At 39.1% G+C, this 115,343-nt stretch carries 96 protein-coding genes, 2 tRNA genes and 1 riboswitch (1 of these 99 running past the window's edge); of the genes, 55 read left to right on the forward strand and 43 right to left on the reverse strand.

The features are described 5' to 3' along the window. Window positions 1–86: 86 nt before the first annotated feature. Together I6F50_RS13585 and I6F50_RS13590 are read right to left on the reverse strand one after the other, a co-directional pair. Window positions 87–171: transfer RNA gene (locus I6F50_RS13585), tRNA-Tyr, on the reverse strand. Between the two features lie 49 nt (window positions 172–220). Further along, window positions 221–305, reverse strand: a tRNA-Tyr gene (locus tag I6F50_RS13590). Window positions 306–417: 112 nt separating this feature from the next. Here I6F50_RS13590 and I6F50_RS13595 point away from each other — a divergent pair. From I6F50_RS13595 to I6F50_RS13605, 3 genes are all read left to right on the forward strand, one after another. After that, a complete protein-coding gene (locus I6F50_RS13595; RefSeq protein ID WP_165728208.1) occupies window positions 418–945 on the forward strand; it encodes a VC2046/SO_2500 family protein in 528 nt (175 codons plus the stop codon). Window positions 946–1,124: 179 nt separating this feature from the next. Beyond that, the gene (locus tag I6F50_RS13600; RefSeq protein ID WP_002961433.1) at window positions 1,125–1,427 is read left to right on the forward strand and encodes a DUF6172 family protein; all 303 of its coding nucleotides are present in this window, start codon (window positions 1,125–1,127) and stop codon (window positions 1,425–1,427) included. 193 nt (window positions 1,428–1,620) lie between these two features. Next, a complete protein-coding gene (locus I6F50_RS13605) occupies window positions 1,621–2,538 on the forward strand; it encodes a diguanylate cyclase (protein ID WP_024598317.1) in 918 nt (305 codons plus the stop codon). Between the two features lie 74 nt (window positions 2,539–2,612). On the opposite strand, the gene I6F50_RS13610 is transcribed toward I6F50_RS13605, so the two are convergent. From I6F50_RS13610 to I6F50_RS13620, 3 genes are all read right to left on the reverse strand, one after another. Further along, window positions 2,613–3,092, reverse strand: coding sequence for a YchJ family protein (locus tag I6F50_RS13610; protein WP_010555087.1), 480 nt, complete (start codon window positions 3,090–3,092; stop codon window positions 2,613–2,615). A gap of 38 nt (window positions 3,093–3,130) precedes the next feature. Continuing rightward, complete coding sequence (locus tag I6F50_RS13615) at window positions 3,131–3,565, reverse strand: SulA-like leucine-rich domain-containing protein (RefSeq protein WP_007583705.1); 435 nt, start codon at window positions 3,563–3,565, stop codon at window positions 3,131–3,133. Between the two features lie 297 nt (window positions 3,566–3,862). After that, on the reverse strand, window positions 3,863–4,327 hold the full coding sequence (locus I6F50_RS13620) for a tetratricopeptide repeat protein (protein WP_197118882.1): 465 nt from the start codon (window positions 4,325–4,327) through the stop codon (window positions 3,863–3,865). A 118-nt stretch (window positions 4,328–4,445) separates the two neighbouring features. Between I6F50_RS13620 and I6F50_RS13625 the strand changes: the two genes are divergently transcribed. After that, window positions 4,446–5,738, forward strand: a complete 1,293-nt coding sequence (locus I6F50_RS13625; RefSeq protein ID WP_197118881.1) for an NCS2 family permease — start codon at window positions 4,446–4,448, stop codon at window positions 5,736–5,738. Window positions 5,739–5,814: 76 nt separating this feature from the next. Here I6F50_RS13625 and I6F50_RS13630 read toward each other — a convergent pair whose 3' ends face one another. Beyond that, window positions 5,815–6,573: a hypothetical protein gene (locus I6F50_RS13630; RefSeq protein ID WP_007583833.1), complete on the reverse strand. Its 759-nt coding sequence runs from the start codon at window positions 6,571–6,573 to the stop codon at window positions 5,815–5,817. Window positions 6,574–6,897: 324 nt separating this feature from the next. Here I6F50_RS13630 and cysB point away from each other — a divergent pair, with 324 nt between their 5' ends. After that, complete coding sequence (cysB, locus tag I6F50_RS13635; protein WP_002961670.1) at window positions 6,898–7,875, forward strand: HTH-type transcriptional regulator CysB; 978 nt, start codon at window positions 6,898–6,900, stop codon at window positions 7,873–7,875. A 77-nt stretch (window positions 7,876–7,952) separates the two neighbouring features. Here cysB and I6F50_RS13640 read toward each other — a convergent pair whose 3' ends face one another. The 3 genes from I6F50_RS13640 to pabB all read right to left on the reverse strand — a co-directional run bounded on the left by I6F50_RS13640 (window position 7,953) and on the right by pabB (window position 11,373). After that, entirely contained in the window at window positions 7,953–9,329 is a 1,377-nt protein-coding gene (locus I6F50_RS13640) for an L-serine ammonia-lyase (RefSeq protein ID WP_010555091.1), read from the reverse strand. Window positions 9,330–9,432: 103 nt separating this feature from the next. Next, window positions 9,433–10,008, reverse strand: coding sequence for a CoA pyrophosphatase (locus tag I6F50_RS13645; protein ID WP_033026841.1), 576 nt, complete (start codon window positions 10,006–10,008; stop codon window positions 9,433–9,435). A gap of 6 nt (window positions 10,009–10,014) precedes the next feature. After that, a complete protein-coding gene (gene pabB / locus I6F50_RS13650; RefSeq protein ID WP_197176484.1) occupies window positions 10,015–11,373 on the reverse strand; it encodes an aminodeoxychorismate synthase component I in 1,359 nt (452 codons plus the stop codon). A gap of 155 nt (window positions 11,374–11,528) precedes the next feature. On the opposite strand from pabB, the gene I6F50_RS13655 reads away from it, so the two are divergent. From I6F50_RS13655 to I6F50_RS13675, 5 genes are all read left to right on the forward strand, one after another. Beyond that, window positions 11,529–13,055: a fumarate hydratase gene (locus I6F50_RS13655; RefSeq protein WP_007583843.1), complete on the forward strand. Its 1,527-nt coding sequence runs from the start codon at window positions 11,529–11,531 to the stop codon at window positions 13,053–13,055. Window positions 13,056–13,482: 427 nt separating this feature from the next. Next, window positions 13,483–14,523 carry a Glu/Leu/Phe/Val dehydrogenase gene (locus tag I6F50_RS13660; RefSeq protein ID WP_024598321.1) on the forward strand — a complete coding sequence of 347 codons (1,041 nt, stop codon included), beginning with the start codon at window positions 13,483–13,485 and terminating at the stop codon, window positions 14,521–14,523. Window positions 14,524–14,708: 185 nt separating this feature from the next. Next, on the forward strand, window positions 14,709–15,347 hold the full coding sequence (locus I6F50_RS13665; RefSeq protein WP_007583847.1) for a CatA-like O-acetyltransferase: 639 nt from the start codon (window positions 14,709–14,711) through the stop codon (window positions 15,345–15,347). 176 nt (window positions 15,348–15,523) lie between these two features. Then, on the forward strand, window positions 15,524–16,348 hold the full coding sequence (locus tag I6F50_RS13670) for a M90 family metallopeptidase (RefSeq protein WP_002961680.1): 825 nt from the start codon (window positions 15,524–15,526) through the stop codon (window positions 16,346–16,348). 105 nt (window positions 16,349–16,453) lie between these two features. Continuing rightward, window positions 16,454–19,633, forward strand: a complete 3,180-nt coding sequence (locus I6F50_RS13675) for an amidohydrolase family protein (RefSeq protein ID WP_197176486.1) — start codon at window positions 16,454–16,456, stop codon at window positions 19,631–19,633. A gap of 40 nt (window positions 19,634–19,673) precedes the next feature. On the opposite strand, the gene I6F50_RS13680 is transcribed toward I6F50_RS13675, so the two are convergent. Next, window positions 19,674–20,246, reverse strand: a complete 573-nt coding sequence (locus tag I6F50_RS13680) for a TetR/AcrR family transcriptional regulator (RefSeq protein WP_165740295.1) — start codon at window positions 20,244–20,246, stop codon at window positions 19,674–19,676. A 104-nt stretch (window positions 20,247–20,350) separates the two neighbouring features. On the opposite strand from I6F50_RS13680, the gene I6F50_RS13685 reads away from it, so the two are divergent. Beyond that, complete coding sequence (locus tag I6F50_RS13685; protein ID WP_165728215.1) at window positions 20,351–20,827, forward strand: HPP family protein; 477 nt, start codon at window positions 20,351–20,353, stop codon at window positions 20,825–20,827. Between the two features lie 31 nt (window positions 20,828–20,858). Here I6F50_RS13685 and I6F50_RS13690 read toward each other — a convergent pair whose 3' ends face one another. After that, a complete protein-coding gene (locus tag I6F50_RS13690; RefSeq protein WP_002961684.1) occupies window positions 20,859–21,200 on the reverse strand; it encodes a hypothetical protein in 342 nt (113 codons plus the stop codon). A gap of 150 nt (window positions 21,201–21,350) precedes the next feature. Here I6F50_RS13690 and I6F50_RS13695 point away from each other — a divergent pair, with 150 nt between their 5' ends. Further along, window positions 21,351–22,103, forward strand: a complete 753-nt coding sequence (locus I6F50_RS13695; RefSeq protein ID WP_010555099.1) for a Nif3-like dinuclear metal center hexameric protein — start codon at window positions 21,351–21,353, stop codon at window positions 22,101–22,103. A gap of 24 nt (window positions 22,104–22,127) precedes the next feature. On the opposite strand, the gene I6F50_RS13700 is transcribed toward I6F50_RS13695, so the two are convergent. From I6F50_RS13700 to I6F50_RS13710, 3 genes are all read right to left on the reverse strand, one after another. Further along, window positions 22,128–22,892 (reverse strand): YdcF family protein, encoded by a 765-nt coding sequence (locus I6F50_RS13700; RefSeq protein ID WP_165740294.1) that lies wholly within the window; start codon window positions 22,890–22,892, stop codon window positions 22,128–22,130. Window positions 22,893–22,946: 54 nt separating this feature from the next. Beyond that, a complete protein-coding gene (locus tag I6F50_RS13705; protein ID WP_002961689.1) occupies window positions 22,947–23,834 on the reverse strand; it encodes a LysR family transcriptional regulator in 888 nt (295 codons plus the stop codon). Window positions 23,835–24,246: 412 nt separating this feature from the next. Then, a complete protein-coding gene (locus I6F50_RS13710; RefSeq protein ID WP_197118876.1) occupies window positions 24,247–26,616 on the reverse strand; it encodes a GGDEF domain-containing protein in 2,370 nt (789 codons plus the stop codon). 290 nt (window positions 26,617–26,906) lie between these two features. Between I6F50_RS13710 and pyrC the strand changes: the two genes are divergently transcribed. From pyrC to I6F50_RS13755, 9 genes are all read left to right on the forward strand, one after another. Next, the gene (gene pyrC, locus I6F50_RS13715; protein WP_165740288.1) at window positions 26,907–27,959 is read left to right on the forward strand and encodes a dihydroorotase; all 1,053 of its coding nucleotides are present in this window, start codon (window positions 26,907–26,909) and stop codon (window positions 27,957–27,959) included. Between the two features lie 440 nt (window positions 27,960–28,399). Further along, window positions 28,400–28,603, forward strand: a complete 204-nt coding sequence (locus I6F50_RS13720) for a cold-shock protein (protein WP_002961702.1) — start codon at window positions 28,400–28,402, stop codon at window positions 28,601–28,603. Window positions 28,604–29,700: 1,097 nt separating this feature from the next. Next, entirely contained in the window at window positions 29,701–30,471 is a 771-nt protein-coding gene (locus I6F50_RS13725) for a DUF3450 domain-containing protein (protein ID WP_024590812.1), read from the forward strand. A 6-nt stretch (window positions 30,472–30,477) separates the two neighbouring features. After that, window positions 30,478–31,842, forward strand: a complete 1,365-nt coding sequence (locus I6F50_RS13730; RefSeq protein WP_007583865.1) for a MotA/TolQ/ExbB proton channel family protein — start codon at window positions 30,478–30,480, stop codon at window positions 31,840–31,842. Then, window positions 31,842–32,366: a MotA/TolQ/ExbB proton channel family protein gene (locus I6F50_RS13735; protein WP_002961709.1), complete on the forward strand. Its 525-nt coding sequence runs from the start codon at window positions 31,842–31,844 to the stop codon at window positions 32,364–32,366. The genes I6F50_RS13730 and I6F50_RS13735 overlap by 1 nt, the downstream gene beginning before the upstream one ends. A gap of 14 nt (window positions 32,367–32,380) precedes the next feature. After that, window positions 32,381–32,785: a biopolymer transporter ExbD gene (locus I6F50_RS13740; protein ID WP_007583867.1), complete on the forward strand. Its 405-nt coding sequence runs from the start codon at window positions 32,381–32,383 to the stop codon at window positions 32,783–32,785. Beyond that, the gene (locus I6F50_RS13745; protein ID WP_165728220.1) at window positions 32,785–33,402 is read left to right on the forward strand and encodes an energy transducer TonB; all 618 of its coding nucleotides are present in this window, start codon (window positions 32,785–32,787) and stop codon (window positions 33,400–33,402) included. The genes I6F50_RS13740 and I6F50_RS13745 overlap by 1 nt, the downstream gene beginning before the upstream one ends. A gap of 11 nt (window positions 33,403–33,413) precedes the next feature. Then, entirely contained in the window at window positions 33,414–34,673 is a 1,260-nt protein-coding gene (locus I6F50_RS13750) for a tetratricopeptide repeat protein (RefSeq protein WP_165728221.1), read from the forward strand. A gap of 61 nt (window positions 34,674–34,734) precedes the next feature. Further along, window positions 34,735–35,778, forward strand: coding sequence for a hypothetical protein (locus I6F50_RS13755; protein ID WP_165742005.1), 1,044 nt, complete (start codon window positions 34,735–34,737; stop codon window positions 35,776–35,778). 16 nt (window positions 35,779–35,794) lie between these two features. On the opposite strand, the gene I6F50_RS13760 is transcribed toward I6F50_RS13755, so the two are convergent. Together I6F50_RS13760 and I6F50_RS13765 are read right to left on the reverse strand one after the other, a co-directional pair. Further along, window positions 35,795–36,121 (reverse strand): TraR/DksA C4-type zinc finger protein, encoded by a 327-nt coding sequence (locus I6F50_RS13760; protein WP_024590816.1) that lies wholly within the window; start codon window positions 36,119–36,121, stop codon window positions 35,795–35,797. 61 nt (window positions 36,122–36,182) lie between these two features. After that, on the reverse strand, window positions 36,183–37,163 hold the full coding sequence (locus I6F50_RS13765) for a tRNA-dihydrouridine synthase (protein ID WP_007583877.1): 981 nt from the start codon (window positions 37,161–37,163) through the stop codon (window positions 36,183–36,185). A 225-nt stretch (window positions 37,164–37,388) separates the two neighbouring features. Here I6F50_RS13765 and I6F50_RS13770 point away from each other — a divergent pair, with 225 nt between their 5' ends. The 12 genes from I6F50_RS13770 to adk all read left to right on the forward strand — a co-directional run bounded on the left by I6F50_RS13770 (window position 37,389) and on the right by adk (window position 50,122). After that, entirely contained in the window at window positions 37,389–37,907 is a 519-nt protein-coding gene (locus tag I6F50_RS13770) for a hypothetical protein (protein WP_197176488.1), read from the forward strand. Between the two features lie 67 nt (window positions 37,908–37,974). After that, complete coding sequence (locus tag I6F50_RS13775) at window positions 37,975–38,832, forward strand: DUF692 domain-containing protein (RefSeq protein WP_165728225.1); 858 nt, start codon at window positions 37,975–37,977, stop codon at window positions 38,830–38,832. Between the two features lie 36 nt (window positions 38,833–38,868). Continuing rightward, window positions 38,869–39,621, forward strand: a complete 753-nt coding sequence (locus I6F50_RS13780) for a DUF2063 domain-containing protein (protein ID WP_165728226.1) — start codon at window positions 38,869–38,871, stop codon at window positions 39,619–39,621. Window positions 39,622–39,693: 72 nt separating this feature from the next. Continuing rightward, entirely contained in the window at window positions 39,694–39,816 is a 123-nt protein-coding gene (locus tag I6F50_RS20440; RefSeq protein WP_002962301.1) for a hypothetical protein, read from the forward strand. 169 nt (window positions 39,817–39,985) lie between these two features. Further along, a complete protein-coding gene (apt, locus tag I6F50_RS13785; RefSeq protein WP_007584093.1) occupies window positions 39,986–40,531 on the forward strand; it encodes an adenine phosphoribosyltransferase in 546 nt (181 codons plus the stop codon). 3 nt (window positions 40,532–40,534) lie between these two features. Continuing rightward, complete coding sequence (gene dnaX / locus I6F50_RS13790; RefSeq protein WP_197176490.1) at window positions 40,535–43,060, forward strand: DNA polymerase III subunit gamma/tau; 2,526 nt, start codon at window positions 40,535–40,537, stop codon at window positions 43,058–43,060. A gap of 60 nt (window positions 43,061–43,120) precedes the next feature. Beyond that, the gene (locus I6F50_RS13795) at window positions 43,121–43,447 is read left to right on the forward strand and encodes a YbaB/EbfC family nucleoid-associated protein (protein WP_002962306.1); all 327 of its coding nucleotides are present in this window, start codon (window positions 43,121–43,123) and stop codon (window positions 43,445–43,447) included. 7 nt (window positions 43,448–43,454) lie between these two features. Beyond that, window positions 43,455–44,063 (forward strand): recombination mediator RecR, encoded by a 609-nt coding sequence (gene recR, locus I6F50_RS13800; RefSeq protein WP_008165968.1) that lies wholly within the window; start codon window positions 43,455–43,457, stop codon window positions 44,061–44,063. A gap of 562 nt (window positions 44,064–44,625) precedes the next feature. Then, window positions 44,626–46,527 (forward strand): MFS transporter, encoded by a 1,902-nt coding sequence (locus I6F50_RS13805; protein ID WP_197176492.1) that lies wholly within the window; start codon window positions 44,626–44,628, stop codon window positions 46,525–46,527. Between the two features lie 4 nt (window positions 46,528–46,531). Continuing rightward, the gene (locus I6F50_RS13810) at window positions 46,532–47,257 is read left to right on the forward strand and encodes an RluA family pseudouridine synthase (protein ID WP_165741104.1); all 726 of its coding nucleotides are present in this window, start codon (window positions 46,532–46,534) and stop codon (window positions 47,255–47,257) included. Window positions 47,258–47,375: 118 nt separating this feature from the next. Continuing rightward, window positions 47,376–49,289 (forward strand): molecular chaperone HtpG, encoded by a 1,914-nt coding sequence (gene htpG / locus I6F50_RS13815; RefSeq protein ID WP_024592695.1) that lies wholly within the window; start codon window positions 47,376–47,378, stop codon window positions 49,287–49,289. 188 nt (window positions 49,290–49,477) lie between these two features. Beyond that, window positions 49,478–50,122 (forward strand): adenylate kinase, encoded by a 645-nt coding sequence (gene adk / locus I6F50_RS13820; RefSeq protein ID WP_007584076.1) that lies wholly within the window; start codon window positions 49,478–49,480, stop codon window positions 50,120–50,122. Window positions 50,123–50,210: 88 nt separating this feature from the next. Here the strand turns inward: adk and tpx are convergent, their stop codons facing one another. Further along, on the reverse strand, window positions 50,211–50,792 hold the full coding sequence (gene tpx, locus I6F50_RS13825; RefSeq protein ID WP_024598337.1) for a thiol peroxidase: 582 nt from the start codon (window positions 50,790–50,792) through the stop codon (window positions 50,211–50,213). A gap of 233 nt (window positions 50,793–51,025) precedes the next feature. Here tpx and I6F50_RS13830 point away from each other — a divergent pair, with 233 nt between their 5' ends. Both I6F50_RS13830 and I6F50_RS13835 read left to right on the forward strand, forming a co-directional pair. After that, window positions 51,026–52,030: a response regulator gene (locus I6F50_RS13830; RefSeq protein WP_007584074.1), complete on the forward strand. Its 1,005-nt coding sequence runs from the start codon at window positions 51,026–51,028 to the stop codon at window positions 52,028–52,030. Between the two features lie 3 nt (window positions 52,031–52,033). After that, window positions 52,034–53,005, forward strand: coding sequence for a diguanylate cyclase (locus I6F50_RS13835; protein ID WP_024592692.1), 972 nt, complete (start codon window positions 52,034–52,036; stop codon window positions 53,003–53,005). Between the two features lie 98 nt (window positions 53,006–53,103). On the opposite strand, the gene I6F50_RS13840 is transcribed toward I6F50_RS13835, so the two are convergent. The 4 genes from I6F50_RS13840 to I6F50_RS13855 form a co-directional block, all read right to left on the reverse strand. Next, window positions 53,104–54,618 (reverse strand): SpoVR family protein, encoded by a 1,515-nt coding sequence (locus I6F50_RS13840; RefSeq protein ID WP_197176494.1) that lies wholly within the window; start codon window positions 54,616–54,618, stop codon window positions 53,104–53,106. A 19-nt stretch (window positions 54,619–54,637) separates the two neighbouring features. After that, the gene (locus I6F50_RS13845) at window positions 54,638–55,921 is read right to left on the reverse strand and encodes a YeaH/YhbH family protein (RefSeq protein ID WP_165741448.1); all 1,284 of its coding nucleotides are present in this window, start codon (window positions 55,919–55,921) and stop codon (window positions 54,638–54,640) included. A 31-nt stretch (window positions 55,922–55,952) separates the two neighbouring features. Further along, window positions 55,953–57,875 carry a PrkA family serine protein kinase gene (locus I6F50_RS13850; RefSeq protein ID WP_197176497.1) on the reverse strand — a complete coding sequence of 641 codons (1,923 nt, stop codon included), beginning with the start codon at window positions 57,873–57,875 and terminating at the stop codon, window positions 55,953–55,955. A gap of 210 nt (window positions 57,876–58,085) precedes the next feature. Then, a complete protein-coding gene (locus I6F50_RS13855; RefSeq protein ID WP_002960323.1) occupies window positions 58,086–58,667 on the reverse strand; it encodes a superoxide dismutase in 582 nt (193 codons plus the stop codon). A 266-nt stretch (window positions 58,668–58,933) separates the two neighbouring features. On the opposite strand from I6F50_RS13855, the gene I6F50_RS13860 reads away from it, so the two are divergent. After that, window positions 58,934–59,272: a Grx4 family monothiol glutaredoxin gene (locus I6F50_RS13860; protein ID WP_004335359.1), complete on the forward strand. Its 339-nt coding sequence runs from the start codon at window positions 58,934–58,936 to the stop codon at window positions 59,270–59,272. 90 nt (window positions 59,273–59,362) lie between these two features. Here I6F50_RS13860 and I6F50_RS13865 read toward each other — a convergent pair whose 3' ends face one another. From I6F50_RS13865 to I6F50_RS13890, 6 genes are all read right to left on the reverse strand, one after another. Next, window positions 59,363–60,676, reverse strand: coding sequence for a PAS domain-containing sensor histidine kinase (locus I6F50_RS13865; protein WP_024607682.1), 1,314 nt, complete (start codon window positions 60,674–60,676; stop codon window positions 59,363–59,365). Beyond that, window positions 60,676–62,007: a sigma-54 dependent transcriptional regulator gene (locus tag I6F50_RS13870; RefSeq protein ID WP_197176499.1), complete on the reverse strand. Its 1,332-nt coding sequence runs from the start codon at window positions 62,005–62,007 to the stop codon at window positions 60,676–60,678. Before I6F50_RS13870 ends, I6F50_RS13865 begins: the two co-directional genes overlap by 1 nt. Window positions 62,008–62,128: 121 nt before the next feature. Further along, window positions 62,129–63,337, reverse strand: a complete 1,209-nt coding sequence (locus tag I6F50_RS13875) for an ABC transporter permease (RefSeq protein WP_165740305.1) — start codon at window positions 63,335–63,337, stop codon at window positions 62,129–62,131. Between the two features lie 11 nt (window positions 63,338–63,348). Beyond that, window positions 63,349–64,662, reverse strand: coding sequence for an ABC transporter permease (locus tag I6F50_RS13880; protein ID WP_165740303.1), 1,314 nt, complete (start codon window positions 64,660–64,662; stop codon window positions 63,349–63,351). Window positions 64,663–64,665: 3 nt separating this feature from the next. Then, window positions 64,666–65,376 carry an ABC transporter ATP-binding protein gene (locus I6F50_RS13885; protein ID WP_004335374.1) on the reverse strand — a complete coding sequence of 237 codons (711 nt, stop codon included), beginning with the start codon at window positions 65,374–65,376 and terminating at the stop codon, window positions 64,666–64,668. A gap of 42 nt (window positions 65,377–65,418) precedes the next feature. Next, window positions 65,419–66,672 (reverse strand): efflux RND transporter periplasmic adaptor subunit, encoded by a 1,254-nt coding sequence (locus I6F50_RS13890; RefSeq protein ID WP_165740301.1) that lies wholly within the window; start codon window positions 66,670–66,672, stop codon window positions 65,419–65,421. A 699-nt stretch (window positions 66,673–67,371) separates the two neighbouring features. On the opposite strand from I6F50_RS13890, the gene gltB reads away from it, so the two are divergent. The 3 genes from gltB to I6F50_RS13905 all read left to right on the forward strand — a co-directional run bounded on the left by gltB (window position 67,372) and on the right by I6F50_RS13905 (window position 75,198). Beyond that, complete coding sequence (gene gltB / locus I6F50_RS13895) at window positions 67,372–71,829, forward strand: glutamate synthase large subunit (protein WP_165740299.1); 4,458 nt, start codon at window positions 67,372–67,374, stop codon at window positions 71,827–71,829. Between the two features lie 9 nt (window positions 71,830–71,838). After that, complete coding sequence (locus I6F50_RS13900) at window positions 71,839–73,254, forward strand: FAD-dependent oxidoreductase (RefSeq protein ID WP_007584567.1); 1,416 nt, start codon at window positions 71,839–71,841, stop codon at window positions 73,252–73,254. Window positions 73,255–74,175: 921 nt separating this feature from the next. Then, entirely contained in the window at window positions 74,176–75,198 is a 1,023-nt protein-coding gene (locus tag I6F50_RS13905; protein ID WP_331458730.1) for a GGDEF domain-containing protein, read from the forward strand. A 371-nt stretch (window positions 75,199–75,569) separates the two neighbouring features. On the opposite strand, the gene recN is transcribed toward I6F50_RS13905, so the two are convergent. The 3 genes from recN to nadK form a co-directional block, all read right to left on the reverse strand. Beyond that, window positions 75,570–77,243 (reverse strand): DNA repair protein RecN, encoded by a 1,674-nt coding sequence (gene recN, locus I6F50_RS13910; RefSeq protein WP_007584560.1) that lies wholly within the window; start codon window positions 77,241–77,243, stop codon window positions 75,570–75,572. A 75-nt stretch (window positions 77,244–77,318) separates the two neighbouring features. Then, window positions 77,319–77,876 (reverse strand): hypothetical protein, encoded by a 558-nt coding sequence (locus tag I6F50_RS13915; RefSeq protein WP_007584558.1) that lies wholly within the window; start codon window positions 77,874–77,876, stop codon window positions 77,319–77,321. 343 nt (window positions 77,877–78,219) lie between these two features. Continuing rightward, a complete protein-coding gene (gene nadK / locus I6F50_RS13920; protein WP_197176502.1) occupies window positions 78,220–79,104 on the reverse strand; it encodes an NAD(+) kinase in 885 nt (294 codons plus the stop codon). Window positions 79,105–79,258: 154 nt separating this feature from the next. On the opposite strand from nadK, the gene I6F50_RS13925 reads away from it, so the two are divergent. After that, window positions 79,259–80,224 carry an HrcA family transcriptional regulator gene (locus I6F50_RS13925; RefSeq protein WP_166420679.1) on the forward strand — a complete coding sequence of 322 codons (966 nt, stop codon included), beginning with the start codon at window positions 79,259–79,261 and terminating at the stop codon, window positions 80,222–80,224. A 58-nt stretch (window positions 80,225–80,282) separates the two neighbouring features. Further along, window positions 80,283–80,894: a nucleotide exchange factor GrpE gene (gene grpE / locus I6F50_RS13930; RefSeq protein WP_197176504.1), complete on the forward strand. Its 612-nt coding sequence runs from the start codon at window positions 80,283–80,285 to the stop codon at window positions 80,892–80,894. Between the two features lie 34 nt (window positions 80,895–80,928). On the opposite strand, the gene I6F50_RS13935 is transcribed toward grpE, so the two are convergent. Further along, window positions 80,929–82,131, reverse strand: coding sequence for a Bcr/CflA family efflux MFS transporter (locus I6F50_RS13935; protein WP_010553412.1), 1,203 nt, complete (start codon window positions 82,129–82,131; stop codon window positions 80,929–80,931). Window positions 82,132–82,328: 197 nt separating this feature from the next. Between I6F50_RS13935 and I6F50_RS13940 the strand changes: the two genes are divergently transcribed. After that, window positions 82,329–83,126 (forward strand): M48 family metallopeptidase, encoded by a 798-nt coding sequence (locus I6F50_RS13940; protein ID WP_010553413.1) that lies wholly within the window; start codon window positions 82,329–82,331, stop codon window positions 83,124–83,126. A gap of 67 nt (window positions 83,127–83,193) precedes the next feature. Here the strand turns inward: I6F50_RS13940 and I6F50_RS13945 are convergent, their stop codons facing one another. The 3 genes from I6F50_RS13945 to I6F50_RS13955 form a co-directional block, all read right to left on the reverse strand. Continuing rightward, window positions 83,194–84,210, reverse strand: a complete 1,017-nt coding sequence (locus I6F50_RS13945; RefSeq protein ID WP_165741048.1) for an alpha/beta fold hydrolase — start codon at window positions 84,208–84,210, stop codon at window positions 83,194–83,196. A gap of 161 nt (window positions 84,211–84,371) precedes the next feature. Next, window positions 84,372–85,160: a nucleoside-binding protein gene (locus I6F50_RS13950; protein WP_197176505.1), complete on the reverse strand. Its 789-nt coding sequence runs from the start codon at window positions 85,158–85,160 to the stop codon at window positions 84,372–84,374. A 132-nt stretch (window positions 85,161–85,292) separates the two neighbouring features. After that, window positions 85,293–86,606 carry a Na+/H+ antiporter NhaC family protein gene (locus tag I6F50_RS13955; RefSeq protein ID WP_007584540.1) on the reverse strand — a complete coding sequence of 438 codons (1,314 nt, stop codon included), beginning with the start codon at window positions 86,604–86,606 and terminating at the stop codon, window positions 85,293–85,295. Between the two features lie 364 nt (window positions 86,607–86,970). Here I6F50_RS13955 and dapB point away from each other — a divergent pair, with 364 nt between their 5' ends. From dapB to I6F50_RS13990, 7 genes are all read left to right on the forward strand, one after another. Continuing rightward, complete coding sequence (gene dapB / locus I6F50_RS13960) at window positions 86,971–87,774, forward strand: 4-hydroxy-tetrahydrodipicolinate reductase (RefSeq protein WP_197176506.1); 804 nt, start codon at window positions 86,971–86,973, stop codon at window positions 87,772–87,774. 362 nt (window positions 87,775–88,136) lie between these two features. Further along, window positions 88,137–89,273 (forward strand): glutamine-hydrolyzing carbamoyl-phosphate synthase small subunit, encoded by a 1,137-nt coding sequence (carA, locus tag I6F50_RS13965; protein WP_197140097.1) that lies wholly within the window; start codon window positions 88,137–88,139, stop codon window positions 89,271–89,273. A 16-nt stretch (window positions 89,274–89,289) separates the two neighbouring features. Next, window positions 89,290–92,508: a carbamoyl-phosphate synthase large subunit gene (gene carB / locus I6F50_RS13970; protein WP_197176512.1), complete on the forward strand. Its 3,219-nt coding sequence runs from the start codon at window positions 89,290–89,292 to the stop codon at window positions 92,506–92,508. A 48-nt stretch (window positions 92,509–92,556) separates the two neighbouring features. Continuing rightward, window positions 92,557–93,033, forward strand: coding sequence for a transcription elongation factor GreA (gene greA / locus I6F50_RS13975; RefSeq protein WP_165741007.1), 477 nt, complete (start codon window positions 92,557–92,559; stop codon window positions 93,031–93,033). A gap of 352 nt (window positions 93,034–93,385) precedes the next feature. After that, window positions 93,386–94,444, forward strand: coding sequence for a S66 peptidase family protein (locus I6F50_RS13980; protein WP_166420692.1), 1,059 nt, complete (start codon window positions 93,386–93,388; stop codon window positions 94,442–94,444). 76 nt (window positions 94,445–94,520) lie between these two features. Then, window positions 94,521–94,706, forward strand: a riboswitch (FMN riboswitch). A 140-nt stretch (window positions 94,707–94,846) separates the two neighbouring features. Next, a complete protein-coding gene (ribB, locus tag I6F50_RS13985) occupies window positions 94,847–95,500 on the forward strand; it encodes a 3,4-dihydroxy-2-butanone-4-phosphate synthase (RefSeq protein ID WP_165728274.1) in 654 nt (217 codons plus the stop codon). A gap of 279 nt (window positions 95,501–95,779) precedes the next feature. Continuing rightward, window positions 95,780–96,166 carry a hypothetical protein gene (locus I6F50_RS13990; RefSeq protein WP_165728247.1) on the forward strand — a complete coding sequence of 129 codons (387 nt, stop codon included), beginning with the start codon at window positions 95,780–95,782 and terminating at the stop codon, window positions 96,164–96,166. 123 nt (window positions 96,167–96,289) lie between these two features. On the opposite strand, the gene I6F50_RS13995 is transcribed toward I6F50_RS13990, so the two are convergent. Next, window positions 96,290–96,943 carry a nitroreductase family protein gene (locus I6F50_RS13995; protein WP_197118862.1) on the reverse strand — a complete coding sequence of 218 codons (654 nt, stop codon included), beginning with the start codon at window positions 96,941–96,943 and terminating at the stop codon, window positions 96,290–96,292. Window positions 96,944–97,118: 175 nt separating this feature from the next. On the opposite strand from I6F50_RS13995, the gene I6F50_RS14000 reads away from it, so the two are divergent. Together I6F50_RS14000 and rhlP are read left to right on the forward strand one after the other, a co-directional pair. Next, complete coding sequence (locus I6F50_RS14000; RefSeq protein WP_197118861.1) at window positions 97,119–98,054, forward strand: LysR family transcriptional regulator; 936 nt, start codon at window positions 97,119–97,121, stop codon at window positions 98,052–98,054. An 84-nt stretch (window positions 98,055–98,138) separates the two neighbouring features. Beyond that, entirely contained in the window at window positions 98,139–98,963 is an 825-nt protein-coding gene (gene rhlP / locus I6F50_RS14005; protein ID WP_197118860.1) for a rhombotarget lipoprotein, read from the forward strand. Between the two features lie 73 nt (window positions 98,964–99,036). On the opposite strand, the gene I6F50_RS14010 is transcribed toward rhlP, so the two are convergent. From I6F50_RS14010 to I6F50_RS14020, 3 genes are all read right to left on the reverse strand, one after another. Next, window positions 99,037–99,927 (reverse strand): dienelactone hydrolase family protein, encoded by an 891-nt coding sequence (locus tag I6F50_RS14010; protein WP_197118859.1) that lies wholly within the window; start codon window positions 99,925–99,927, stop codon window positions 99,037–99,039. A 221-nt stretch (window positions 99,928–100,148) separates the two neighbouring features. Further along, window positions 100,149–103,298 (reverse strand): efflux RND transporter permease subunit, encoded by a 3,150-nt coding sequence (locus I6F50_RS14015; protein WP_197176514.1) that lies wholly within the window; start codon window positions 103,296–103,298, stop codon window positions 100,149–100,151. Between the two features lie 2 nt (window positions 103,299–103,300). Then, a complete protein-coding gene (locus I6F50_RS14020) occupies window positions 103,301–104,479 on the reverse strand; it encodes an efflux RND transporter periplasmic adaptor subunit (RefSeq protein ID WP_166420695.1) in 1,179 nt (392 codons plus the stop codon). A 169-nt stretch (window positions 104,480–104,648) separates the two neighbouring features. On the opposite strand from I6F50_RS14020, the gene I6F50_RS14025 reads away from it, so the two are divergent. After that, entirely contained in the window at window positions 104,649–104,912 is a 264-nt protein-coding gene (locus I6F50_RS14025; protein ID WP_165741452.1) for a YkgJ family cysteine cluster protein, read from the forward strand. Window positions 104,913–105,116: 204 nt separating this feature from the next. Continuing rightward, complete coding sequence (locus I6F50_RS14030) at window positions 105,117–105,587, forward strand: hypothetical protein (RefSeq protein WP_165739874.1); 471 nt, start codon at window positions 105,117–105,119, stop codon at window positions 105,585–105,587. Window positions 105,588–105,695: 108 nt separating this feature from the next. Here I6F50_RS14030 and I6F50_RS14035 read toward each other — a convergent pair whose 3' ends face one another. After that, window positions 105,696–107,561: a TonB-dependent siderophore receptor gene (locus I6F50_RS14035; protein WP_197176516.1), complete on the reverse strand. Its 1,866-nt coding sequence runs from the start codon at window positions 107,559–107,561 to the stop codon at window positions 105,696–105,698. Between the two features lie 187 nt (window positions 107,562–107,748). On the opposite strand from I6F50_RS14035, the gene I6F50_RS14040 reads away from it, so the two are divergent. Next, on the forward strand, window positions 107,749–108,237 hold the full coding sequence (locus I6F50_RS14040; RefSeq protein WP_165728256.1) for a peptide-methionine (S)-S-oxide reductase: 489 nt from the start codon (window positions 107,749–107,751) through the stop codon (window positions 108,235–108,237). A 151-nt stretch (window positions 108,238–108,388) separates the two neighbouring features. On the opposite strand, the gene I6F50_RS14045 is transcribed toward I6F50_RS14040, so the two are convergent. From I6F50_RS14045 to I6F50_RS14060, 4 genes are all read right to left on the reverse strand, one after another. Then, on the reverse strand, window positions 108,389–108,940 hold the full coding sequence (locus tag I6F50_RS14045) for a DUF4136 domain-containing protein (protein WP_166420701.1): 552 nt from the start codon (window positions 108,938–108,940) through the stop codon (window positions 108,389–108,391). 406 nt (window positions 108,941–109,346) lie between these two features. Further along, on the reverse strand, window positions 109,347–112,121 hold the full coding sequence (locus I6F50_RS14050) for an ATPase (RefSeq protein WP_197140113.1): 2,775 nt from the start codon (window positions 112,119–112,121) through the stop codon (window positions 109,347–109,349). Next, window positions 112,118–112,666 carry a hypothetical protein gene (locus I6F50_RS14055; protein ID WP_165728258.1) on the reverse strand — a complete coding sequence of 183 codons (549 nt, stop codon included), beginning with the start codon at window positions 112,664–112,666 and terminating at the stop codon, window positions 112,118–112,120. Before I6F50_RS14055 ends, I6F50_RS14050 begins: the two co-directional genes overlap by 4 nt. A gap of 3 nt (window positions 112,667–112,669) precedes the next feature. Next, window positions 112,670–113,941 (reverse strand): hypothetical protein, encoded by a 1,272-nt coding sequence (locus tag I6F50_RS14060; RefSeq protein WP_197176518.1) that lies wholly within the window; start codon window positions 113,939–113,941, stop codon window positions 112,670–112,672. 222 nt (window positions 113,942–114,163) lie between these two features. Between I6F50_RS14060 and nhaD the strand changes: the two genes are divergently transcribed. Further along, window positions 114,164–115,343, forward strand: partial view of a sodium:proton antiporter NhaD gene (nhaD, locus tag I6F50_RS14065; protein WP_197161002.1) — the 5' portion only. 68 nt of this gene lie beyond the right edge of the window; 1,180 of the gene's 1,248 nt are visible here — the first part of the coding sequence; its start codon is at window positions 114,164–114,166; its stop codon lies off the right edge, out of view.

Below are 115,343 nucleotides of genomic sequence, written 5' to 3' on the forward strand. Positions count from 1 at the left end.
GAATATAGGAATATAGGAATATAGGAATATAGGAATATAGGAATATAGGAATATAGGAATATAGGAATATAGGAATAGTAGAGAAGTGGTGGAGGGAGCTGGATTCGAACCAGCGAAGGCTGAGCCGTCAGATTTACAGTCTGATCCCTTTGGCCGCTCGGGAACCCCTCCACACTAATTTTATTGCATTTGGCCCCACTTAACTTAGCGGTAAGAAAAGTGGTGGAGGGAGCTGGATTCGAACCAGCGAAGGCTGAGCCGTCAGATTTACAGTCTGATCCCTTTGGCCGCTCGGGAACCCCTCCAATGCAACGGCGCTGATAATAGCAAATTGCGTATTTAAGTAAAGAAAAAAGCTAAAGAAAATTGAAATAAAGCCGATAAATATCTATCAGTTACCACAATCGGCTAAAGACTATGCAAATAGATGATTTGTTAATCACAGAGAGTCAGTTAAACAGTAGACTCAATAATAGTGTGCATGAAAATCGCCGTGGCGAATTTGCACTATTATTAGCGATGCTGTCACATGACGCACTCGACTTTAGTCAATTTCATTTACCAAAAACTGAAATAGATAATTTAGTTATAGAAGAAGAGGCGTTAAGAAAGCAATTTGGCGCAGGTCCAAAGCAACTTTTAGCCCCTGATGAATATAATATGTTGGTTGGACAATTTAATGCATCATTAATATCTCAAGAAGGAGAGCACTGTGGTATGACAAGTATTAAGTTAAGACAATGCTTAAGCCCTGAACCACTTGCGATTAGAAATGATGATAAGCATATTCCACTTAATATAATAGATAACTGTGAGCTTGCCGTCAGAAGAAGAATTAAAAGCGAACAAACCCAACTAGCTAATCCCCCTATAGATGCAGCTGCTTTTTACGACAGCCTTAATAATGATGCATTACATCAACCACTTCAGCTCATTGCGGTGTGATATATGATTGTAATAATCACCAGTTAATATATGCTTTATAACGGGTCTGCTTTATATATTTGCTAATAATTGATTTAATGAAAAAAAAGCATCCAAAAATTAAATGCAATTGCTATAATGGCGTCAAATGGTATGACATGAAATGCCATTATCATTAAACCAAGGTAATTAGGAACGTAATGAAGAAAACATTCACGCTAAATCACGAGAAAATCAAATACCCTCGTATGGTTGATGCTGCAAAGCACGAAGTGAAAAAATATTTGAAAAGAGAGCGTAATAAAACGCTACCTGAAGATGCTGACTATTGGGCATTTGACTGTAAGTTTGGTAACACAGCTGAAGATGCGCAAGTTGTGCACGTTGCTGAATTAAGTAACCAAATTGGCGAAATTGAAAAGCAAGGTTTGACCTCTTTCTATGTAGAGATTTTAGCTCGACCTGCTCAACGTCAACAGTTAGATTTAGATGATGACGAATAACACTTAATTTAATTAAGTGTTCGAAGTTTTAAAATGAGCCCAAGTGGCTCATTTTTTGTTTTTATGCATTAAAGATTCACCATAAATCATTTTTATTAGTAACCAATAAGTAGAATTTTACTTTATTAACATTTGCATAACAAAATGTAGTGATATAGGGTGTGTTTAATAAAAAAAACAAAACAGTTGTACCATGCCGATAAATTACTCTGACCACCAATTGAAATTAAGCTTAAAGAGCTCTAAGGTACTTGTCGTTGACGATCAGCTATTAAGCTTAATTGTATTAAAAAAAATATTATCAGAGCATTTTAGTGTAACAACAACGAGCTGTGGTGAGGATGCGATTGAAATTTGTAAACATAATCCGCCAGATATAATACTACTCGATATTAATATGGAAGGAATGAGTGGTATTGAAACATGTCTAAAATTAAAAAATATATCTGAAACACAAGATATCCCCGTTATTTTTGTAACCTCATCTGAAAATCAAGAAGAAGAGTGCTGGGAAGCCGGAGCTGTAGATTTTATAAAGAAACCAACTAACTCGGAAACTTTATATAGAAGAGTGCGCGCCCATATTACGATGAAACTTCAACATGACTTACTCAATCAAAAAGTATTTCTAGATGATTTAACAAAGGTATTCAATCGTCGTTATTTTGATGCGCATTTTTCTAAAATGGAACGAAGCGCCTTACGAGAAAAAGTCGACTATGCACTATTACTCATCGATATAGACTACTTTAAGCAATACAACGATCTTTATGGTCATGTGCAAGGCGATACGGTTTTAAACCTTGTTGCACAAACTATTACTAATAGTTTGCAAAGGCCAACCGATTTTGTTGCGCGTTACGGCGGCGAAGAGTTTGTAGTTGTTTTACCGCATACAAGCACTGAAGGTGCGATTTGTGTTGCTGATAAAATTAAACAAAATGTGGTCGATTTAGGAATATTACACAGATATTCAGAATATGACTTTGTGACTATTAGTATTGGCGGTGCAACCCTACAACCGTACGTAAATAACAAAAACACCTTGCAGATCGCAGATGAAAAAATGTATGAGTCCAAAATGCAAGGTCGTAACCAAGTGTGTTTTTAAGTTTAGCTAGCTAATAAATCACTTTGCCACTTAAAAACACCTTGTAGGTGATAAATATTAAATAAGATTATTTATTACACGCTATGACATTTTTTGTACTTTTTATTGCTACCACATGGGCAGTCATCATTTCTGCCCACTTTAATATCTTCAACAGGATATATGGTGCCATCTAAATAACGCCATTGAGTGTTTTCTTTAATAAACTGCGATTTTTCGTGGAGCTCACAAAATAAGTTTTGATAAAAATATTGGGCTTTAAATTCTACAGTGCCGGTATCTCCATCATGGCTTGACCCAATTACATCAAGATTTATAAATCGACAGCTGTTAGCAAAATCATTGATTTCTTTAACCGGATTTTCAGCTTGTTTTTCTTTTGCGTAGGTTTGATAAACATATTCTGCATTTTTAATAACATAAGCACTGAATCGTGAGCGCATAAGTTGTTCAGGAGAATCAGCTTGCTTAACAGATAAGTGAAGCGGCTCGCAGCAATCAGCATAATTGTGCCCACTGCTGCAAAAACATAATGTGGTATTGAGTGAAGTCATAATAATAATACAAAGTCTAAAACATTAGTTTAACAAGCTTATTGGGCGAGTGATATCTCTGTTGTTTGAGACTTTTTAGTAAAACAGTATAGTTTTGTATTCGTTTTACTTAAATCGAACGATAAATTCGTAAGTAGTTGGTTATTAACTATATCGGTCCAGGTAATTACCGCTGCAAAGTTTCCGTTATGTAATGCAGAATTTAATACATACTCTAAATTTACTAGGTGCTTCTGTCTAATAACAAGTAATTTACTTGTATCAATAGAGCATGAGTCAAGTAAAGCTTTGCTAGGTACGTGATCTGGAGCAATTAGTAACGTCCATGCATTAGAGCTATTGTATTGGTGTAATACTTTTAAAAGCTCAAAGGTCGCTGAAATTTCATCTTCAATTTGAATCAAATTCACGCAATCGCTTTGCTCATCTTGTTGGTAACTTTTAACTGTTCTTACGGTAATAGGCTGTAACATAATTTCACTCACTGGGTTTTTATACAGTATTCATATACAGTAGTTTATACAGTGCTTTCGTGCAAGCCTTTTATGCTATTTATTTGTACAGTTATTCAGCTTTTGATCATTGTTTTTATTTTTTTAATTTATAATTCTTTATTAATCAGGTTGTTATAGGGTTGTTTTTGAGAAGGTATTCTAAAAATAATTTTTTTCGTAGTGTCTTCATTTTGGGGTTTTATACTGTATAGGATTATCTTTGTAACCATATACAGTATTTTTTACACTGCATACAGTACTTCTGCCATAGCTAGCTTATGTGTTTTCACTCGTGCGAGGGAGCATATGAGAAAACTGGAGTTGGTGGATTTGTTCGTACAAACTTGCCGCATAACACTGAGCATCTTTAAATCGCTTAGTTTCGATATGTTTGCGTATATCTGTAACCGCTGCAGTGGCAGGGGCGTACCCTTGGCTACTTGCTAAGCTTAACCAAGCTACAGCATGAAATACACTTTGTGGCACGCCTTCACCTTTCACAAAGAATAAACCTAAATAAAACTGTGCTCTATGGTTTCCCGCCATTGCAGCAAGTCGCATCCATTTTGCAGCCAATGGAGCTTGATTATTTTTTAAATAATATAGGGCTTTATTTAACGTACTTTGCTCATCTTTTTTATTATCAACGGGCACAGAGGTATTTTCGGGTTGAGTAACAAAACCTAAAATATTATCTAGCTGTTGCTCTAAGTCTTGCTCACAAGGTGTTGTTTTAAGCATATTGGTTCATTTATTATTTTAACTACTCTAACAGTTTAGTATATAGCAAGGTAAAATGTCCTGTAAAAGATAATTTTTATGTTAAAATCTCGCCACTTTTTACTATCACAAGTTTATTATGTTCGAAGCCTTATTTAAACTGAGCGAAAATAATTCAACAGTTAAACGCGAATGCGTTGCTGGCCTAACTACCTTTATAACTATGGTATACATTGTATTTGTAAACCCGGCTATGCTCGCAGAGGCTGGGATGGATCAAGGGGCTGCATTTGTAGCGACATGTATAGCAGCTGCGATAGGCTGTTTTATAATGGGTTTATGGGCTAATTATCCATTAGCATTAGCGCCTGGTATGGGGCTAAATGCCTTTTTTACGTATGGTGTCGTATTAGGAATGGGTTATACCTGGCAAGCCGCGTTAGGGGCTGTATTTATGTCGGGTTGTATATTTTTGTTTTTAAGCTTATTTAAAGTCAGAGAGTGGATTATTAATGCCATACCTCTGGTGCTCAAGCGAGCAATCGCAACGGGTATAGGTGCTTTTTTAGCATTAATTGCCCTTAAAAATGCAGGCATTATTGTCTCAAGCCCGGCAACATTAGTGCAGTTGGGCGACATTACTTCTCCAGGACCGTTATTGGCTATATTAAGCTTTTTTGTAATTGCAGCGCTTTTATACCGCGATTTTAAAAGTGGCGTGCTTATTAGTATTTTATTAGTGACTGGCATTGCTTTAAGTTTGGGGCTTGTTGAATATCACGGTGTTATGGCTATGCCACCATCAATAATGCCTACTTTTATGCAGCTAGATTTTGTAGCCGCTTTTGATATATCAATGATGAGTGTTATTTTTGCTTTCTTGTTTGTCGATCTTTTTGATACTTCGGGTACATTAGTTGCGGTAACTCAAAAAGCAGGTTTAGCTGATGAAAAGGGTAACATGCCTCGTTTAGGGCGCGCATTAAGTGCTGACAGCTCAGCAACAATTGCAGGTGCGATGCTAGGTACGTCTACGACTACATCGTATATAGAATCGGTTGCTGGTGTATCTGTTGGCGGACGTACTGGCTTAACAGCTGTAGTTGTAGGTATTTGCTTTTTACTAATGATGTTTTTTGCACCGCTTGCACAAATGGTACCGGCTTATGCTACGGCAGGCGCTATTTTATATGTCGCTGTTCTGATGCTGCAAAATTTAAAGTTTGTAAACTGGGATGATATGACCGATGCAATTCCTGTTACTGTGGTATTACTAATGACACCATTAACGTTTTCGATTGCGCACGGTATTGCACTTGGTTTTATATCTTATACGGCGGTTAAAGTCTTGTGCGGTAAGCAAGATCAAGTCAGTATTAGTGTTTGGATATTAACAGCCTTGTTTGTTTTCAAGTTTGCATTTTTGTCTTAATAGCTAACAAAAAATACAAAAAAGCCTGCACAAATTTAAATTTGTGCAGGCTTTTTTTAATGCTTTTATAAAAGAATTACCATTTCTTTTTAGGAGCAAACAGTATATCTAAGTCGTCTTGCTCTTCTTCTGTTTTCTTTTTAAGTGCGCTTGCATTAGAAGCTCGCAGTTCAACACTAATTGCTTCTAAGTAACCCTCAACTTCTAGCCGTTTTGTTGTTACGTATTCATCAGAGTAGGTGACTGCACTGAGTGTTGCCTGCGCTTTTTCAAAGTACTGTCTTGCAGAGCCAACCATACTGGCTGAACGGGCAGATAGGCCCCGTTTTATTTGGCTTTCAATATTAATACGCAGTTGTAGTTTTTCGAGACGTTTATCTTCTAAAACAAAAACTTGGCTATCAATACGACCTTTGCTGTGTTCAGAGCGTAAAATTGAGCGTAATTTTTTAATGCCTTGAATTAGGCCTACAAGTTGTTTGTCATTACTCGGTAGCGTTAAAGCTTCACTGCTATTATCTTGAACTGGATTAGACAAGTGCGTTTTTGCTTCACTTAAGCGGCTTTTAAGTGCTTTAGATGTTTGCGAGTTAGTAACCATTGTATTTAAGGCTTCGTAAATACGGCGCTGTAATGTACGAATTAGATTTTCAGAAAGGGGGATGTTAGCACTATTCATTAGTGCCTCTTCCGTTTCTTCTATTATAGCTTTCTGTTTTGTAAGCTCTTTACGGCGTTCTGCCTCTTGTTTTTCTTTGTGTTGTTGTACAGCACTTACCCAAAGTGCAATCACAATCAATGCAACTATAAGCACTATTATAATAGAAACGATCATGGTGTAATTCTCGGATATATAACCTAATTATTTAATCTTACATTAAATATACGTTAACAGGGTAGCTTTGCGCCGATTAACTTAAAAAATATACCAAAAAATTGATAGGTTGAGCTCTTTATAAACTGCAGTAAGCCTAAGGGCTTATAAACTAAAGCTGAATAATCATCGCTACCTGAAGCATATTTATTATGCTAGCCTTGAGCTCTAATCAGATAATTGCACACCTAAAGACCTAAAGTGCTATTTTACGTAAATAACACTTGGTTTTAAGCGGTATTGCCTTTATAAATAATATGAATAATAACGTTAAAATTTGCAGCCATGAAATTACAACAACTCAGATACATCGTAGAAGTACAAAATCATAAATTAAATGTTTCAGCGACTGCTGAGAGTTTATTTACCTCGCAGCCAGGAATTTCTAAACAAGTACGCATGTTAGAAGATGAGTTGGGTGTGCAAATTTTTGGTCGCAGTGGTAAGCATTTAACGCATGTAACCGGTGCCGGCGAAGATATTATTAATATTTCTCGTGAAATACTCTCTAAAGTAGAAGGTATTAAAGCCGTTGCTAATGAGCATACGCTACCTGATCAAGGTAAGTTAAATATTGCTACAACACATACCCAAGCGCGTTATGCTTTGCCTAACGTAATTCAAGGGTTTATGAAAAAATACCCTGCGGTATCGCTTCATATGCACCAAGGTACTCCACAGCAAATATCGGATGCTGCAGCACGCGGTGATGCCGATTTTGCTATTGCAACAGAAGCACTGCATTTGTATTCAGATTTAGTTATGCTGCCTTGCTACCATTGGAATCGCAGTATTGTTGTCGCTAAAGACCATCCGTTGGCTAAAAAGGCAAATAGTTTAACTGTGGCTGATATTGCTCAATATCCACTCATTACATATGTATTTGGTTTTACGGGCCGCTCAGAGCTTGATAAAGCGTTTAGCGCACACGGGCTTGAACCACACATTGTATTTACCGCAACCGATGCTGATGTTATAAAAACATACGTACGACTGGGTTTAGGAGTTGGTGTTGTTGCTTCAATGGCGATAGATCAAGTAAGCGATACCGATTTAGTGTGTATTGATGCAAGCCACTTATTTGAAGCTAGTACGACCAAAATTGGTTTTAGAAAGGGCAGCTTTTTACGTACTTATATGTATGATTTTATCGAACGTTTTGCACCGCACTTAACTAAAGAGCGAGTAGAGCGAGCAAGCTTATTACGTAACCAAGATGACGTAGATAAGTTATTTGCAGATATAGAGTTACCCGTTAAATAATGTCACTACATTAAACGAATAATAAAAAAGCCGCCTATTTTAAAAATAGGCAGCTTTTTCTTTTTATAGCGAGCTGATTAACATTCGATAATATTAACAGCCAATCCACCGCGAGCGGTTTCTTTATATTTAGTTTTCATATCGTTACCAGTTTCAAGCATGGTTTTAATCACTTTATCAAGTGATACCTTTTGCTCGCCACTGCCACGTATAGCTAAACGTGAAGCGTTAATTGCTTTAATAGCGCCCATTGCATTACGTTCAATACACGGCACCTGTACTAAGCCTCCAACAGGGTCGCACGTTAGGCCTAAATTATGTTCCATACCAATTTCTGCTGCGTTTTCTACTTGCACAACATTGCCACCAACAATTTCTGTTAATGCGCCTGCAGCCATAGAGCACGCAACGCCCACTTCACCTTGGCAACCTACTTCGGCACCCGATATAGAGGCATTCTTTTTATATAAAATACCAATAGCAGCAGCGGTTAATAAATAACGCGTGGCTATATCGCGGTCTACTTCTTTCACAAATGTGTGATAGTACATAAGCACAGCCGGTAAAATACCCGCAGCACCATTAGTTGGTGCGGTAACTACACGGCCACCTGCCGCATTTTCTTCGTTTACGGCAAGGGCAAATAAATCAACCCAGTCCATTGCACGAAGCGGGTCGTTACTGACCTCTATATTTAGTTTTAAGTATAAGCTGGGCGCACGGCGTTTTACTTTTAAGCCGCCAGGTAAAATACCTTCGGTGCGCATACCACGGTCAATACAAGCCATCATTACTTTCCAAATATGGAACAATGTGTCTTTTACTTCGTCTTCAGTGCGCAGTGTTTTTTCGTTTTTCATCATCAAGGTAGAAACACTAAACCCAGACTCTTTACACATCTCTAGTAGTTCTTTTGCGCTACCAAATGGGAAGGGGGCTGGATTTTCTTCTCTAATATCGAGGGCAGCCTGTTTTTCGTTTTCAAACTCTTCGTCGGTAACAATGAAGCCACCGCCAATAGAGTAATATACTTTACTGTAAACTTTTTCGCCGTTGTTTGAGGCGATAATTTCCATTGCATTAGAATGCTTAGGCAGTGTTTTACGACGATGAAAAACAATAGCACCTTGTTTTGGAAACTTAGCTTTGTGTGTTTTGTTTAAATAAATAACCTGATCTTTTTCGATGGTTGCTAAAATGTCGTCGACTAAATCGGCATCAATTGTTTCAGGATCGTAACCGGCTAAACCAAGAATTACGGCTTTACCCGAGCCATGGCCAACACCTGTTTGACCAAGAGAGCCATAAAGCTCTACTTTAATATCGGTAACATTTGCTAGTAATTGTTGTTCTTGTAGGTCATTAACAAATAAGCGTGATGCGCGCATTGGGCCAACGGTGTGTGATGACGAAGGGCCAATACCAATGCTAAACATATCAAATGCACTGATCATAATGTGTGTGTCTCTACTTTGTTTTATCAGCACGAAGCTGCTCTTTGAACGGTCGAGCATGATAACGTGGAATTGTGATTGTGTAACTACTAATAACGAAGATTTAAACTGGTAAGGCGAGTTGTTTTGTAAAGTTTTTTATAATGCTTGCAGTCGCACCCCAAAGTAAACCATGCGGCGTTTTAAAACCTTGCAAAATAACCGTTTTCCCAAATCGTTGAAAAGGTAAGGGTTGCCAGTTAGCTTCGTTATTTAATTCAGTAACAGAGAGCAAAAAGCTCGCTTGTACTTCATTATAGTCATTTTCCCAGGTGGTGTCTTTTTTGAGTAAACCTACATAGGGGCTAATACTAAAACCCGTTAAGGTTGAATACTCAGGTAAGTGACCTAATACATTAACGTTGCTTTGGGCAATATTTAGCTCTTCTTTTAGTTCGCGAAGGGCTGTGGTGCGAAGGGTAATGTCGCTTACTTCAAACTTACCTCCGGGCAAACAAATCTCCCCAGGGTGATGGTGTAAATAAGTAGGGCGTTTACACAGTAAAATATGTGCATGGTTATCTATATCAATAATTGGCAGCATAACAGCGCTAGCGCGTTTTTTACGTGTGTCTTTTAACTGATTTGGCGCAGCTGTAGGGCTTAACAGAAACCGCGCCATAATGTGTTCACTATTCAAAACGACCTACTGTTTTAATAAAGGGAGGATTTTATTTACTTTATCGTAAGTTTCTTGATATTCCAATTCGACTTTAGAATCAGCGACTATTCCACCACCTGCCCAGCAGTAAATTTGCGCTTTGTAGCACACCAAGGTCCGAATAGTAATACTCGTATCCATATTTCCACATGCACTTAAATAACCAATTGAACCACAATAAATGCTGCGGCGATGCGGCTCTAGTTCTTCAATTATTTCCATCGCTCTAATTTTTGGCGCACCGGTGATTGAGCCACCCGGAAAAGCCGCTTTTAGCTGATCGACCGCTGTTTTACCTTCATCAAGTTCTGAGGTGACCGTGCTTACTAAATGATGGACTGCCGGAAAGCTTTCAATAGCAAAAAGGGAAGGGACGTGAACGCTGCCTGGTTTTGCTACTTTGCCTAAGTCGTTACGCAGTAAATCAACAATCATTACATTTTCAGCGCGATCTTTAGCTGATGCTGCGAGTATTTGCGCTTGACGTTGATCCTCTAGTGCATCTGCTTTTCGCGGCAGTGTGCCTTTAATTGGCTTGGTTTCTACAACGTTATTATTTACAGATATAAAGCGCTCAGGAGAAATTGATAAAATAGCCCCTTGAGGGTGATTTATAAAGCTTGAAAACGGCGCTTTATTTGCCTCACGCAGTTTAATATAAGCTGCCCAAGGGGAGCCTTCAAACTGAGCGTTAAAGCGCTGCGCTAAATTAATTTGGTAACAATCGCCACTTTTTAAATACTCCTCAATTTGGGCAAACTTTGCAGCGTATTCCGTTTCGCTCATATTTGATTGCCAGTCGCTGTTTAGGGCAAAGGACTGCGTATTAACTTGGGAGTTAGGGTGTGTATTTAAGTATTGCTCATAAAGCGCTAATCGATCGGTGTTTGGCTGCGATACATAAAACCAGCTTTGTTGCTGCTTGTCGTAAATAAGGGCATCTAAGTAAAGGCCAATAGCCATTTGGGGAAGATTAATATCTTCGATAGCACGAGTGGGGATGTTTTCAATTGTACGGCCTAGGTCGTAGCCAAAGTAGCCAAGCCAGCCGCCGTTAAAGGGTAAATCGTAACCGGCTTTTGTTTTATCAAGATGCGAAAGCTCATTATTCATAATTTCAAAGCAGTTATCACTACTTTCTATATTATTTAAAAAGCTTTTATTATTTTTTACTTCAAGGGTACTTTGCGGCTCAATGGCAATAATATCAAAACGACTATTTACATGCTCACTATTAGCAGAATCTAATAGGATAGCGTAAGGAAGGTGTGCAAAATGTGCAAATACATCAATACAGCTTTGTTTTATCGCCAATTTAATACAATTATTTTTATTGTTTAGCATTTACTACCCCTTTAAAAACTGGCTCGAAGCGGGCTGGGAGGGTATCATAAGTCAAATTTTTTGGCAGCACTAAGCTGCAAAAAACAGTGCAAACCACCGTCACCGGTTTGATTTAGATTACGCGACAACGCGTAACGGTAACTTAAGGAACCACTATGAGTACAATTTGTCAGCAAGACTTTATTGATAGCATTGAAGATGCATTGCAATATATTTCGTTCTATCACCCACTTGATTTTGTTCAAGCACTCGAAAAAGCCTACAACAAAGAACAAAGTAAAGCGGCAAAAGATGCCATTGCACAAATTTTAATTAACTCACGTATGTCGGCTGAAGGTAAGCGTCCGCTTTGCCAAGATACCGGTATTATTACCTGTTTTGTTAAAGTAGGTATGGATGTTAAGTGGGATAAAACAGATTTAACCGTTCAACAAATGGTTGATGAAGGTACTCGTCGTGCATATTTGAATCCTGATAACCCTTTACGTGCATCTATTGTTGCAGACCCTGCTGGCACGCGTAAAAACACGAAAGATAATACACCTTCGGTTGTGCATATTGATTTAGTAGCGGGTGGAAAAGTAGAAGTAATGGTTGCAGCTAAAGGCGGCGGCTCTGAAAACAAAAGTAAAATGGTTATGCTAAACCCGTCTGATGACGTTGCTGAGTGGGTAGAAAAAACATTACCAACAATGGGTGCTGGTTGGTGTCCGCCAGGCATGCTAGGTATAGGTATTGGTGGTACGGCTGAAAAAGCGGCAGTGATGGCTAAAGAGTCGTTAATGGACCCGGTTGATATCCATGAATTAATGGAACGTGGTGCAGAAACAACAGAAGAAAAACTGCGTTTAGAAATATTTGACCGCGCTAATAAATTAGGTATTGGCGCACAAGGCTTAGGCGGTTTAACAACGGTTGTTGATGTTAAAATTAAAACAGCACCAACGCATGCAGCTTCAAAACCTGTAGTAATGATCCCAAATTGTGCGGCAACTCGCCATGTACATTTTACGCTTGACGGTTCTGGCCCTGCGAATTTAAAAGCGCCTAAACTAGAAGATTGGCCACAAGTAACATTTGAAGTAGGCGAAGGCACTCGCCGTGTTGACTTAAATACACTGACTAAAAAAGATGTTCAAGAATGGAAAATGGGTGAAACCGTTTTACTTTCAGGCACTATTTTAACAGGTCGTGATGCAGCGCATAAACGCCTGCAAGATATGATCAACTCAGGTGAAGGTTTACCAAAAGGCGTAGACTTTGATAATAAATTTATTTATTACGTTGGTCCTGTGGATGCGGTACGTGATGAAGCAGTAGGTCCTGCTGGCCCTACAACTGCAACTCGTATGGATAAATTTACCGATATGATGCTAGAAAAAACAGGCATTGTAGGCATGATTGGTAAAGCTGAACGTGGACCTGCAACTGTTGAGTCTATTAAAGAGCATAAATCTGTTTATTTGATGGCTGTAGGCGGCGCAGCTTACTTAGTATCTAAAGCGATTAAAAAAGCACGCGTAGTTGCTTTTGAAGATTTAGGTATGGAAGCTATTTATGAATTTGAAGTAGAAGATATGCCAGTGACCGTTGCAGTAGACAGTGAAGGCGCCAATGCGCATACACAAGGCCCTGCAATCTGGAAAGCTAAAATAGAAGAGCTTGATAGCAAGCTAAAATAACGTACGTTATGCTTTTAGAAGCGAGCCTAGTGCTCGCTTTTTTGTTTTTTTAAATAGAGTCATTACCAAGCTTACAGCTCTGACCAGTTTGTGAAAAAGCTCACTTTTTACTGAAAACCTATAGGCAGCAGTACGTGGCGGGCAAGTAGCACTTGTATATTAAACTTTACATGCAACAGCTGTATTACGTTCACGTAAACGTAAGTTGGTGTGATTGTTCTATTTATAGTTTTTAAAACTTACAAATGACGATTTTGTGAATTTTTTATCTATACAATAGTTTTAATCCGGTTATTTAATTTAAGCTTGATGTTTTCATTGGTTTTATCTTCTGCGAGTATAGCGAACTCGAATATGAAGTGATAAAGTCTCGGCAATTTCCAGCGCGCATACCCTCTCACGGGTTAACTATTTCGGAGTATTTTAAGTGGCTGTGTTTAATCGAGTTGAATTTGATAACCATGAACAAGTGGTTTTTTGTTCTGATGAAGAGTCGGGTTTAAAAGCAATTATTGCTGTACATAATACTAACCTAGGTCCTGCAGTTGGTGGATGTAGAATGTGGGATTATGCGAACGACGAAGATGCTGTTTACGACGTGCTACGTTTATCAAAGGGCATGACTTATAAAAATGCAGTTGCGCGCTTACCATTTGGTGGTGGTAAATCTGTAATTATAGGTAACGCGAAAGAAATTAAATCTGAGCAATTATTCCGTGCATTTGGTCGCCAGTTAGAGCGATTAAATGGCAGCTATTACTCAGCAGAAGATGTAAACATCACATGTGCTGATGTAGCTATTATGAATAAAGAAACTAATTATGTACTGGGTCTTGAAGGTAAAAGTGGTAACCCATCGCCATTTACAGCATATGGTACGTTTTTAGGAATTAAAGCAGCGCTACAGCATCAACGTGGTCATCAAGATTTTGCAGGTGTGAAAGTGGCTGTTCAAGGTTTAGGTGCTGTTGCTTATGGTTTATGTAAGCATTTAGCCGATGCGGGCGCTGAGTTGTTTGTAACTGATATTAACCAAGTTGCAATTGATCGCGTAGTTAATGATTTTGGCGCGACTGCGGTTGGCATTGATGAAATTTACGACTTAGATGTTGATGTTTATGCACCTTGTGCATTAGGCGCAACTATTAACGATTTAACGATACCGCGTTTAAAAGCGACTATTATTGCAGGCTGTGCTAATAATCAGTTAGCAGAGTCTCGCCACGGTGAAGTTATTCGTGAAAAAGGCATTTTATATGCACCAGATTACGTAATTAACGCTGGTGGTATTATTAATGTTTATTACGAAACAGCGCCAGAAGGTTACAGTGCAGCAGCATCTAATAAACATGTTGAAGGTATTTTTAATACGTTAACTGAAATCTTTGCCCGTAGCGAAAAAGAGCAAAAATCAACGCATTTAATTGCTGACGAATTAGCGCAAGAGATCATTAAAAACGGTCTGTGATCTAAGTTCTAATTTATATAAGGGTGTGCAATTGCACACCTTTTGTTTATCTGTAAGTTAAGGGGTGTTGATCTTTGCGGATTTAACCTTGAAAGATCAACAGACCCTGATGCAATTGTTACTGAACAGCGGTACACTTTATTTTTAATTTTGTGCGGCAAATTATGACTCCCTCAACTTCTCTCATGCAGCCTATCGATTTAGATAATTGGCCTAGAAAGCAACACTTTGAATTATTTAAACACTTTTCTCAGCCTTATTTTAATGTGTGTGTGCGTTTAGATGCTCAAGCACTTTACGACTATTGCAAAACCAATCAATTTTCTTTTTTTCAAGCGTATGTATATTGCACCTTAAAAGCGTGCCATGAGTACGATTCAATAATGCTACGTATAATAGATAATCTACCATGGTTACTTAACAGTGTTCGCGCAAGTGTGGTTGAGTTGTCTGAAAACGATACGTTTGTTTTTAGTTATTTTAATAGCGCAAGCGATTTTAAAGAGTTTACAAATCATGCAAGTGACGTAAGCAAAAAAGCGAAATTACAGCCGTTATTTTCTGATGCATTTGCTCAAACAGAAGGGCAGGCAGATTTAATTCATATATCTGTTTTGCCGTGGCTGAATTTTAGTGCGTTTTCGCATGCATTTAGTGAAGGGCAGAGTTTAGGCATTCCTAAATTTGTATTTGGTCAGTTTGATAAACACACAGGTACAATGCCTTTAGCTATCGATGTACACCATTCATTAATGGATGGTTTGCACGTAGCGAAATTTATAAACACATTGCAGGGTACATTTGATACCTTTTGCAAAAATTAACTTTAAACACATCAGTAACGGCAGTGCAAAGCAGTAAACAATTTATAAGTAATTTATAAGTAATCTATAAGCAATGCGATGTGAATTACTTTATATTCAAATACATAACCTTGTATGCTTGAAAAGCACGTGTGCTGGACATATTTATATACCATACCTTAGCTCAGGAAATCCCCATGATAAATGGACTGTTAATTGTTGTTTTAATTCTTTTTGTGGTGATTTTCTGGCGTTGGCCATCAATTCAAAACCGATTATGGCGCAGTAAATATAAAGACTTTGCTTTAAATTCGCAGCAAAAAGATATTTTACTGCGTTGCATGCCCATCTATAAAAAAATGACCGACGCCGACAGAGAAAAATTAGAGCGACATATTACGTGGTTTTTAAACGAAAAACGCTTTGTCGGTTGTGATGGCTTAAGGCTAACGTCTGCAATGAAGTTAATTGTTGCCGCCGATGCGTGTGTATTAGTACTCAATAAACCGTGGCCGTTATATAGAAATGTAAAAGAAATTTTATTATACCCAAGTGCTTATTATGCTCCGCAATCCACTCGCGATAGTGCAGGACTTGTGAGTTACCATAATACGGTAAGACTAGGCGAGTCATGGCCTGGCGGCACACTCGTTTTAAGCTGGCATGATGTACTTGAGGGTAATCGTTTACCAAGTGATGGACATAATCTGGTATTTCATGAGTTTGCGCATCAACTCGATCAAGAAACAGGTAAAACAACGGGCACACCCATTTTAAAAAGCTCAGCAGATTACAAAGAGTGGGGCCGAGTATTTAGCCGTGCTTTCACCCAGTTAAAAAGCCATGTTGCCTATAGCATGCCGCATGTTATTCACAGCTATGGTGCGACTAACGAAGCTGAGTTTTTTGCTGTACTCACCGAAACCTTCCTCGAAAAACCCGCAGAGCTTCGCCGATACGATCCTGAAATTTACAGTATGCTAGTTAATTACTATCAATTTGACCCTATTGTTTGGCATTAAACCTACATAAACCGCGCTTTATCATATAACGCTGGCAAGTTGCGTTTGTTTTTGTTGCAATCATGTGAAATAGTTTTTACTGCAACAATAACAAGCGAGAAACGCATGAAAAAAATGCTTCATACAGTATTGGCGCTGTCGGTGTCATTAGCGATAGGGCAGGTAAATGCCGCTGAAAAAGACGAACAAAAATGGCAAGTAGATTCACCTAAGGGGCAATTTGTTGACGCTGCAATTAGCGTTGAGCAGGGCACATGGATGAATATAGATATTAGCCCTGATGGTAAAACCGTGGTGTTTGACTTACTTGGCGATATTTATACTATGCCAATGAGTGGTGGTACAGCCACAAAGCTCACCTCTGATATTGCATGGCAAATGCAACCACGCTTTAGTCCTAACGGCAAAAGTATTGCGTTTACCTCCGATCAAGGTGGTGGCGATAACATTTGGATAATGGACTTAAATGGTGAAAATCAACACGCTGTTACCGATGAAACCTTTAGATTACTAAATAGTCCTGCATGGAGTCCTGATGGCGACTACTTAGTTGCGCGTAAACACTTTACAGCTAGCCGTTCATTGGGAGCAGGTGAAGTGTGGTTGTACCATAAAGCGGGTGGCAAGGGCGTACAGCTTACAAAACGCGAGAACGATCAAAAAGATTTAGGTGAGCCAATGTTTTCACCTAATGGTCGTTATGTATACTTTTCGCATGATGCAACACCCGGTAAAACCTTTCATTACTCAAAGGATTCTGTAGCGGGCATTTATAAAATTAAGCGCTACGACCGTGAAACGGGTGAAATTGAAACTGTAATCGATACGATGGGCGGTGCTATTAGGCCTACACCATCACCAGATGGTAAAAAGCTTGCTTATATAAAGCGTGATGACTTTCAAACTAGCTTGTATTTATATGACTTAACTAGCGGTGAGCACACTAAGCTTTACGATAAGCTTGAGCGAGATATGCAAGAAACATGGGCTATTCATGGTGTATACCCAACCATTGCATGGACCCCCGATAACGAAGAGTTAGTATTTTGGGCTGGTGGTACAATTCACAAGCTAGATGTTGCAGACAAATCCGTTAAAACCATTCCTTTTAAAGTGCAAACTACTAAAAAAATTCAAAAAGCGGTGCGCTTTACACAAAACTTAGATACTGATGAGTTTGATGTAAAAATGCTGCGTAATGTGCAAGTAAGCCCAGATGGCGAAACTGCAATTTTTGAAGCGCTTGGGCATATTTATAAACGTGATTTAGAGTCAGGTAAAATTAAGCGTTTAACAAAGCAAACTGATCATTACGAATTATTTCCACAGTACTCTCGCGATGGTAAAAAAATAGTTTACACCACATGGGATGATAACAAACAAGGGTCTGTAAGAGTGGTTTCTGCGCGCAGTGGTCGTGGCGATACAATTACTAAAGAGCCCGGGAAATATGTAGAGCCTGCGTTTAGTCCAGATGGGAAAACGGTTGTTTATCGAAAAGCCACGGGGGGCAGTATTTTAAACCCTAAATGGTCACTTAACCCTGGTATATATAGCGTAAGCGCAAAAGGCGGTAAAAGTGAGCTTATTTCAAAAAGTGGTTATCAACCACAATTTGGAGATGCAAACGATCGCGTTTTTATAATGAGTCCTTGGCCAAAACCAACGCTAAGTGTAGTTGAGCTTGAAAGTAAAAAAGTTCGTAAACTGTACGAGTCAGAACATGCGACAGAATTTAGAGTATCACCAGATGGGCAATATCTCGCTTTTGCTGAGCGATTTAAAGTATTTGTAACGCCGTTTGTTCAAAGTGGTAAAACAATTAATATTGGGCCTAAAGATAGTCAATTTCCAATAGAGCAGTTATCGGTACGTGCTGGTGAAAACATTAGTTGGAGCGCTAAGAGCAACACGCTTTATTGGACATTAGGGCCTGAGCTTTATCATGCAAGCCTTGAGGGGATGTTTGCTATTAACAAAGCCGAAGATGCCGACTTTAAAGTGAAAAGTGGCGATAATATCGGTTTCAGTAAAAAAATGGCAGAGCCTAAAGGTATGATTGCGCTCACTGGTGCAAAAATTATAACTATGGACGGCGAAAAGGTAATTGAAAATGGTGTAATTATCACTGATGGCAAGCATATTAAAGCAATTGGTACAGCCAGCGATATAAGTATTCCTAAAGGTGCTGAGGTTATTGATGTAACAGGTAAAACTATTATGCCTGGTATTGTTGATGCTCATGCACATGGCTCGCAAGCAAGTGATGAAATTATACCTGAGCAAAACTGGAAAAACTTTGCAGGTTTAGCGCTGGGTGTAACTACAATTCACGATCCATCAAACGATACCTCCGAAATATTTACCGCAAGCGAAATGCAAAAGGCAGGCATGATTGTTGGCCCGCGTATTTTCTCAACGGGTACTATTTTATATGGCGCAAATATGCCAGGTTATACGTCGCATATTGACTCGTTAGACGATGCTAAATTTCATTTAGAGCGCCTTAAAAAAGTAGGTGCATTTAGTGTTAAGTCGTATAACCAGCCACGCCGAGAGCAGCGCCAACAAGTTATTGAAGCAGGCCGGATGCTTGAAATGATGGTAGTACCAGAAGGCGGCTCATTATTACAACATAACTTAAGTATGATTGTAGATGGACACACAGGTATTGAGCATTCAATCCCTGTAGAGCACATATACGACGATATAAAGCAGTTATGGTCGCAAAGTGATGTAGGTTACACACCTACGCTTGTAGTGGCTTATGGTGGCATTTGGGGTGAAAATTACTGGTACGATAAAACTGATGTGTGGAATCACCCGCGTTTAAGTAAATTTGTGCCAAAAAATCAATTATTACCACGCTCTATGCGCCGCATTAAAGCGCCCGATCATCACTATAATCACTTTAATAACGCACGCGTTGCTGCTGAGCTGCAAGACCTAGGTGTATTAGTTAACTTAGGTGCTCACGGTCAGCGTGAAGGCTTAGGTGCACACTGGGAGATGTGGATGTTTGCACAAGGCGGAATGACATCACTTGAAGCTATACGTGCATCAACACTCGATCCGGCTAAGTATTTAGGGCTTGATAAAAACGTAGGATCACTTGAAGTTGGCAAGCTTGCTGATTTAATGGTTATAGATGGCGATCCGCTTAAAAATATTCGAGATTCGGATAAAGTAGATTACACCATGATCAATGGTCGATTATTCAATGCCGAAACAATGAATGAAGTAGGTAAAAAAGAGCGCGAACCACTTTACTTCGAAAAGTTATAATTTATTTTGATCTTTTGAAAGCGGCTACATAGCCGCTTTTTTAGCTTTGTATTATGTGTTTTAGCAACGCAGTGCTTGGCATAACAAGTGTTTGAGTATGCATAACACGTGCTTGGCATATAAGCCCTTCTTTTAGGATAAATAATGTTTGTGCGATATTTTCGGCTTTAGCTTTATTATTTTTTAGCTGAGGAGTGGCAAGTAAAGCATTTAATATAATTTTAAGTACAGCTTGTTTGTGTGCTTTACACTGTATTGCAATAGTATGCGCTGCGAGTGGATATTCTGCTGCTGCGTTTATAAAGAAGCACCCATTAAAATCGCCCAATTCCGGCACTGCATTATTAAACCAGTTCGTTAACCCTTTAAATAATCCATTAGCAACGTCAAGGGCATTTTGTTTTTCACAGATTTGTTCTAGCCAATTATTAAAATTTTTATCACGCGTGGCTAAGCAAGCAAGTATTAGATCATCTTTGCTGGCGAAGTGATTATAAAGCGTTTTCTTAGCGATACCTGAAACGGCTAGAATTTCATTAATACCCACAGCATGTAAGCCTTTGCTATAAAAGAGATTAAGTGCTGTTGTAATAATTTGCTCTCGTTTATTCATAAAACCCCTTAAATATTAGCTGAAAGATATCTTGACACAAGTAGACAGACTTGTCTATTATCGAAAAGTAGACAGGTCTGTCTACTTTTATTTAAGGATTTAGCATGAATATTGAAGATATTAAATTAGCCTGTGTTGCTGGCTTTTTTTCAGCGCTAGTATTGGGTTTTTTATCTTGGCTGAATAATATAGGAGGCTATGGACTGTGGTTAATGGCACCTTTTGGCGCAACGGCAGTACTTGTATTTGGTATACCAAATAGCCCATTAGCACAACCAAAAAATGTGATTTTTGGTCATCTTTTAACAGCATTTGTGGGGATCGTTTTTGTAACTTATGTTGGTGACGGTAGTGTATCTATTGCATTAGCCGTTGGTGTTGCAATTACACTCATGATGCTCACTAAAACAGTGCATCCTGCGGCGGGTGCTAACCCTATTCTGATTATTGTATCTGGACAAAGTTGGGACTTTTTAATTATGCCAGTATTAGTCGGGACGATGTTCATTGTTATTTGTGGCTTTGCTGCAAAGTGGTTACTGTCTTCTTCGGTAAATAACGCACATAAAAAAACCGCTTAACGCGGTTTCTTTTAAAAATCATAAATGTTGATTAAACAACACCGCGCGGTAAGCGACAGTCATGATCTTTACGAGCTAAAATTACAATCCAAAGTTCTTCCGCTGTGTAACCTTCTTCGTTTTCGGTAACAACAGTGAATGGCGCTTTTTTCTGTGCTTTAACAGGCGCAGCTGCTTTTGGTTTTTTCGTTTTAGTTGTTTTACCAGAGTTTAACTTTTTAGTAAGCTCTGCTACGTCAGCTAGGCGTAAATTTTTACCGCCATCAATGCTGTACCAACCAGGTTTAGTTGTGATTTCAGGTTTTTTACCATTGGCAGTTTCGTACGCTGCTTCAAAGGCAGATAACACTTCTGTTTTGTCTAGTTTGCTCATCAGAGACCCTATACGTTGTGAACACAGATAAAGAAGAGGTATTTATACCTATTTTAAAACAGTTTTTCAATTTTTTGCGATTTTCCTTCCATTTTAGAGCTATAAACGCCAAAATTTGCACAAAATTCAGTGCTAAGTAAGGTAAGTTATATGCAACGTAGAGAATTTAACCAACTCCTAAATGACATTTTAAAACCTCAATTAATTAAAGATTTTTGCCCAAATGGCTTACAAGTTGAAGGTAAAAACGAAATTAAAAAAATTGTGACGGGTGTAACCGCAAGTCAAGCATTAATAGATGCTGCCATTGAGCAACAAGCAGATGCTATTTTAGTTCACCATGGATTTTTTTGGAAAGGGGAATCCCAACCAATAACGGGAATGAAAAAGCGTCGTATAGGTGCGTTATTAGCACACGATATTAATTTATTTGGCTATCACTTACCACTCGATATTCATCCAGCAGTTGGCAATAACGCGCAACTAGCAAAGTTATTGGATATTGAAATTGAAACAGGGCTAGAGCCAACTTCAAATAGCGTAGCAATGAAAGGGCGTTTAAAAACACCATTAAGTGGTGAAGATTTTGCAGATAAAATTGCAAAAGTGCTAAATCGAACCCCACTCACAAGTTTAGTACGTTCAACAAAAATTGAAACCATTGCACTGTGCACCGGTGGTGGGCAAGGGTATATTGATTTAGCTGCAGAGCAAGGCATTGATGCCTACCTAACAGGTGAGGCATCGGAGCAAACTATTCATAGCTCTCGTGAGCAAAATATTGATTTTTTTGCAGCTGGGCACCATGCAACAGAGCGCTATGGCGTAAAAGCTTTGGGTGAGTTGCTTGCTCAAGAACATGGCTTTGACGTCACGTTTATAGATATAGATAACCCTGTTTAGTAGTATCTGTTTCTTAGTGAAAAACTAAAGCGCTTCTGGGTTTGCCCAGCGGCGCACTGTGATCCATGCATTTCCAATTACTTCATGAGCATACTGCGTTACTACCATTAAAGCCTGAGCATTAGGTATAAATTGTTTATGCCACGGTAATACAGCAAAGTTATGGTAATCAGTGGCTGCGGTTATTACTTCAATACCTTGAGCATTAAATAAGTCTTTGGCGCGAGGCATGTGCAGCACAGATGTTACTAGCGCGACTTTAAAATCAACTAATTTAGGTGCTAATAATTTAGCTTCTGCTGCGGTATCCATCGCTTTTGGGTTTTGGAATATACGACTCTTATTAACACCTAAACTAATTGCCGTTTGATACATAAGCCCGCTATTAGTGGTATTTTGATAACCCCCGCCTGACACTATAAGCTCTGCATTAGGGTAGTGCTTTGCTAGCTTTACACCTTCTACTAAGCGCGTTAGCGCACAATTGCCTAATTGATTATTAGCACTGAGTGCAGGATTTGGGTTTATATCGCAACCTAGTACAACTATTTTGTCTATTTTTGGATGCTTTAGGGTATTAAATGCAAGCGACGCAGGTTCATTATTTTGGATAATTAAATTGGCGATAAAGGGTGTGCTCAATGCAAGTAATACAATTAAGCTTAAAGTAGATAAGAAGAGAGCTGATTTGCGGCCTTTAAATGCGAGTAGGAGCATCAGGCACGCAAATAAACCAAATAGAGGCAGTGGCATAAGTAAGCCACCAATCATTTTTTTAATAACAAACATAAGAGTTAAACGCTGTAGAGTTAATTACAGCGATATTACTCATTATATTGATGATTATCGACCGTTATTTAGCTTACACGTATTTAAAAAGTGACGATAAACAGGGTTATCTTTCATGTCTTTTTTCATCGCTAAATACATAGGACGAGTAAGGCCAAGAGCGCCCAAAGGAATTGATTTAATTAAGCCTTGGCTTTCATAAGGTGTAACTAGCCAATCAGGTAAAGCGGCAACGCCCATGCCGGCACTTACTAGTTGAAAAATAAGTAATCCTTGATCAACCGTTTTTAACGTACCGTCAAAACGTGCATTTTGAATGAAATGCTTAAATATATCTTGGCGTTCACGCGGGATAGGGTATGAAATAATAGTTTCGTTTTTTAAATCAAGCGCTGTTACATACGCTTTTTTAGCAAGTTCATGATCCGGTGCCACAATAAGCTTCAATTTAAAATCAAATAAGTGCGCGTATTCTAATGTGTCGGGTTCACGTATGTCAGATGTTAAAACTAAATCGAGCTCATCGCTTAGTAAGTCAGGAATAGCGTCGTAACTAAAGCCGCGCTCGTAATCAATTTTTATATCAGGCCAAAAGTTATTAAATTCTTTAATAGTAGGCAATAACCAATGAAAACATGCATGGCATTCCACACTTAAACGCAGTTGAGAAATAGGCTGATTTAAGCTTTCTTTCAAACGGCATTTAGTCGCTTCCATTTTTGGTAATATTTCGTGAGCTAATTCAAGTAATAGCATTCCCTGAGGGGTAAAGCGGACTGGTTGAGTTTTACGCTCAAATAATTGGCAATCTAATTTATTCTCTAAATCTTTGATTTGATGAGATAAAGCAGACTGTGTCAAAAATAACTCTCGTGCCGTATTAACCAAAGATCCTGTTTCTTTTAGGGTTGCTATGGTTTTTAAATGTTTAATACCAATCATCTTTAAAAATTCTCATGGGAAAAGTGAGTTCAGCTCAGATTAACCACATACTACGCCTATACAAAAAACGTTTCAACGTCTAGATGGCTAAAAGTTTGCGATTTATTGTGGTTTATTGCAGTTTGTTGCTATGAATCGCGAAAATATTAGAATTAGTAACGATAAAAGTCATTCAAAAACTGGTTTGATGAGTTTTAGATGAGTTTGCTTCATGTTGTATTTTAAGTATATCGATTGCGGTGTGCTTCACCTCAGTGTGAATTTTGACTATATAAATAACTGTGTGGGGTGGGGAATGGTTACTTTAGGTTGTGGTTTAAAAACTAAAGTCATTTTGCTTTTTAGCTTTAGTTTAGGTCAATGGATGAGTATATACGTAATACCTAAGCCAGCGACCAACTCGCTGGCTCTTTTATAAGGGCTTATTAATAAGTAATATGGCTTCTTTGGCTGTGACCGGTTTTGACTTTAAAAAACCTTGGCCATAGTCGCACGCGGTGGATTGTAAAATGGCTAATTGTTCAAGTGTTTCTATCCCTTCAGCAACAACCTCAAGTTTTAATGATTGCGCAAGTGATAAAATGGCTTCAACAAGTGGGTTGGTGGAATCTTGTAGGTGGTCAATAAAGCTTTTATCTATTTTTAAAATATGAATAGGCAGTTGGTGCAAGTAGCCCAGTGCTGAATAACCCGTTCCAAAATCGTCAAGGCACAATTTTACTTTTAAAGGTGAAAGACCTTCTATTATTTGAGTGGCGAGTTCTAGATTTTCTATTAAGCCTGATTCGGTAATTTCTAAACATAAAGAACCCAGAGGTAATTGGTATTTATTATAAATAGAATGTATTTGCGCTACAAAATCGAGGCTTGCAAAATGTCGTGACGATACATTAACCGTTACTTTCAAAAAGCGATGACCTTGCTGGTGCCAATTAGAAATCTGCTGAGCGGCTAAATCAAGTAAATGTAAATCAAGATTTATAATTTGCCCTGTAGTTTCAGCTATCGGTATAAAGTCATTAGGTGGTACAAATCCTTTTTTAGGATGATGCCAGCGCACAAGTGCTTCAAATCCGACAACTTCACTTGTGGTAATTGTAAAAATTGGCTGAAAATAGAGTTCAAATTCGTTGTGTTCTATACCGTGTTGCAAGTCGTTTTCGATATCGGCATGGGTTTTAAGTTTTTTACGCATCGTGTTATTAAAAAACTTAACTTGTCCACGCCCGGTGGATTTTGCTTCATACATAGCAGCATCAGCTTGTTGCAGTAATATATAAGCTTGATCGTTTATGTTGTCGGTATAGGCAATACCAATACTAGTAGAGGCTTGAAGTAAGTGGCTATCTACATTTAGAGGTTTTGCTAATGCGCTTTTAATTCTGTTTAAAGCTTCATTAACTTGGTTTTTATGTGTGATATTTTCCATGAAAATAGCAAATTCATCACCGCCTAAACGAGCAAATGTATCGGTGCTTCGTACTGTACTTTTAATTAAGTCGCATATTTTTATAAGAAAATGGTCTCCGACCTCATGCCCCAGCGAATCATTAATACTTTTAAAACGGTCAAAATCTAGATACAGCAGGGCATGGCTAGTACTTTTTTTAGCGCGCGTTAAACGTAAAATAGCATGCTTTATTCTCTCAATGAGTAATGAGCGGTTAGCAAGGCCGGTAAGCTCGTCATGCAATGCTTTATGCTCGAGCTCTTGTCGGGCTAGTTGTCTATCAATTGCCATACTTATTTGACGACTTACGTAAGTTAGAAGAGCGCTGTCGTGTTCGTTGTATTGCAGTGTTTTATCGTAGCTTTGTACAACAATAACACCGCTTATACGATCACTTGTTTTAAATGGAACACCCAACCAAGACTCTGATTGTCGACCTATCATTTTAAAATCACCGTTATCAATATGACTTTGAAAGGCATCTTTATTGAGTAATAAGGTTTGCTCTGTTTGCAGTAGGTAATATGAAGCAGTGTCTTTTAGCTGTTCTTTAGATATTTTTTGATGTGTTTTAGTGTTTATGCCTTCTTCGACTATATAAACAAGGTCAAGTATATCTACTTTTTTGTCATATAAAGCGATAAAAAAGTTATCAGCACGAAGTAAGTTATTGATAATTGAATGCAAGGCTTCAAAGAAGGTATCTAAGTCGTTAGCTTTGTAGGTTAGGTTAGCTATTTGTAATAAGCTATTTTCTAATTTTTGTGCGTTGTTAAGTTGCTCAACTGTTTTTTGTAAGTTATTTACCGTATTTACCTGGTTAATTTTAGCACTGAGTAAGTGGGCAACTGTTGTAAGAATTTCAAGGTGTGCGTTTGTAAAGTAGCCTTTAATAGGGTGCTCACAATCAATAACACCTAAAACTTGTTCTTTATATATAAGAGGGACGCATAGTTCTGATTGGGCAGGGCGCTCATCTGCGATATAACGGCTATCTTTTGTTACATCATCGATAACTACGGCTTTACCAGTAGTTGCAACAGCTCCAGTAATTCCTTCACTAAAACGTATTACTTTACGTTCGGCTTGATATTTGTCTCGGGCGTGAGCAATACCCATCGATGCAACTTGATTTAATGTATAAGCATTGTTATCGGCAAGGTAAATAACGCAATCAACAAATCCTAAACGGTTAACAACGTGCGTTGTAACATACTCAAATAGCTCGTCTAGTGTGTCTAGTTGCAATAAGCTTGATGAAAATTGATTAATAATACTCAGTTGATCAGTTTTTATCTCAAGTGCTCTTGAGGCATTATTTTTGTAAGACATAGGCAATTTATATTATTCTTTTTATTTTTAAATACGTAGCTAAGTTAACCTAATCTTAGATTTTGTACAAAATAAAGCGATGAGTGGTTTTAATTGGCTGTAAATTATTATGACGAATGACTTTAATTAATTGTAAGTAATAACAATGGCTAATCCCAATTGAATTGGAGTATTAAGCTTTAATTACACAACTCGGTAATGTCATCAACATATGCATTATTTTTAATAAAATCTTTACTCGAAAACATCATATGCCTATGATCGGATAAATTCAGCCTTGGAACAAAGTAATGACAAGCAATAATACAAACTCTGTAACAACCCTTACTATCACTCGCCCAGATGACTGGCATGTACATTTACGTGATGGCGACCAGCTAAAGGATACTGTACGAGACATTAGCAGATACATGGGTCGCGCTATTATTATGCCAAACCTTGTTCCGCCGGCAACATGTACTGATACCGCTCTTTCTTATCGAGAACGTATTATGGCAGCAGGCCCACAAGGTGCCTTTGAGCCTTTAATGGTACTTTACCTTACTGATAAAACGACACCAGATGAAATAAAGAAAGCAAAAGCAACGGGTAAAATAGTAGCTGCAAAATTGTATCCTGCTGGCGCTACAACCAATTCTGATTCGGGTGTTACATCAGTCAAAAATATTTACCCGGTTTTAAAAGCAATGCAAGAAGTAGGTATGTTGCTGTTAGTACACGGAGAAGTTACTGATTCATCAATCGATATTTTTGACCGTGAAAAAGTATTTTTAGAGACGATTTTAGGGGATGTGGTAAGTGACTTTCCTGAACTTAAAATTGTACTAGAGCATATAACAACTAAAGATGCAGTAGAGTTTGTAGTTAATGCACCTAGCAATGTAGCAGCAACAATTACAGCTCATCATTTACTTTATAATCGTAATCATATGTTAGCGGGTGGAATTCGCCCACATTATTACTGTTTGCCAATCCTCAAACGTAACATTCACCAGCAAGCATTAATGGCCGCAGCTATAAGTGGAAATAAAAAGTTTTTCTTAGGAACTGATTCTGCACCACATTATAAAGATAAAAAAGAAGCTGCTTGTGGTTGTGCTGGTGCATATACGGCTCATGCCGCTATTGAGTTATACGCTGAAGCATTCGAAGACGCAGGAGCTTTGGACATGCTTGAAGGATTTGCAAGCCACTTTGGTCCTGACTTTTATGAGTTGCCGCGTAATGCCGATACAATAACATTACAAAGAAAACCATGGGACGTACCTGCAAGTTATACCCTAGGCGACTCTGAAGTTGTGCCTATAAAAGCAGAAGATACTATTGATTGGTCTGTTAAATAGTTAATATTTTATATTTAAACCAAAAGCCGCTTAATTTTTAAAGCGGCTTTTTTGTTTGTATTTTTGATGTTATTGAAGCGTTGTTTGACAGTATTGCTGTTGTAGAGGGCTTTTATACGCGTTTATAGCAATATATATTACAATAATACTTTATAGTTTTTGCTTGGAAATTAGTCAGTTAAAGGCGATTTAAAACAAATTTATATTTTTAATAAATAATTCCCAATTAATAGAGCGAAAAAAAATATAATGTGTTAATCTTACCTTGCTTTGAGTTTTTATGTATTGAATTTACGGATATTGTGCTGCGTTTAAGGTTACCGGTTAGGTTATTACTTGTTCCTGTACTGTACCTCCATATTTTTGAGCATTGACTCAGGGAGGATATTGCCATAATAATATGGCTGAATTTTAATTATTGACTTACAGGAAAATTTAGTATGTCGGTTACTGGTAAAGTAAAGTTTTTCAACGAAGCTAAAGGCTTTGGTTTCATTGAACAAGAAAATGGTCCTGACGTGTTTGTACATTTCAGCGCAATCACTGGTTCTGGTTTTCGCACTCTTAGCGAAGGTCAAGCAGTGACATTCAGCATCAAACAAGGTCAAAAAGGCCCTGAAGCTGAGAACGTAGAAGCAGCATAATTTATTATGTGAACTCTAGTTCATCTTGGTGAAGCAGGTCTCTGTTTCACCATAATTCCTCTCTATGTACATAATTAATAAAATCCTTCTTTTTAAATCCTTGAACACAAATTTCATATATTCTTAAATCTTCTATTTTAATACAAACCCAAAATTCAATTATCTGAATAACTTATACAATCGAACCACTTTCTATCGCATTTAAAACATCCCTTACAATTTATCCAACTGATCCGATACTTATATACATAAAAATGATGCCAAATAACAATCTGTGTAAATTTTAGTGTAAGTCTTGCTAGTGCAATCAGGTTGAAGTTTTGTACTTTAACTATAAATGGGCAAGGGAACCTCTATAGGCCTCTGATAGCTTATTATGGAAGCGTTAGGCATCATTTATAGTCCATTATTATTAAAGTTGAGCAACTTTTTGTGATTAACTTTGTTACTAAATAAATTTAACTGTTAAATAGTATTAATGAGCACTCTAAAGCGGTAAATGTAACTCGTCTAATTATCGAAAGCTATTTGGCTATTTCAGGCCTTGCTAAAAGAAACTTATTATTACTATTTATGGGAAACACGTTTTATAAATGGCTTTAGGTATTGCGTGCATAAAGCAAGGTGGGCGGTATTAGAGATTATCCAGTGTTGTTTTTTTGTGCGACAAATGGTTTGTTTTTTCAGATGAAGTGTTATTGGGGAGATAAAATGTGCTGAAATCGTTTAAAAAATAACTTTTGTTATATCTATCTATATTTTTTTTTGTTTTTTTTCAGTGCGAATTCAGCTTTGGCTAAATGTTGCAATAATGTTGTTTTATGTCAGTACAATGCGAATAAATACACCCCTCAAAAGGCTTTAATCGAAATATTAAGCAAAAGCTTAGTTGCAATAATGTTAACAGTTGTGTGCTAGTACTTTTGTTTAAGCATTAACTTAGCTATTTATTTGCAGAGATTAGTAAACATCAAGTTGACAGCGCTAATTGCATTTAGCATTATTGGAAGGTTGATATCTATTAAAAGATATCAGGGTTGTTCTCTTCGGAGGATAATTAAATTATAAAAGTAACATTACTTAATTGGTTGGGAACTATGTCTGTTAAAATCAGAAAGAGTCTTGTAGCAACTGCGTTGGTTGGCGCATTTGCATTTGCAAGCAGCAATGTGATTGCAGATCCTTTGAATGACGTGCAAAAAGCAGGTCAACAAATTCAAAAGGCTGCGGTTAAGTCTCAAACTAAAATTGACAATGTATATGGTCAAACTCAGGAGCTAATCGCTGAGTACCGTAGCGTTGTTGATGAGACTGAACTTATGAAAGTGTATAACGATCACGTGTCGCGCTTGGTTGATAGCCAAAACGCGTCTATTGAATCGTTTGATCGTCAAATCGCTACGATTGATAACACGAAACAAAACGTTGTGCCTTTGATGTATCGCATGATCGATACGCTTGAGCAATTCATCAAAGCGGACGTTCCATTTAATCTAGAGACGCGTTTAGGACGTGTTGAAAGACTACGTGAAATCATGGTTTCTGCGTCTGTAACGACGTCTGAAAAATTCCGTCAAGTACTTGAAGCTTACACTATTGAAACAGCATACAGCTCACTTGTATCTGCTTCACAAGGTACACTAGAAGTTGATGGCAAAAGTATTAACGTTGATATCGGTCAGTTAGGTCGTATTACTTACGTTGCTCAGTCTTTTGACTTGAAACATGCTTGGGTGTGGGATAACAACACTAAACAGTGGAAAGAATTAGGTGAAGAATACCTAAAACCTGTTAAAGAAGTTATTCGTATGGCGCGTAAGCAAGCGACATTAGAACTTGTTAAACTACCTATCTTTGGCGCGGAGTAATCAATAATGAAGAAACTATTTAAAGGTTTTGCTGTTGCCGCAGTACTAACTGTTTCTGCAGGTACCGCGTTAAATGCACATGCAAATACTGGAGCTCTAGATAAAATACTTGAGCAAGTAAAGCAAGAGCGTATCTCTGAAGGTAAAATCGATAAGAAACGTGAACAAGAGTTCTTATCAGATCGTGCTGACAAGCAATCTTTACTTAATAAAGCTAAAAGCCAACTTGCTTCTGAGAAGTCTCGTGGTGAAAGCTTAACTAAGCAATATGCACAAAATGAAAACACGTTAGCTGAAAAAGAAGCCGCTCTTCAAAGTGCTCAAGGTACTTTGGGTGAGATGTTTGGTGTTGTACGTCGTGCAGCTCAAGACGCTATCGGTTCTATCGAAGCATCACTAGTTAGTGCTGAGAAACCTGGCCGTGCTGAAATCTTACGTTCATTAGCTGCTGCTAAAGAACTTCCTACAGTTCGCGAACTTGAAGAACTTTGGATTTCACTTCAAACAGAAATGACTGAATCAGCTAAAGTTTCAACTTTTGAAACTGAAGTTGCTGGTCTTGACGGTAACCCGTCAATGAAGAAAGTAACGCGTATCGGTAACTTTAACTTAGTTACAGACGATGGTTACTTAATTTATTCACCAGAAACTAAGTCTATTCAGCCTCTAGGTAAACAGCCTGATAGCTATATTTTAGACGGTATCACTGATCTTGAAAATACATCACCAGATAACTACGCTGGTGTTTATATCGATCCGACTCGTGGTGCTATCTTACGTATCAACACTCAAAAAGCGACACTTATGGAATACTTCCATCAAGGTGGCGTAGTTGGTTATATCATTACAGCTTTACTAGCTTTAGGTATGCTAATTACTCTAATTCGCTTTGTTGACCTTACACTTACTACTAGTAAGATTAAGAGCCAGCTTAAAAATGTTGCTACACCGAATACAAATAACCCACTGGGTCGTATTCTTAAAGTGTACCATGACAACAAGAACCAAGATGTTGAAAACCTTGAGCTTAAACTTGATGAAGCGATTCTACGTGAAACGCCACGCATCGAAGCTGGTATCAACATAATTAAGATTCTTGCTGCAATCGCACCGTTACTAGGTCTACTAGGTACAGTAATCGGTATGATCTTAACGTTCCAAACAATCACATTGTTCGGTACGGGTGATCCGAAGATCATGGCAGGTAACATCTCTCTAGCACTTGTAACTACAGCGCTAGGTCTAATTGCTGCATTACCACTAATTCTACTTCATGCTCTTGTAGCTGGTCGTAGTAAGTCGGTATTACACATCCTTGATGAGCAAAGCGCGGGTATCGTTGCTACTCACGCGGAGAAGGAGAAAGCCTAATGCTAGTCCTGATGGAGATATGGGAATCTATCAGGGATTTTGTTGGCACAGGCGGCCAGGTTTTATACGTGGTCGCGATAGCACTCTTTCTGATGTGGGTTTTAATGATTGAGCGCTATTGGTTTCTACTTGCAGAGTTTCCTCGCACAGCGAAAGAAATTGTAGCAAAGTGGGATGCCCGCCAAGACACTACGTCTTGGTACGCACACAGAATCCGTGAAGCATGGATTTCTGAAGCGTCTGAAAAATTAGATCAGCGTATGTTGTTGATTAAGACATTAGTAGCTGTTTGTCCTTTAATAGGCTTACTTGGTACTGTTACTGGTATGATCTCGGTTTTTGAAACCATGGCCAACCAGGGTACGGGTAATGCACGCTTAATGGCATCAGGTATTTCAATGGCAACAATCCCAACAATGGCTGGAATGGTTGCGGCACTATCTGGAGTATTTTTTAGCTCACGTCTTGAGACAAAAGCTAAAATGGTGAAAGCCAAACTTATTGATAGTATGCCTCATCACTAGAGAGAGAATTAAATATGGCACGTAAACAACGTTTTCGTGAAGAAGAAGAAGCAGCGGTTGATATGACGCCAATGCTTGACATCGTATTTATCATGCTTATTTTCTTTATCGTAACTACATCGTTCGTTAAAGAGGCTGGTATCGAGGTCAATAAACCAAAAGCTGCCCAAGCTACTAAGCAAAAAAATGCTAACATTTTTATTGCTATTCGTAGTAACGGCGAAATCTGGGTTGATAAACAACAAATTGATGTTGAACGTATTTCAGCAAAAATTGAAAGTTTATTAGCAGAACAACCTACTGAAGTTGTGATTATACAAGCTGATAAAGAAGCTAAACACGGCACAGTGGTTAAAGTTATGGACCAGATTAAAGCGACGGGTGACAACCTTAGAATTTCAATAGCTGGAGATCAGTAATGATTCGTTTTCTGTTTTCACTGATTGCAGGTGGGGCAGTTACTTTCGGCTTGTTCTACTTCATGGCCTTCCTCATCTCTGGTGGGGCTGACCGTAATACGGAACAAAAAGAGCAGATCATAGTCGAAATAATGACGAATCCGCCTGAATCTAAGGTGCAGGAGAGGAAGCGTGTACCGCCTCCTCCTCCACCACCGCCAAAGCAGCCGCCTAAACCGCAGCCGCCACAGCCGGAAAATAATAATCCAAACCCTGGTGCTATGTCATTTAACATGGGTAGCATTGATGTTGGTAGTTCAGCTGGTGGACTAAGTGGTCCTGGTGCATTTGGACGAGATGGTGATGCGACACCTATCGTTCGTATAGAACCAAAATATCCAACGCAAGCAGCACGTGATGGCAAAGAAGGTTGGGTACAACTTTCATTCACAATTGATGAGTTAGGTGGAGTGATTGACGTTGAAGTAATTGACGCAGATCCAAAACGTATCTTTGACCGTGAAGCTAAACGCGCACTGCGTAAGTGGAAGTACCGTCCTAAGATCATTGACGGAAAACCACAGAAACAACCAGGTTTACAAGTTCAATTAGACTTTAAACTTAACCAAGGCAACTAAGGAGGCGAGTAATGAGAAATTTTTCTAAAGTAACTGCTCTTGCGATTCTTATGTCTGTGTCGGGTGCTACTTTAAGTGCATCTGTTTTAGCAGCGCCAGATTACGCAAAGATTGAAGAGCGTAAAAAAGCAAAAACTAAAATCATGGGCGAGCGTACTGGTAAAAAGGTAATTAAAGCATTTGACTTGTACAACGAAGAAAAAGTTGATGAAGCAATTGTTTTGCTTAGAGAGATTGAACCTTCGAATGACTTTGATAAAGCGACCGTAAATCGTTACTTAGGTAGCATGTACGCTCAAAAAGAAAAGTATGACGAAGCGATTAAGTACTCTAAGCAAGCAGTTGCCCCTGATGTTTTAAACTTTGCTGATCAAGAACAGACTCTAAAACTGTTAGGCGATTTATACGCCGGTACTGAAAAGTATCAAGAAGCCAAAAAAGCTTATGTAGCTTGGATGGACTTCACTGGCCAAGAAGATCCTACGGTTTATACACGTATCGCTCAAGCTAACTATCAGTTAGAGCAATTTCGTGATGTTTTTGAACCAGCAGATAAGGCAATTAAACTTCAAAAAGAACCTAATAAAGGTCCTTACCAATTAAAACTGGGTGCATACTTTGAACTTAAAGACTATGCAAACATGGTTAAGATTGGCGAAGAGATTGTTCGTGTATGGCCTGATGATAAAAAAGCTTGGGTTAGCTTAGGTAAATATTACCTACAAACCGAAGACTATCAAAAAGGTTTAGCAACGATGGAAGTTGCTTACAAGAACGGTTACTTTGAAAATGAAGTTGAGTATAAAGTCTTATCTAACTTTTACTCTCTAAACGAGATCCCTTTTAGAGCAGCTGTAACGCTAGAAAAGGCCGTTAAGAGTGAAAAAGTAAAACGTACAAAGCAGAATGTTAGCGCGATTGCTAGTAACTATCATCGCTCTAAAGATCTAGAAAAAGCTGCTAAGTACTACGAAGAAGCTGCTAAATTTGATGACGACGCTGAACTTTACCGTAAAGCTGGTTCATTACTTTTACAATCTGAAAAATTCAGTGCTGCTGTTGTTCGTTTGAACAAAGCATTAGAGCTTGGCTCTGACAAAAAAGGTACTATTTATTCAGATTTAGCTGAAGCGTATTACTATCAAGGTAAGTATAAGCAAGCATATGCTGCAATTACTAAAGCTATGGATGACCCTCGCACACGTAAGTTTGCAAAGGGTTGGTCTACATATATTAAAGATAAAGCCGCTCGCAACGGTGTTAAAATTTAATTTTAATTAGCTAAAGCAACTTATAAAAAGCCCCTCTGGGGCTTTTTTTATTGGAACTACTATGTATAAAAAGCTCTCTTTTTCATTACTACTGTGCTTATTTTTAGCTGCATGTTCAAAGCAGCCTCAACCTTATGAGTCATTTGAAGACGCACAAGTTGCTTTAAAAACTTTAAACATGGCACTTGTACAACCAGACGCTAAAAAAATCGATAGGATTACTAAAGAGCAATTGGTCTTTTCTGATGCGTATTTAGTTAAACGTCATTCTATTTATCAGAACCTAATGGGTATGGAGCTTAATCTCAATCAAATTGCACAAGTAAACTACTTGGTTATTGCAGAGCGCTTTCCTGAGCGCTATTTTAATTGGCCGGCTCAAGTAAACGTATTAAAAAACATGCTTGCTTTTGAGGGGTCAAAAAGTACGCCGGATAATATTATTACTTGGCTTAAGTTAACCCAAGATACGCTAGACAGTGCTAAACAAAGCAATTTAAAGCTGAATAAAATTGAGCTCACACTACTACAAAGCTATGTATTGAGTGCGATAGGTAGTAATGACGTTCAACCAGCGCTTAAGAGTCATATAAGAGCTTTTAGCGATTATTTAGCTAGTTACAAGCCTAGAGGTAGTGTTGGTCTGAGAGGCCTGCCAAATGGGTCACAGTGGTATCAGAGCAAACTCAATTACTTTAGTGGCGAAGTACATTCACCGCTAGAGTGGGTTACTCTTTTAAATGAAAATATAAAAGTATTAGATCGTGTTGCAATCGATAGTAAATTGTCTATTTCTCATAAAAAATCGTTTTTAGTGCAGTATCTATCGAATGAAAAATTAATTGAAGGGCTTGATTGGCAGGCTGATTATCACGACTTACCTGCAATGGCGAGTAATATGAACATGTCTGATAAAGATAAAACATTGATGCTTGCAATGATGGAATCAGATATTGGCATTCATTACCATGCGTGGACTTTGCCACAGGCAAAGGTAAATCTTATGAAACGCTTAGAAATCACCCAAGAAGAGGCTCAATATTTAGTTGAAGATATAATACTCTACCCAGGGCAATCATTTAGCTTTATACAACAAATTATATAATGATTTGAAAGTGCGCTTATTGTGCGCACTTTGTACACCGTTGAGTTGCGGGGTCTAGTTCAAGTGATTTGGCTGGTATTTTTTCTTCACAGTCGCAGCAGTAGCCATATTGCCCAATTTCTATTTGGCTGACCGCCGCTTCTAATTTAGTCATGCGACTGATCAAAAACGCATACTCAGGACCTAGCTTCTCTGCTGCACAGTCTAACCATTCATTGTTTGCTGTATTATCTAAAATTTGTATTAAATGCTGATGTGTAGGGTAGGCTGATTTAGAAAGCATAGTTAATATATTTAATTTAATTTGTGCTATTTCATCGTTTAGTCTTTTTTGATGATGCATTATCAGTACAACCTTATTAAATTGGCTTCACGTTATACTGATATTATCTAGAGGCTTTAGGTTAGCCGTTATGATTTGAATCAAGTTGCGGTGCTTTGGCGTATTTATTTAATACGCTTGCCACATCTTCTTTACTTTTTAAACGCCTGATTTCATCAAATAAATCGATCGCTTGCGGGTATTGGCGTTTAAGGTAACCTAGCCATTGCTTTGTACGAGAAGCAAAATACTTTTCATCTTTTGCAGGGTCTTGATGAATAGCAGAGTGGATTAAGTGATAAATAATATGCTCCCATTGAAGGCCATCATATTGTTCATTATTTACATGAGCTTTAATTTTTTTTGCTAAATCAGGGTGCGAAAGGGCGCCACGACCAAGCATCAAATCAGTACATCCACTTCGTTTTTGGCAAAGCATTGCGTCCTCAACTTGCCAAATTTCACCATTGGCAACAACGGCAATATTTTTATCTTTTATTATTGGTGGAATTTTTTCCCAATAAGCTGGCGGGTTATAACCATCACGTTTGGTTCTGGCGTGTATAGCTACACTATTTGCGCCTGCACTTACCACAGCATCAACAATTTCTTGGCTGTTACTGTCATCATCAAAGCCTAAGCGAATTTTTGCACTTACTTCATGTTTATCATCTACAGCATCTCGGACTGCTTTAATAATCGTATACATGTGGTCAGGATCTTTAAGCAGTACAGCACCCCCTCGACTACGATTAACGGTTTTTGCTGGGCAACCAAAGTTAAGGTCGACCCCATGAGATCCTAAAGCAATTGCTCTTACTGCATTTTCGGCTAACGGATTTGCTTCTTGGCCGAGTAATTGAACACGCACAGGAGTACCTGCTCGCGTAAATCCATTATTATGTAGTTCAGGGCAAAATCGATGAAAAACTTTATCAGGTAAGCATGTTTCAACCACTCTTACAAACTCGGTAACGCACAAATCGAACCCACCAATGTCTGTGAGTAATTGGCGCATTTTAAAATCAACGACACCTTCCATAGGTGCTAAAACAAGTTTCATAAAGTGATTAATTTTGATAAAAAACTGGACGCATAGTTTACCTGTAAATCACACATTGATAAATCTGTAATTACCAACCATATTTAATGTAGAAACCGCAAAAGTAAATATTATGAAAATAAATGAAAGTTTTTATTCTTGTACAGGTCTACTTAAGCATACAAGCAATTTAAAATACATTTTTATTGCTGAGATTTACAATACTTGATTAAAGAGAGTCACAAAATGAATACAGTTAAAAAAAATACAATCGCGTTAACTTTAGGTGCAGTAGTTGTTGGCTCTGCAAGCTTTGTATCTGCAGATGTACAAGCCAACCCATTTGAGTTTCAACAATTAGTGACAGGTTACCAACTAGACGCTAAAGAAGGTAAGTGTGGTGAAGGTAAATGTGGCGGCGATGCTAAAGATGCAAAAGCTAAAACAGAAGGTAAGTGCGGCGAAGGTAAATGTGGCGGCGATGCAAAAGATGCAAAAGCTAAAACAGAAGGTAAGTGCGGCGAAGGTAAATGTGGCGGCGATGCAAAAGATGCAAAAGCTAAAACAGAAGGCAAGTGTGGCGGCGACGCAAAAGATGCAAAAGCTAAAACAGAAGGCAAGTGTGGTGAAGGTAAATGTGGCGGCGATGCAAAAGATGCAAAAGCTAAAACAGAAGGCAAATGTGGTGAAGGTAAATGCGGCGGCGATTCTAAAAAAACTAAAAAAGAAGGTAAGTGCGGCGAAGGTAAATGTGGCGGTCGTTAATATCTTATTCTAAATAAGTTATGCTAAAAGGGCCTTAAGGCCCTTTTTTGATAAGTTAGAGGTAGTTATGACACAAATCCAGAGTACAGATTTCGGGATGGTGGGCCTTGGCCTACGACGAGAAATGCTTGATGAACTGCTTGAACACGTACCTAATCAAGTAGATTTTTTGGAAGTTGCACCAGAGAACTGGTTAAAACTAGGTGGGCGCTTTAAAAAGCAATTTAGAACATTAACAGATGCAAACAATTTTGTGTGTCATGGATTATCACTGTCTATCGGTTCACCCGAACCACTGGATGTTGAATTTGTTAAGTCTTTAAAAGTTTTTTTTGAAGAGCACAATATAAAAATCTTTAGTGAGCACTTAAGTTACTGCTCTGGTACAGGCCATATGTATGACTTAATGCCTATTCCGTTTACACAAGATGCTATAGCACATGTTGTCCCTCGCATTAAACAAGTACAAGACATACTTGAGCAGCAAATTGCGATAGAAAATGTTTCCTATTATGGCGCTCCTGGACAGCAATTATCAGAGCTGGAATTTACAAATACCATTTTAGAGCAAGCAGACTGCAAGCTTTTACTGGATGTGAATAACATTTATGTGAATTCGATTAATCATGGCTATAACGCACAAGCGTTTTTAACTGGGTTACCCTCTAATCGTATTGCCTATGGGCACGTTGCAGGCCATTATAATGAGGCTGATGACTTAATAGTGGACACACATGGTGCTGATGTCATTGATCCTGTGTGGGAGCTACTGGATAAAGCATATAAAGTGCATGGCGTATTTCCAACCTTGCTTGAGCGCGATTTTAATATCCCTACAATGAATATTTTAACCAAAGAGTTAGATATAATTCATGAGCTACAAGCTAAACACATTACTTCAATGGTTTCAAAACAACGAGCTTAATATAAGCCTTTATAAATATTAAAAGAGTGCCTGGTTATGAGCTTTATTGAAATACAAAACGAATTTATGGCGCATATTCGCGAGCCTAAAAAAAATAAAAAGCCCAGCGGTATCGAAGACCGACGTATGGCCATTTATCGCGACCTATTTTTTAATAACATTGAAGGTTTTATATCATCAGGTTTTCCGGTATTAAAAACCTTATATACAGACAAGCAATGGCTGGTCCTTGTACGCCAATTTTTTAGCGAATATGATTGTCATTCGCCGTACTTTTTAGATATAGCAGGGGAGTTTATTAATTACTTATCAAGTGATTATAAAATGAAAAGATACGATCCCGTGTTTATGCTAGAACTTGCACATTATGAATGGGTAGAGCTAGATGTATCGATTGCACACGAAGATGAGCAAGAGCAAAAATTACAAACAACAGCGCTTACTAGTTCTGCTTTGTATTTATCGAAAACGGCAAGAAATTTAAGTTATCAATTTCCGGTTCAAAATATTAGCAATCACTTTAAACCAAAAGAGCCATCACCTCAGCCTAATTATTTTGTTGTATATAGAGATGAAGATGATGACGTTCAATTTCTGGCTACGAATGCGATGACTGCTTTGTTACTATCAATTATTGAGGCAAGTGATGGAGCGACATTTGACGACGTTTGCCAACAGGTATTCGCTCATGCACCACAGTTTAATGCAGATCAAATTGCTCAAGGCGCATTGGTTACCCTCAATGCAATGGTTGAACGCGGTGTAATTGTGACAAAAAATCAAGATTAAGGTCTTTATTGATGATTTTACATCGTCTATTATGGCAGCCTTATTTGTCGTGCTTAATAAAAGGTTGTACCAATGTCAGATGATAAAGACTTTAAAGATCCGTTCAACGCTACTTATTTTCTTGCTTTCTTAGCTGTATTTGCAGGGATTGGTTGTTTAAATGCAATATTAGGCTGGATCACTAGCTTAACTTAAAATGCATAGCGTTTATTAAGGCTGTTGCTTACTTCAGCCTTGAACCACTTTATTTTAATTACCCCCCATAGTTAATACTTCTTTTATAGTAACGCCAAACTCGCAATTAAAGGTTAGTTAAGGTTATAATCACCTGCTTTGTAATATAAACAATTGAGCAGTTAAAATTATGACTCAAGTAACACCAGCAATTATCAAAAACAGCATAACTACAATTGCTGATTATCCAAAGCCGGGCATCATGTTTCGCGATGTAACCACTTTAATGGCAAATCCAGAAGCCTTTAAAGCAACTATTGACGCGTTTATCGCAGAATATAAAGATCAGGGTTTTACTAAAATAATTGGCACAGAATCACGTGGCTTTATTTTTGGTGCGCCGCTGTCTTACGCATTAGGCATTCCGTTTATTCCAGTTCGTAAACCAGGTAAGTTACCACGCGAAGTTATTCGTCAAGATTACTTACTTGAGTACGGTGAAGACACGCTAGAGCTGCATGTTGATGCAATTGTACCTGGCGATAAAGTATTATTAGTTGATGACTTATTAGCAACTGGCGGCACAATTGAAGCCACAGCTAAATTAGTTCATAAACTAGGTGGCGAAGCCACAGATGCTGCATTTGTTGTATCACTACCAGAACTTGGTGGCGAGCAGCGCATCAAAAAAATGGGTATTAAAATTCTAAAATTGGTTGAATTCGAAGGCGAGTAATCGATGAGTTATCAGGTTCTAGCGAGAAAATGGCGTCCTCAAACCTTTCATGAATTGGTTGGGCAGTCTCATGTTAAGCAAGCGCTTGTAAATGCGCTTACACAAAATAGACTGCATCACGCTTATTTATTCACTGGAACCCGCGGTGTAGGTAAAACCACTATTGCGCGTATTTTTGCTAAAAGCTTAAATTGCGACGAAGGTATATCTGCAAATCCGTGTGGCCAATGTAGCAGCTGTTTAGATATAGAAGCAGGGCGCTACATTGACTTACTCGAAATAGATGCGGCTTCTCGTACAAAAGTAGAAGACACCCGCGAAATACTCGATAACGTTCAATATGCACCAACACGTGGACGTTATAAAGTATACCTAATCGATGAAGTTCACATGCTTTCTAAGCACAGCTTTAATGCGCTTTTGAAAACGCTTGAAGAGCCACCAGAGCATGTGAAATTTTTATTGGCGACGACCGATCCTCAAAAACTACCAGTTACTATTTTATCTCGCTGTTTACAATTCAACCTAAATGCCTTGTCGCAAAGTGAAATTAAAACACAGCTTGAACACGTACTTACTCAAGAGCAGCTTAGCTTTGACACTGATGCACTTAGCATTATTTCAAAAGCCGCTGATGGCAGTATGCGTGATGCGCTTAGCTTAACTGACCAAGCTATTGCACAAACAAATGGTGATATTAATAATCAAGCAGTACAAACAATGCTTGGTTTAATGGATACTCATTATAGCCAAAGCTTGCTTGCAGCATTACTTGCACAAGATGGCGCTGCGCTAATGGATGAGATTGCACAGGTGGCAAGTCGTAATCCTAATTATGTTGCATTGCTTGATGATTTAATTGCACTTACGCATTTGACCCAACTAACCCAGTTAGTGCCAGAAGCGGCAGGGCTAGATGAAAAAAATGTAGATTATATTGCTCATGTTGCACAACATACGAGCCCACAACAAATTCAAATTTATTATCAGTTACTGTTAAATGGTAAAAAAGATTTACAATGGGCACCAGAGCCTCGTTTAGGTTTTGAAATGATAATGCTAAGATTATTAGCATTTAAGCCTACAGACGCTCAACAAACTGTACACACAGTAAACGAAGAGCCGGCCCCAAATAAACAAGGCCGCGCAAATGCACTGCGAGATATATTAAATAAAAATAAAACATCGCAAAACACTGTAGCTAGCCAAAGTAGTGTCCCTGTAAATAATACTAAGCCAGTTAGCAATACAGAGCAGCCTAAATCCCTTGAGATAGAGCCTTTACCAAATGTTGCCGCTCAGACATTGAATAATGATGTCGTACAAAGTAATAATGAGCCAACCCAAGTTGCAGTAGAGCAACCGGTTCAACAAAGTGAAAACGCTATTGAGCAACAGGCTTCAGCTAATGAGCAATCACAAACCAATGTTGTTTCGGATGCTCAAGCCCAGCGCCAAAGTGAAGATGAAGCTTACATGCAACATAGTGATGCTGAGCAAACGTTAGCTTCGCAGTTTGATGATATAATGAGTAGCGCTGTAGATCAGGGTTTTAAACCTGCACCTACTGCAAACTCAGAGTCTTCACCAGAGCCCTTAACAAATCACAATGCAAGTACGCCAATAGCTGAACAAGAAGCGCAGGCGCAATCTGCCATTGCTCGTATTTTACGCGACAGAAACATATCGGGTGCGGGTAGGTTATCAGGCAAGAGTACAAGTACATCTGCAAATAATGTAGCAGTGCAGCCAAGCCAAGCGCCTGCTAAAAAGCCAGAACAGCATCCAAGAATGCCTAAAGCCCAAAGTGTTCATCAAGGTAGTGCAGATACAAGTGCAAGTGAGCTTAATAGCCCTTCAGGTAATGCGTCTGGCGATATCCCTCCTTGGGCAACTGATAGCGAAGGTGAGAGTGAAAAAAAGCATGAGTTCCCAGTAACAGGGGGCCAAACTCAGGCACATAATCACTCCAACATAAAGCCAACTAGTAAGATTGATTTTAAAGCAAAGCACCAAAAAATTACTGAAAATCTTGCGCCAGAATTACTTGAGCAAATAAACCCTCAAAAAGCGCCTGAAATAGTGCCAGAGGAAGTAAGTATTCCTGCCCCTGATGATTTTCAAAGCCCAATTAGTGAAATTAGATTTGCACATCAACAAGATGAATGGGCTTATTTAATTAAACGTATGGGACTGGGTGGTCGTATGCGCCAATTTGCATTGCATTCAATATTTACCAAGCAAGGCAACAGTTTACATATAGACGTTGATGAATCACAAAAGCATTTAGATACACCGATGCTTCGCCAAAGATTAGATGCCGCATTGTCGAGTATTTATGAGCATAACGTGTCGTTAAGTATTAATTTTGCTAAGGGAGTTATTGACTCTCCTTATCTTATTCAGCAAAAAATTGATGCAGGTCGTCATCAACAAGCAATCGATGTGATCACATCTGATGAAAACATAGTACAATTTCAGCAAGTATTTAGCGCCGAAATTGACGAAAACAGTATTCAGGCATTGTAATTACTTACAATCGCCCTTATGTTCATGTTAATTAATGTATTAAAAGAAAGAGAGAAAGTTATGTTTAAAGGTGGAATGGGCAACATGATGAAGCAAGCGCAGCAAATGCAAGATCGCATGCAAAAAGCCCAAGACGAAATCGCAACATTAGAAGTTGTTGGCGAAGCCGGTGCCGGTTTAGTTAAAGTAACCATGCTTGGTAACCACAATGTACGTCGTGTTCAGCTTGATGAAAGCCTTATGGAAGACGACAAAGACATGATTGAAGACTTACTTGCAGCAGCATGTAACGATGCTGTACGCCGTGTTGCAGAAGAAACACAAGAGCGCATGGGTAAAGTAACTGGCGGTATGCAATTACCACCAGGTATGAAAATGCCGTTTTAAGTAAATAATGCAACTTTCAGATAGTTTAAATCAGCTTATAGAAGCACTGCGCTGTCAACCGGGCATTGGTCCAAAGTCAGCGCAACGTATTGCTTTTCACTTGCTTGAGCGCGACCGAAAAGGAGGCACTCAGCTGGGCAATGCATTGACTAAAGCAATGACAGCCATAGGGCATTGTCAGTCTTGTCGTACTTTTTGCGAACAAGCTCAGTGCGATATTTGTTTAAGTACAAAACGCCAAGACAGCGGCATATTATGTGTTGTTGAATCGCCTACTGATGTGCTTGCCATTGAGCAAACAGGTCAGTATTTAGGGCTATACTTTGTTTTAATGGGTCATTTATCGCCAATTGACGGTATCGGCCCTAAAGAAATTGGCTTAGACGTTTTAGAGCAAAAACTTGCTCAAGGCGGTATTAATGAGGTTATTTTAGCGACTAACCCTACCGTTGAAGGCGATACTACAGCTCATTATATTGCTCAGCTTTGTCATAAATATAAAGTAGGTGCTTCGCGTATCGCTCACGGTATTCCTGTGGGGGGCGAGCTTGATTTAGTAGATGGTAGAACGCTTATGCATGCTTTTAGCGGCAGGCGTTTAGTTACACAAGACTAGGGCGTGTTGAACTTTGCGGGTTGAAATTTGTTCAATCTAGGGGCGGTTTAATCGCGGCGCGAGGTTTGTAACCTAGTGGGCTAAGTAAAAATCGAGCAACAAAGAGTTAATCGTCCCTAGAAAGAACCCAAAGGGCAGCGCATGTTTGGTATTTATGCTGCGTTATCGCCTATTTATGGGGAATAACCACACTACACAAGCTCTGCCTTGCCTAAAAACCAAACATACTGCTGTAAATTCAACCACGGAAGGTCAGCAGGCCCTAGCTCTAAGCCACTATTTGAAAAGATATTATAAAAGCCTACATGATTAAATTATGTAGGCTTTTTTGTTTTTAAGGTAAGCTTAGAAGCAATCTAATCCCAATCCGCAATAATACTTAATCATTTTCCGGGGCTAAACGTGTCGCTACCTGCGTTAAAGAATTCTCATTTAGAACAACTAAATAGCGAATTTTTTGCCTAGCTATCAACACGTTTTTCCGCCCTCAAAATAGATCATTTAATTAAACAAATTGGTATAATATATTTTTGGGCTATGTCTCTAATTAGTAAGGAATACAATGAAAGATAATCAACCCTACCAAGGTACATTACTGGGTAGTAAGCGTTTTTTACCGCTTTTTATTACGCAGTTTTTCTCAGCGATAAACGATAACGTGTATAAGCAATCAGTGCTTATTTTATTGATATTCCAGACTGCAACGCTTGCTGATGGCGCACTTTATTCAAATATTGCTGCTGGGTTATTTATCCTACCTTTCTTTTTATTTTCAGGAATGGCGGGGCAGCTAGCTGAAAAAACAGAAAAATCCAAACTAATCAGAATCGTAAAGCTATGTGAAATCCCTATTATGGTTGTAGGGGCTGTCTCTATTTTAACGCAGTATGTTTGGCTGATGTTAGCCACCGTATTTTTAATGGGCGTACAAAGTACGTTTTTTGGTCCATTAAAGTACTCTATTTTACCGCAGCACGTAGCCCCTAACGAATTAACAAAAGCGAATGGCTTGGTTGAATCAGGCACGTTTGTAGCAATATTAATTGGTACAATTTTTGGCACCTATTATATTACTCAATCAGCAGGGCCTACGCTTATAAGTATTGCCGTATTAGTACTGGCTGTTATGGGTTATGTGAGCAGTCGCTTTATACCCATTAGTGAGGCAAACGAGCCTAACTTAAAATTTACCTATAATATATTTTCATCCACGAAAAACGTATTTTCAGCACTTAATTCGCAAACAGAATCGGTTGGTAAATCAGTCCTCGGGATCAGTTGGTTTTGGTTAATTGGCGCAATTATTTTAACGTCCCTACCAAATTATGTAAAACACACAATGGGCGGCGATGAACTGGTTGTAACTAGCGCGCTTGTTGTGTTTTCACTAAGTATTGCTATTGGTTCATTACTGTGTGAAAAGCTTTCTCGCTCTCGAATAGAATTAGGAATTGTGCCTTTTGGCGCTATTTTAATTACCTTGTTTTTATACTTACTGAGCCAAGAGAGCGCTATTAGCTCTTATTTACCTCAAAACCTTGAATTGTTGACGCTTGATCAGTTATTAAAAACAGGCGACATGTTGTGGCATTTTGTATGGATGGCAGGCATTGGTATTGGCTCTGGTTTTTATACTGTACCTCTGTATGCGCTTATTCAACAGCGTACTGAAGAGTCGAGTCGCTCACGAGTTATAGCGGCTAACAATGTATTAAATGCACTGTTTATGGTGGGCAGTGCTGTTTTAAGTATTGTAACGCTGTCTGTTTTTCAGTGGAGTATTTCAGAGTTGCTACTGTTACTTGCTGGGCTAAACTTACTTATATCTGTTTATATTTATACCAAAGTACCAGAGTTCTTTTTACGATTTATTATATATATTTTAGCTATTTGTATGTACAGAGTGCGTACAAAAGGTGAAAGTAACATTCCAGATGAAGGCGCTGCCGTTATAGTGTGTAATCACGTGAGCTTTGTCGATTGGATGTTTATTTTAGCAGCATCACCAAGGCCTATCCGATTTATGGTATTTGCCCCTATTTATTATTCGCCAGCCCTACATTGGTTATTTAAAATGGCCAAAGCTATTCCCATTAACAGTGAAAAAACCAACCCGGAAGCGTTTAAAAAAGCCTTTGACGAAGTGGCTGCTGCGCTTAATAAAGGCGAACTTGTTGGTATTTTCCCTGAAGGAAAACTAACCAGTGACGGCTCTATCGATATTTTTCGCCGTGGAATCGAGCGCATTATTGAGCGCTCACCTGTGCCTGTTATTCCTGTGCATTTAGGGGGCCTGTGGGGAAGTATGTTTAGCCGAAAAGCTAAGTGGCAACTACCACGATTAAAATGGTCTTTGGTGTCGGTTGCAGTAGGTACCCCGATTGCCGCTGACAAAGTAGTAGCAGACGATTTGCGTGAGCAAGTATTGGCTTTAAAAGCGCTTCATTCAAAAGATATTGATTAATTTAATGGCTAACTCAATATTGGATACACCAGTAGAGTCACAAATGATTGTTGATGACTTTGTAGCGCCTAAGTGCGACGGGTTTATTGAAATATTATATCAAGATGATGATATTTTACTGATCAATAAACCCAGTGGGTTATTAAGTTTGTCTGGTAAGAATCCGCTTAACTGGGACTCAGTACATTACCGTTTAGTACATGGTCAAAAAGGGTTAACAGCCGCATTTGCTGAGGCTAAGTTACCGCATCGGTTAGATTTGGGTACATCGGGCATTATGATTGTTGGATTAAACGCCAAAGCATCAAAGCATCTTAATAAACAGTTTCAGGCGCGTACTATTCAAAAGCGTTATGTAGCCATGTTAGAGGGTAGCTTAGCTGTTGATGAGGGGAAAATTACTGCACTAATAGCAAAAGATAAACTGCTTTTTCCGCGAGTTAAAATTTGCCAAACGACGGGCAAAGTAGCGGTGAGTGAATACAGTGTGCTTGAGCGGCTTAAACAACCGTGCAGAACCTTAGTGCAATTTACGCCCGTTACCGGACGTACCCATCAATTACGAATACACAGCCAGTTTATAGGGCACCCAATTTTAGGCTGTGATTTATATAAAAGTGCGCAAAGTGAGTACATGGCAGGACGCTTACAATTACATGCCAGCGATTTATATTTTGAACATCCAATAACAGGTGAAAAGATTCATATTAATTGTCCGCACCCATTTTAGATAAACGAGATATTCTATTTTTTCGTTTCACCTTTTTTTGATTTTTCCCTTGAAGTTCTAACACCTCACCCCATATTAAGTGCATAACGCAGACACTTTGCAAATTGGAGATATATAAATGACTGCAGCACAAAAAGAAACATTAGGCTTTCAAACAGAAGTAAAACAATTATTAAACTTAATGATTCATTCTCTTTATTCTAATAAAGAAATATTTTTACGCGAACTTGTGTCAAACGCATCAGATGCAGCAGACAAGTTACGCTTTTTAGCGCTATCTCAAGGCGACCTTTACCAAGGTGATGCCGATTTACGTGTTCGTATTAGCGCAGATAAAGAAGCAAATACAATTACCATTTCTGATAATGGTATTGGTATGACACGTGATGAAGTAATTAGCTCATTGGGTACTATTGCAAAGTCGGGTACTGCTGAGTTTTTCAAAAACTTAACGGGTGATCAAAGTAAAGATTCACAGTTAATTGGTCAATTTGGTGTTGGTTTTTACTCAGCATTTATTGTTGCCGATTTAGTAACTGTTCGTACACGTAAAGCGGGTGAAACAACTGCTTACGAGTGGGAATCTCAAGGTGAAGGCGAATACACGCTTCAAGAAATTGAAAAAGAAGGCCGTGGTACCGACATTATTTTACATCTTCGTGATGAAGAAAAAGAATTTGCTGACGATTACCGCTTACGTGGCATTGTTACTAAATACTCAGACCATATTTCAACACCGGTACAAATGTTTAAAGCAGAAGTACCTGAGTCTGAAGGCGAAGACGGCGAAAAAATTCCAGCAGTACCAGGTGAGTGGGAAAGTATTAACCGCGCAACTGCATTGTGGACGCGTGATAAGTCAGAGCTTTCTGATGAAGAATACAAAGAGTTTTACAAGCACGTAAGCCACGACTGGGAAGATCCACTTAGCTGGGCACATAATAAGGTTGAAGGTAAAACTGAATACACGAGCCTTTTATACATCCCTAAAAAAGCACCTTTTGATTTATGGAACCGTGAACGTCAAAGTGGCTTAAAACTTTACGTACAACGTGTATTTGTAATGGATGATGCTGAGCAGTTCATGCCAAGCTACCTTCGTTTTGTGAAAGGTTTACTAGATTCAAACGATTTACCTCTAAACGTATCTCGTGAAATTCTACAAGACAACAAAGTAACGCAAGCTATTCGTAAAGGGTGTACATCGCGCATTATTAAAATGCTTGAGCGTATGGCTAAAAACAAAGCTGACGATTACCAAGTATTTTGGAATGAGTTTGGCCAAGTAATGAAAGAAGGCCCAGCTGAAGATGCGGCAAATAAAGAAGCCGTATGTAAGCTACTACGTTTTTCGTCTACTCATACTGATTCAGAAACGCAAGATGTGTCGCTTGAGCAATATGTTGAGCGCATGAACGAAGACCAAGACAAAATTTACTATGTAGTAGCTGATACATTTACTTCTGCGAAAAATTCTCCTCATTTAGAGATTTTCCGCAAAAAAGGTATTGAAGTATTGTTATTAAGTGACCGTGTTGACGAGTGGATGATGAGCCACTTAACTGAATTTGCTGATAAGCAACTACAGTCAATCACACGTGGTGATTTAGATTTAGGTAAGCTGGACGACGAAGAGACTAAAAAAGCGCAAGAAGAGTCTGAAAAAGAAATGGCAGGCCTTGTTGAGCGTATTAAAACAGCACTAGGTGATGACGTTAAAGAAGTGCGCTTTACGCACCGCCTAACAGATTCTCCAGCATGTGTTGTAAGCGACGACAACGACATGAGCTCACAAATGCAAAAGCTAATGGAATCTGTTGGTCAAGCAGCACCAGAAGCAAAACCTGTGTTTGAGCTAAACCCAGAACACCAACTTGTTAAGCATTTGAATGACGAACAAGATGAGGATAAATTTTCACAGTGGTCACATGTTTTATTAGACCAAGCATTACTTGCAGAGCGCGGTACACTTAAAGATCCAACTGGGTTTGTTACTCGCCTAAACAAACTAATGCTTGAACTAAGCAAGTAGTCAGTTAACTATTTAGTTAATAAAAGTATAAATTATATACTTTAAATAAAAGGGAACGTATGTTCCCTTTTTTAATGCGCTGTAAATACATCAACAACTCATCAATTAGTATAAGTTGCTTGAGTATCGGCGGCGCTTGTGGAAGAATTCAGGCTTTAAAATAAATATCCATACTAGGGGACAATAATATGCGCATTATTCTTTTGGGCGCGCCGGGTGCAGGTAAAGGTACTCAAGCTCAGTTTTTAATGGACAAATACGGTATTCCACAAATTTCTACTGGCGACATGTTACGTGCAGCAATTAAAGAGGGCACGCCATTAGGCTTAGAAGCAAAAAAAGTAATGGATGCTGGTCAACTAATTTCTGACGATATTATTATTGGTTTAGTAAAAGAGCGTATTACTAAAGCTGATTGTGAGAAAGGTTTTTTACTTGATGGCTTCCCACGCACAATTCCTCAAGCTGATGCGATGAAAGAAAATGGCGTAGTGGTTGATCACGTTATTGAATTTGACGTGGCTGACGAAGTGATTGTTGAACGTATGGGCGGACGTCGCGTTCATCCTGGTTCTGGTCGTGTTTACCATATTGTATATAATCCACCAAAAGTGGAAGGTAAAGACAACGAAACTGGAGATGACTTAATTGTTCGCGCTGACGATACTGAAGAAACAGTACGTAAACGTTTAGGTATTTATCACGAGCAAACTATGCCATTAGTTGATTACTACCAAGCAGAAGCTGCTGCTGGTAATACTCAATACCACAAACTAGATGGTACACAAGCTGTTGAAGCTGTTAGTTCACAACTTGGTGAGCTTTTAGGTTAATTATAAAAGCACATTAAAAAACCGCCAATTGGCGGTTTTTTGTTTTAAGGCTGTTTAGCATTGCTTAATCAATGCTATTTAATCGGCTTTAAAGCGTTTTAAGTTTCTCAATTACGCTGTTGTATTCTGGTTCAGTTGAAAGGCTACTAACTAATTGTTTATAAATGACGTTATGGCTTTCATCTAAAATAAATACAGTTCGCGTTAATAAGCCCATATCTTTAATAATCAATCCGTATTTTTGGCCAAAATCGCGCCAAACAGAATCTGATAACGTAGTGATTTTATCAATATTTTCAGCTTTGCAAAAACGCTTTTGGGCAAATGGTAAATCAGCACTAATTGTTAGCATTACAACACTTGGAAATTGCGAGGCTACTTTTTCATTAAAATGCTTAGTTTGCAGGCTACAAATACCTGTATCAAGACTTGGCACTACACTTATCAATACAGCTTGGCCTTTGTAATCCTCAAGTGTCACAGGGATGAAGTTGTCATCAACTACTTTGAAATTTGGCGCGCTATCTCCAACAGAGATCCCTTTGCCTAATAAAGTGACTGGTTTGCCTTGTGCAGATACTTTTCCTATGTCTAGCGTGTTTTCTGGGTAATCGGCTGCAATAGCCACAGAGCAAAATGCGCTCAAAGCAAAGGTAAGTGAACGTAACATAAGGTATTTCCTTTTAAATTAACGCAATGGGCGTCAGTGTATTATACTGCGCTATAGTAACCAAGAGATTATACCGCCCTAATGAAGTTGGGATTAGTTCTGCAATATAAAAATTGTAACTGTGCTAAACTTTGATTAACATGAAGTTACAAAATATATCTTCGATAATAAAAATAAAAACCATCATAAAATGATTTTAATGCTCATTACTGGTTTAGAAACAGAGAGATAATATGTCAACATCGGTACTAATATGTGATGACTCAAAATTAGCTAGGCGTCAGCTAGCTCGTTCATTACCTGAAGATTGGGATATTAAAGTTGAATTTGCACTCGACGGCGTTGATTGCATAAAGCAAATAAAGTTAATTGAACCAGAAATACTTTTTCTCGATTTAAACATGCCTGAAATGGATGGGTATGAAGTATTAATCGCTATGAAAGAACAGGGGCTAAACATACTCACTGTTGTTGTCTCTGGTGATATACAGCCAAGTGCACATCAAAGAGTGCTTGAACTTGGTGCTATCGATTTCATTCAAAAACCATGTTCCCCCGAAAAACTAGCCAGCATAATTGAACACCATGGGATTAAAGATAAAGCCATGCGTGAGCGTCTCTCTCATTCGCTAGGAGAGCAAGTCGACCCTGATGTTCGGGATATATACCAAGAGCTAACTAACGTTGCTATGGGACAGGCTGGGGATTTACTTGCACGTCTTCTTAATGTGTTTGTAGAGCTACCAATTCCTAATGTGAATATTTTGGAAGTTAATGAACTCGATATGGCGCTGCAGTCTATAGATAATAATGCAGCTACATCGGGTGTGTGCCAGGGCTTTATTGGCGGTGGCATTTCGGGCGAGGCGCTATTACTTTTAAATGATTCAAGCTTTAAAGAAATAGCTTCTTTGATGAATTATGACGGCGAGTTAAACGATAAAATTGAACTTGAGCTGCTTATGGATATTAGTAATATTTTGATAGGCGCTATTTTAACGGGTCTTTCAAAACAGCTCGATATGTCATTTAGCCAAGGGCACCCCATAGTACTTGGCCAACACAGAGATGTGTCTGAGCTGGTTAAATCAAACAAGTCACGTTGGCAACGCACCCTTGCTATAGAGATTAGTTACGGTATTGAAAACCATGATATAAATTGCGACCTCATGCTGTTATTTACTGAAGATTCACTTAAAACTTTGAAGTATAAAGTTGCTTACCTATTAGAAGATTAAGTTATGGCTGCAGATTTAGAAATGAATGAGATCCATTGGCTTATGGATATGTTTAATACCGTTGATGTAGGCCTTGTAGTACTTGATAGAGATTATAAGGTGTGTGTATGGAATGGTTTTATGGAAAACCATTCAGGGCTTCTACCAAGCGCAGTAAAAGATAAAGACCTATTTGATTTATTTCCAGCAATAGACGAAAAATGGTTTAGAAGTAAATCAGAATCGGTTTTTGTTTTAAAAAACCGCTCTTTTACGATTTGGGAGCAGCAGCCATACATTTTTAGGTTTAAAAATTATAGACCTATTACTGGTAAAGCTGATTACATGTATCAAAATGCGACATTTATCCCTCTTACAAATACGATGGGCGAAGTTAGCCATATTTGTATTATTTTGTATGATGTAACAGATGTCGCGGTAAATAAAAAAGAGCTTGAAGAGTTAAACAAAAAATTAGAACAAGTAAGTCAAACAGATAGCTTAACGCAGCTTGCAAACCGTGGACACTGGGAAGGTACGCTACGCCAAGAGTTTTTGAGAGTTAAGCGAAGTGGTGGCTGTAGTACATTATTAATGTTTGATATTGACCACTTTAAAAAAATAAATGATGAATATGGCCATAGCTGTGGTGATGAATCGCTTCGTCATTTATCTAACTTACTACGTACGACGCTGCGCGAAACTGATGTTGCAGGGCGCTATGGCGGTGAAGAGTTTGCAGTAACATTACTTGATACAGATAAAGAAGGCGCTTTTGTATTTGCTGAGCGTTTAAGGGTATTGATTGAAACTAACCCTGTTAAGTATAAACACTTTGAAATAACAATGACGGTAAGTATAGGGCTGGCTGGTAGCAGTAATGATTTTAAAAATCATGAGCGCTGGATAGAGGCTGCAGATAAAGCACTGTACCAGTCTAAAAATACAGGGCGAAATAAAGTAATAGCCTACGAAGATATAAAAAATGACGCTTAAGCGTCATTTTTTATATCCAGAATTTAGGGTTAAATAATACCGTGTTTTTATAACCTGCTGAGCAAACCCAATCAGTATGAAAATTTTATTGCTCTTCATTATTGTGTTGTGTGTCGAGAGTCATCTATTGGGCATTGACCAATCATTGAAACCTCACCAGAATTTGACTCTTTCTCTAGTTTTACTTTAAAGCCCCATAACCTGTAAAGATGCTTAAGTACTTCCTCGTGCGAGTTTGCTAAAGGAATGTTGTTATGAGGTACGTAGCGTAGGGTTAGTGAACGGTCACCTCTAATATCAACGTCATATACTTGAATGTTAGGCTCATGATTACTCAAGTTGTACTGCGCTGAGAGCGCTTCTCTTACAGCTTTATAGCCGTTGTCGTTATGTATTGCGCCAATTTCTAAATGGGGATTATTAGTATGATCAATAATAGTAAATAATTTAAAATCACGAATTAACTTAGGCGATAAAAACTGGCTAATAAAACTCTCATCTTTAAAGTTTTCCATTGCAAAATGCAGTGTATCTAGCCAATTACTGCCTGCATATTCAGGAAACCAGCGTTTATCTTCTTCAGTTGGGTGTTCACATATTCTGCGAATATCCACCATCATATTAAAGCCTAAAGCATATGGGTTAATGCCTGAATAATATTTACTGTTATAAGGTGGCTGATAAACTACGTTGGTATGGCTTTGTAAAAACTCTAACATGAAAGAGTCGGTGAGCTTTCCCTCATCATATAAGTGATTAAGGATGGTGTAATGCCAAAATGTTGCCCAGCCTTCGTTCATTACTTGAGTTTGTTTTTGTGGGTAAAAGTATTGCGAAATTTTACGAACAATACGTATAACTTCACGTTGCCAAGAATCGAGTAATGGGGCATTTTTTTCAATAAAATACAAAATATTTTCTTGGGGTTCAGAAGGAAAATGGCGTACTTTCTTTTTGGTTTCTTGCTGTTGCTCAGGAATAGTCCGCCATAATTCATTTACTTGCGATTGAAGGTAGTCTTCACGCTCTTGTTGGCGTTTTTGTTCTTCAAATAACGATATTTGTTGTGGACGTTTGTAGCGATCCACTCCGTAATTCATTAATGCATGACATGAGTCGAGCAGGGCTTCTACTTGTGTAATACCGTGCTTTTCTTCACAGCGGCTTATGTAGTTTTTAGCAAATACCAAGTAATCAATAATTGAGCCAGCATCGGTCCAGGTTTTAAATAAGTAATTACCTTTAAAAAATGAGTTATGTCCGTAACATGCGTGCGCCATTACAAGCGCTTGCACAGGTAAGGTATTTTCTTCCATTAAGTACGCAATACAAGGGTCTGAATTTATCACTATTTCGTAAGCAAGACCCATTTGTCCGCGCTTATAATTTTGCTCTGTTTGAATGAACTTTTTACCGTAAGACCAATGGCTGTAGCCAATAGGCATGCCAACGCTTGAATAAGCATCCATCATCTGCTCTGCGGTTATCACTTCAATTTGATTAGGGTAGGTGTCTAACCTGTAGTGAGCTGCAACACGGGCAATTTCACCTTGGTACTCATCTAATAAATCAAAGGTCCAATCTGGGCCATCACTCAATCGTTTATCATTCATAATGCTACCTCGCTTTTGGCTATGCAGAGTTTTGCTGTTGACGACCTTTTTTAAATAGCTCCCTAAAAATTGGGTAAATATCTTCAACGCTTTGAATATGCTGTATGGCGAAATTATTATGGCTGTGTGTTATAGATTCATATTCGCGCCATAGGCTTTGATGAGCACGAGTGGTTATTTCAATATAAGCAAAATAGCGTACTGCGCTTAAGAGCTTATTACGTAAAATTTCACCACACTGCGGGGTGTCGTCCGCCCAGTTATCGCCATCAGAGGCTTGTGCGGCGTATACATTCCACTCATTTGCGTGGTAACGCTCTTTTATTATTTCGTTCATTAATTTAAGAGCGCTTGAAACAATAGTGCCGCCAGTTTCTTGGGAATAAAAAAACTCTTGCTCGTCTACTTCTTTTGCTTGTGTGTGGTGGCGAATATAAACAACTTCAATGTCTTTATAGCTGCGCGTTAAAAATTGATAGAGCAAAATATAAAAACGCTTTGCCATGTCTTTTGTTGGCTGATCCATTGAGCCTGACACATCCATAATACAAAACATCACGGCTTTGCTGGTGGGGTGAGGGCGCTTTTCGTAATTACGAAAACGTAAATCGTAGTTATCAATAAATGGAACCGACTTAATTTGCACTTTTAATGCTGCAATTTCTTTTTGTAATAAAGCAATTGCCGCTTTATCGTTATGTGGACCAGCAAGCAGCAGAGCAAGTTGTTCTTCGAGCTCTTTTAAACGGCGTTTTTTACCTGCACTCATGGCAACACGCCGTGCAAGCGAGCCTTGTAATGAGCGGACAATATCAATATTGCTAGGCATACCATCACTACAAAACCCTGCGCGATGGGTTTTCATTTGCACTAACTTATCAAGCTGGTTCTCTCGTAAGTTAGGAAGTTCTAAATCTTCAAACAGTAAATCAAGGTATTCATCTTTTGATATCGAAAATACAAATTCATCTTGCCCTTCGCCCGAATCGCTGGCGTCACCTTCACCGGCACCGCCGCTTTGTCCGCCTGTAGGGCGCTCAATTTTATCACCTGTAGAAAACTGATCGTTACCAGGGTGAATTTGTTCTCTATTCCCGCCTTGCCCTTGATGAAACGTGGGTTCGCTGATATCGCGCTGTGGAATAGAAATACTCTCACCAGAGCTTGAATCGGTAACGCTGCGCTTGTTAATCGCATCTGAAACCGCTTCTTTAATTTGCTTTTTATAGCGCCTAATAAAGCGCTGGCGATTAAGCGTACTTTTATTTTTTCCGTTTAAACGCCTATCTATAAAATGCGCCATATTGACCTCCTATATACTACGACTATGAAGGTTATTGCGATTTTCTAACCCGTAAATACCACTCAGAAAGCAAGCGAACTTGTTTTTGTGTATAGCCTTTTTCGACCATACGGTTCACAAAGTCTTCGTGCTTTTGCTGATCCTCTGCAGACGTTTTAGTATTAAACGAAATTACGGGGAGCAAATCTTCGGTATTAGAGAACATTTTTTTCTCAATAACCGTGCGTAGTTTTTCGTAGCTTGTCCATAGTGGGTTTTTACCGTTGTTGTGCGCACGGGCACGCAATACAAAGTTCACTATTTCATTACGGAAATCTTTAGGGTTAGAAATACCTGCTGGCTTTTCTATTTTTTCAAGTTCGGCATTAAGTGCCTCACGGTCAAATAGTTGTCCCGTATCAGGGTCGCGATATTCTTGGTCTTGTATCCAAAAGTCTGCATAAATAACATAACGGTCAAAAATGTTTTGTCCGTATTCTGAATACGATTCTAAATAAGCGGTTTGCAGTTCTTTACCTATAAACTCTACATATTGCGGAATTAAATAGCCTTTTAGAAAGCTTAAATAGCGCTCTTCTATTTCGCTTGAAAATTGTTCGCGCTCTATTTGTTGCTCAAGCACATAGAACAAATGCACCGGATTTGCAGCAACCTCAGTGGTATCAAAGTTAAACACGCGGGATAAAATTTTAAACGCAAAGCGAGTAGAGAGCCCCGTCATGCCTTCATCAACACCTGCGTAATCACGGTACTCTTGATACGATTTTGCTTTAGGGTCGGTGTCTTTTAGAGTTTCGCCATCGTATACCCGCATTTTTGAATAGATACTTGAATTTTCTGGCTCTTTTAAACGTGATAGCGTCGTAAATTGCGCCAATGTTTTAAGTGTACCTGGTGCGCATGGCGCGTTGTATAGCTCGCTGTGCTCAAGTAATTTGTCGTAAATTTTAATTTCTTCAGTTACACGTAAACAGTAAGGTACTTTTACAATATAAACACGGTCTAAAAATGCTTCGTTGTTTTTATTGTTTTTAAAAGTTTGCCACTCAGATTCATTAGAGTGAGCGAGGATCATGCCATTAAAGGGCAGAGCACTAATGCCTTCTGTGCCGTTGTAGTTACCCTCTTGTGTTGCGGTAAGTAAAGGATGCAGCACTTTAATAGGTGCTTTAAACATTTCTACAAATTCCATCAGCCCTTGGTTAGCTAAACATAAAGAGCCAGAGTAGGCGTATGCATCAGGATCGTTTTGGGCAAAGTGCTCAAGCTGGCGAATATCGACCTTACCCACTAGCGCCGAAATATCTTGGTTGTTTTCATCTCCTGGTTCGGTTTTGGCAATGCCTATTTGGTTTAAAATTGAGGGGTAGCGCTTAACCACTCTAAACTGGCTAATATCACCATTGAATTCTTTTAAGCGTTTGCCAGCCCAAGGGGACATAATGGTTTTTAAGTAGCGCGGTTTAATACCGTATTCTTGCTTAAGTACGTCGGCGTCCTCTATTGGGTCAAATAATGCAAGAGGATGGTCGTTTACCGGAGAGCCTTTAATTGAATAAATAGGCACTTGTTGCATTAAATATTTTAGTTTTTCAGCAATGGATGATTTACCCCCACCAACAGGCCCAAGTAAATAAAGCACTTGTTTGCATTCTTCAAGCCCTTGGGCTGCGTGTTTTAAATAAGAGACTATTTGCTCAATGGCGTCTTCCATACCATAAAAATCAGCAAAGGCAGGGTAGCGTGCAACTACTCTATTAGAAAATAACCGGCTTAGTCGTGCATCCGTTGCGGTATCTACCATGTTTGGTTCGCCAATTGCCATGAGTAGGTGTTCTGGTGCGCTGGCGTAGGCAGACTTATCGGTTTTACAAATCTCAAGAAATTCAGCGATACTGTATTCTTCTTCCTGTGCCGCTTCGTATCGTGCTTGGTAATGCTCAAAAATCGTCATAATAACCTCCGAAACCCGCTGTAAAAAGGTGCTTACCTTTTAAAGTCTAGTCACGAATCTGTATTTTTGTGCAATAAAATTAAAAATTTAAGTGAAAAAAGATCATGTTACTAAAAGTGTTTTATTAAATGATGAGGCGCTTGGGTGTGATAAACAAGAAACAAAAAAAGACGCCTAAGCGTCTTTTTTACATTAGCGTTTAAAGGCTAATTAAGCGAAGTTAGCGTTCGCGAATTCCCAGTTAACAAGCGACCAAAAACCTTTAAGGTAATCTGGACGAACGTTACGGTAATCAATGTAGTAAGCGTGTTCCCATAAATCCACTGTAAGGATTGGAGTAACGCCATCATCAGTTAATGGTGTAGCAGCGTTAGATGTATTAACGATGTCTAGTGAACCATCAGCAAGCTTAACTAACCACGTCCAGCTTGAACCAAAGTTATTTACTGCTTTGTCATTTAATGCATCTTTAAACGCATCAAAAGAACCCCATTTGGCGTTGATTGCATCAGCAACTGCGCCAGTAGGCTCGCCGCCGCCGTTTGGAGATAAGCTGTTCCAGTAAAAAGTATGGTTCCAGATTTGTGCTGCGTTGTTAAATACGCCGCCTTCTGATGAACATACGATCTCTTCTAGAGATTTGTTTTCAAACTCAGTACCAGGGATTAAACCATTAAGCTTAACCACGTAAGTGTTGTGGTGTTTGCCATGGTGAAACTCTAGTGTTTCTTTTGAAATATGTGGCTCAAGTGCGTCGATTGCATATGGTAGTGACGGTAGTTCAAATGCCATTTTTTTATCTCCATCTTCTTTGGTTGATAGTCCATTTGGTAATACGTAATGCCTGTTGAAACAGAGCAGTTACCTATACCAAGCGGTAATATAGTGTTACTATAATTGTTGAGTATTTTACTCAAGTTTAAGCAAACAGCAATGCTATTGCGAAAGACTATTTCAATTGCGGCTTTATTTGCCCATTTTAAGTTATATATTTGTGGTCACGATGAGTTATTTTCAAGACCTAAATATATTTAGCTATCGTTACTTTGAGGTTGTAGATGGAAACCATTGATAAAATTAAACAGCAAATTTCAGAAAACCCAATAATCCTTTTCATGAAAGGGTCACCAAAATTACCAAATTGTGGTTTTTCTTCACAAGCATCGCAAGCGTTAATGTCATGTGGTGAACCATTTGCATACGTTGATATTTTACTTAATCCAGACATTCGTGCTGAGCTTCCAGCATACGCAAATTGGCCAACATTCCCGCAATTATGGGTAGATGGCGAATTAGTTGGTGGTTGTGACATTATTATCGAAATGTTTCAACGCGGTGAATTACAGCCGTTAATTACAGAAACTGCTGCTAAATATAAAGAAGCTGACGCAGAGTAATTTTATTACTCAACCTGAACTCAGGTTATTAAGCTCTTTAAACACAAAGCCACTTTTTAAGTGGCTTTGTTGTTTTTAATTTTTGTGAATTTACGAATAAGGAAGGCTCACTTGTACGTTTAAGCCGCCCTCTATTTTGTTATGTAAACTTATATGCCCCTGGTGCGCTTCTGCTATTTCTCTGCATAAGGCTAGCCCTAAACCACTTCCCGTACTTTTTGTAGAATAAAAGGGCACTAAAGCATTTGCCATTACTTGCTCGCTCATACCTTTGCCGCAGTCGCTCACATTTATAACACAAGCTTGGGGTACAAATTCGACCTGAATATGTATTTCATTGGAGTTGGAGCCTGACTCGTGTGAATTTTTTAATAAGTTTATGAGCAGCTGCTCGAGTTGGGCTTGATCAGCTTGTAATTCATTGTGTGGATTTTTTATTTCGTAGCTAAATTGCCAGTGATTTTTTAAATTATTGAGTGTGTTTTGCCAGTTAATCCGTGTTTTTTGTGGCTGAGGTAATTTAGCAAACTTGCCATAGCCTTGTACAAATTCAGTTAAATGACTAATTCGCTCATCAATAGTTGCAAATACACGGGCAAGGCGGGGCTCATCAACTTTATTTGCGAGCAATTGTGCGCTGTGTAACATGGACGACATAGGGCCGAGTGAATTATTCAATTCGTGGCTGATAATGCGTATTACCTTTTTCCACACGGCAACTTCTTGGCGACTAAGCTCACGGGTTAATTGTTTAAATATATATAAATGATGCTTTTGGTTATTGAGTAAAAACTCCCCGGTGGCTAAATGCCAAGTTTGCGAGTCTTGATTCTCTATTTCTATATTAAAGAGGCCATCAACACCGTGCTCTATAGCTGCTATTAATTGCAGGGGCGAATTTTCGAGCAATTTACTTAGCTGCATACCTTCAAGGCGGGTTGCGCTATTAAATAAACTACGGCTAATTAAATTACTAAATACCACCGTATTATTATCATTGACCAGTAATAACGCTTGCGGCGAGCTTTGCAATACTTTATCAAGCATTAACTCGCGCTGGTAAATCCATTGTTTTTCTTGGCGAAGCTGTTTAGCGGTTTGATTATAAAGTCGGCATAGTTTTCCAAGTTCATCATTACTTTTATACGCTAGTAAGCTGGAGAGCTCACCATCTTTAAAATTAAGCAACCCGGTTTCGAGCGATTGCATGCCAAGCTTTATTGGTTTGGTGAGAGCTCTTGAAAGCAAGGTGCTAAATGCAAGCGTTAGTAATATTAAAAACAGAGTGTAGTACATATCAAAACCACTAAGTGCGGCAATAATAAAAACAGGCAGCGCGCTACAAAGTGCGCAAATTAACACAACCTTTTGGCTTAGGGTAAAGTGGCTAATAATGTTTGGCATTAATAATCAATACCCATTTTTTGTAATCGACGATAAAGAGCTTGTCGGCTTAAATCAAATTCACGGGCCACTTTGGCTATAACACCTTGATGAGCGCGCATTGCGTGTTCTATTTCCTGTTTGGTCGGTTCTGCTTTTGCTTCTTGTTGAGCAGTAACCGATGACGAAAGTGCAAAGTCATCGACTGTAAGCGCACCTGTTGGTTTTAGCACCGCTACACGTTTACAAGCATTTTCTAGCTCTCGAACGTTACCTGGCCATTTATAATGTTGAAGTGCTTGCTCTGTGTTTATAGTCAGCTCTCGGTGAGGTAAAAAATGGCTAATAAGTGCTAAAACATCATCTTGCCTTTCGCTAAGGGCAGGCACATTGAGTTCAATTACATTAAGGCGATAATATAAGTCTTCCCTAAATCGACCTTGTTCAATTGCTTGTAGCAGGTTTTCGTTAGTGGCCGATATAACCCGCACATTTACTTTTTGTGTTTGTGTTGAGCCTAAACGTTCAAACTCGCCGGTTTGTACTACGCGTAGTAATTTTATTTGTCCTGAGAGTGGTAAATTACCAATTTCATCTAAAAATAACGTACCGCCATCAGCTGCTTCAAATCGACCAATACGTTGTTTAGTTATCCCCGTGTATGCGCCAGCTTCAGCGCCAAAAAGTTCGGCTTCTATAAGTTCTTGTGGTAGTGCGCCTGCGTTTACCTTAATAAAAGGTTGCGATACAAGTGGGGAGTTTTTTTGAATGATATGCGCAATGCACTCTTTACCACTTCCATTAGGGCCTGTAATTAATGCAGATATATCAGATTTAGCTACTTGTAGCGCCATAGTGACCAGTCGTTCCATAGCCGTGCTTTTAAATATTAGCCCGGCAAGGTCTGCGCTTTTAAATGTACCTTCACGCTCTTGTTGATGGCGATTATGTGTCGCCACTATTTTTTTAGCACTGCCTAGCTCTATTAAGTTACTGATACAAACTAGTAGTTTTGCATCATCCCAGGGTTTTGGTAAGTAATCGGCAGCACCGGCTTTTACAAGCTCAATAGCGGTAGCAAGTTCGGTCCAGGCTGTAATAAGTATAATAGGGAGGTGTGGGTTTATTTCTCGTAGTTCATAAAACAACGTTTTACCTTCTTCGCCAGAGGTTGTGTCGCTGGTAAAGTTCATGTCTTGAATTACAAGCTCAATTCGCTGATAGCGAACTATTTGCAGAGCATCAAACGGGTTTGTTGCAGTCACTACCGAAAAGTCGTGGATCTCGAGCAACAATGAAAGTGCATCGAGTACTGCTTGGTTATCATCAACAATGAGTATTTTATGAGTCATAGGTTATTTTTATAATTTTTTAATGGCTACACTGCCTTACTAATCAGTGTAGCATAGTGATTTTTACATGATTTAGTAACCTAAACTCTGGATAATAAATCTACCTCAAGCGGATTCTAGGTTAAATTGTGCGAGTTGCGATACTGGGCGAAATATTAGCAGCGCGTTTAGCCGGCCCTAATACCGCAAGTAAGCTCATTAATAATACGACAATGGCGGTAACGGCTATATAGCTTGGCGGTAGTGCGGCTACAGAAAAATACTGCATTAACATTTTCCCAAGTAGTATTGCTGTTACCACACCTAAGGCTAAACCTAGGCTACAAATTAATGCATTTTCTACTAAAAAGTAGCTAACAATAGCTGACTTTCTTGCACCAAGTGCTCTGCGTGTGCCAATTTGCTTAGTACGTTTGCTAATATTAAATAAGGTTAAGCCAAAAATACCGAGAGCGGTTATAAGCACTAAAATAGTGATTAATACTATGAGCATGCGCATCATGAGGCGGTCTTTAGCGGTATACTCATTTTTTAATTCATCAAGTCCTTTAATGTTATTAATAACGCGTTTGCTGTAATTTTCGAGCATGGCATTTTCTATTTCTTTCATTACAGCTGCTCGCTGACCAGGCTCTGTACGAACGGCAACTTGTGCATAACTTGCTGCTTTAATATAAGGAATAAACGCAAGATTATCGGGTTTACTGTCTTTGAGCCACGGGCCTTTCATGTTTCCGATCACGCCAATAACTTTAAGTGGTAGGTCACCAAAATAAACTATTTTTCCTAAACCATCTCCATCAGGGTAGAGCTCATCAAGTAAGGCTTTAGTGACTATAGTGACGTTGGTGCGCTTTTGTGTAATTTCGTTTGTAACTAGCACTTCATCTTCGGTAAAGTTTCGCCCTGCAATTAAGTTAACGCCGTAGGTATTAATTGCGTGGTCATCTATAAAAAAATAAGCAGTTCTTACACTTAGGCCTTCTTGTGGAGCGGGTTGTAAATTAAAGCTCGAAGCGCTGCCACTGCCTGATAGCGGGATACTACTGCTTAATGCGGCATCAACTACGCCTGGCATTTTTCTAAGCATGCTTTCATCAAGCTCAAACTGCTGGCTTAAGTTAATATCAGTACCAAAGGTCATTACATTAAACTTAAATATATCTTGCTCAGGGTAGCCCGTTTCTTGATTTAAATAGCTAATTCTGTCTTGAATGATAAATGCAGCATTACTGACTATAGCTGTGGTAATTGCAATTTGAATTAGCAGTAATACAGCGCCCACCTTTGAGCGGCATAAGGCGTTAAATATAGGTTTTATTTCTAACATTGTTAAATTCCTTATTGGCTCTTAAGATAAATAGCAGGATTGGTTTTACACACTAACCAAGCTGGGTACAAACCAGCCAAAATGCAGGTTGTAATTGCAATCAATGGGGCGCTCAATAGCATGGTCAAATCCATTGTTGCTAAGTTTTCATAGTAGTCGTAGCTTTGCACTACGCCCATTAAGCCAAGTTGTGCTAGTACAATTCCTAGCATGCCACCTATAAAGCCAAGCATGGCGACCTCAACTAAGTGCTGTAAAAATATTTGCCTTTTACTAGCGCCTAATGCGCGTCTTACACCTACTTCTGGCGCTCTGCGTAAAAACTTGGCTAAAAGTAAACCTAAAATATTGGCTAAGCAGACACCTAAGAACATAAAGCTCAGGCCCACTAAAATTTTATTGTCTTCGGTGACGACGTTGTTGTATTGCATCCATTGGTTTACATCGCGAAGTTTATACTCAAGTTCTTTACGATTAAATCGACCACGTTTTTGTTGTTCTTGCATATAGGCTAATAAGTAATTTTGATAGGCTTGTTTTTGTTCAAGCGTATTTAGCTCTGCCCAAAACTGGATCCATACTTGCTCAGATTGCAGTTTATCTGCAAAGGTTGGTGTATTTTCGTGTTTCCATCCATTGCTATTGCCCCAACTTACGAGCTCTTTTGCCTTTATTAAGCTAAAGGGCATAAATAATTCTTCTACTTGATTAAATGCACCGTTATTTAAATCATAATATTTAATATTGAGAGGCCAATGGTTAATAACACCAACTACTTGATAGCTTGCATCATCTAAGTAAATCAGTTCTCCGACGGAGTTTTGTCCTGCAAATAGTTTATCGTTTATCTCTTGGGTAATAACAACCACAGGTGCGGCTGAGTTTTCTTGCTCTTTGCTCCAAGCCCCTCCGTATAGAAATGACAAATTAAACATGCTAAAAAAGTCAGGCGTTGTCATGCGAGCATTACCTATAAAAGGTTTTATTTTGTCGGAGTCTAAATAAACTGAAAAGCCGGTACGCATCATAGCCACTTTTTTCTCTGACGTGGGTGCGTTTAATAAGTTCTCTGCATCTTGATAGGTCAATTGCAGTGGCATGTTATCTTCTGTCCACCACGTACTACCATCGTCCATTGTTTGTAATTGCACACTGTAAAGTTGGCTGCTTTTTTCTGGAATAGGATCGGCCGACATCATGTGATAAACACTAAGGCTGGTCATTGTTATGCCTATACCTATCGCAATGGCAAGTACCATTAAAAAGCTAACCAATGGGGTGCGCTTGAAGCTGCGCCAACTTAAATCTAAATAATGAATAAACATTAGTTAAACCCCCGATGCTGTTTTTATAGTTTGCGCGCCCTGATAAAGCGTAAAGTCGGCAAGTTGTCCATCAACTACTTGAATATTACGCGGAGCACGGCGGGCTAATTCGCTATCATGAGTTACCATTACAATAGTGGCACCGTCGCGATTGATTTGTTCAAGTAACTCCATAACTTGGCGAGCCATTAAGCTGTCAAGGTTACCTGTTGGCTCATCGGCAAGTAAAAAACGAGGTTCACCAGCAAGCGCACGGGCTATTGCCACACGTTGTTGCTGGCCACCAGAGAGTTGTTGAGGTAAGTGTTTAGCGCGAGATGCTAAACCAACTTGTTCAAGGCATTGCTCAATTCGACGTTTTCGCTCATTTGCTTTAATCCCTCTGTAGCGAAGAGGAACTTCTATGTTTTCATATAAATTTAAATCGGGGATCAAATTAAAGCCTTGGAATATAAAGCCAATTTTTTGATTACGTAAATCAGCACGTTGGTTATCGTTTAGGCTGCCAACATTAACGCCATCCAGCAGGTATTCACCTTCGTTAAAAGGCTCGAGCATACCTGCAATATTTAAAAAGGTTGTTTTTCCTGAGCCGCTAGGACCAGTAACAGCAATAAATTCGCCTTCGTTTACTTGCAGATTAAAATCTCGAAGCGCATGGGTTTGTACCATTTCTGTTTGGTATACTTTACTTACATTGTTCATTTGTAACATCGTTGTTCCTAATTATTTTTAGCGTTGGTTGAGAACGTCTGTTTAATTTAATAAAATCGTGTTGGCTTGCTTAAAGTCGCTGTAGCTTGAAATAATAATTTCATCGTTTTCTTTTAGTCCACTTAAAAGCTCAACCGCATTAATGCTGGTGGCGCCTATTGTAATAGGTATACGCTTTGCGATATTGCCATCGACTTTATAAGCTATAATTCCGCCTTGTTGCATAAATGCACCACGCTTTACTTGCATTACACCTTCTCGGTTGTCGAGTAAAATACGTGCAGTTAAGCGTTGGTTCTGACGAATGTTGTTAGTAACACCTTTAAACCGGACGCGTGCTGTTACTTCACGATTATTAACTTCTGGTGATATGGCGGATAAATTCCCCATCACTGTTTCATTGCCTAACTTAAGCTCTACTTCCATACCGAGCCCTAATTCGTTTGCGTAACTTTCAGGAACTTGGAGTTCGGCTTCAAAATTACTTAAGTCGACGAGAGTCATAAGAGGTTGGCTTTGCGTCACTGCGGCTTTTTGTTGCACTAATAGGTTACCCACGATCCCTGTAACGGTAGCCTTAATAGATAGGTTGCTTACTTTTCGGATTAAGTCATCAACAATAAGTTGTTGGCGGGTCACATCACTTTTAGCAGCTTGTAGTTCAAAAGCGAGCGTGTCTTTGGCAAGCAATACCTCTTGCTGCGCATGCTTATAGGAGAGCTTAGCTCGGGATAAATCATCAACTGCTTTTTCTAGATCAATTTGGCTAATTAAGTGCTTTTGTATTGATAACTGTGCGCGACGATTTTCGCGCTCAGCGGCGTTAAGCTCAACTTGCGCCATATCGAGTGTTTTATTTAAAGTGAGTGTTTGGCGTCTTGCTTGCAAATGCTGCCTTTGCTGCTCGCCTTCAAGTCTTTTAAGTACAGACTCCTGTTGCTTTAATTCATTAGTTGACTCAGGGCTTTGCAGCAGGGCAAGTGTGTTGCCTTGCTTTACTGTATCGCCGGCCTTTACTTTTAAATCTATAAATCCCCGTTCTGGACTGTAGATTTTAGGAGCATTAGCAGCAACAATTTTACCACTGGCGGCAATGTCTCGAATGAGCGCTTTAACATGTACTTTTGCAATCTGTACTTTTGAGCGGCTAATAGAGCTTTTAGCGCTATGGCTCGTTAAAAAAATATAAGCAATTGCAGAGACCACAATGAAAACAATCGCAGTGATTATCGCGTATTTTTTATAGCTTATAGGTGCCTTTACTTGTATGTCTTGTGCGCTGGTATCTTTAATCATTTAATTTCCCCTAAATTGCTTTTATGTATTTTTCGCACAGCAGTAATAAAGCTGCTGTGCAAATAGCGGCAATAGGAGAGAGTAAAAATAAGCTTAGAGTAAACATAGTAATTCCAATTAGCGATTATATATAAAGCTATACGATTAATATGCCAACCATTATCTTATTGATATTTAAGTGATTTTATTTTTTTTGTTATTGAAATTCATGTCCGCGGACAGTTTATGTGTCCGCATCGGACATAGTTTTAAATAAAAATTCACTATTAACGTACAAAAAATGACATGAACTTTCATAACTATACTAATGAGCAGCAATAATCGGGGATGTTAAGCCATTAAAGTAATGAAATAGCATAAAACTATCTAAATGTTAACTGAATAGCCCCTCTAGTGTTGAATACTTATTCACTTTCGGTTGCCTTTACGTTTACGTAAGCTGGCACGCTGAATGCTTGTGTTTTTTACAATATGTTAAACTTGACACCAGTGTCATGAAAAAATAGTGGTTAAAATAACGCTAAATGTTAAAAATAATGATAAAAAGAAATCTTGCTATGAAGTGAGAAATATTCAAGAATGTGAATATGTATTCAAAGTGCTATTGACTCTATTTAAGATAGAGGCTAGTTTTGTCCGTCTGTTAGCAAATCGTCGAGCAGTTCATCCACGCTAACAGTGCAGCAAGGGGAGGGGTCTATGTTATACGACTCAAAGTTAGAAAAAGAAAATTGTGGCTTTGGCTTAATAGCTCAAGTTAATGGTCAAGCTAGTCATAGGCTTATTCGTACTGCTATTACGGGGCTTGATCGCATGCAGCACCGTGGTGGTATATCTGCCGATGGTAAAACAGGTGATGGCTGTGGTTTATTATTACAAAAACCAGATAGCTTTTTCCGTGCTATTGCTAGTGAACATAACTGGCACTTAGGCAAAAACTACGCAGTGGGTATGATATTTTTAAATTCAGACCCTGTTTTAGCGCAAGCTGCAAAACAAATACTTAGCGAAGAATTAGAAAAAGAAACGTTAAATATTTTAGGTTGGCGCGTTGTGCCAACCGACCCATCAATGCTCGGTCCTATTGCTGTACAGCAATTACCAGGTTTTGAACAAATTTTTGTTAGCGCGCCAGAAGGTTGGCGTTCTAAAGACTTAGAGCGTCGCTTATATGTAGCACGCCGCCGCGCTGAAAAGCGCATTGTTGATGACGAAGCTTTCTATATCGCAAGTCTATCTGGTTTGGTAACTATCTATAAAGGCTTAATGATGCCTGCAGATTTACCAAATTTTTACCTAGATTTAGCTGATATTCGTATGACGAGTGCGATTTGTGTTTTCCATCAGCGCTTTTCTACTAATACTCAGCCGCGTTGGCCTTTAGCTCAACCTTTCCGCTATTTAGCACACAATGGTGAAATTAATACTATTGAAGGTAACCGCCAGTGGGCACGCGCACGTTCATACAAGTTTGCGTCACCGCTTATTCCTGATTTACAAAGCGCAGCGCCGTTTGTAAACGAAACCGGTTCTGATTCATCAAGCCTAGATAATATGCTTGAGCTATTTTTAGCTGGTGGCATGGATTTATTCCGCGCTATGCGTATGCTCGTACCACCTGCATGGCAGAAAAACCGTGCAATGGACGACGATTTACGTGCATTTTACGACTTTAACTCTATGCATATGGAACCATGGGATGGCCCGGCAGGTATTGTTATGTCGGATGGTCGTTTTGCGGCTTGTAACCTTGACCGTAATGGACTTCGCCCAGCGCGTTATGTAATTACACAAGATGGCTTTATTACGCTTGCATCAGAAGTGGGTATTTGGGATTACACTGCCGATGAAGTAGTTGAAAAAGGCCGTGTTGGTCCAGGTGAATTATTAGTTATTGATACTAAGCTTGGCAAAATTTGGCACTCAGATGAAATCGATCAAGATTTAAAGTCTCGCCATCCTTACAAGTCATGGCTTGAGGAGAATGTTAAGCGTTTAGTTCCATTTGAAGAGCTTACTGAACAAGACGCCGGTAATCGCTCATTTGATGACGAAACGCTAGCTAAATATCAAAAAATGTTTGGTTATACCAACGAAGAGCTTGATAGCGTTATTCGTGTAATGGGTGAAAACGGCCAAGAAGCAACCGGCTCAATGGGTGATGACACGCCATTTGCAGTGCTTAGTGAAGGGCATCGTTCGCTTTATGATTACTTCCGCCAAAAATTTGCGCAAGTAACAAACCCACCTATCGATCCACTGCGTGAAAATCATGTAATGTCACTTGCGACATGTATTGGTAGTGAGCAAAACGTATTTAACGAAACAACAGGCCACGCTAAGCGCCTACAGTTTGATACGCCAATTTTAATGTACGCAGACATGCAGCAGCTATTAAATGCTGATGAAGCGCATTACAGCTACTGTAAAATTGATATTACCTACACAGTTGAAGAAGGTTTAGAAAATGCGGTAACGCGTATTTGTGACCAAGCACAAGAAAAAGCAGCCGCTGGTTGTATAATGCTTATTTTAACTGACCGTAACTTTAATGAAGCAAATTTGCCGATTCCAGCAGCTATGGCTGTAGGTGCGGTACAAAAACGATTAGTTGATAACAATCTTCGCTGTGAATCAAACATTATCATTGAAACCGGTAGCGTGCGTGATGCGCATCAGTTTGCTGTGTTATTAGGCTTTGGTGCTACGGCAATTTATCCATACCTTGCGTATGAATCGTTAGTTGCGATGAGCGACAGCAAAATTATTAATAAGTCGTATTGCGAAGTAACTCTTGCTTACCGTAAAGCCATTAACAAGGGCTTATACAAAATCATGTCTAAAATGGGCATAAGTACGGTTGCGTCATATCGCTGCTCAATGTTGTTTGAAGCGGTTGGTTTATCTGACGCTATTGTACAAATGTGCTTTAAAGGTGTGGCAAGTCGCATACAGGGCGCATGCTTTACCGACTTTGATGACGATCAGCAAAGCTTACACAAACTCGCTCTAAGTAAGCGTAAATTATTAAGCCACGGCGGCTTGTTTAAGTACGTACATGGCGGCGAGTATCATGCTTATAATCCTGATGTAATCCAAACCCTGCAAAAAGCAGTTCGTTCTGGTGAATATAGTGATTACAGTGAATATGCAAAACTTGTTAATACGCGTCCTATTGCCACTTTACGTGACATGCTTGCGCTTAAAATTCCAGAGCAAGGCATTAGCATCGATGATGTAGAGCCTGCAGAAAACCTATACAAGCGTTTCGATTCAGCAGCAATGAGTATTGGTGCATTATCGCCAGAAGCGCATGAGGCTCTAGCAATTGCAATGAACCGCTTAGGCGGTTGTTCAAACTCTGGTGAAGGCGGCGAAGATAAGCTGCGTTATGGTACCGAGAAAAACTCGCGTATTAAACAAGTTGCTTCAGGTCGATTTGGCGTAACGCCGCATTATTTACGCAGTGCTGACGTTATTCAAATTAAAGTAGCGCAAGGTGCAAAACCAGGCGAAGGCGGTCAATTACCGGGTGAAAAAGTAACTCCATACATTGCTAAACTTCGTTATTCGGTTCCCGGTGTTACGTTAATTTCGCCACCACCACATCACGATATTTATTCAATTGAAGATTTAGCGCAGCTAATTTTCGATTTGAAACAAGTAAACCCTAAAGCGCTAATTTCTGTAAAACTGGTTTCAGAACCAGGCGTAGGAACCATTGCAACGGGTGTTGCTAAAGCGTATGCCGATTTAATTACTATTTCTGGCTATGATGGTGGTACAGGCGCAAGCCCACTTACTTCAGTTAAATATGCAGGTAGCCCATGGGAGCTAGGACTTGCAGAAACGCAGCAAGCTCTTGTTGAAAATGGACTGCGTCATCGTATTCGCTTGCAAACAGATGGTGGCTTAAAAACGGGTTTAGATATAATTAAAGCGGCAATTTTAGGTGCAGAAAGTTTTGGCTTTGGTACCGGCCCAATGGTTGCGCTTGGTTGTAAATACTTACGAATTTGCCATTTAAACAACTGTGCGACCGGTGTTGCAACACAAGACGAAACACTTCGTCAAAAGCATTACCACGGCTTACCAGAAATGGCGATGAACTACTTTAAGTTTATAGCGCAAGAAGCACGTGAAATCATGGCAAGCTTGGGTGTTGTAAACTTAACTGATTTAATCGGTCGTTTAGATTTGCTTGAAGCAATTGAAGGCAAAACAGCAAAACAGAAGAAAATTGATTTATCTTCAGTAATTGCTCAGCCTAATAACCCAACTGGCGAAACGCTTTATTGTAGTGCGCCTAATAGCTCACATTATTTAGGAAAACTTAATGAGAGCCTACTAGCTAAGGCGCAAGACGCAATTGATGCTTCAAGCGGTATTTCACTAGTAAGTCGTATTTGTAATACGGACAGATCGGTAGGTGCAATGCTTTCTGGCTATATTGCTGATAAATATGGCAACCAAGGTATGGCGGCTGACCCTGTAGTAATTGAACTACACGGTACTGCGGGTCAATCATTTGGTGTGTGGAATGCCGGCGGCCTTGAAATGACATTGGTTGGTGATGCAAACGATTACGTAGGTAAAGGCATGGCGGGTGGCAAGTTAGTTATTCGTCCACCACTTGGCTCGTCGTTCGAAAGTCACAAAGCCACAATTGCAGGCAACACATGTTTATACGGTGCAACAGGCGGTAAACTGTTTGCTGCAGGTTGTGCAGGCGAGCGCTTTGCAGTTCGGAACTCAGGTGTGCAAGCGGTTGTTGAAGGTGTAGGTGATAACGGTTGTGAATACATGACGGGCGGCGTTGTATGTGTACTTGGTAATGTAGGTGTTAACTTTGGTGCGGGTATGACCGGTGGTTTTGCTTATATTTTAGATGAGCGAAATGATTTTGAAAAACGCATTAATCCAGAGCTAGTAGAAATAGTAACGCTGGATGAATTAACATCGCATCAAGAGCATTTACGCGGTTTAATTGCTGAGCATTTAGAGCTTACTGGCTCATGCCGTGCAGAAAGTATTTTAGCTAACTTTGAATTGTACTTACCTATGTTCAAATTAGTAAAACCAATATCAAGCGACGTAAAAAGTTTACTCGGGCATCGCGCTCGCAGTAGTGCCGAACTACGTGTTCAGGCGCAATAAGGGGGCAGTATGAGCGAAAATGTATATCAATTTATAGACGTGCAGCGTGTAGACCCACGCAAAAAACCAATCTCGTCACGTAAAAAATCTTTCGTAGAAATTTACGAACCCTTTTCAGAGAATCAGGTTAACTCACAAGCTGACCGTTGTTTAGATTGTGGTAACCCATACTGTGAGTGGAAATGTCCAGTACATAACTACATTCCACAATGGCTAAAGTTAATACGCACAGGCCGTATTATAGAGGCGGCAGAGCTTTCTCATCGTACAAATAGCTTACCAGAGGTTTGTGGGCGTGTTTGCCCACAAGACCGCTTGTGTGAAGGCTCGTGTACGCTCGATGAAGAGTTTGGTGCGGTTACAATTGGTAATATTGAAAAATACATTACTGATGAGGCATTTAAAATGGGCTGGAAGCCTGATATGTCTTATGTAACATGGACTGACAAAAAAGTAGCCATTATTGGTGCGGGCCCTGCAGGTTTAGGGTGTGCTGATATTTTAGTGCGTAACGGTGTTAAACCAGTGGTGTTTGATCGTCACCCAGAAATAGGTGGACTACTCACATTTGGTATTCCTTCTTTTAAACTTGAAAAATCAGTAATGCAAAAGCGCCGTGAAATTTTCACTGAAATGGGCGTAGAATTTAAGTTAAATGTTGAAGTAGGTGTTGATATTACACTTGACCAAATTTTAGCTGATTACGACGCTGTGTTTTTAGGGGTTGGTACGTATCAGAGTATGCGTGCAGGTCTTGAAAATGAAGATGCAGCGGGTGTTCACGATGCATTGCCGTTTTTGATTGGTAACACGAACCGTGTAATGGGCTACGACGAGACAAAACAACCGTGTATTGATATGGCTAATCAAAAAGTAGTTGTACTTGGCGGTGGTGATACAGCGATGGACTGTGTGCGTACGTCTATTCGACAAAATGCTGCAAAAGTAACGTGTGCTTATCGTCGTGATAAAGAAAATATGCCAGGCTCTAAACGTGAAGTTAAAAACGCGAAAGAAGAAGGCGTTATATTTACGTATAACGTTCAGCCTAAAGGCATTGTACTGAACGATAAAGGTAAAGTGACCGGCGTTAAAATGGTTAAAACTAAATTAGGTGAACCTGACGCAAAAGGCAGAAGCCGTGCTGAAGAAGTACCTGGTTCAGAACATGTTATTGAAGCTGATCAAGTTATTATGGCGTTTGGTTTCCAGCCTCACAAAATGGATTGGTTAGAAAAATACGATGTAGAAATAAACAACTGGGGCGGTATTAACGCACCAGAACAAGGTGAGTTTACACATCAAACTACTAACCCTAAAATATTTGCTGGTGGCGACATTGTACGTGGTTCAGATTTAGTGGTAACTGCTATTTTTGAAGGACGTAACGCTGCAGAAGGTATTATGGATTACTTAAAAGTTTAATTTTTCGTGTTAAAATAACGATATTTAAAGCAAGCCAAGTGGCTTGCTTTTTTATTTGTTTTATCCAAATGTAATGTCAACATAATTAGTGACAAATGGGGCTATATTTATACCACCTTTTGTATGGCTTTCTTGAACAACACCTTTTGTTAGTAACTTCATGTAGAAACCTTATATAGTAACTTTCAAAGAAACTGCTTTGCCATTATGGGTTGTTCTTTATAAGCCAAATGCGATTTCTTTAGGTATCTACTAAGCGGCTTTCAGGACTCGTTTCATATATATAAACGTTATCGACACTTCTTTCTTCTATGTCGTTTATATACTCTAATACCAATTCGCTTAATTAAGTGATCTATTTTGAGATAACAAAATTATGTCGATAATGAGGCTAAAGTTTCGCTACTTAGGTGTTCTCGGCAATTACCTCTACATTGCTTTGTATTCATGCAGTCGTATCTCGAAAGTTTTAACGCAGTTAGCGCCAAGTTCAATCCTTGAAATTGATTGAGTATTATCGCGGATTTGTATAGTGCGTGTATTTTTTGTAGCGGCACTTTTATTGATTAATGTGTTGTTGACTCGGTCCAGGCACAATTCATAGAATAGTTACTACCATCTTTAACTGTGCAGGTTTATATTATTTTTTGACTACCAGTCAGTTCGATTATTGCAGGAATAAAAGGGCGTACTTATATAATTTAGCAAATGGTATTAGTGCCAAGCAATTTAATATCGTAAAAATGTACTTACCTGAGATAAATGCAAGAGGCTAAAAATATGTGCACAATTGTCAGTGCTAATTACTAACCTTAATAGTTGATTTAAATATAAAGTAGGTTCATTATTGCACGCTGTTTACGGTTTGCTTACTTTATATCTATAAGTTTGCTTTTATACATTAATAAATAAATAGAAATTATGTACGAATATTCAAACAATTTAGAAAGGAAGCTCATTGTTCGGTTCTTTTCCTCAATAGGCTTTATAGCAACGTTTTCGATGGCTAGCTTAGCATTTATTAACAGCAGCTATTTATTAGCATTTACTTTGGTTGTTTCTTCGTTTGTTTACTTATCTGCGTTTAATATAGGTAGAGGTGTAGAGAAGTCTGCAACTGTAATTTTATATAACCTGTATGCACTTATGTTTTATCTTGTACTTACAGGAGGAGCACAAGGTACAGGGCCTATATGGATATTTATAGTGTCTCCTGTTACTTATTCAATTCGAGGGCTTAAACGAGGGACGTTTGATATTGTTTTATTTTTATCGGCAATTGTTCTCGGTTTCTATTGCGCTGATACATTTAATATATATGACTACAATCCTGAGCAGTTTCCAGTCAGAATCATACTCGCTTTTATAATTGTTGCATCGCTGAGTGGTTATTACGAATTTTCAAGAGAAAAATACAGCAGTAAATTAATTGCTTTAAGCCAAAAAAATGAATTTTTAGCAACTATAGATCCACTCACTAATCTGCCAAACCGTCGTTTCACTATGAATAAGCTTATAGCTTTTAAAAATGAGCTTAAAAATAATAATATTCCGTTTGTAATATTATTAGCTGATGTAGATAATTTTAAAAAAATTAATGATCAATTCGGCCATGATTTTGGCGATGAAGCTCTTATCCATTTAGCCAAAATATTTGAAAATAATATTCCGCAAAATGCGATTGCTTCACGTTGGGGCGGTGAGGAGTTTTTAATTGTGATTCCAAATGTAACCGTTGATGATGGCGAGCTCGTTGCAGAAAAAATCCATAATGCCCTTAAAGCTTCAGCTGTAAGCTTATTTTCAGATAGTGTAAATATAACGCTAAGCATTGGCATCACAGCTGCAAACGCTGAACGCTCAATTGACCTAGATATTAAGCATGCTGATGAACTACTTTATAAAGCAAAAGAGCAAGGTAAAAACAGAACGTGCTCTTTTTAAATGTTTATTTACTTTAATCCATTGAAAACGAATCAAGGGATGGCCTTATTTTAGCCTTTCTACGTTTTAAGCTCATGTAGCATATTACAATACACGCAATCTGCATTGTAATTAAAACCCAATAACTAACACCTAAATCACTTAGTCCATTTATTTTTTCGCTAGTAAAGTAATAGGCCACAACGATTAGTTGAAAAACTAAAAAGCTATTTAAAAACTTAAATAAACGTTGTTTAAAACAAGTATGTTTATATTTACTAAATATAATTAAACAGGTGCTTAGTACTAATAACAACCAACTTAAAATTATACAAAAATCAACTAAAGTACTGTGCATTATTTAATCCTTGAAGACGTTATTTACTAACACATTAGGCGTGAGCCATTATTAGTTCTTTAGCATTTGCTTTAGCTGTTTTGCTTATGTTATCGCCGCCAAGTAAACGGGCTATTTCATTAATACGGCCATCTTTATTTAAAGGCAGCATATGAGTAAACGTTTCGCCTTGTGCTATTTCTTTAGCTACAAAAAATTGCTGATGTGCACTACTGGCAACTTGCGGTAAATGAGTAACACAAATTACTTGAGTTGATTTACCTAATTGGCGTAATAACTTACCTACAGCAGATGCCGTTGGGCCAGAAATACCTACATCAACTTCATCAAAAATAAGCGTTGGGGTTGTTACTTTTTGGGCAATAATTACCTGTATAGCAAGACTTATACGAGAAAGCTCACCACCTGATGCTACTTTAGCTAATGGTTGAAGTGGTTGTCCCGGATTAGTTGATACTAAAAACGAGACATTATCAAAGCCTAGGCTGTTTGGTGTACGATTACTCTCTTGAGTTAAGGCTATTTCAAAAACACCGTTTTCCATTGATAAGTTAGCCATGCTTTCACTTATTAGTGTGTTAAGTGTATTAGCATACTCGCAGCGGCTTTTACTTAATTCATCAGCAGTTTGCTTGTAACTAAGTAACGCGCTTTCTATTTCTGACTCAAGCTGCTCCAGACGATTACTATTATTACTTATTGACTCAAGTTCTTGAGCAATCGATTGATGAAACTCAACTAACTGCTGTGGTTTTATATGATGCTTACGCGCTAAATCCATCGCTCCACTTAGCCTATTTTCTACTTCAACTAAGCGTGCCGGGTCTAAATCTGCTTGCTCAGTGTAATTGCGCACTTCGCGGCTTGCTTCTTCAACTTGTACAGCGGCTTCGCTAAGCATAGCAGCTACGCTTGCTAAACTTTCGTCATATTGAGCCAGTTCGGTAAATTGTTGAGCGCTGTGCTGTAGTAATGAGCAAGCGTTTTGCTCATCACTTTCATATAAGTGTTGTAACTCACGTTGGCACGATTCTAATATTGTTTGGCTATTGCTTAGTTTGTAATGCTCAGCCTCAATTAAATCAAACTCATTTTCTTGTAATGCAAATTCATCAAGCTCAGCAACTTGATACTCTAACAATTGTTTTTGCGCTGCTTGTTGCTGCTGTTGTTGTTCTAAGTGTTTAAATTCTTTTTGTAAGTTAGCAAACTGTTTATAGTTTTTATTTACTGAGTTTACTAAGTGGTGATGCCCTGCATAGGCATCTAAAAGCTGTAACTGATGCTCAGCTTTTAATAAATATTGGTGGGCATGTTGTCCATGAATAGATATTAAATATTGACCAAGTTCTTTTAATTGTGATGCGGTAACTGCACTACCATTAATATAGCTTTTACTACGGCCATTTTTACAAACAACACGACGTAATAAGCACTCGTTGTCAGAAGTGCTTAGCATATGTTGCTCTAAAAATGCTTGAGCAAGCGGTAGATCTGTTAAGTCAAATTGTGCACATACTTCTGCTTTATCAGAGCTTGGGCGAACTGCTGATGCTTCAGCGCGCTCACCTAAGCATAGCGATAAGGCATCAATAGCAATAGATTTACCAGCACCTGTCTCACCTGTGATCGCAGTCATACCGCTGCGCCATTCTGTGCTTAAATTACTTACGATTGCAAAGTTTTTAACTTCTAAACCAATTAACATACTGTTTATCCATCCAGTCAATTAACTGTTAATTTATACAGTGTTTTGGTTTTTTGCAAATTAATTTTTTATTATTTAAGCAACACTTACATCTTGAGTAAACTGTGTATCGGAAGTTTGGGAAGATGCATCAATTTGATCATCAACAATATCAGTAGGTTGTATACTCTCTTCGGTTTTAAGCAGAGCAATGAGGGGAGGTAATGTATTAATATAAAAACTCTTATTGTATAAAATGCCTTGCTGGGGCAACTCAGATACAAAGTACTGTATATTATCAATCAATGGTTGAATTATATTTGTTTGATTGATTTTAATTAACTCGTTGGACAACGTATTAATTAGTAGGTCGGCGGTATCTTCAAGCTGTTGCAAGTTCTCGTCTGTATGTGATTGAACAACAAAAAAATTATTTACAATAGCTTGAATGCGAGGAACGTATTTTGGGCGAATTATTTTAGCATCAAGTAGATCATTAAGCTTTGCTTTAAGGCGCGTATTTACATGCGAAACACGTTCATTAAATAGCTTTTTTCTAGCTTCTATCGCTTTTTTACGGTTACTCTCAATTTTGAGGTAACTGTATAAAAGTGTAATTAATAGCAGTAAAGCAAAGAATACTACATAAGTCATTGCTACTCGTTCCTAAATTAGTTGATTATTATTTTAAGTCGCCATTTTGCTTTATAGTACCAAATTTGGCAATAAGAATAGGGCGTGTTGACCTTTCAGGATTAAGATTTGTTCAATCTAGGGGCGATTTAATCGCGGCGAGAGGTTTGAAACCTAGTGGGCTAAGTAAAAACCGAACAACAAAGAGTCAATCGCCCCTAGAAAGAACCCTTAGGGCAGCGCATGTTTGGCCTTTATGCTGTGTTATCGCCTATTTATGGGGAATAACCACACTACATAGGCTCTGCCTTGCCTAAATACCAAATATACAGCTGCAAATTTAACCTCGAAAGATAAACAGGTCCTAGTACAAACGACTACCCCAATTCAGTTTTGTACGTAAAACGTTGTAGTAAGAGTAATTTTTTGGATGAATTAAGCGCAATTGTTTATCGGCTTTTTTAATTACTACCTCATCGCCGGGTAATACGGCTAGCACTACGTGGCTGTCGCAGCTTACCTGTAGGCTATCTGTATTTTCTAGGCTTAGCTTTAAACGAACTTCATTATCGGCATCTACCACTAAAGGTCTGCTAGATAAGGTATGAGGAAACATAGGTACTAACGATATAGCATTTAGTTCTGGCGTTAATATTGGACCGCCACCTGAAAGTGAATACGCCGTAGAGCCTGTCGGGGTTGATACTATTAAACCATCGGAGCGCTGAGAAAACACAAAGTCATTATTTATAAAAGCTTCAAATTCAATCATGTGCGCTACTTTATCGGCATGAAGTACCGCTTCGTTAACGGCTGAGTTTGCACTTTTTAATTCGTTGTGGCGATATACTTCTACTTCTAATAAAAAACGTTTTTCTTCAAGATACTCACCACTGAGTACTTGCTCTAAGCTCGCTTCAAACCCTTCGGGGTTTAAATCAGTTAAAAAGCCAAGGTTACCTCTATTTACACCAATAACAGCAATATTAAAGCGTGCAAGCACGCGTGCAGCACCAAGCATGTTACCGTCACCGCCCACAACAATGGCTAAATCGGCTTGTTCACCTAAGTCGACTAATTTAACGAGTTTGTCTGAAGGGATATTATCTAATTGACTCCCCGTGCGTTTTTCTACTATTACCTCAAAGCCAAGCGCAAGTAAAAATGTATGTAGACGCTGCAGAGTAGCCGCTGCTCCCGGATGATTAGGTTTGCCAATTAGGCCTATGGTGTTAAAAGGAGAGTCCATAATGTACGCACAAAGAGATTTAATAATTGTAGAGTAACTCAAAACAGAAGTGTTTGAAAATACAGATTATAGCAATATTATAAACCATCAGTTTTATTTACTGTGAGTTAGCTGCACGACTTGAAAAACAACTAAACGCCCCGATATCTCTTTCATGCAACAAGATGTAGATACCATGAAACTAAACCCACGAGATCAGCAAATTTTTTCAGCTGTTATGAACATGTACTGTAATGGTGAGGGTTTGCCCGTCCCATCAACAAAAATTGCTAAGCTTAAAGGGATGGCAGTGTGTTCGGCTACGGTACGTAATGCTATGGCTCGCTTAGAAAAAGTGGGCTTATTGTATTCACCTCATACATCCGCTGGGCGAGTACCCACAAATGAAGGGTTTGATTATTGGTTTGACGAATTTTTTGTGCTTGCTGATATTGCTACTTATTGGCAACCGGAGCAATCACAACTCGTTGAGCTCGCGCATGCCTTGAGCCAAAAATATCAAGTGTGTTGTTGCGTTGGTTTACCACAAGCCAGCTCACAGCAAGTATTTAGAGTGGAAGTGCTTGATTTTGATTCTACCGACTGGCTTATTTTATTAATAGATAGGGCAGGGCAGAGTCATAATATTTGTATTGATAAACCTCATGATTCGTCAGACTCTGTTCGTTATCAATTTGCGACGTGGTTAAATACGGTATTTAGCCAACAGACCTTAATGGAAGGTTTGTACCGTATGCAAGCAATGGCCAATACAGCCCCTAACAATTGTCATGATTCGCTTAATCAGTGGACGCGACAACTAAGCCAAAAATTAGGCTCAGATAATAGTATTGTTGTTGGTGAAAATTACCTCTACAAACAAATAGACTGCGAACAAAGTTTAAATATTGGTGTTTCGTTTTTAAATTATGTAGAAGATAAACTTGCTTTTAAAAATGGTGTATCGGTACTTAATAGCGAAAAATTGCCTTTTACTGAGTGCGATGAATTGATTGTAATAAGCGTGCCTTACTTTCAAAATCAAGAATATCAAAGCCGCTTTTGTATAATTTGCCCTAAATCAGCGCAGATTGAAGAAATAATTCAAGAATTTAAATTAATTGAGACATCTAACTCTTGAATCTTTTTATTCAATCCCCATAATTACCGCAGTTGAAAAGAATTGGAGCACGTATTTTATGTCTGAGCAGACACAAAACCCTGAGCAAGAAGTAGAATTAAACGAAGAAATTTCTAAAATGCAGGCCGATGTAGAAGCAGCAGTTGAAGCCGCTGATCAACATTCAGAGCAAGAGCAAAGCCCTGAAGCAGAAATAGCGATGCTATATGCAGAGCTTGAAGCCGCTAAGCAAACAATTGCCGATCAAAAAGATGGTGTTGTTCGTGCAGCCGCAGACGTAGATAATATTCGTCGTCGTGCAGCACAAGATGTAGAAAAAGCGCATAAATTTGCACTAGAAAAATTTGCTAACGAATTACTACCTGTAATCGATAACCTTGAACGCGCGATTGAGTTTTCTGACAAAGAAAATGAAACATTAAAGCCGTTACTTGAAGGTATCGATATGACGGTTAAGAGCTTTAATGATGCTGTTTCTAAATTTGGTGTTGAAATTGTAAACCCACAAGGTGAGCAGTTTAATCCAGATTTTCATCAAGCAATGTCAATTCAACCAAGTAACGATGTAACACCTAATACAGTACTTGCTGTTATGCAAAAAGGTTACACATTGAATGGTCGTTTATTACGCCCTGCAATGGTTATGGTTTCTAAAGCTGCTGACGCTTAATTAATTTAAGGTTATTAGCTTTGATAAAAATGCCTCATATTGAGGCATTTTTTTTGTCTTTTTTATAGTGAATTAGCTGTACGAGCATAGTGAGTAATACAGCACTAAACATTAAACTTGAAAATGGCACTGCGCTTTTTGCGTGCATAATGGCGAGTAGCGGGCCAACTAATGCACCACTACCAAAACGAAGTGTGCCAATTACGGCCGTTGCTGTACCTGTGTTTCTTTCAAACTTCATTAATATTAGCGAATCAGCATTACTTGCAGTGACACCTAAACTCATCATTAATGGCGCAATAGCAGCCACAATATAATAAAGTGATAAGTGCAATAAGCTAAATGTTAACAGCGCAAGCCCCGATACAAACCCACATACAAGCCCAATATAGAGCATTTTTCGAGAGCCCAGCCTTGGTACAATTCGCGTATTTAAAAAGTTACCAAACATAAGCGCCATTACATTAAACGCAAATAACACACCAAATAACTGTTCTGATACTTCATATAAATCTAAATAAATAAATGGTACTGAGGTCAAAAAGCAAAAAAATCCAAACGATACAAACATAGAACTGAGTATATCCGCACGCGCGTCTTTATTACTCAGTACTGTTTTATAGCTATCAAAAAATAGAGCGAGGCCTTTTTTCTCATTTTTATGAATAGGTATATCTATTAAATACACTTGTACAAACGCTAATATTAAAAAGCTATATCCAGCAAGAACCAAAAATATGGTTGACCAAACAGAAAATCCTAAAATAAACGAACCAACAGAGGGGGCTACTAACGGTGCTACCATCATGATCATCGACACATACGACATTCCCTTAGCTGTATTTTGCTGATAAATATGGCGAATAATACCCGGTACGACTACGGTTGCTGCCGCTCCGGTAAATGCTTGCACTGCTCTAAGAGTCCAAAACGCATGGATTTCGGTTGTAAATGCGAGTGCAAGTGAGCTTGCGCCAAATAGGGTTAAGCCAATACGTGCGAGCTTACGGCGGCCAATTTGATCGGCAATAGGGCCAAAAAATAACATCCCCAATGAATAACCCGCTAAGTAAATACTCAACGATATTTGTACATTTGGCATATTAGTTTGTAAATCGCTTGCAATTACCAGCATGGCGGGCAAATACATATCAATAGCCAAAGGAGTAATCGCCACGATACTGGCTAATAAAGGCAATAAAATACGGGTATTAAAAGACGAGGCTGAGGCGTCCATGTGTAAACTCAACAATCACTAAAAACAAGGGCTATAGTGTAACAGGGCATTGTATTTGGATAAACTTAGTTTGCCTGCTAAGTTTATCGTCTTATCGCATCTTTTTAATATAAAGGTATATAAAGCAAATATTTTAAATTGGTACTGTGTTTGCTATTCTACAAGCAATAAAAAATTCATTACTTAAGAGAATTATCATGAAAAAACTAGTACTTGCAGTATTAGCGACAGCCGTTTTAGTCGGTTGTAAAACGTCACCAACTGGACGCACTCAAATAGCGCTTTACTCAGATCAACAAATGAGTGAAATGGGCACTGCTAGTTTTGCAGATATGAAAAAAAGCCAACCAATTAATAAAGATGCAAAAACAAATGCATATGTAAATTGCATTGCTGAAAAAGTAGTCGCTGTATTACCAAAAGAATACGCGTCGCAAAATTGGGAAGTAGTTGTATTTGAAGATGAATCTGCTAACGCTTTTGCACTACCTGGTGGTTACATTGGGGTTCATACGGGCTTATTAAAAATAGCCACCAATCAAGACCAACTAGCAACAGTGCTAGGGCACGAAGTAGGGCACGTAATTGCTGAGCATTCTAATGAACGTGTTTCACAAAGCTCTATTTTAGATACCGGTATGCAACTTGGTAGTGCAGCACTTGAAATGGGTAACATTCAATACCGTAATGAAATTATGCAGGGTCTAGGCTTAGGCGCACAGTATGGTGTTGTTTTGCCATTTAGCCGTTCGCACGAGTCAGAAGCTGATGAAATTGGCTTAGATTTAATGGCTGAAGCAGGCTTTAATCCACAAGAATCAGTAACCCTTTGGCAAAATATGAGTGCAGCAGGTAGTGGTACAACACCTGAGTTTTTATCAACTCACCCAGCGCCAAGCAGTCGTATTAAAGACTTACAAGCACAAATGAGTAAAGCACTTAGTGAGCAAAGTACAGCTAAAGCACAGGGTAAAAACCCACAATGTAAGTTGTAATTTAGCTTCTATAATAAAAACCCTGTAAGTAGTTTACTTACAGGGTTTTTATATTCAGCACTCACTTCTATTTAGTTGTAAGCGCCTTTTGTAATACATTTTTAAAGCGTTCAAAATCTTCAATGTGCGGCAGGTGCCCTAAGTTATCTAGTTCGAATAATTGTGCGTCAGGAATAAGTGTTGCAGCGTGTTTGCCTAATTTATCGTATCGACCAAGCTCGTAATCAACATCCTCTTTTTTCCAGTTACGGCCTGGACCGGTTCTATCGCGTGTACCAATAATTAATTTAACTGGCACAGTTAAATCTTTAAATTCGGTTATTACAGGTTGAGTGAAAATCATATCGTATGTTTTTGCATTCACCCATGCCATTTGTTCTTTATCTGGGCCTTGTATTTGCCCTGTTATAAAGTCAGTTAAGGCTGAATATGTTGTATTCCACTTACCATCGTAGTAATTTTTTTGCTGATAACGTTTAACGCCTTCCGGTGTTTTTGAAAGCTCGTTTTTATAGAAAAAATTAGTATCTTTGTAATCAACATACTGCAAGTAGTTTTCAAGCCCAATAGGGTTTAATAAAATTAGCTTTTTAGTGGCGTTTGGGTACATTAATGCAAAACGACTCGCTAGCATCCCACCCATAGAGTGCCCAATAACAACTGACTCTTTTATATTAAGCGAGTCCATTAATGCGCGCGTATGATGAGCAAGCGTCGCAAACGAATACTGGTAATTAGTTGGCTTAGACGACTTGCCAAAACCAATTTGATCAGGGATTAATACCCCATAACCTAAAGATTGCAGGTATTGCGCAGTGGTAGTCCAGTAGTCAGCATTAAAATTTTTGCCATGCATAAGTGTAACTGTAGGCATATCGGCTTTAGTTGGCTTTAAGTAAATATAAGCCATTTTTAATGATTGTTTTTGCGACTCAAGTGCAAAGTAATTTACCTTAAAATCGTATTCGTAATTGCTTAATAGTGCATCATAAGAAAGGGCGGATGTATCTTGAGAAGTGCCAGCTAAGGCATTGTTTGTTAGTACTAATAAAGTAGAGAAACAAATCACTTTAATCGACGACATTCAGTTACTCCTATTAAAGGCGAGCGCTTGGCTTAAAAAGAAGTACAACAATAACTAAGTATTTAAACCTGTTCAATTAAATGTTTTACGTGGACGAAAAAAAGCGAAGCTAAAATAGTGCTTCGCTTATTATTACTGAGTAAAGAGCTGATTGTTGAAGCTTAAAATGTCCACTCAATATGGATTTGTGGTACCGATTCAGTGACTTCAGTACCTAATTTGTTGTGCCAGTATTGTAATTCCATTCCCAGCAGTAGTGTGTTTTCTTTCATTTGAAGGGCGTGACCCATATCCCACACTAAAATAGGCTGTGCTAGTATCCAAGCTTCTACATCGTTACCAAATTCATCTTCACGCTCTGCGATGTATTCAGCGTGGCCTTTAAAGCTAAACTTTTGTGAGCCAATAGTGAAAGGATATTCAAAAGCTACATCAAGCATCCAACTATTAGTTTCAATAGGTGCGCCGCCTTTTGCTACACCTTCACTATCGTCAATGTAGGCTGTGAACAGCGTTTGAAAAAAGTTAAACCCAGGTACATCCCAGCTTAATTTAACACCTGGTAGATACTTCATTACTTTTGCATCACCAGCAACGTTAATACCGCCCGTTAGGCCAACATCTAATAATGCGCCAGAGCTAATTTGCTTACCAGTGATGGCAGATAAGCTAACCGTTGAGTACCACTCACCATAAAAATCAGCATCTTGGTAACCGTCATCTATATCGTCTTTACTGTAATCAATAAAAAAGAAATTATCGCCGTAGTCATAGCCCGATGCATGTTGAAGCGAGTAAACAGTGGTGTCTGACTCTTGCTCAGTGAATGGATTTTTTTGGCTGCCATTATTTATATGTACTGCTGTACTGCTCCAATTGGCAGCGAAAGCCGACGATGATAAAGCGAGAGAAGTAAGGGTAATAAAAGGGAGTAATTTTTTAAATTTCATAACTGTTTATAACTATAATTTTAGTGACACGCGGAAGCGGCAATTATAGCAGAAGAGATTGATTTGTTGATCGCTAATTTAACACATGTTGCAGCCTACTTAATAAGCTGCAACATGTAATGACTCAATTTATTACGCTTTATTACGGCGTAAACAAATAATAGTAATTGCAGTAAAGGCTAAAATAAAGCAGTAATAAGAAGACGTTGATACTTCCCACGGGCTAATTTTAAACGTAGCGCCTAACAGTAGCGCTTGTGCGCCATAAGGAAGTGAGCCTTGCGTTACACAAGCAAATATATCAAGCAAACTTGCAGAGCGTTTACCGCTTATTTCACCATCATCTGCCAGCTTTTTAGCAATAGGGCCAGCAACAATAATAGATACGGTATTATTAGCAATACACATATTACTTGTCATAACCAATGCTGCAATACCTAATTGATCGGCCACTTTACGGTGCCATTTTGCGATGATTTTAGTTATGGCTTGAATTTTTTGGGCAATGAAATCAAGGCCACCGTTAATACGAATAAATTCAGATAAGCCACCAATAAACATTGATAGTAAAAATATTTCCTGCATATCGGTAAAGCCTTTGTAAATATCTTTTACAAAGCTTGCGCCTTCATAACTTCCTGTAAAGCCCATTAATGCAGCAAAAATAATACCGCTAAACAACACTACAAATACGTTCAAGCCAGCAACGGCTAACACTAAAATAAAAGCATAAGGAAGTACTAACCAAATATCGTAATCTTTGGTCTCAACTACTTGTGCTGCAGGTGTTAAGTAAAACAACAAGCCAATAGTTAGTATTGCAGCAGGGACTGCAATTTTAAGATTCTCTTTAAACTTGTCTTTCATTTCACAGCCCTGCGTTCGTGTGGCTGCAATAGTGGTGTCGGAAATAATTGATAGGTTATCGCCAAACATAGCGCCAGATACAATCGTACCTGCCATTAATGCTGGATCTATACCGGTTTTAATTGATACCGCATAAGCAATAGGCCCAATAGCACCGATTGTTCCCATTGACGTCCCCATAGCTGTTGATACAACCGCTGCAATTAAAAATAAGCCAGGGAGCAATAACGAAGGTGGAATAAGTGATAAGCCAGCATTTACTACCGCATCTACACCACCAGTTGCACTGGCAACGGCAGAAAAAGCACCTGCAAGTAAGTAAATTAAACACATGGTAATAATATTGTTGTGTCCGGCACCTTTAATAAAGGTCTCTACACATTCGTTTACTGTGCCTTTATTTAAAATAAACGCAAGCATAATAGCGGGTAATATAGCCACTGGAGCAGGAAGTTGATAAAAAGCGTAATCAACCCCTTGCGATTGCAAGTACAAACCAGAGCCTAAAAATAGTGCTACAAAGGTCAGTAGGGGAAGTAAAGAAAGTATAGCTTTGTTTTTATTAAATGATGGCTGCATCATATTCCTCGTAAACAGTTTAGTAATACAACAGCCAAAAACTCCTCTTTTAGCTGAATTTAGCGAGTCACTCTTATTTTATTAATTAAGAAGACCGCAGCGCCCGCAAGCCAAAGACCAAATCGACGCGAAAGAGAAGTTTAAATGTATAGATGGCTAAAGTAAACTGGTATTGTTATTATTATTAAATTAAAAGGTCACCTGACTATTGCATGACTTTTAGATAATATCTACAAAGTAACGCTATTTTCAGCGATTAATATTTGTCCAGTTGCATAAAAATGCCCAAGTGCGTATTTGCAATCCTCCGGATATATACTCAGATTAGTAAAAAACGGATTCAAATTTAAATTAGGTAAAAACAATGACTACAAATCGAATAGGCGTTTTTGGTGCTAATGGCAGAATGGGCTTAGCTCTATTAGAAGCAGCGACAATTAAAGAGCAAACACAACTTACAGGTGCATACGTTCGTAGTAGTTCATCGTTATTAGGTATTAATGTAAACCAAGTAAATAGCGCAGCCGACAACAGTGTTAGCTTTAGCGAAGAAACCACAATAGATAATGTAGATATTTTAATCGACTTTACGCTTCCTGCAGGTATGAAAAATCATTTAAAAACCGCTGTAGCACAAAAAATTCCTATGGTTATTGGTACAACGGGTTTAACAACCGAGGATATGGCGCTACTACACGATGCAGCCAAACATATTCCAATTGTATTTGCCCGAAACTACAGTGTTGGCGTAAATGTACTATTAAACCTAGTACAAACAGCGGCAACTAAGTTTGGTGACGATTTAGATATTGAAATATTTGAAGCGCATCATCGTCATAAAATCGATGCGCCATCGGGCACAGCATTAGCCATTGGCGAATCAATTGCACAGGCTAAAGGCTGGGACCACGACGAGGTTGCTGTATATGACCGCAGCCAAGTGGAGACAGCTAAATCGCAAAATGAAATTGGTTATTCGGTACTAAGAGGGGGCGATATAGTAGGTGAACACACCGCATACTTCGCTACAATGGGCGAAAGGCTTGAATTAACCCATAAAGCAAGTTCAAGAATGACGTTCGCTCTAGGTGCTGTAAGGGCTGCAAGCTGGTTGAAAAACAAACCTGCAGGACTTTATGATATGCAAGATGTGCTAGATCTTAAGTAGTTTAGTTACTTTTTTAACTGTTTGGGTCTAATTTCACCTACAGTGACTTGTTTGTAACAATTTACTAAAAAGTGTTAGACCTAAATAGCAACTTCATGTAATATGCAGCCAATTTGCCAAAAATTACTAAATGCGTGTTTCCAATTATACCCAAATGGCTAGTAAATCCTGGGTTTCAGTGGGAATAAAAATAGTTTTAGGCAAGAAAAAATGATTGAAGGTTTAGCGTTTTATATCGGCATCATTTAAGACTGCGTAAAACTATTTAAGCTCACGAAAATCTAGTTTTGACGATCCCTCTGGGTATTGGCGGGGTGTTAAGCAATTGCTTACTCCCGTTTTTTACTGTTAGGAGGTTTAACTTGACTAAATCCGCTCTGTTAGTCCTAGAAGACGGCACAGTGTTTCGCGGTACTGCAATCGGCGCTGACGGCATGTCAGTCGGTGAAGTGGTATTCAATACGTCTATGACTGGTTATCAAGAAATTTTGACTGATCCATCATACGCGGAACAAATCGTAACTTTGACGTACCCACATATCGGTAATACGGGTACCAACAGCGAAGACGAAGAAGCGAATCAAATTTGGGCTAAAGGCCTAGTGATCCGTGATTTGCCACTGCTAGCAAGTAATTTTCGTAACGAGCAATCGTTAGATGATTACTTAAAAGAACGTAATATTTTAGGTATTGCGGACATCGACACCAGAAAGTTAACTCGAATTTTGCGTGATAAAGGCGCACAAAACGGGTGTATTATTGCTGGCGACGAGCTAGACGAAAGTAAAGCGCTACAAGCCGCGCAAGCCTTCCCAGGCTTAAAAGGTATGGATTTAGCAAAAGTTGTCTCAACCAAGGAAAATTTTGAGTGGCGCGAATCAAGCTGGACATTAGGCGAAGGATTTAAAACTCTTGATGCTGCTGATGAAAAGTTTCATGTTGTTGCCTACGACTTCGGTGTAAAGCGTAATATTTTACGTATGCTTGTAGACCGTGGTTGTAAACTTACAGTAGTACCAGCGCAAACCTCTGCCGCTGACGTACTGGCTTTAAACCCTGATGGTATCTTCCTATCTAATGGCCCTGGCGATCCTGAGCCATGTACTTACGCTATTGATGCAATTAAAACCTTTTTAGAAACCGACACACCAATTTTTGGTATCTGTTTAGGTCATCAGTTATTAGCCCTTGCCTCAGGTGCTAAAACAGAAAAAATGAAATTTGGCCACCACGGCGCTAACCACCCAGTTAAAGACCTAGACCGCGATGTAGTTATGATCACAGCTCAAAACCATGGTTTTGCTGCGCAAGAGTCAAGCCTGCCAAGTACGCTTCGTGCCACGCACAAATCGTTATTTGACGGAACGCTTCAAGGTATTCATCGTACAGATAAACCTGCGTTTAGCTTCCAGGGTCACCCTGAAGCAAGCCCTGGTCCGCACGATGCAGCCCCATTATTTGACCACTTCATCGATTTGATGCAAGCGCGTAAACACTAATTTAACTGGAGTAATAATGCCAAAACGTACCGACATAAAAAGCATTCTTATCTTAGGCGCAGGCCCAATTGTAATTGGTCAAGCTTGTGAATTTGACTACTCTGGTGCTCAAGCGTGTAAAGCACTTAGAGAAGAAGGCTACAGAGTTATATTAGTTAACTCAAACCCTGCAACTATCATGACCGACCCTGATATGGCCGATGCGACTTACATCGAACCAATTCACTGGGAAGTGGTAGAAAAAATTATTGAAAAAGAAAAGCCAGATGCAGTACTGCCTACAATGGGTGGTCAAACGGCATTAAACTGTGCGCTTGAACTAGACAAGCACGGTGTATTGGCTAAACATGGCGTTGAACTAATTGGTGCAACGGCCGATGCAATCGACAAAGCAGAAAACCGCGAACGTTTCGATATCGCAATGAAAAATATTGGTCTAGAGTGTCCTCGAGCTGAGATTGCTCACTCTATGGATGAAGCCAAAGACATCATAACGCGCATTGGTTTACCATGTATTATCAGACCTTCTTTTACTATGGGCGGCACCGGCGGCGGTGTGGCGTATAACTTAGAAGAGTTTGAAGAAATTTGTGAGCGTGGCTTAGATTTATCGCCAACGAACGAATTACTAATTGATGAATCACTGATTGGTTGGAAAGAGTACGAAACAGAAGTTGTACGTGATAAAAACGACAACTGTATTATTGTTTGTACCATTGAAAACTTTGACCCTATGGGTGTTCACACTGGCGATTCAATCACCGTTGCACCAGCGCAAACGCTAACCGACAAAGAATACCAAATTATGCGTAACGCCTCTATGGCAGTATTACGTGAAATTGGTGTAGAAACTGGCGGTTCTAACGTACAGTTTGGTATTAATCCTGAAGATGGCCGTATGGTTATCATTGAGATGAACCCACGTGTATCACGTTCATCTGCACTAGCATCAAAAGCAACGGGTTTCCCAATTGCTAAAATTGCAGCAAAACTAGCAGTAGGTTACACACTTGATGAACTTCAAAACGACATTACCGGTGGCAAAACACCCGCGTCTTTTGAGCCTTCAATCGATTACGTTGTAACAAAAATTCCTCGCTTTAACTTCGAAAAATTTGCCGGTGCAAACGACCGTTTAACTACGCAAATGAAATCAGTTGGCGAAGTAATGGCAATTGGTCGTAATCAACAAGAGTCACTACACAAAGCATTACGGGGTCTTGAAGTAGGCGCTACAGGTTTTAACCCAATAGTGGCACTTGATGACCCTAAAGCAAAAGAAAAAATCATCCGCGAACTACGCGAGCCAGGCGCTGAGCGTATTTGGTACATTGCCGATGCAATGCGCCATGGCATGAGCGTTGATGATGTTTACGAGCTGACTAAAGTAAACCGTTGGTTCTTAGTTCAAATAGAAGACATTTTAAAAGACGAAGCAAAAATAGCGAAAGTAGGCATGGCGGGTTTAAATGCTGACTTCCTACGTAAACTTAAACGCAAAGGCTTTGCAGATCCGCGTATAGCAGAAATTGCAGGTGTATCTGAAGCTGAAATTCGTAAAAAGCGTCATTTATTAAACATAGTGCCAGTATACAAACGTGTTGATACGTGTGCTGCAGAATTTAGCTCAGACACAGCTTACATGTACTCAACTTACGATGAAGAGTGTGAAGCTAACCCAACTGATCGTGATAAAATCATGGTTATTGGTGGTGGTCCAAACCGTATCGGTCAAGGTATTGAGTTTGATTACTGTTGTGTACATGCCTCGCTTGCGCTTCGTGAAGACGGCTATGAAACCATCATGGTTAACTGTAACCCTGAAACGGTATCTACCGATTATGATACTTCGGATCGTTTATACTTTGAACCAATTACGCTTGAAGACGTACTCGAAATCGTACGTGTTGAAAAGCCAAAAGGCGTTATCGTACAATACGGTGGTCAAACACCACTTAAGCTAGCGCGTGAGCTTGAAGCTAATGGTGTGCCAGTCATTGGTACTTCACCAGATGCGATTGACCGTGCAGAAGACCGCGAACGTTTCCAACAACTTGTTGAGCGTTTAAACTTACTTCAGCCAGAAAACGCAACAGTAACTTCAACTGAAGAAGCCTTACTTAAGTCAGTTGAAATTGGCTTCCCACTCGTTGTTCGCCCGTCGTACGTACTAGGTGGTCGTGCAATGGAAATTGTATACGACGAAGATGATTTACGTCGCTACATGACCGAAGCTGTACAAGCATCAAACGAAGCACCTGTATTACTGGACCGTTTCTTAGATAACGCGATTGAAGTTGACGTTGACGCAATTTGTGACGGCGAGCAAGTAATCATCGGCGGTATCATGGAGCACATTGAGCAAGCGGGTGTTCACTCAGGTGACTCAGCCTGTTCATTACCAGCACATTCTTTATCACAAGAAGTGCAAGACGTAATGCGCAAGCAAGTAACCGACATGGCGCTTGAACTTGGTGTTGTTGGCTTGATGAATACACAGTTTGCAGTAAAAGAAGACAAAGTGTACTTAATCGAAGTCAACCCGCGTGCTGCACGTACTGTACCGTTTGTATCAAAAGCTACGGGTGTAGCGCTTGCAAAAGTAGCTGCACGTTGTATGGCTGGTCAGTCTTTAGCAAGCCAAGGTATTACTAAAGAAGTGATTCCTCCTTACTACAGCGTTAAAGAAGTTGTACTGCCGTTTGCTAAGTTTCAAGGTGTGGATCCAATCCGTGGTCCTGAGATGCGTTCAACAGGTGAAGTGATGGGTGTTGGCGATACTTTCGCCGAAGCATTCGCAAAAGCACAATTAGGTGCAAGCAATACTTTACCACGCGGTGGTCGCGCGTTATTATCTGTTCGTAATAGCGATAAGCCACGTATTGTTGAATTAGCCAAAATCATGACCGACTTAGGTTTTGAACTTGACGCAACTGGTGGCACGGCAGAAGCTCTTGAAGAAGCTGGCATTGAAGTACGACGTGTAAACAAAGTATATGAAGGCCGCCCGCATATTCTTGATTATATTAAGAATAAAGAGTACAGCTATATTGTTAATACCACCGAAGGTCGCCAAGCGATCGAAGATTCGAAGGTGTTACGTCGTGGTGCATTGCAAAATAAAACCAACTATACGACAACCTTGAACGCGGCATTCGCTAACTGTACTGCTAACAAAGCAGATGACCGCAGTAAAGTGACGTCAGTTCAAGAGCTACACCTGCGATTGAACTAAGGAAATGTGCCAAGGCCAACTAGGGCCTTGGTGTTAAGTGAGAAAAGTATGCAATCAATTCCGATGACAGTTCGTGGCGCAGATTTACTGCGTAAAGAGCTTAACGAATTAAAAACAGTTACCCGTCCTAAAATCGTAAGTGATATTGCGGTTGCACGTGAACATGGTGACTTAAAAGAAAACGCTGAGTATCATGCTGCACGTGAGCAACAGGGTTTTTGCGAAGGTCGTATTCAAGAAATTGAAGCTAAGCTTTCAAATGTTCAAATTATCGACGTAACTAAAATGCCAAATACCGGTAGAGTTATTTTTGGTACAACGGTGACTATTGTAAATGTAGAAACCGATGCTGAAGTAAAATACCGTATTGTAGGCGATGATGAAGCAAATATTAAAAATAACTTAATATCTGTTAACTCACCTATAGCGCGTGGCTTAATTGGTAAACAAATGGACGACTCAGTGTCTATTCAAACACCAAAAGGTATTGTTGAGTTCGAAATCATTGAAGTTGAGTATCTTTAACGTATAACTCACTTTAACGTTTTAAATAAAAACCGATGTAATTACATCGGTTTTTTTATGCCTGAAATTTAATATTAAAACTTATACCAATTCCAATAAATAGCTGATCTATTTTACTTGCTAAAATAACCCATTTATTTGTTGTTAATTTCGTAAAGGGAACAACCATTTACATCAATTTACGCCTAGAACTGAATTGTTTTTTCGGCGTAAAATTCAGATCACATACTTAATGGAATTGGTATTATTATTTTGCTGACCTCAAAGCATTAGCTCATTTATACATTCATATTGTATAAAGAGTGTACGTGTTGATATAGGTACATAATCACTTTATTAAAAAGGAACACCCATGGCTAATATTCTTTACCCAGCGCCTTTAAAAGTAGGCTCTAAAATTGCAATTTGCTCGCTGTCATCAGGCCTAAAAGAAAAATACCACGGGCGATTAGATATTGTGATAGAGGGATTAAAGCACCGTGGCTATGAGGTTGTAGAGGGGGAGTTTTTACGCCAAAACAGACCACGTAATGAGCTTAATGCTAAAGCCCATGCCGAGCAACTAATGGGTTTATTACTAGATGATGAAATAGATGCCATTATGCCGCCAATGGGTGGTGAGCTGGCAATGGAGGTATTGCCACTACTTGATTTTAACGCGATTAAACAAGCCAAACCTAAATGGCTAGTTGGGTTTTCTGATGTGAGCACGATTGCATGTGCACTCACCGCTAAGTGCCAATGGGCAACACTTCACAGCGCTAACCTTATGCAGCTCCATCCAGATGAAAAAAACGCGTATAGCCTACAAATATTCGAAACTCTTACTTACGAAGCCGGTAGTAAATTTGAGCAAGGGCCTTCTTCTTTATATCAAAAAAACAAGCCTAATTACGCACAAAACCCGAATGAATTACTAAGCCCTAGTGAGCCCACAAAATGGCAATGTTTAAACTATACAGATAAACGCACCATAGAAATGTCAGGCCGCTTATTTGGTGGATGTTTAGATACAGTCGGCTTATTGCTCGACTCACCATTTTTAGCACTGCATGAATTTAAAAAGGACAGTGCACCCGAAGGGCTTATTTTATACCTCGAAAACTCAGAGCTAACGCCTACCACGGTTGCACGATTTTTACTGTCATTAAAATTAGCGGGCATATTTGACGACATCAATGGCTTGGTTTTAGGGCGAAGTGAAATTACACAAAGTCATTATGATGCCTTTGACTATCGTCATGCGCTTGATGTTGCATTAGGCGGGTGTTTATTTCCCGTTATTTTTGATGCTGACATAGGGCACGTTCAACCTAACTTAAATTTAGTTAACGGTGCTATGTGTTCGCTTATTGCTGATATAAATGAAGGTATAGTAAACAGTGCATCGGTAAACATTCAACTTTCGTAGTATTTATGGCATTTAGTTTTGAAAAACAAGTAAATACAGGCGTATAATATGCTTGCAGTAAGTGCTAACGCTTACTGTTAATTCTCAGGGCGGGGTGAAATTCCCCACCGGCGGTATGTTTAATGTTATTTGTAACTTAAATGAGCCCGCGAGCGCTTTATTTAACTTGTTTTTACAGTGTTTAAATAGGTTAAGTAAAGGTCAAGCAGATCTGGTGAGATGCCAGAGCCGACGGTTAGAGTCCGGATGAAAGAGAATATAGCTTATTTATGTACACCAAAACGTAGCTTTTTGGTGAGCATTTTTAATGCTGTTTTGGTTTAATCCATACGATTTTATTTGTATGGCTTTGCCATGCCTTTCTGTGTCCTGAATCTATTATTTTTTATTTGGAATATAATGATGATTCAGTCTCTACTTACTCAATTCGGCGAAAGCCATATCCGTGTACAAAGCGCAATTGCTGCATTACAGCAAGGGCAAGGCGTACTTGTTGTTGATGACGAAAACCGCGAAAACGAAGGCGACTTTGTTTTTTCAGCTGAGCATTTAACGGCCCCACAAATGGCCGAAATGATCCGCGAAGGCAGTGGTATTGTATGCCTATGCATGGGAGAGGAGCGTATTAAACAGCTCGACCTACCGCAAATGGTAACCAATAACACCAGTCAAAATAACACCGCTTATACTGTCACTATTGAAGCTAAGCACGGTGTTACAACCGGCGTATCTGCCGTTGATAGAGTGACTACTATTAAAGCTGCTACAGCCGATAATGCAAAACCAAGTGATTTATCGCGCCCTGGCCATGTATTTGGTTTAAAAGCACAAACTGGCGGTGTGCTAGTTCGCCGTGGTCATACCGAAGCATCGGTTGATTTAATGCAACTTGCAGGCTTAAAACCATTTGGTGTAATTTGCGAACTTACCAACCCCGATGGTTCAATGGCACGTTTACCTGAAGTGAGTGATTATGCTAATAAGCATAATATGACCGTGGTTTCTATTGAAGATCTCGTGCAATACATTCAAGCTGCGCAGCTTAAAGTAGGTTAAATTACTATTTTGTCAGCCTTAGATATATTATAAAGCACGCATCTGTTGCGTGTTTTTTTATGGGTCTAACTTGCACTTGAAATGTAATAGTCACTTGTTTTTATTGACGTTATTTAAGAAGGTTAGCGAAGGAATTGCACTTTCTGTAGCCGCTATAAACAGTACTCTATAAGGAATTACCCCATTAAAATAGATTATTCTAACTATACACTTGAAGAATTGTTCGATGTAAAAGCTAATATAGATAAAGATAAATACACTGAGAATTTCAATGCATTAATGGCTGAATTTTTAAAAAGAGAAAACGAATTAAAACACTATAATGATGCGATAGAAAAAGAGGCTGAGGCTAAAAAAATATTACGAATGACCAGCTGCTCTAATAAAAGAATAGCGGGTGTGTTTTTATTTGGTTTGTGTATCAGTTTACCCTTAATGTTGTTCGCTGAACTGTCGATTTTAAGCACGATTAATCAATTTTACAGCGTGGTACTTTTACTTATGGTGGGGTTGCCTTTATTGCATTCTTTTCGTTATGGCTGGACACTATCTAGATACGGTATAGTGACTGTAACCGACGATGTGTTTTCCTTCACTGTAATGCAATTGTTTTATAGCTGTATTTTTTGTTTAATACTTTTTCTTACCATATTAAGGTGGCCTTAACAGTTATTGCAGCACATTAGTACAGAGTAATATGCTTAGATCCTTGACTGAATATGATTTGTATTTATAAATGTATAAGCGAAAAATAACAGCTGACATACACCAGCTGCTTGGTTTGAAAAATTATAAAACCTGAATAACTTGCTCTTTTGCTAAGCGAGATTTAGGTAATTTAGCATTATAATCCTCAGCGTCATCATGGTAGCCAAGTACTAATGCTACATCACAAATGTAACCATCTAGCTCTTTTTCAAAAACTTCACCAATAAGCTGTGCATCAACGCCTTCCATAGGAGTTGAATCAATACCTAAGCGTGCTGCTGCATGCATTGTGTTACCAAGCGCTATGTAAGTTTGCGCTTTAGTCCACGTTGCGTTATTGCCTTGCTCATCAGTATTCATATCAACAAACGCGAAAGCACCAAATGATTGTTCGCGGTTTTCTGCTTTAGTACGACCGTTTTTAATGTCTGCATCAATTACTTGTGCGTAATCGTCACGTGTATATTTAGGGTTGTAAGCAAATAAAATAACGTGCGACGCTGTTTTAATATGAGGCTGATTAAATTGAAACTTATTAGCAAAGGTAGTATGCATACGTTCTTTTGCTTCATCAGATTCAATTACAACAAACTTCCAAGGCTGCGAGTTAATTGATGAAGGAGAAAGACGCATAGCTTCATATACTACGTCTAGGTCATCTTGAGGAATACGCTTAGTTGTGTAACGTTTAGTTGTGTAGCGTTTTTCTAAATCACTAATAATTGGGTGAGTCATTATTTTTCCAAATAAATAAATTGAGCGAGTTGTTATTAATTGGTTTGAATTTAAATAATTCAATAGTGACCAATCAGTTTTAAATAAGAATATTTTACGGATTTGATAATAGCGCTTGCTTTGCATTTAATAAACATCATAATCATTGAAACATTATCAAATATATATAGATAATATGAACATAGAAGATTTAAAACTTATTCTAAAAGTAGCTGAGTTTAGAAGTATTACGCTTGCAGCTGCTAAATTAGATATGCGCACAGCAACTGCGAGCGCGGTAATTAAGCGTGTTGAGTTAGCACTGGGCAGTGAACTGTTTGTACGTACTACACGTCATTTAAGGTTATCAGCCGCTGGGGAGCGCTATATACCTCAGTGCGAACAAGCTTTAGCAATACTTGAGCAAGCAAAGCATAACCTCAAAGGTGAGCATGACGAAATTGAAGGCGAATTACGTGTTGCTCTTTCATCCGATTTGGGGCGAAATTTAGTTATCCCATGGATTGATGAGCTGATGGATAATTATCCTAAGTTAAGCCTCCGAGCGCATATAAGTGACAGTAATATTGATTTTTATCGTGATTCAGTTGATATAGCACTTCGTTATGGCTCGCCAAGTGACGCTAGCGTTTACGGTTTTAAAATTTGCAACGTACCGCGCTTATTATGTGCAACTCAAGAATATTTATTACAAAATGGCTCTCCTGAACATCCAGACGACTTAGCTAATCACCAAGGCTTATTTTATCAACTGCAAGATATTATAAATAACACGTGGGAATTCACCGATGGCGAGACAAAATATAAAGTTAAAATGGATGGTCGGCGCGCGTCTAACGATGGTGACCTAGTGAGGCGATGGTGTGTTGCGGGTAAAGGCTTAGCAGTAAAGTCAGCACTCGATATAGCCGATGATTTACTCAATGATAGGGTGGTTACTGCTTTGCCAGGTTATCAACACACTAATGGCGAATTATGGCTTATTTGCCCAAGTAGGCAGTCAATAACGCCTGCCGTACGTTTACTACGTGATGCATGCAGAGCAAAATCCCAAGCTATTCTGCAGCAGTTGGTAAATAAAGGAATTATTGATAAAAGCGTACTGAGCTAATTAAGGAAAGATTATTTACTTCCCTAGGCCTTAGATATGCTTTGACATGTAACTGAATTAAATTAAAAATAAAAAGGAATAAATATGAAATTTAATAAATATATAATCATTTTGATGGCGGTCTTACTTGCTTCTTGTAGTTCGTTTGTGAGTAACAATACAGGTAAAAATACACAATCTAGTAGCTTAATGGACTTCTTATATCCTGATCAACAAAGCCGCTCTACCTATAAACCTGAAATACCTGTTTTAAAACTCCCTGTTACCGTCGGAATTGCATTTGTACCTTCTAAAAACTGGCAGCCAGACGGGTTAGAGACCCAAAACCAAGTCGAACTGCTCGAAAAAGTAAAAAAGTCATTTTTACAATATGATTATATTGACCGCATTGAAGTTATACCAAGCACCTATTTAAAGGGTGGTGAAGGTTTTGCAACACTCGAGCAAGTCGGGAGGCTTTACGATGTAGATGTAATGGCACTGGTTTCTTATGATCAAGTTACGCAATCGTATGAAAATAATGCCGCCTTACTTTATTGGACGATAGTGGGTATGTACGTTATTCCGGGGAATGAAAATACAATTCAAACCTTTGTGGATACAGCTGTTTTTGACATTAAAAGTAGAAAAATGCTGTTTAGAGCGCCTGGTATAAGCAAGCTTGAAAAAAGAACAACCGCAATAGGTATTGATGAAACGTTATTTGAAAAGTCGGCAGAAGGTTTTAATCTCGCTGTTACAGATATGACCGCTAATTTAGATGCAGAGCTAGCAAGGTTTAAAACACGTGTTAAAGAAGAGAAAATAGCAAAAGTCGAAAATAAAGATGGCTCTAGCAGCGGTGGCTCTTTGAGTATTTATTTGCTCGTTTTGTTGTCGTTATTAGTTATGCGTAGCAAAAAAGTTTAAAGCAAAAATAACTAAGCACTTTTTAATAATGCCACCTACTTTGAGCAGGTGGCATTATTTTTTATTCGCTAACTTAGCTTAACTTTTTATCAAAAAACTCAATAGTACGCTGCCATGCAAGCTCAGCATTGTCTTTATCATAACGACCTGTAGAGTCGTTATGAAAACCATGATTTGCCCCTTTATACATATGCATAGTGTATTCAACGTTATTGGCTTTTAAATCTTGCTCGTACTGTGGCCACGATGCGTTTACACGTTTATCCAGCTCGCCTAATTGAATCATTAACGGCGCTTTAATATTTTTACGTAAACTTTCACTTGCAGGAGTGCCGTAAAAAGGCACGCCGGCGCTGAGTAAGTTGCTATCTACAGCGGCTAAGTAATTTACAATATAACCACCAAAACAAAAACCAACAGCGCCTAGCTTCCCATTACTGTTAGCATGCGATTTTAAAAAGTGTGCAGCGGCTACAAAATCGTTTTGAATTTTAGCGCGATCCATTGTTTTTTGCATAGCACGACCCTCATCGTCGTTACCAGGATAGCCACCTAGTGGAAATAACGCATCGGGTGCAAACGCAATAAAGCCTACCTTAGCTAAGCGCCTTGCTACATCTTTTACGTAAGGGTTTAATCCACGGTTTTCGTGTACCACAAGTACAACAGGGAGCTTACCTTCTACGTTTTTAGGTACGGCTAAATATCCCTTGCCCTTACCATATCCGTCTGGTGAATCGAATTCTTCGTACGTTGCCGTAATATCGTCATCATTAAACGAGACTTGCTCAGCAAGCGCGTAATTAGGTAATAGCGCTGATGTAAGTACAGCCATCGAAAAACCAAGCGCAGCTAAACCACCGAGTTTTTTCATAAACGTACGTCGGTCCATTAAACCGTGTGCGTATTCGTCATACCAATCAAAGGCTTCTTGAGGGATGTGATCTGATTGCGAGGTATTCATGGCTGTTCCTTAATTTTATTATGTTTATTTATTATTTAAATACCATAACGTATTAGGGATAAAAAACGAGCAATATTTCTCTCAATTATTAGGACTTTTGATGGAGTCTATGTGCTAAAAAATAAGTAATAGAAGGAAATAGGTGAATATCATTTTTAAGATAAAAATAAAAAGCTCGGCATAGAGTATGCCGAGCTTTTTTGGTTGGGATATTACTTAATTTAGCTATTAGTAGGCGCTGGTTGGGCATCTACAAGTGGCGGCTTGCCACGCATTTTACGTACTAATCGCTTAGCATCTTCTAGCGCAACGTACTGGCACGGTATAAGTATCAGTGTAATTACGGTGGCAAATAACACACCAAAAGCAAGTGATACAGCCATCGGGATAACAATTTTAGCTTGTAAACTCGTTTCAAAAATAATTGGCATTACACCAATAAAGGTAGTGATTGAGGTGAGTAATATTGCTCTAAAGCGACGAGCACCGGCTTGCATTACAGCATCCTTAATCGAAACACCTTCAGCGCGGGCTTTGTTTACAAAATCAACCATAACGAGGGAATCATTTACGACCACACCCGCTACAGCAATAATGCCAAACATCGATAAGCTACTCATGGTCATACCTAAAATCATATGGCCAAACATAGCGCCCACTACACCAAACGGAATAACCGACATTATAATAAGTGGCTGCGAGTAAGAGCGAAGTGGAATCGCCAATAAAGCAAATATAATCATCATTGATATACCAAAGTCACGAAGCTGTTCTGAAGCGCTATCCATCTCTTCTTGAATGCGCCCAGCTACATCACTTGTAACGCCAGGGTAGCTTTTAAGTAATGTTGGTAAGTATTCATCACGAATTTCTTCTGCAATTGCAAATGGTTCGGCTTGGTCGGTATTTACCGCAGCCCATACGTTTACAGTACGTTTAGAGTTTTCGCGGCGAATACGGTTTACACCGTCAACCAGCTTAACTTCGGCTACTTCACTTAGCGGTACTTCAGCGCCTGTAGGTGTAATAATACGCACACTTGCTATGTCACTTATTGAGTTACGTTCGTCTTCTGGATAGCGAATCATGACTTTAATTTCTTCGCCTTCACGCAATATTCGCTGCGCTTCTAAGCCGTAGTAACTAAAGCTAACTTGCGATGCGACATCAGCAAGCGTTAAACCCATGCTGTAAGCGAGTGGTTTTAAATCAAGTTGCACTTCGTCGGTAGCGCTTTGCATTGAATCGTTTACGTCGCCAACGCCTTCCATTGTTTGTAATTTGGCTTTTAATTTACCAGCCACTTCTTTTAGCTCGTCAGCATTTTTGCCTTCAAGTTTAAAGCTAACGTCGCCATCATCTCGACCGCCATTCATTATACTGTCTTGAATGGTCATGGTTTTAATGCCTGGTAGGGCGGGCATTTGCTCGCGCCATAATGCACTTAGGGCAAAGGTGTCGATAGGGCGTAAGTCAGGCTCTACCAAAATGGCCATAATATTTGCTTGCGTTCGTCCGCGCAGGCTTACCGATAAATCGCGGATCATCGGTTTACCGTATTGCTCTTGTAGTTGCTGATCGACCTTTAACAACACGCTTTCTATTTTACGTGCGGTTTCAAGCGTTGCTTGCTCAGACGAAGCAAGGTTCATTTCTATATCAATACGCGGAAAGTCGTGCGGTATTTTAGGGTTTGGTACAAATTTAACTAAACCACCTGCAAACATACCTGCGCTTACAATAAGCAAACACATAAAGCCAACAATTACGGTATAGCGATAGTGAATACAGCGGCCAACAAAAGGAAGGTAGTAGTTGTTCACAAAGCCTTTTAAGCCACTATCAATCACCATACGTAAGCGGTGTAATAGATTTTTAGGATTTGGTTTACGTGGGTTCATTGCTGCAATGTGCGCAGGTAAAATAAGCTTTGATTCTATGAGTGAAAAAATCAAACATAAAATAATAACGCCACCAATTGCCTTAGAAAAAGCAGCGCCAGGGCCTGTTGCCATTGTTTGCGGTAAAAATGCCGCAATGGTCGTTAGTACACCAAAGGTTGCTGGCATCGCAACACGTTTTACACCGCGTACAACATTATCAAGAGTGTGGCCGTATTTTTCTATTTCGGCACTGGCTGATTCGCCCACAACTATGGCGTCATCAACAACAATCCCGAGTACAAGTATAAAGGCAAAAAGAGAGGCTAGGTTAATTGTTACATCTAAAAAGCCAATAGGCATAAACAAAAAGGCGCCAAGAAAAGACACCGGTAAACCCATCATTACCCAAAATGCTAAGCGCAGCGGTAAAAACAATGCTAGTACTATCATTACTAACAAGCCACCCCAAATCATGTTATCGACCATCATATCGAGTCGACCTTCAAGGTAGTAGGTTAAATCAACAATAGGGGAGAGCTTAACGCCTGCAGGTAAAAGTGGCTCTTTAGCGGCCATGTAGCTTTTAAGGACTTTTGCTACATCGGTAATATCTTGATCTTTTGATGCGTTAACTTCAAACGAGAGTGAATTTTTACCATTGTATTTTGAATACTGTAAGCCTTCTTCAAAGCCATCATTAATAGTTGCAACATCGCCTAAGTAAATTTGTGCGCCATCAGCAAGGGTAATAAGGGGGAGCCTTTCAAACTCAAAGCCACGGTAGGCTTGTTTTTCTACACGCATCGAAATATAACCGTTTTCAGAGCGTATTTGCCCCGCCGACATATTTGCCGAAAAGCTTTGCACAGCGCCTGCAATATCTCTAAATGTTAAGCCATATTCGCGCAGTTTATCTGGGCTGACTTCTATACCAATTTCGTACTCTAAACCGCCGTTAAAATTAACCAGGTTAACGTGAGGCAGCGCTTGTAACTCATCTTTTATATCGTTGCCAAGCTCTTTTAACTGGTAGTTACTCATGTCGCCATAAAGCGCGAGTATCATTACCTCTTGCTCAAACTTATCACGGCGAACAACAGGGCGTTCCATTCCTGCAGGAAAGGTATTTATTGAATCAACTTGTACTTTAATTTCATCAAGTACTTCTTGTGGATTGTATTGCTCTTCTATTTCAATCCACGCTTGAGAAAAACCACGATTAGAGTAGGTAATTAGGCGTTTAATGCCTTCAAGACCTTCAAGGTTTTCTTCAACTTTAATCGTAATTCCTTCTTCAACCTCTTGCGGGGCAGCCCCAGGATAAACTGCTTGTACGCTTATCCAGTTGCTTTCAAATTGTGGGAACATTTGTTTGCGAATGGTCATCGCCATTAAAAGACCGCCCACTAATATAAATATCATTAGCAGGTTGGCAGCAACGGGATTGCGGGCAAACCATGCTATTAACCCTGTTTCACGAGTGTTCATGGCTATTCCTCTTTCAGCGCAAGTTGAGTAATGTCAGTTTTATTAGGCGCAATATCTTCAATTTTTACTGCCATACCTTCAGTTGGATACTCAAGCGCTGAGGTAATAATTTGCTCGCCGTTTTTTAAGCCTTGGCTGGCTATAATCATACCGTTTTGTTCGCGTATAATATTGAGAGTTTTAAACGATAATGTTAAATCGTCATTTAAAATTACAATTTTATTATCTTTAACTAAGTGGTGCGCAACAATAATTGCGTTATCAAGCGGGCGACCTTCAATGGTAGCATTAATGTACGAACCAAAACGAAGAGGGCGCGTTTTATCGCCGTAAGGTGTTGCCAGTTGTGCTACCAAATAGCTCATGCGGCTTGTTTGATCAACCACACCTTCGGTGCGAATTACTTTGGCTTGCCACATTGTTTGCTTACCCGCGTATTCTGCGTTAAATGTAACATTTGAGCCTACGCCGCCATTTTTTAAATATTGCAGTTCTTGGTCGGCAACGGGTAAACGTACCTCTGCAACTGAGGTTGCACTCAATGCACCAAAACTATTACCTGGGTTTACTACTGAACCTAAGCTAATTGTGCGCTCGTTAATAATGGCATCATATGGGGCTTTAATATAAGTACGTTCAAGGTTGCGGCTTGCACGTTTAACACTTGCTTGAGCAGAGCGGTAACGCGCGAGCTTTTCGGCCAGTTGTGGTTTACGTAAATAAAGCTCTGATGCAATAGCATCGCTAGAGTCGGATTTAATACGTTCCCATTCTGCTTTCGCTACATGCGCTTGTGCGCGTTCTATTTCAAGTGCTGAGCTTGCTTGAGCTAAACCTGCTTGCGCTTCGATAAAGTCAGCCTCGTAATCATTTGCATCAATTCGTGCTAAAATATCGCCTTGCTTTACAAACGCGCCTTCAACAAATTGATCTGACACCAAAATAACTTGCCCACTTACTTGTGCTATTAATTCGGTACGATCTTTTGGTTTTACTATGCCGTACGATTTAACATCGAGCGTTATAGAATCTAAGAGTATGCTTTGGGTCGCAACTAAAGGTCGAATGTCTTGCTCAGGCTTTTCTTCTGGTGGCTTTTTCATGGCCATAAAGGCGAAAGCTAAAGCAATACCGCCTGCTAAAACTGCAATTGGGAGTATTATTTGTTTTGTAGTAGCCACAAGGCATTCCTTCATAATTGGTGGTGACAGAGCAATAATACGCAATAAAGTGTTTACAAGGCGTTTTAAGATGTAACAAAGCATTACATATGTGTATTGCAACTTAGAGTGTGGCTAATTACGTTCTTAAAAAGGAATAAAAGTAAGTGTTTTTTATACAGAGGATATTATGAAAACAGAATCAATGACTTGCAGATTAGGCTGCGGTGCATGCTGTATTGCGCCAAGTATTAGCTCCCCAATACCAGGAATGCCAAACGGTAAAAAGGCCGGAGAGCGCTGTATTCAGCTAGATGAACGTAATTTATGTAAGTTATTTGGTGATTCAAGCCGACCTAAAGTATGTAGTGATTTTAGCGCCACGCTTGATGTGTGCGGGTCAACAAATGCACAAGCTCTAGCGCTTATTACAGAGCTTGAAGAGCTAACTTAATCCTCGTTTTTAATACACATCTATTTACAATATATTATTAATAAAAATCTTCATAAGGTTATTAAAAGCAGTCGTTAATTTATTTAATGGCGAAATATTAGACATATTTAATTTTGTTGCTAATATAGGAAATTGTAAGATACTTTTTATAAATCTCATTTATAGGTGATTTCGTTCAATCTTAATTTTTAAAAGGAAAGAAAAATGAAAAATTTACTTACAGCATTTACATTAGGTGTGACTTTATTAGGTTGTTCAAACTTACCCATTAAAACCGATATTAAAGAAGGCCACTTTAGACTCGAAAACTTTAAAAGAGAGCAGGGAGTAGATCTAGAATATGTCCACTTGATGTGCTTTAACAAAAAACCTACACAATGGGCTGAACCAAAGCAGTATATCAGTGGTGAGCATGATTTATGGGTAAAGGCGAGTGTTTCAAACCCTGATGTTTTAAATAGTCAAAAAGAAGCTTTTGTTAATTTTAACGTTAATTTAGATTCTGATAAAAGCTACATGCTAAATAGAAAAAGGGAAGGGGATAAAATATCAATCTGGATACAAGAAGTTGAAACCGGTACGGTTGTTTCGCAGGTTCTTACAGATGAGCTTAGTCGCCCTTTACAAATTGATAATGAACTAAGAAAAAGACAATGTCGTTCTGGTTCAATATAAGCTGAGTAATCAAAGCTCTTAATATTTAGTATGTCGTTTATTCTTTGCTAAATATTTATTCAAAGACCTGTTTTAAATAAACAGGTCTTTGAATGTGATAGCTCAATTCTACCAACTATACGTTGCGCTTAACGTATATTGCTCACCTCGCCCTGGTGTACCAGGTATCTCTTCAAACGATTCACCCCATAAATTATCTGCTGCTAACGTAATAAATAAGTTTTTCACCATAGGTGGTGTAATTTTTAACGTTAAATGAGTAAATAAAGCATCGTCGTCACTACCGCGTAGCGCATTTTCGTGCTGTTTGCGCCACTCGTTATCTATTCTAAACTGCAATATATCAGTAGGATTCCAAACTGCGCCGAGTGTTAGGCGGTGATCAGGGAAGTTTAATGCGTAAAAACTAGCGTCAATATCTGCCGCACCGTAGTTTTCTGATTTATGAAGGTAGGTGTAACTCGCTACAATTTCGGTGGTTTCAAAGTGTTTAGTTGCTAAGAACTCAATGCCCGTCGTATTTATATCTACAGGGTTTGCAAAGCGCGCAGAGCTTGAATCAAAATTAAACGTCCAATCGGTTAAGTTGTCATCTTTACGATAAAAAATAGCCGAATTAAGTTGCCAAGTTTGCTCATCAACTAATAAACCCAGCTCTAGGCTTTTAGTCGTTTCGCGCTCAAGGGTGTAATTACTTCTAAATAACCCGCCTGAATCACTTCCGCCAATGGCGGTATAGCCTGCCACTTGGCTTGCCTCTGCGTACGATAAATAAAACGTGCGCTCAAAACCTTTGCTGTTTTGTGTATTAAGCGTTATATCACCAATAAGTGACAGTTCAGAGTCGTCTCTATTTGTATCGTCAAACGCAGCACCTAAACGAAATGTAAGTTGTTTATTATCCTCAAGCGCCATTTTGTATTCAGGCAATACGCTTAATTTATAATACTTACGAGAGGTAAAGTTGTTTTCAAGCGTGGTAGATTCAATTGAGTCGTCAATAAACTGTGCTGAATAATTTACAGCAAATACATCGCTTTGAGCATGATGCCCCGATAGCGCTAACGACTTAACTTCACTTTTGTGGAACGCTTCAAAAGCGCTTGGATTTTCGCGAGAGTAAATATAATGATCGTCGTGTGTGCGGTAATAAGCCGATACTTCAAAGTTACTATCCTGCGCATAATTTTGCTTATGGTTTAGCATTAATAAGCGGGTTTCTAGCTCTTCTGTTTCGTTAACGCCAAATGGTGTGTACAAATTTGGCCAGCCAAAAAACTTATCTTGTGAGCCAAAAAACAAATCGGTTTGAGAATCAGCGCCAGCTAATTGAACGCGACCCGATGCACGCGTAAAGTCGTGATCGCCGTTATCAATAGTGCCATCGCTTTGTGAGTGAGAAATCTCGCCTTCAAAACCAAGCTTCCAATCCTTTGCGCCTTCAAGGGGCATACTTACACCTGCATGTAAGCTTTGTAAGTTAAAATCGTTTGTGCCAGTACCTACCGATACACTGCCGCCCGTGCTAATTGGTTTCCAGCCAAATGATACAGTGCCTACAGAGCTATTAGCACCATTAAGCGCATTGTCTGCGCCTGTTAAAATATAAGGGCCGGTAAGCATTTTCGGTGCAATAGGAATTTCAGCAAAGTAATGACCAGACTGTGGGTCAAGTAAAGTAGCACTGCCAACCCTAAAGCCGGTATTTTCAAAAATACCACCACGTATAGTTACATCGGCTTGCGCTTCAGCCATATTACGTGATTGCAAATCAACACGTGGGTCATACTCTAAATTAGATACTGGAGAGTCAAATGTACCTACAGGTAATGTGTTTGCAGTGGGCGATGCCTCAACCGTTATTTTTTCGATTGCCGGTAATGTTTCAGTTTTATCAGTTACAGCTTCGCCGTAGGCAAAACTGCTCGCGCTGCATAGCAGTGCAGGGAGTATAAAGTGCGGTGACCATTTCATGTTGTGTGTCTCATTTTTTATATGCAATTACGGTAACAATTAAATTCAGAACACACTTTTAAGGCGTGATAAAATAATTCAATTAAACAACTGCGATTTTGGCGCGATTGTACATTAATTCATTAAAAACTGCATTTGATAATCATTTGCAAAGTTAATGCATCTAACAAATTTGGTCACATTTATTATGAATATAAAACAGCAAGATACTATTTACTTTGCAGGTGGCTGCCTGTGGGGTGTGCAAGAGTTTTTAAAGCACTTACCTGGTGTAATAAGTACTGAAGCAGGGCGGGCTAATGGAACAAATGATAATACACAAGGCGAATACGACGGTTATGCTGAGTGTGTAAAAGTAATATTTAGTACAAAATCGGTTAGCTTAAACGAGCTGTTTGGCTTCTTTTTTGAGATTATTGATCCGTATAGCGTTAACAAACAAGGGGATGACGTAGGCCCTAAATATCGCACTGCCATTTATAGCAAAAGCCAAGATCATTTAAAGGTCGCTAGCAATTATATAAGCCAGCGAAGTGATGCCGATAAAATTGTGGTAGGGGTAGAGCTGCTAACTAACTACGTGCCAAGCGATCCTGAGCATCAAGACCGCTTAACTAATCATCCTGATGACTATTGCCACATACCGCTTGAGTTACTGCATAAGTATAAATCGTAACTTTAACGCGGTGTTTTTGTAGACGTGCAGCTTGCTGACGTGACGGGCGTAGCTCGTAATTACTTTATTTTAAAAGTTCCAAAAATACACACCTACAAAAAAGCTCACGTACAGTGAGCTCTTTTAAAACTTACTTATAGCTAATTTTAACTTACTGCTGCTTTTGCGGCGGGAAGTTACTTAATATTTCGCTCACTGTTTTATTAATTGATGCTTCACGTTGTTCTGGCGATTGATTTTTCTTTAATCGGCCTTCTTTTGCGCCGCGCCATACTAGCTGGTTAGATTCACGATCCACAATATCAATAATCAGTGTACCCACTTCGTATTCACGCGCAGTTGTATCGCGTTGAAAACCAGTACCCCAATAACCCCAATGCGGGCGGTAGTTTACATTAAATGTATCTACTTCAAGCTCTTTGTCTACCGATGCATGATAGTTAACAAGTACATCAGCTTGCGCTGCATCAACTAAGCTCATACCTAATGTTTGGCTCAGCTCTGCGTTAACGGCAGTGCGAACACGCTTTTCCATCAGGCCATTAATTTGATAGTTATTTGTGTCTTTAGTTAGGCTGGCGTTTTCTACCCAAGCAAATGTTTTAAAATTACTAAAGTTAGCTGATTTATCGTAATCCCAATCTGGGGTTTGTGTACAGGCTGTAAGAAGTGCTAGCGCTGCAACAATAAGTATATTTTTCATTACGTTTGCTCCAATAAAATGCATTAATTTAAAATAACACACATAGTTTAAATGTGTATTATTTAAACGTCCTAAATATTAGTCTAATTGTCAGGGCGTGTTGACCTTTCGTGGTTGAATTTGCAGCAGTATGTTTGGTATTTGGGCAAGGCAGAGCCTATGTAGTGTGGTTATTCCCCATAAATAGGTGATAACGCAGCATAAATGCCAAACATGCGCTGCGCGAAGGGTTCTGCCTAGGGGCAATTAACTCTTTATTGCTCGGTTTTTACTTAGCCCACTAGGTTACAAACCTCACGCTGCGATTAAATTGCCCCTAAATTGAACAAATTTCAATCCACAAAGATCAACACGCCCTATGGCTGAATGACTAATTAACCTCTGTTAATTAGTCATCAGTAAAAGTTTAATGTTCAACTTCAATCCAATCTTTTTCATCTACCCAGTTTTGTGCACCGTCTTTTACCGAGCGAATAGGCACAATGTAGTCACAACTTATTTGTGGCTTAACTGAGGCAAATATAGGCACAAAACCAAAGCTTAATGCGGTTTCTATAATTGCTTTTTGATTTTGTGGGTCAATGTCGGCCGCTTCATCTATGTAAATAGGTATACGGTATAGGTTTTGTTCTTGATCGCTTAATAAGTAGCGAATAAATAACATGCCACACAATAACTTAATCGTAATACGTGTGCCGTTTGAGCCGGCTGAGTCTATTTTTTCAAAGTGCTCTGTTTCACCTGCACGGTTAACCACTTCAAATCGAATATCAAATAAATCGGTAAGTGTTAAGCCCGCTTTATCTGAGGCGAGTTTAATTAAGTGATCTTTCGCTTCGTTTACTGCGCTTTCGCTGTACGGTTCTTGGCTAAGTAAATCAAGCGTGTCACCTTGCTCAAACTGATGCGACGTGCTGATAATGGTATCTATACTATCAACCAGCATTTTGCGCGGTATGACGTTAATTTTAAACGCTTGCAGGTTTGAAATACGGTGCTGGCTTATACCTTTATTAAAGCTGTTCATTTCGCGGCGAAGTCGGTCTAAATCTTCTCGCAAGCCTTTAATAGTTGCGGCCACTTCGGTAAGCGCAACGCGTGCTTGGCGTTCAACCGCATCGCGTTCGTTATCAATATTATGAAAGGCGCTTATTAGCTTTTGGTACTTAGTATATTCGTCGTTTTCGTTGTCGAATTTAGTAATACCCGCGTTATATACATGCAAATAGGTGTTGCGCACGTTTATGTCAAAATTACGCAACTCTTGGCAGTCTTTATTAAAGTGATGAACAAGATCGCTTAAGTTATCAAAGTCGACCGTAATATCAATCATGTACGGGGTCACTTTGCCGCTGTATAAATCAAGGGTATGGTCAATTCGCTCACTTTTAACTTGGCGTAAGCGCTCAGTTTGGCGATTAATTTGCTCTTGTTTCGATTTAATTAACGAGCGACGATCGGCAATTGAGCCACTATTTTTTTGAATATCTTGCAGGTAGTCGTCAACTTGTTCGCGCTCAGCTAATAACTGCTCTTTTAGCATGGCTTGCGCTTCAACCGACTGCTGCATTATATCAAACTGTTCTAAGCGTTTTAGGGCGCTCTCTGCGCTCATAAGCTCATCGTATAGCGCGTCTTTTTCTTTTTGCTTGTCGGCAACGTTTGCTGCAACATCGCGCTGTTGCTTAAACTCTTTAAGTGAATGCTCAAGTGCACTGAGCTGAGCGGTTAATTGCTCTTTGTTTTCGCCGCTTTGCATTTGCACAGGCGAGAGCTTTTTAAGCTTAATGCTCGCACCTGGCAGAGTTAGTACACCGCCTTTAACGTTTTCGCTAAGTAGCGATAAAAATTCACCAAACGCATCTTCGTCATCAATGGTTATATCGCCATTAGTGGTGGTTGCAAACGAGAGAATATCTGGGTTTAAAATCCGCGATATTTCTTCTACTTCTTTTAACGAGAGGTCTTCGCGCATACGGGTAAACAAATTAAACTCAAGGTTTTTAAGTTGCAGCTTTAGGCTCTTAATTTGTTTTTGAGTTTCGCTAATGCGGTAGTCAAGCGTATGCAGGCTTTGCCCTTGTGCGCTGGTTATAGAGTGCGAAAGCGACTCGTAATCTTGCTTTAACTGAGTCAGACTGGTTTTAAGCGTGGCTTTATTTACCAGTTCAAATTCGCTTTTAAGCGCATCGTAATCTAAAAACCACTGCTCAATTTGTGTTTGTCTGCGCTCTATGTCGCGCGATTGCTGTACGTATAGGCTTTGCTTTTGCTCAAACTCGTGTTTTTCGTGCTCTATATCTTCAAGCGCTATACCCAGCTCATTAAGTTGCGACTCTTGATAGGTATCAAAATCAATCAGTGCTTGGTCAATTTTAGGTGCATACGCCGCTAATTTACCTTTAAGCACGGTTTGGTTTTCAAGCATTGATTCAAGCGCGGCTATTGGCTCTTGCATTGACTCAAGGGCTTTTAGTTCGCGTTTTGAGCGATTTACTTTATCAAACGAGCGGCGCCATACTTCATAAAAGTCGACCTTAGAGTTCGACATATGGCGTTCAAACACGCGTAGCATAAAGCGTTTTACGTCGCTTGCGCCTAATTTGTGTAAGTTAAGAATACGTCTAAATATTTCTTTATAAATAGAAGAGTCTTGCACATTATTAAGCGGGATCATTTTTAGGTTTATGTCGCCGTCAAAAGGCGTTGCGCCGCCAGTCAATAGCGCGTTTAGCTCTTGTGCTTTAAGCTCAATAGGATTGTAATTAAGCGATTTTAAATGGTTGAACAGCTTGGTAAATTTAATAATAGTTTTACCTTGCGTGTACTGCTCTAAATCAAGCTTTCCTTGATAACAAAAGTACTGATGCGCGTAACCGGCAATTTTACCAAGCCCGGCAACGCCAATCACTACCGAGCCATGAGGCAAGTTAGCTTCTAGTAAAATGTACGACTGATCGGATGAAAAATAAAACTTTCGGGTTTCATCTAAATCGTGTCCGTCCCATTCTGTTAAGCGTAAATCGTTAATAAGTGGAAACTGCAGGGCGTTAATAACCGAGCTTTTACCTGTGTTATTTGGCGCGCAAATAGAGCTGCTTTTATCAAGCGGGATCACACATTTTGCATAGCCTGCGGTGTTAAGTAGGGCGAGTTTACTTAGTCCGTATAGATTTTTCATTCCTCGTCCTCTGTAATATAGGTTTCTTCGTTTACTTCCATGAGTGCATCTATGTAGCGGTGAATTGGCGCTTGTAGCATAAAGCCGCCTTCTACTTCACGGGCTAAACCTAAGCGCACCATGCGCAGGTATACGTCTTTACGCAGGTCCGATCCCGAAAATATCTCAAGCTGATCAAACAAATGTTTGTTAATTTGCACCAGCGTTTGCATAAGTTCTAAATCGTTTACGTCGTCAAACAATGCGCGCATTGGGTCTTTACCCGTATTGGCGTAGTGTTCAATTAAAATGTAAATAGTGAGCGCGATAGCGCGAGATATCTTGCCCATATTTGGTGTGCTTTCGTCGCTACCAAAATAATAAAATCCACGGCTGTCGCGTTTTAAATCGTTACCTAGGGCTGTAAATAGGGCGGTGTAGTCTTCTATGTGTTGGTCAAGCTCTTGCCACATTACGTTGTCTTGCTCGCAAATGTGATAACCCGCTACTAATTTTTTATTAATGGTTTGTAGATGGGTTAGCTCGTCTAAGTTTATGTGTGTCATGGTTTATTTACCTGCCTTTGAATCTGGCTGATGCTCTGAATTAAATGGATATAAAGAAAAGTGCTGACCGGCAATTTTTACGCGGGCTTTTTCATCGCTTTGAATTATTTTAATATCGCTGTCGCTGACTAATTTTTGATACAAAAATAGCATTTCGTCGGCATCGAGATTTGGGTAGCTTTCGTCTAAAAATTGCAGCAAGGGCTGCGGTTTTTTGCGTTTTTTATTAAAGCGCTTAGCAAAGCTGGTTTTAACATCGTTGTAGTCAGGAATATTAGGCGTAACAAATGCAGGCACGTCTTGCTGGTCAGGCAATTGGTATTCTTCGTGTTCAAATTCAACCAAGCTTGCCATGTAAGCCACAATATGGCGTTGCTGACCAAGCGAATATCGCTGTGCGTCGCTCACAAAGTGTGGCTGTACAGCACTTAGCATGTTGTCTACGCCATTTTTACGCACCAGCCCAAGTACTTTGGCTGCTTGGCGAGTAATTAAGTTATTACGGCGCAGCTCTTCGCGCAGTGGCATAAGCATATCGGCACTTTTACGTAAGCTTTCTCTGCCCACTAAATGCATTTCTAATATACGGGTACGTAATTGCTCCAGCATTCGTTTGTCGCTGTAGGCTTTACCCGAGCGTTCAATATGAATAATTTGCTTACTTATTTGCTCTTCAATGAGGGTAAAACACGCATGAAATTCACCACGAATATCAACCATTTCAAGCATGGGCTCTATGTATTCGTCAAACGCTTCTATTACCGCTTTATAACGCTTTTGCAGCGATTGCACCGCATTATTAGATTTAGCTTGTTCAACAATATTTAAAATGGCGTTTTCGTTGTGCGAGTAGAGCTTCATTATTTTACGCACCCGATCATCCATAATGCGGCTAAAGCGGCGTAAGTCGTCAAAGTCTTCTATTTCGCCAGCGTTATCTAGGCGGTTACCTAAGCGTGCTAGGTCGTCTACTAATACGCTAATTTCTTGCGCTAAGCCTAAATGTTCTTCTTGCAGTAAAAACGTAGCAAAGTCGGCAATGGCACGATTTATCTCAAGCTGCGATGATTTAGCCAGTGGAATTAAAATATCTTGGTTTAACAAGCGATTTGTTTCTTTATAAATACGCTCGTTTGACCAAGTAGGCTGTTTTTGTTTAATGGCGTTTTGTACGTCTTTCAGGCTAAAGTCAGCCATTTTAAAACGTTTAAATAATAGCTCTAATACACCCCAATGTTCGGTTATGGTGTTTAGTAGCTTTTTAGCTGGGATCATAAGAGGTTACAACATCCTAGTATTTTATTATTGAGTATTCTGTTCATACTCATTATTACGTATTTTTAATTAACCTTGTCTGTATATAGTATTCGTTTTTAAGACCATTTAATAATAGTTTTTGCATAGAGGCAGTGCTAAAATTCGCGCCGAAAATAGGCACATGAAATGGAATGTTATTTGTGTGTTCTTTAAAACTAAATCAAAGGTTGTTTAACTACCATGGTTTCCTCGATTATTCTAACCCTGATAGCGATTGCATTTTTACTGATCGTTATAGAAGATATAATCCATGTTAATAAAGCTAAAACCACGCTGTTTTTTGGTACGCTTTGCTGGATTCTTCTTTTTATATACCCTCTACATGGGCAAAGCCCCGATACGATTCAACACCTTTTAAACGAAAATATTTTAGAAATTGCCTCGCTATGGCTATTTTTAATGGCTGCAATGACCTTTGTCGCGTATTTAAATTCAAAGGGGTTTATAGAAAATATTGTGCATCGTGTTATGCCAAAAAGTATTAGCGAAAAAAAGCTGATGTTTTTGGTGGGTGGTTTTGCATTTTTGTTTTCGTCGATTTCAGACAACGTAACAGCCACGCTTATATCGCTTGCGGTTGTTATGTCGTTAAAACTTGAACCTAAAAAACTCATTAAATACGCCACGCTTATTGTATTTGGTGTTAACTCAGGCGGGGTATCGTTAATAACCGGTGACGTAACCACACTGATGATATTTTTAGATGGCAAAGTAACCATTGCTCATTTATTACTACTTATAGCGCCAGCACTTGCAAGCGTTATGCTGCTAGCCGCGTTACTGTCTATCGGTATGAAAGGGCGTGTTGAGTTTGCTGGTGCAGGTAAAACCCGCATTGAAAAAACCGACATAACCATTGCTGTTATATTTTTATCTACCGTAGTGAGCACACTTACGCTGAGTGTAATTTACAGCGTACCGCCTTTACTCACCTTTTTGTTTGGCTTATCAGTGATGTTTTTAGTGGCGCAATTTTTAATGCGCAAAAAAGACATCAACAAAGACATAATCGATTTTGTTCGCGATATAGAATACGACACATTACTGTTTTTTGTAGGTGTGCTTTTACTTGTAGGCGCACTTAAAGAAATTGGCATGTTGAGTAAATTTACCGACCTATACACGGTAATGGCACCAGAATACGCAAACTACTTAATGGGCATATTATCAGCCGGGGTCGATAACGTACCACTTACTGCTGCATTATTAAAAGCCGATATAGTAATGAGCCAACAACATTGGTTGTCGTTTACGTATGCAACGGGCGTGGGCGGTTCAATGCTGATCATCGGGTCGGCTGCGGGCATTATTGCCATGAGTAAAGTTAAAGCGCTTACCTTTATGAGCTACTTGCGTTTAT

Origin of the sequence: Pseudoalteromonas sp. NZS127_1 (assembly GCF_015864295.1) — a bacterium.
GTDB classification, from domain to species: Bacteria; Pseudomonadota; Gammaproteobacteria; order Enterobacterales; family Alteromonadaceae; genus Pseudoalteromonas; species Pseudoalteromonas arctica.

What these genes read in the sequence shown, in the direction of transcription:
- I6F50_RS13595 (WP_165728208.1), top strand. Translation starts at nt 418, where the DNA reads ATGCAAATAGATGATTTGTTAATCACAGAGAGTCAGTTAAACAGTAGA.
- I6F50_RS13600 (WP_002961433.1), top strand. Translation starts at nt 1,125, where the DNA reads ATGAAGAAAACATTCACGCTAAATCACGAGAAAATCAAATACCCTCGT.
- I6F50_RS13605 (WP_024598317.1), top strand. Translation starts at nt 1,621, where the DNA reads ATGCCGATAAATTACTCTGACCACCAATTGAAATTAAGCTTAAAGAGC.
- I6F50_RS13610 (WP_010555087.1), bottom strand. Translation starts at nt 3,092, where the DNA reads ATGACTTCACTCAATACCACATTATGTTTTTGCAGCAGTGGGCACAAT.
- I6F50_RS13615 (WP_007583705.1), bottom strand. Translation starts at nt 3,565, where the DNA reads ATGTTACAGCCTATTACCGTAAGAACAGTTAAAAGTTACCAACAAGAT.
- I6F50_RS13620 (WP_197118882.1), bottom strand. Translation starts at nt 4,327, where the DNA reads ATGCTTAAAACAACACCTTGTGAGCAAGACTTAGAGCAACAGCTAGAT.
- I6F50_RS13625 (WP_197118881.1), top strand. Translation starts at nt 4,446, where the DNA reads ATGTTCGAAGCCTTATTTAAACTGAGCGAAAATAATTCAACAGTTAAA.
- I6F50_RS13630 (WP_007583833.1), bottom strand. Translation starts at nt 6,573, where the DNA reads ATGATCGTTTCTATTATAATAGTGCTTATAGTTGCATTGATTGTGATT.
- cysB (WP_002961670.1), top strand. Translation starts at nt 6,898, where the DNA reads ATGAAATTACAACAACTCAGATACATCGTAGAAGTACAAAATCATAAA.
- I6F50_RS13640 (WP_010555091.1), bottom strand. Translation starts at nt 9,329, where the DNA reads ATGATCAGTGCATTTGATATGTTTAGCATTGGTATTGGCCCTTCGTCA.
- pabB (WP_197176484.1), bottom strand. Translation starts at nt 11,373, where the DNA reads ATGCTAAACAATAAAAATAATTGTATTAAATTGGCGATAAAACAAAGC.
- I6F50_RS13655 (WP_007583843.1), top strand. Translation starts at nt 11,529, where the DNA reads ATGAGTACAATTTGTCAGCAAGACTTTATTGATAGCATTGAAGATGCA.
- I6F50_RS13665 (WP_007583847.1), top strand. Translation starts at nt 14,709, where the DNA reads ATGCAGCCTATCGATTTAGATAATTGGCCTAGAAAGCAACACTTTGAA.
- I6F50_RS13670 (WP_002961680.1), top strand. Translation starts at nt 15,524, where the DNA reads ATGATAAATGGACTGTTAATTGTTGTTTTAATTCTTTTTGTGGTGATT.
- I6F50_RS13675 (WP_197176486.1), top strand. Translation starts at nt 16,454, where the DNA reads ATGAAAAAAATGCTTCATACAGTATTGGCGCTGTCGGTGTCATTAGCG.
- I6F50_RS13680 (WP_165740295.1), bottom strand. Translation starts at nt 20,246, where the DNA reads ATGAATAAACGAGAGCAAATTATTACAACAGCACTTAATCTCTTTTAT.
- I6F50_RS13685 (WP_165728215.1), top strand. Translation starts at nt 20,351, where the DNA reads ATGAATATTGAAGATATTAAATTAGCCTGTGTTGCTGGCTTTTTTTCA.
- I6F50_RS13690 (WP_002961684.1), bottom strand. Translation starts at nt 21,200, where the DNA reads ATGAGCAAACTAGACAAAACAGAAGTGTTATCTGCCTTTGAAGCAGCG.
- I6F50_RS13695 (WP_010555099.1), top strand. Translation starts at nt 21,351, where the DNA reads ATGCAACGTAGAGAATTTAACCAACTCCTAAATGACATTTTAAAACCT.
- I6F50_RS13700 (WP_165740294.1), bottom strand. Translation starts at nt 22,892, where the DNA reads ATGTTTGTTATTAAAAAAATGATTGGTGGCTTACTTATGCCACTGCCT.
- I6F50_RS13705 (WP_002961689.1), bottom strand. Translation starts at nt 23,834, where the DNA reads ATGATTGGTATTAAACATTTAAAAACCATAGCAACCCTAAAAGAAACA.
- I6F50_RS13710 (WP_197118876.1), bottom strand. Translation starts at nt 26,616, where the DNA reads ATGTCTTACAAAAATAATGCCTCAAGAGCACTTGAGATAAAAACTGAT.
- pyrC (WP_165740288.1), top strand. Translation starts at nt 26,907, where the DNA reads ATGACAAGCAATAATACAAACTCTGTAACAACCCTTACTATCACTCGC.
- I6F50_RS13720 (WP_002961702.1), top strand. Translation starts at nt 28,400, where the DNA reads ATGTCGGTTACTGGTAAAGTAAAGTTTTTCAACGAAGCTAAAGGCTTT.
- I6F50_RS13725 (WP_024590812.1), top strand. Translation starts at nt 29,701, where the DNA reads ATGTCTGTTAAAATCAGAAAGAGTCTTGTAGCAACTGCGTTGGTTGGC.
- I6F50_RS13730 (WP_007583865.1), top strand. Translation starts at nt 30,478, where the DNA reads ATGAAGAAACTATTTAAAGGTTTTGCTGTTGCCGCAGTACTAACTGTT.
- I6F50_RS13735 (WP_002961709.1), top strand. Translation starts at nt 31,842, where the DNA reads ATGCTAGTCCTGATGGAGATATGGGAATCTATCAGGGATTTTGTTGGC.
- I6F50_RS13740 (WP_007583867.1), top strand. Translation starts at nt 32,381, where the DNA reads ATGGCACGTAAACAACGTTTTCGTGAAGAAGAAGAAGCAGCGGTTGAT.
- I6F50_RS13745 (WP_165728220.1), top strand. Translation starts at nt 32,785, where the DNA reads ATGATTCGTTTTCTGTTTTCACTGATTGCAGGTGGGGCAGTTACTTTC.
- I6F50_RS13750 (WP_165728221.1), top strand. Translation starts at nt 33,414, where the DNA reads ATGAGAAATTTTTCTAAAGTAACTGCTCTTGCGATTCTTATGTCTGTG.
- I6F50_RS13755 (WP_165742005.1), top strand. Translation starts at nt 34,735, where the DNA reads ATGTATAAAAAGCTCTCTTTTTCATTACTACTGTGCTTATTTTTAGCT.
- I6F50_RS13760 (WP_024590816.1), bottom strand. Translation starts at nt 36,121, where the DNA reads ATGCATCATCAAAAAAGACTAAACGATGAAATAGCACAAATTAAATTA.
- I6F50_RS13765 (WP_007583877.1), bottom strand. Translation starts at nt 37,163, where the DNA reads ATGAAACTTGTTTTAGCACCTATGGAAGGTGTCGTTGATTTTAAAATG.
- I6F50_RS13770 (WP_197176488.1), top strand. Translation starts at nt 37,389, where the DNA reads ATGAATACAGTTAAAAAAAATACAATCGCGTTAACTTTAGGTGCAGTA.
- I6F50_RS13775 (WP_165728225.1), top strand. Translation starts at nt 37,975, where the DNA reads ATGACACAAATCCAGAGTACAGATTTCGGGATGGTGGGCCTTGGCCTA.
- I6F50_RS13780 (WP_165728226.1), top strand. Translation starts at nt 38,869, where the DNA reads ATGAGCTTTATTGAAATACAAAACGAATTTATGGCGCATATTCGCGAG.
- I6F50_RS20440 (WP_002962301.1), top strand. Translation starts at nt 39,694, where the DNA reads ATGTCAGATGATAAAGACTTTAAAGATCCGTTCAACGCTACTTATTTT.
- apt (WP_007584093.1), top strand. Translation starts at nt 39,986, where the DNA reads ATGACTCAAGTAACACCAGCAATTATCAAAAACAGCATAACTACAATT.
- dnaX (WP_197176490.1), top strand. Translation starts at nt 40,535, where the DNA reads ATGAGTTATCAGGTTCTAGCGAGAAAATGGCGTCCTCAAACCTTTCAT.
- I6F50_RS13795 (WP_002962306.1), top strand. Translation starts at nt 43,121, where the DNA reads ATGTTTAAAGGTGGAATGGGCAACATGATGAAGCAAGCGCAGCAAATG.
- recR (WP_008165968.1), top strand. Translation starts at nt 43,455, where the DNA reads ATGCAACTTTCAGATAGTTTAAATCAGCTTATAGAAGCACTGCGCTGT.
- I6F50_RS13805 (WP_197176492.1), top strand. Translation starts at nt 44,626, where the DNA reads ATGAAAGATAATCAACCCTACCAAGGTACATTACTGGGTAGTAAGCGT.
- I6F50_RS13810 (WP_165741104.1), top strand. Translation starts at nt 46,532, where the DNA reads ATGGCTAACTCAATATTGGATACACCAGTAGAGTCACAAATGATTGTT.
- htpG (WP_024592695.1), top strand. Translation starts at nt 47,376, where the DNA reads ATGACTGCAGCACAAAAAGAAACATTAGGCTTTCAAACAGAAGTAAAA.
- adk (WP_007584076.1), top strand. Translation starts at nt 49,478, where the DNA reads ATGCGCATTATTCTTTTGGGCGCGCCGGGTGCAGGTAAAGGTACTCAA.
- tpx (WP_024598337.1), bottom strand. Translation starts at nt 50,792, where the DNA reads ATGTTACGTTCACTTACCTTTGCTTTGAGCGCATTTTGCTCTGTGGCT.
- I6F50_RS13830 (WP_007584074.1), top strand. Translation starts at nt 51,026, where the DNA reads ATGTCAACATCGGTACTAATATGTGATGACTCAAAATTAGCTAGGCGT.
- I6F50_RS13835 (WP_024592692.1), top strand. Translation starts at nt 52,034, where the DNA reads ATGGCTGCAGATTTAGAAATGAATGAGATCCATTGGCTTATGGATATG.
- I6F50_RS13840 (WP_197176494.1), bottom strand. Translation starts at nt 54,618, where the DNA reads ATGAATGATAAACGATTGAGTGATGGCCCAGATTGGACCTTTGATTTA.
- I6F50_RS13845 (WP_165741448.1), bottom strand. Translation starts at nt 55,921, where the DNA reads ATGGCGCATTTTATAGATAGGCGTTTAAACGGAAAAAATAAAAGTACG.
- I6F50_RS13850 (WP_197176497.1), bottom strand. Translation starts at nt 57,875, where the DNA reads ATGACGATTTTTGAGCATTACCAAGCACGATACGAAGCGGCACAGGAA.
- I6F50_RS13855 (WP_002960323.1), bottom strand. Translation starts at nt 58,667, where the DNA reads ATGGCATTTGAACTACCGTCACTACCATATGCAATCGACGCACTTGAG.
- I6F50_RS13860 (WP_004335359.1), top strand. Translation starts at nt 58,934, where the DNA reads ATGGAAACCATTGATAAAATTAAACAGCAAATTTCAGAAAACCCAATA.
- I6F50_RS13865 (WP_024607682.1), bottom strand. Translation starts at nt 60,676, where the DNA reads ATGCCAAACATTATTAGCCACTTTACCCTAAGCCAAAAGGTTGTGTTA.
- I6F50_RS13870 (WP_197176499.1), bottom strand. Translation starts at nt 62,007, where the DNA reads ATGACTCATAAAATACTCATTGTTGATGATAACCAAGCAGTACTCGAT.
- I6F50_RS13875 (WP_165740305.1), bottom strand. Translation starts at nt 63,337, where the DNA reads ATGTTAGAAATAAAACCTATATTTAACGCCTTATGCCGCTCAAAGGTG.
- I6F50_RS13880 (WP_165740303.1), bottom strand. Translation starts at nt 64,662, where the DNA reads ATGTTTATTCATTATTTAGATTTAAGTTGGCGCAGCTTCAAGCGCACC.
- I6F50_RS13885 (WP_004335374.1), bottom strand. Translation starts at nt 65,376, where the DNA reads ATGTTACAAATGAACAATGTAAGTAAAGTATACCAAACAGAAATGGTA.
- I6F50_RS13890 (WP_165740301.1), bottom strand. Translation starts at nt 66,672, where the DNA reads ATGATTAAAGATACCAGCGCACAAGACATACAAGTAAAGGCACCTATA.
- gltB (WP_165740299.1), top strand. Translation starts at nt 67,372, where the DNA reads ATGTTATACGACTCAAAGTTAGAAAAAGAAAATTGTGGCTTTGGCTTA.
- I6F50_RS13900 (WP_007584567.1), top strand. Translation starts at nt 71,839, where the DNA reads ATGAGCGAAAATGTATATCAATTTATAGACGTGCAGCGTGTAGACCCA.
- I6F50_RS13905 (WP_331458730.1), top strand. Translation starts at nt 74,176, where the DNA reads ATGTACGAATATTCAAACAATTTAGAAAGGAAGCTCATTGTTCGGTTC.
- recN (WP_007584560.1), bottom strand. Translation starts at nt 77,243, where the DNA reads ATGTTAATTGGTTTAGAAGTTAAAAACTTTGCAATCGTAAGTAATTTA.
- I6F50_RS13915 (WP_007584558.1), bottom strand. Translation starts at nt 77,876, where the DNA reads ATGACTTATGTAGTATTCTTTGCTTTACTGCTATTAATTACACTTTTA.
- nadK (WP_197176502.1), bottom strand. Translation starts at nt 79,104, where the DNA reads ATGGACTCTCCTTTTAACACCATAGGCCTAATTGGCAAACCTAATCAT.
- I6F50_RS13925 (WP_166420679.1), top strand. Translation starts at nt 79,259, where the DNA reads ATGCAACAAGATGTAGATACCATGAAACTAAACCCACGAGATCAGCAA.
- grpE (WP_197176504.1), top strand. Translation starts at nt 80,283, where the DNA reads ATGTCTGAGCAGACACAAAACCCTGAGCAAGAAGTAGAATTAAACGAA.
- I6F50_RS13935 (WP_010553412.1), bottom strand. Translation starts at nt 82,131, where the DNA reads ATGGACGCCTCAGCCTCGTCTTTTAATACCCGTATTTTATTGCCTTTA.
- I6F50_RS13940 (WP_010553413.1), top strand. Translation starts at nt 82,329, where the DNA reads ATGAAAAAACTAGTACTTGCAGTATTAGCGACAGCCGTTTTAGTCGGT.
- I6F50_RS13945 (WP_165741048.1), bottom strand. Translation starts at nt 84,210, where the DNA reads ATGTCGTCGATTAAAGTGATTTGTTTCTCTACTTTATTAGTACTAACA.
- I6F50_RS13950 (WP_197176505.1), bottom strand. Translation starts at nt 85,160, where the DNA reads ATGAAATTTAAAAAATTACTCCCTTTTATTACCCTTACTTCTCTCGCT.
- I6F50_RS13955 (WP_007584540.1), bottom strand. Translation starts at nt 86,606, where the DNA reads ATGCAGCCATCATTTAATAAAAACAAAGCTATACTTTCTTTACTTCCC.
- dapB (WP_197176506.1), top strand. Translation starts at nt 86,971, where the DNA reads ATGACTACAAATCGAATAGGCGTTTTTGGTGCTAATGGCAGAATGGGC.
- carB (WP_197176512.1), top strand. Translation starts at nt 89,290, where the DNA reads ATGCCAAAACGTACCGACATAAAAAGCATTCTTATCTTAGGCGCAGGC.
- greA (WP_165741007.1), top strand. Translation starts at nt 92,557, where the DNA reads ATGCAATCAATTCCGATGACAGTTCGTGGCGCAGATTTACTGCGTAAA.
- I6F50_RS13980 (WP_166420692.1), top strand. Translation starts at nt 93,386, where the DNA reads ATGGCTAATATTCTTTACCCAGCGCCTTTAAAAGTAGGCTCTAAAATT.
- ribB (WP_165728274.1), top strand. Translation starts at nt 94,847, where the DNA reads ATGATTCAGTCTCTACTTACTCAATTCGGCGAAAGCCATATCCGTGTA.
- I6F50_RS13990 (WP_165728247.1), top strand. Translation starts at nt 95,780, where the DNA reads ATGGCTGAATTTTTAAAAAGAGAAAACGAATTAAAACACTATAATGAT.
- I6F50_RS13995 (WP_197118862.1), bottom strand. Translation starts at nt 96,943, where the DNA reads ATGACTCACCCAATTATTAGTGATTTAGAAAAACGCTACACAACTAAA.
- I6F50_RS14000 (WP_197118861.1), top strand. Translation starts at nt 97,119, where the DNA reads ATGAACATAGAAGATTTAAAACTTATTCTAAAAGTAGCTGAGTTTAGA.
- rhlP (WP_197118860.1), top strand. Translation starts at nt 98,139, where the DNA reads ATGAAATTTAATAAATATATAATCATTTTGATGGCGGTCTTACTTGCT.
- I6F50_RS14010 (WP_197118859.1), bottom strand. Translation starts at nt 99,927, where the DNA reads ATGAATACCTCGCAATCAGATCACATCCCTCAAGAAGCCTTTGATTGG.
- I6F50_RS14015 (WP_197176514.1), bottom strand. Translation starts at nt 103,298, where the DNA reads ATGAACACTCGTGAAACAGGGTTAATAGCATGGTTTGCCCGCAATCCC.
- I6F50_RS14025 (WP_165741452.1), top strand. Translation starts at nt 104,649, where the DNA reads ATGAAAACAGAATCAATGACTTGCAGATTAGGCTGCGGTGCATGCTGT.
- I6F50_RS14030 (WP_165739874.1), top strand. Translation starts at nt 105,117, where the DNA reads ATGAAAAATTTACTTACAGCATTTACATTAGGTGTGACTTTATTAGGT.
- I6F50_RS14035 (WP_197176516.1), bottom strand. Translation starts at nt 107,561, where the DNA reads ATGAAATGGTCACCGCACTTTATACTCCCTGCACTGCTATGCAGCGCG.
- I6F50_RS14040 (WP_165728256.1), top strand. Translation starts at nt 107,749, where the DNA reads ATGAATATAAAACAGCAAGATACTATTTACTTTGCAGGTGGCTGCCTG.
- I6F50_RS14045 (WP_166420701.1), bottom strand. Translation starts at nt 108,940, where the DNA reads ATGAAAAATATACTTATTGTTGCAGCGCTAGCACTTCTTACAGCCTGT.
- I6F50_RS14050 (WP_197140113.1), bottom strand. Translation starts at nt 112,121, where the DNA reads ATGAAAAATCTATACGGACTAAGTAAACTCGCCCTACTTAACACCGCA.
- I6F50_RS14055 (WP_165728258.1), bottom strand. Translation starts at nt 112,666, where the DNA reads ATGACACACATAAACTTAGACGAGCTAACCCATCTACAAACCATTAAT.
- I6F50_RS14060 (WP_197176518.1), bottom strand. Translation starts at nt 113,941, where the DNA reads ATGATCCCAGCTAAAAAGCTACTAAACACCATAACCGAACATTGGGGT.